The organism is Candidatus Lariskella endosymbiont of Hedychridium roseum (genome assembly GCF_964020185.1).
In the GTDB taxonomy this organism is placed as follows: domain Bacteria; phylum Pseudomonadota; class Alphaproteobacteria; order Rickettsiales; family Midichloriaceae; genus Lariskella.
In genome coordinates this window covers 230,685-346,027 of sequence record NZ_OZ026538.1, presented here as the reverse complement: position 1 = coordinate 346,027, position 115,343 = coordinate 230,685, and the positions used below count along the sequence as shown (strand labels likewise).

106 protein-coding genes, 1 tRNA gene and 13 pseudogenes (1 of these 120 only partly in view) are annotated in these 115,343 nt (G+C 35.8%); 46 read left to right on the top strand and 74 right to left on the bottom strand.

The genetic code is table 11. The features are described from left to right. On the bottom strand, positions 1-166 hold the 5' portion of the coding sequence (locus AACK98_RS01765) for an IS1 family transposase (RefSeq protein ID WP_339042516.1). 203 nt of this gene lie to the left of the window's left edge; only the first 166 of its 369 coding nucleotides appear in the window; the start codon lies at positions 164-166; its stop codon lies beyond the left edge, outside the window. Then, a complete protein-coding gene (locus AACK98_RS01760) occupies positions 73-456 on the bottom strand; it encodes a hypothetical protein (RefSeq protein ID WP_339041547.1) in 384 nt (127 codons plus the stop codon). The genes AACK98_RS01765 and AACK98_RS01760 overlap by 94 nt, the downstream gene beginning before the upstream one ends. A gap of 116 nt (positions 457-572) precedes the next feature. Here AACK98_RS01760 and AACK98_RS01755 point away from each other — a divergent pair. Next, positions 573-704: pseudogene (locus AACK98_RS01755) on the top strand (IS481 family transposase); the annotation flags it as partial. 27 nt (positions 705-731) lie between these two features. Here the strand turns inward: AACK98_RS01755 and lspA are convergent. The 4 genes and pseudogenes from lspA to AACK98_RS01735 form a co-directional block, all read right to left on the bottom strand. Continuing rightward, the gene (gene lspA, locus AACK98_RS01750; RefSeq protein WP_339041838.1) at positions 732-1,379 is read right to left on the bottom strand and encodes a signal peptidase II; all 648 of its coding nucleotides are present in this window, start codon (positions 1,377-1,379) and stop codon (positions 732-734) included. Positions 1,380-1,399: 20 nt separating this feature from the next. Continuing rightward, complete coding sequence (locus AACK98_RS01745) at positions 1,400-2,266, bottom strand: hypothetical protein (protein ID WP_410519989.1); 867 nt, start codon at positions 2,264-2,266, stop codon at positions 1,400-1,402. A 185-nt stretch (positions 2,267-2,451) separates the two neighbouring features. Further along, positions 2,452-3,345 (bottom strand): 4-hydroxy-tetrahydrodipicolinate synthase, encoded by an 894-nt coding sequence (dapA, locus tag AACK98_RS01740; RefSeq protein WP_339041834.1) that lies wholly within the window; start codon positions 3,343-3,345, stop codon positions 2,452-2,454. Positions 3,346-3,859: 514 nt separating this feature from the next. Then, a pseudogene (locus AACK98_RS01735) lies at positions 3,860-4,853 on the bottom strand (IS481 family transposase). Between the two features lie 158 nt (positions 4,854-5,011). Here AACK98_RS01735 and AACK98_RS01730 point away from each other — a divergent pair. Further along, a complete protein-coding gene (locus AACK98_RS01730) occupies positions 5,012-6,082 on the top strand; it encodes a transposase (protein ID WP_339041533.1) in 1,071 nt (356 codons plus the stop codon). Positions 6,083-6,186: 104 nt separating this feature from the next. Here the strand turns inward: AACK98_RS01730 and AACK98_RS01725 are convergent, their stop codons facing one another. Next, positions 6,187-6,960 (bottom strand): HD domain-containing protein, encoded by a 774-nt coding sequence (locus AACK98_RS01725; RefSeq protein WP_339041832.1) that lies wholly within the window; start codon positions 6,958-6,960, stop codon positions 6,187-6,189. Between the two features lie 73 nt (positions 6,961-7,033). Between AACK98_RS01725 and AACK98_RS01720 the strand changes: the two genes are divergently transcribed. After that, positions 7,034-7,904, top strand: a protein-coding gene (locus AACK98_RS01720) for an IS630 family transposase (RefSeq protein ID WP_339041283.1) whose coding sequence is annotated in 2 segments (ribosomal slippage) — positions 7,034-7,357 and positions 7,359-7,904 — 870 coding nt in all. Because the reading frame shifts where the segments join, the coding sequence is not laid out codon by codon here. Here the strand turns inward: AACK98_RS01720 and AACK98_RS01715 are convergent. Beyond that, complete coding sequence (locus AACK98_RS01715) at positions 7,901-8,851, bottom strand: MFS transporter (RefSeq protein WP_339041121.1); 951 nt, start codon at positions 8,849-8,851, stop codon at positions 7,901-7,903. The genes AACK98_RS01720 and AACK98_RS01715 overlap by 4 nt on opposite strands. A gap of 111 nt (positions 8,852-8,962) precedes the next feature. Here AACK98_RS01715 and AACK98_RS01710 point away from each other — a divergent pair, with 111 nt between their 5' ends. Beyond that, entirely contained in the window at positions 8,963-9,346 is a 384-nt protein-coding gene (locus AACK98_RS01710) for a hypothetical protein (RefSeq protein ID WP_339040305.1), read from the top strand. 31 nt (positions 9,347-9,377) lie between these two features. Here AACK98_RS01710 and AACK98_RS01705 read toward each other — a convergent pair whose 3' ends face one another. From AACK98_RS01705 to AACK98_RS01685, 5 genes and pseudogenes are all read right to left on the bottom strand, one after another. Further along, positions 9,378-9,656 carry an IS1 family transposase gene (locus tag AACK98_RS01705; RefSeq protein WP_339040346.1) on the bottom strand — a complete coding sequence of 93 codons (279 nt, stop codon included), beginning with the start codon at positions 9,654-9,656 and terminating at the stop codon, positions 9,378-9,380. Then, on the bottom strand, positions 9,619-9,783 hold the full coding sequence (locus tag AACK98_RS01700; RefSeq protein WP_339040402.1) for a hypothetical protein: 165 nt from the start codon (positions 9,781-9,783) through the stop codon (positions 9,619-9,621). Before AACK98_RS01700 ends, AACK98_RS01705 begins: the two co-directional genes overlap by 38 nt. After that, positions 9,741-10,034, bottom strand: coding sequence for a hypothetical protein (locus AACK98_RS01695; protein WP_339041830.1), 294 nt, complete (start codon positions 10,032-10,034; stop codon positions 9,741-9,743). The genes AACK98_RS01700 and AACK98_RS01695 overlap by 43 nt, the downstream gene beginning before the upstream one ends. A gap of 284 nt (positions 10,035-10,318) precedes the next feature. Then, positions 10,319-10,615 (bottom strand): annotated as a pseudogene (gene tnpA, locus AACK98_RS01690) (IS200/IS605 family transposase); the annotation flags it as partial. A 509-nt stretch (positions 10,616-11,124) separates the two neighbouring features. Then, positions 11,125-11,201 (bottom strand) — tRNA-Pro (locus AACK98_RS01685). Positions 11,202-11,303: 102 nt separating this feature from the next. On the opposite strand from AACK98_RS01685, the gene rpmE reads away from it, so the two are divergent. The 3 genes and pseudogenes from rpmE to AACK98_RS01670 all read left to right on the top strand — a co-directional run bounded on the left by rpmE (position 11,304) and on the right by AACK98_RS01670 (position 13,843). Further along, positions 11,304-11,708, top strand: a complete 405-nt coding sequence (gene rpmE / locus AACK98_RS01680) for a 50S ribosomal protein L31 (RefSeq protein ID WP_339041828.1) — start codon at positions 11,304-11,306, stop codon at positions 11,706-11,708. Positions 11,709-11,820: 112 nt separating this feature from the next. Continuing rightward, entirely contained in the window at positions 11,821-12,576 is a 756-nt protein-coding gene (gene ubiE, locus AACK98_RS01675) for a bifunctional demethylmenaquinone methyltransferase/2-methoxy-6-polyprenyl-1,4-benzoquinol methylase UbiE (RefSeq protein ID WP_339042514.1), read from the top strand. A 183-nt stretch (positions 12,577-12,759) separates the two neighbouring features. Continuing rightward, positions 12,760-13,843, top strand: a pseudogene (locus AACK98_RS01670) (IS481 family transposase). Between the two features lie 226 nt (positions 13,844-14,069). On the opposite strand, the gene AACK98_RS01665 reads toward AACK98_RS01670, so the two are convergent. From AACK98_RS01665 to gyrA, 6 genes are all read right to left on the bottom strand, one after another. Beyond that, on the bottom strand, positions 14,070-14,672 hold the full coding sequence (locus tag AACK98_RS01665) for an L-threonylcarbamoyladenylate synthase (RefSeq protein ID WP_339041826.1): 603 nt from the start codon (positions 14,670-14,672) through the stop codon (positions 14,070-14,072). A gap of 496 nt (positions 14,673-15,168) precedes the next feature. Beyond that, positions 15,169-16,206, bottom strand: a complete 1,038-nt coding sequence (gene recA / locus AACK98_RS01660; protein WP_339041824.1) for a recombinase RecA — start codon at positions 16,204-16,206, stop codon at positions 15,169-15,171. Positions 16,207-16,657: 451 nt separating this feature from the next. Further along, a complete protein-coding gene (gene rplI, locus AACK98_RS01655; protein ID WP_339041822.1) occupies positions 16,658-17,113 on the bottom strand; it encodes a 50S ribosomal protein L9 in 456 nt (151 codons plus the stop codon). 35 nt (positions 17,114-17,148) lie between these two features. Beyond that, positions 17,149-17,409 carry a 30S ribosomal protein S18 gene (gene rpsR, locus AACK98_RS01650; protein WP_339041820.1) on the bottom strand — a complete coding sequence of 87 codons (261 nt, stop codon included), beginning with the start codon at positions 17,407-17,409 and terminating at the stop codon, positions 17,149-17,151. A 33-nt stretch (positions 17,410-17,442) separates the two neighbouring features. Next, positions 17,443-17,781 carry a 30S ribosomal protein S6 gene (rpsF, locus tag AACK98_RS01645; RefSeq protein ID WP_339041818.1) on the bottom strand — a complete coding sequence of 113 codons (339 nt, stop codon included), beginning with the start codon at positions 17,779-17,781 and terminating at the stop codon, positions 17,443-17,445. A gap of 97 nt (positions 17,782-17,878) precedes the next feature. Continuing rightward, positions 17,879-20,599 carry a DNA gyrase subunit A gene (gene gyrA, locus AACK98_RS01640; RefSeq protein WP_339041816.1) on the bottom strand — a complete coding sequence of 907 codons (2,721 nt, stop codon included), beginning with the start codon at positions 20,597-20,599 and terminating at the stop codon, positions 17,879-17,881. 571 nt (positions 20,600-21,170) lie between these two features. Between gyrA and AACK98_RS01635 the strand changes: the two genes are divergently transcribed. From AACK98_RS01635 to AACK98_RS01625, 3 genes are all read left to right on the top strand, one after another. Next, the gene (locus AACK98_RS01635; RefSeq protein WP_339042512.1) at positions 21,171-22,181 is read left to right on the top strand and encodes an NAD(P)/FAD-dependent oxidoreductase; all 1,011 of its coding nucleotides are present in this window, start codon (positions 21,171-21,173) and stop codon (positions 22,179-22,181) included. Positions 22,182-22,300: 119 nt separating this feature from the next. Further along, the gene (locus AACK98_RS01630; RefSeq protein ID WP_339041814.1) at positions 22,301-23,188 is read left to right on the top strand and encodes a bifunctional 5,10-methylenetetrahydrofolate dehydrogenase/5,10-methenyltetrahydrofolate cyclohydrolase; all 888 of its coding nucleotides are present in this window, start codon (positions 22,301-22,303) and stop codon (positions 23,186-23,188) included. A gap of 46 nt (positions 23,189-23,234) precedes the next feature. Further along, positions 23,235-24,074 (top strand): YihY/virulence factor BrkB family protein, encoded by an 840-nt coding sequence (locus tag AACK98_RS01625; RefSeq protein ID WP_339041812.1) that lies wholly within the window; start codon positions 23,235-23,237, stop codon positions 24,072-24,074. Between the two features lie 363 nt (positions 24,075-24,437). On the opposite strand, the gene xth is transcribed toward AACK98_RS01625, so the two are convergent. After that, on the bottom strand, positions 24,438-25,223 hold the full coding sequence (gene xth, locus AACK98_RS01620; RefSeq protein ID WP_339041810.1) for an exodeoxyribonuclease III: 786 nt from the start codon (positions 25,221-25,223) through the stop codon (positions 24,438-24,440). Between the two features lie 312 nt (positions 25,224-25,535). Beyond that, positions 25,536-27,062, bottom strand: coding sequence for a hypothetical protein (locus AACK98_RS01615; RefSeq protein ID WP_339041808.1), 1,527 nt, complete (start codon positions 27,060-27,062; stop codon positions 25,536-25,538). Between the two features lie 399 nt (positions 27,063-27,461). Between AACK98_RS01615 and AACK98_RS01610 the strand changes: the two genes are divergently transcribed. Beyond that, the gene (locus AACK98_RS01610) at positions 27,462-27,755 is read left to right on the top strand and encodes a hypothetical protein (protein WP_339041806.1); all 294 of its coding nucleotides are present in this window, start codon (positions 27,462-27,464) and stop codon (positions 27,753-27,755) included. Next, positions 27,724-28,119 carry an IS1 family transposase gene (locus AACK98_RS01605; protein WP_339041804.1) on the top strand — a complete coding sequence of 132 codons (396 nt, stop codon included), beginning with the start codon at positions 27,724-27,726 and terminating at the stop codon, positions 28,117-28,119. The genes AACK98_RS01610 and AACK98_RS01605 overlap by 32 nt, the downstream gene beginning before the upstream one ends. 302 nt (positions 28,120-28,421) lie before the next feature. On the opposite strand, the gene AACK98_RS01600 is transcribed toward AACK98_RS01605, so the two are convergent. Next, positions 28,422-30,914, bottom strand: a complete 2,493-nt coding sequence (locus tag AACK98_RS01600) for a valine--tRNA ligase (RefSeq protein WP_339041802.1) — start codon at positions 30,912-30,914, stop codon at positions 28,422-28,424. A gap of 547 nt (positions 30,915-31,461) precedes the next feature. After that, positions 31,462-32,844 (bottom strand): cell division protein FtsZ, encoded by a 1,383-nt coding sequence (gene ftsZ / locus AACK98_RS01595; RefSeq protein WP_339041800.1) that lies wholly within the window; start codon positions 32,842-32,844, stop codon positions 31,462-31,464. Positions 32,845-33,641: 797 nt separating this feature from the next. Here ftsZ and AACK98_RS01590 point away from each other — a divergent pair. Beyond that, positions 33,642-34,635, top strand: a pseudogene (locus AACK98_RS01590) (IS481 family transposase). 260 nt (positions 34,636-34,895) lie between these two features. Here AACK98_RS01590 and AACK98_RS01585 read toward each other — a convergent pair. Further along, positions 34,896-36,017, bottom strand: coding sequence for an efflux RND transporter periplasmic adaptor subunit (locus AACK98_RS01585; protein ID WP_339041798.1), 1,122 nt, complete (start codon positions 36,015-36,017; stop codon positions 34,896-34,898). A 1,086-nt stretch (positions 36,018-37,103) separates the two neighbouring features. Beyond that, the gene (locus AACK98_RS01580) at positions 37,104-37,883 is read right to left on the bottom strand and encodes an outer membrane beta-barrel protein (protein WP_339041796.1); all 780 of its coding nucleotides are present in this window, start codon (positions 37,881-37,883) and stop codon (positions 37,104-37,106) included. A gap of 470 nt (positions 37,884-38,353) precedes the next feature. Here AACK98_RS01580 and AACK98_RS01575 point away from each other — a divergent pair, with 470 nt between their 5' ends. After that, a complete protein-coding gene (locus tag AACK98_RS01575) occupies positions 38,354-38,560 on the top strand; it encodes a transposase (RefSeq protein ID WP_410519988.1) in 207 nt (68 codons plus the stop codon). 151 nt (positions 38,561-38,711) lie between these two features. Here the strand turns inward: AACK98_RS01575 and AACK98_RS01570 are convergent, their stop codons facing one another. Further along, positions 38,712-38,918 (bottom strand): hypothetical protein, encoded by a 207-nt coding sequence (locus tag AACK98_RS01570; RefSeq protein ID WP_339041794.1) that lies wholly within the window; start codon positions 38,916-38,918, stop codon positions 38,712-38,714. A gap of 386 nt (positions 38,919-39,304) precedes the next feature. Beyond that, a pseudogene (locus AACK98_RS01565) lies at positions 39,305-40,298 on the bottom strand (IS481 family transposase). A gap of 160 nt (positions 40,299-40,458) precedes the next feature. Between AACK98_RS01565 and AACK98_RS01560 the strand changes: the two are divergent. The 5 genes from AACK98_RS01560 (at position 40,459) to AACK98_RS01540 (ending at position 43,343) form a co-directional block, all read left to right on the top strand. Beyond that, positions 40,459-40,944, top strand: a complete 486-nt coding sequence (locus tag AACK98_RS01560) for an ankyrin repeat domain-containing protein (protein WP_339041792.1) — start codon at positions 40,459-40,461, stop codon at positions 40,942-40,944. 106 nt (positions 40,945-41,050) lie between these two features. Next, on the top strand, positions 41,051-41,434 hold the full coding sequence (locus AACK98_RS01555; protein WP_339041790.1) for a hypothetical protein: 384 nt from the start codon (positions 41,051-41,053) through the stop codon (positions 41,432-41,434). Then, positions 41,338-41,709, top strand: coding sequence for an IS1 family transposase (locus AACK98_RS01550; RefSeq protein ID WP_339042506.1), 372 nt, complete (start codon positions 41,338-41,340; stop codon positions 41,707-41,709). Before AACK98_RS01555 ends, AACK98_RS01550 begins: the two co-directional genes overlap by 97 nt. Further along, on the top strand, positions 41,706-42,110 hold the full coding sequence (locus tag AACK98_RS01545) for a TraE/TraK family type IV conjugative transfer system protein (protein ID WP_339041788.1): 405 nt from the start codon (positions 41,706-41,708) through the stop codon (positions 42,108-42,110). Before AACK98_RS01550 ends, AACK98_RS01545 begins: the two co-directional genes overlap by 4 nt. Before the next feature lie 258 nt (positions 42,111-42,368). Then, on the top strand, positions 42,369-43,343 hold the full coding sequence (locus AACK98_RS01540) for a TraB/VirB10 family protein (RefSeq protein ID WP_339041786.1): 975 nt from the start codon (positions 42,369-42,371) through the stop codon (positions 43,341-43,343). 438 nt (positions 43,344-43,781) lie between these two features. Here AACK98_RS01540 and AACK98_RS01535 read toward each other — a convergent pair. The 8 genes and pseudogenes from AACK98_RS01535 to AACK98_RS01505 all read right to left on the bottom strand — a co-directional run bounded on the left by AACK98_RS01535 (position 43,782) and on the right by AACK98_RS01505 (position 51,341). Continuing rightward, positions 43,782-44,652, bottom strand: a protein-coding gene (locus AACK98_RS01535; protein WP_339040258.1) for an IS630 family transposase whose coding sequence is annotated in 2 segments (ribosomal slippage) — positions 43,782-44,327 and positions 44,329-44,652 — 870 coding nt in all. Because the reading frame shifts where the segments join, the coding sequence is not laid out codon by codon here. Between the two features lie 411 nt (positions 44,653-45,063). Then, positions 45,064-45,234, bottom strand: a pseudogene (locus tag AACK98_RS08030) (IS3 family transposase); the annotation flags it as partial. A gap of 169 nt (positions 45,235-45,403) precedes the next feature. Beyond that, positions 45,404-46,579 carry an acetyl-CoA C-acetyltransferase gene (locus tag AACK98_RS01530; RefSeq protein ID WP_339042510.1) on the bottom strand — a complete coding sequence of 392 codons (1,176 nt, stop codon included), beginning with the start codon at positions 46,577-46,579 and terminating at the stop codon, positions 45,404-45,406. A gap of 275 nt (positions 46,580-46,854) precedes the next feature. Beyond that, positions 46,855-47,886: a tryptophan--tRNA ligase gene (gene trpS, locus AACK98_RS01525; RefSeq protein WP_339041784.1), complete on the bottom strand. Its 1,032-nt coding sequence runs from the start codon at positions 47,884-47,886 to the stop codon at positions 46,855-46,857. A gap of 32 nt (positions 47,887-47,918) precedes the next feature. Then, positions 47,919-49,349 (bottom strand): bifunctional N-acetylglucosamine-1-phosphate uridyltransferase/glucosamine-1-phosphate acetyltransferase, encoded by a 1,431-nt coding sequence (locus AACK98_RS01520; RefSeq protein WP_339041782.1) that lies wholly within the window; start codon positions 49,347-49,349, stop codon positions 47,919-47,921. A gap of 98 nt (positions 49,350-49,447) precedes the next feature. Further along, positions 49,448-49,855 (bottom strand): IS1 family transposase, encoded by a 408-nt coding sequence (locus AACK98_RS01515; protein WP_339041780.1) that lies wholly within the window; start codon positions 49,853-49,855, stop codon positions 49,448-49,450. Next, entirely contained in the window at positions 49,818-50,234 is a 417-nt protein-coding gene (locus tag AACK98_RS01510; RefSeq protein WP_339041738.1) for a hypothetical protein, read from the bottom strand. The genes AACK98_RS01515 and AACK98_RS01510 overlap by 38 nt, the downstream gene beginning before the upstream one ends. 183 nt (positions 50,235-50,417) lie before the next feature. After that, complete coding sequence (locus tag AACK98_RS01505) at positions 50,418-51,341, bottom strand: TerC/Alx family metal homeostasis membrane protein (protein WP_339042508.1); 924 nt, start codon at positions 51,339-51,341, stop codon at positions 50,418-50,420. A 1,046-nt stretch (positions 51,342-52,387) separates the two neighbouring features. On the opposite strand from AACK98_RS01505, the gene AACK98_RS01500 reads away from it, so the two are divergent. Next, positions 52,388-52,771 carry a hypothetical protein gene (locus AACK98_RS01500; RefSeq protein ID WP_339040838.1) on the top strand — a complete coding sequence of 128 codons (384 nt, stop codon included), beginning with the start codon at positions 52,388-52,390 and terminating at the stop codon, positions 52,769-52,771. After that, positions 52,675-53,046, top strand: a complete 372-nt coding sequence (locus AACK98_RS01495) for an IS1 family transposase (protein ID WP_339042506.1) — start codon at positions 52,675-52,677, stop codon at positions 53,044-53,046. The genes AACK98_RS01500 and AACK98_RS01495 overlap by 97 nt, the downstream gene beginning before the upstream one ends. Positions 53,047-53,295: 249 nt before the next feature. On the opposite strand, the gene trbC is transcribed toward AACK98_RS01495, so the two are convergent. From trbC to AACK98_RS01445, 10 genes and pseudogenes are all read right to left on the bottom strand, one after another. Beyond that, positions 53,296-53,865, bottom strand: a complete 570-nt coding sequence (trbC, locus tag AACK98_RS01490) for a type-F conjugative transfer system pilin assembly protein TrbC (protein ID WP_339041778.1) — start codon at positions 53,863-53,865, stop codon at positions 53,296-53,298. A gap of 9 nt (positions 53,866-53,874) precedes the next feature. After that, complete coding sequence (locus tag AACK98_RS01485; RefSeq protein WP_339041776.1) at positions 53,875-54,822, bottom strand: TraU family protein; 948 nt, start codon at positions 54,820-54,822, stop codon at positions 53,875-53,877. Between the two features lie 100 nt (positions 54,823-54,922). Beyond that, positions 54,923-55,307, bottom strand: a pseudogene (gene tnpA, locus AACK98_RS01480) (IS200/IS605 family transposase). A gap of 434 nt (positions 55,308-55,741) precedes the next feature. Beyond that, positions 55,742-56,443 (bottom strand): TraB/VirB10 family protein, encoded by a 702-nt coding sequence (locus tag AACK98_RS01475; RefSeq protein WP_339042504.1) that lies wholly within the window; start codon positions 56,441-56,443, stop codon positions 55,742-55,744. 44 nt (positions 56,444-56,487) lie between these two features. Further along, positions 56,488-56,964, bottom strand: a complete 477-nt coding sequence (locus tag AACK98_RS01470; RefSeq protein ID WP_339041774.1) for a hypothetical protein — start codon at positions 56,962-56,964, stop codon at positions 56,488-56,490. Beyond that, a complete protein-coding gene (locus tag AACK98_RS01465; protein ID WP_339041772.1) occupies positions 56,961-57,368 on the bottom strand; it encodes a hypothetical protein in 408 nt (135 codons plus the stop codon). The genes AACK98_RS01470 and AACK98_RS01465 overlap by 4 nt, the downstream gene beginning before the upstream one ends. A 276-nt stretch (positions 57,369-57,644) precedes the next feature. Further along, positions 57,645-57,842, bottom strand: coding sequence for a hypothetical protein (locus tag AACK98_RS01460; RefSeq protein ID WP_339041770.1), 198 nt, complete (start codon positions 57,840-57,842; stop codon positions 57,645-57,647). A gap of 409 nt (positions 57,843-58,251) precedes the next feature. Then, positions 58,252-59,304 (bottom strand): DsbA family protein, encoded by a 1,053-nt coding sequence (locus AACK98_RS01455; protein ID WP_339041768.1) that lies wholly within the window; start codon positions 59,302-59,304, stop codon positions 58,252-58,254. Positions 59,305-59,745: 441 nt separating this feature from the next. Then, positions 59,746-60,252 carry a dCMP deaminase family protein gene (locus tag AACK98_RS01450; protein WP_339041766.1) on the bottom strand — a complete coding sequence of 169 codons (507 nt, stop codon included), beginning with the start codon at positions 60,250-60,252 and terminating at the stop codon, positions 59,746-59,748. A 480-nt stretch (positions 60,253-60,732) separates the two neighbouring features. Further along, positions 60,733-61,353 carry a hypothetical protein gene (locus AACK98_RS01445; RefSeq protein ID WP_339041764.1) on the bottom strand — a complete coding sequence of 207 codons (621 nt, stop codon included), beginning with the start codon at positions 61,351-61,353 and terminating at the stop codon, positions 60,733-60,735. A gap of 478 nt (positions 61,354-61,831) precedes the next feature. On the opposite strand from AACK98_RS01445, the gene AACK98_RS01440 reads away from it, so the two are divergent. From AACK98_RS01440 to AACK98_RS01405, 8 genes and pseudogenes are all read left to right on the top strand, one after another. Continuing rightward, positions 61,832-63,379, top strand: a complete 1,548-nt coding sequence (locus AACK98_RS01440; RefSeq protein ID WP_339041762.1) for a leucyl aminopeptidase — start codon at positions 61,832-61,834, stop codon at positions 63,377-63,379. 639 nt (positions 63,380-64,018) lie between these two features. Further along, positions 64,019-66,043 carry a lytic transglycosylase domain-containing protein gene (locus AACK98_RS01435; RefSeq protein ID WP_339041760.1) on the top strand — a complete coding sequence of 675 codons (2,025 nt, stop codon included), beginning with the start codon at positions 64,019-64,021 and terminating at the stop codon, positions 66,041-66,043. 120 nt (positions 66,044-66,163) lie between these two features. After that, the gene (locus tag AACK98_RS01430; protein WP_339041758.1) at positions 66,164-67,141 is read left to right on the top strand and encodes an LD-carboxypeptidase; all 978 of its coding nucleotides are present in this window, start codon (positions 66,164-66,166) and stop codon (positions 67,139-67,141) included. 359 nt (positions 67,142-67,500) lie between these two features. After that, positions 67,501-67,914 (top strand): hypothetical protein, encoded by a 414-nt coding sequence (locus AACK98_RS01425; protein WP_339040857.1) that lies wholly within the window; start codon positions 67,501-67,503, stop codon positions 67,912-67,914. Further along, complete coding sequence (locus AACK98_RS01420) at positions 67,836-68,210, top strand: IS1 family transposase (RefSeq protein ID WP_339040222.1); 375 nt, start codon at positions 67,836-67,838, stop codon at positions 68,208-68,210. The genes AACK98_RS01425 and AACK98_RS01420 overlap by 79 nt, the downstream gene beginning before the upstream one ends. 204 nt (positions 68,211-68,414) lie before the next feature. Next, the gene (locus tag AACK98_RS01415) at positions 68,415-68,699 is read left to right on the top strand and encodes a hypothetical protein (protein WP_339041757.1); all 285 of its coding nucleotides are present in this window, start codon (positions 68,415-68,417) and stop codon (positions 68,697-68,699) included. Positions 68,700-68,843: 144 nt separating this feature from the next. Continuing rightward, a pseudogene (locus tag AACK98_RS01410) lies at positions 68,844-68,951 on the top strand (IS481 family transposase); the annotation flags it as partial. A gap of 331 nt (positions 68,952-69,282) precedes the next feature. Beyond that, positions 69,283-69,588 (top strand): annotated as a pseudogene (locus AACK98_RS01405) (integrase core domain-containing protein); the annotation flags it as partial. Positions 69,589-69,768: 180 nt separating this feature from the next. Here the strand turns inward: AACK98_RS01405 and rpoC are convergent. The 13 genes and pseudogenes from rpoC to AACK98_RS01345 form a co-directional block, all read right to left on the bottom strand. Beyond that, complete coding sequence (gene rpoC, locus AACK98_RS01400; protein WP_339041755.1) at positions 69,769-73,962, bottom strand: DNA-directed RNA polymerase subunit beta'; 4,194 nt, start codon at positions 73,960-73,962, stop codon at positions 69,769-69,771. Positions 73,963-74,578: 616 nt separating this feature from the next. After that, positions 74,579-78,703 carry a DNA-directed RNA polymerase subunit beta gene (gene rpoB / locus AACK98_RS01395; RefSeq protein WP_339041753.1) on the bottom strand — a complete coding sequence of 1,375 codons (4,125 nt, stop codon included), beginning with the start codon at positions 78,701-78,703 and terminating at the stop codon, positions 74,579-74,581. 899 nt (positions 78,704-79,602) lie between these two features. After that, positions 79,603-79,971 carry a 50S ribosomal protein L7/L12 gene (gene rplL, locus AACK98_RS01390; protein WP_339041751.1) on the bottom strand — a complete coding sequence of 123 codons (369 nt, stop codon included), beginning with the start codon at positions 79,969-79,971 and terminating at the stop codon, positions 79,603-79,605. Positions 79,972-80,009: 38 nt separating this feature from the next. Beyond that, positions 80,010-80,516, bottom strand: a complete 507-nt coding sequence (gene rplJ, locus AACK98_RS01385) for a 50S ribosomal protein L10 (protein WP_339041749.1) — start codon at positions 80,514-80,516, stop codon at positions 80,010-80,012. A 37-nt stretch (positions 80,517-80,553) separates the two neighbouring features. Beyond that, positions 80,554-81,258 (bottom strand): 50S ribosomal protein L1, encoded by a 705-nt coding sequence (rplA, locus tag AACK98_RS01380; RefSeq protein ID WP_339041747.1) that lies wholly within the window; start codon positions 81,256-81,258, stop codon positions 80,554-80,556. Between the two features lie 24 nt (positions 81,259-81,282). Further along, positions 81,283-81,711: a 50S ribosomal protein L11 gene (rplK, locus tag AACK98_RS01375; protein ID WP_339041745.1), complete on the bottom strand. Its 429-nt coding sequence runs from the start codon at positions 81,709-81,711 to the stop codon at positions 81,283-81,285. 22 nt (positions 81,712-81,733) lie between these two features. Further along, complete coding sequence (nusG, locus tag AACK98_RS01370; RefSeq protein ID WP_339041743.1) at positions 81,734-82,270, bottom strand: transcription termination/antitermination protein NusG; 537 nt, start codon at positions 82,268-82,270, stop codon at positions 81,734-81,736. Between the two features lie 3 nt (positions 82,271-82,273). Further along, positions 82,274-82,465 carry a preprotein translocase subunit SecE gene (gene secE / locus AACK98_RS08025; RefSeq protein ID WP_410519903.1) on the bottom strand — a complete coding sequence of 64 codons (192 nt, stop codon included), beginning with the start codon at positions 82,463-82,465 and terminating at the stop codon, positions 82,274-82,276. A gap of 469 nt (positions 82,466-82,934) precedes the next feature. Further along, positions 82,935-84,188, bottom strand: a complete 1,254-nt coding sequence (gene eno, locus AACK98_RS01365; RefSeq protein WP_339041741.1) for a phosphopyruvate hydratase — start codon at positions 84,186-84,188, stop codon at positions 82,935-82,937. Positions 84,189-84,430: 242 nt separating this feature from the next. Continuing rightward, complete coding sequence (locus AACK98_RS01360; protein WP_339041739.1) at positions 84,431-85,624, bottom strand: porin; 1,194 nt, start codon at positions 85,622-85,624, stop codon at positions 84,431-84,433. Positions 85,625-85,701: 77 nt separating this feature from the next. After that, positions 85,702-86,086 (bottom strand): annotated as a pseudogene (gene tnpA, locus AACK98_RS01355) (IS200/IS605 family transposase). 462 nt (positions 86,087-86,548) lie between these two features. Then, positions 86,549-86,827 (bottom strand): IS1 family transposase, encoded by a 279-nt coding sequence (locus AACK98_RS01350; RefSeq protein WP_339040346.1) that lies wholly within the window; start codon positions 86,825-86,827, stop codon positions 86,549-86,551. Beyond that, positions 86,790-87,206 carry a hypothetical protein gene (locus AACK98_RS01345; protein ID WP_339041738.1) on the bottom strand — a complete coding sequence of 139 codons (417 nt, stop codon included), beginning with the start codon at positions 87,204-87,206 and terminating at the stop codon, positions 86,790-86,792. Before AACK98_RS01345 ends, AACK98_RS01350 begins: the two co-directional genes overlap by 38 nt. A 333-nt stretch (positions 87,207-87,539) precedes the next feature. Between AACK98_RS01345 and AACK98_RS01340 the strand changes: the two genes are divergently transcribed. Beyond that, positions 87,540-88,841 carry a citrate synthase gene (locus AACK98_RS01340; RefSeq protein WP_410520007.1) on the top strand — a complete coding sequence of 434 codons (1,302 nt, stop codon included), beginning with the start codon at positions 87,540-87,542 and terminating at the stop codon, positions 88,839-88,841. 295 nt (positions 88,842-89,136) lie between these two features. Here AACK98_RS01340 and ispF read toward each other — a convergent pair whose 3' ends face one another. Both ispF and ispD read right to left on the bottom strand, forming a co-directional pair. Further along, positions 89,137-89,637 (bottom strand): 2-C-methyl-D-erythritol 2,4-cyclodiphosphate synthase, encoded by a 501-nt coding sequence (gene ispF / locus AACK98_RS01335; protein ID WP_339042502.1) that lies wholly within the window; start codon positions 89,635-89,637, stop codon positions 89,137-89,139. Positions 89,638-89,643: 6 nt separating this feature from the next. Then, positions 89,644-90,309 (bottom strand): annotated as a pseudogene (gene ispD, locus AACK98_RS01330) (2-C-methyl-D-erythritol 4-phosphate cytidylyltransferase); the annotation flags it as partial. A 288-nt stretch (positions 90,310-90,597) separates the two neighbouring features. Between ispD and AACK98_RS01325 the strand changes: the two are divergent. The 3 genes from AACK98_RS01325 to AACK98_RS01315 all read left to right on the top strand — a co-directional run bounded on the left by AACK98_RS01325 (position 90,598) and on the right by AACK98_RS01315 (position 91,990). Next, entirely contained in the window at positions 90,598-90,981 is a 384-nt protein-coding gene (locus tag AACK98_RS01325; RefSeq protein ID WP_339041734.1) for a hypothetical protein, read from the top strand. Then, positions 90,885-91,256 carry an IS1 family transposase gene (locus tag AACK98_RS01320; RefSeq protein WP_339042500.1) on the top strand — a complete coding sequence of 124 codons (372 nt, stop codon included), beginning with the start codon at positions 90,885-90,887 and terminating at the stop codon, positions 91,254-91,256. Before AACK98_RS01325 ends, AACK98_RS01320 begins: the two co-directional genes overlap by 97 nt. A 383-nt stretch (positions 91,257-91,639) precedes the next feature. Continuing rightward, positions 91,640-91,990: a hypothetical protein gene (locus AACK98_RS01315; RefSeq protein ID WP_339041732.1), complete on the top strand. Its 351-nt coding sequence runs from the start codon at positions 91,640-91,642 to the stop codon at positions 91,988-91,990. A gap of 551 nt (positions 91,991-92,541) precedes the next feature. On the opposite strand, the gene rpoN is transcribed toward AACK98_RS01315, so the two are convergent. The 3 genes and pseudogenes from rpoN to AACK98_RS01300 all read right to left on the bottom strand — a co-directional run bounded on the left by rpoN (position 92,542) and on the right by AACK98_RS01300 (position 95,732). Beyond that, positions 92,542-93,876 (bottom strand): RNA polymerase factor sigma-54, encoded by a 1,335-nt coding sequence (gene rpoN, locus AACK98_RS01310; protein ID WP_339041730.1) that lies wholly within the window; start codon positions 93,874-93,876, stop codon positions 92,542-92,544. 134 nt (positions 93,877-94,010) lie between these two features. Beyond that, positions 94,011-94,412 (bottom strand): annotated as a pseudogene (gene tnpA, locus AACK98_RS01305) (IS200/IS605 family transposase); the annotation flags it as partial. Positions 94,413-95,537: 1,125 nt separating this feature from the next. Further along, the gene (locus tag AACK98_RS01300; RefSeq protein ID WP_339041729.1) at positions 95,538-95,732 is read right to left on the bottom strand and encodes a hypothetical protein; all 195 of its coding nucleotides are present in this window, start codon (positions 95,730-95,732) and stop codon (positions 95,538-95,540) included. Between the two features lie 185 nt (positions 95,733-95,917). On the opposite strand from AACK98_RS01300, the gene AACK98_RS01295 reads away from it, so the two are divergent. The 3 genes from AACK98_RS01295 to AACK98_RS01285 all read left to right on the top strand — a co-directional run bounded on the left by AACK98_RS01295 (position 95,918) and on the right by AACK98_RS01285 (position 97,622). Continuing rightward, on the top strand, positions 95,918-96,166 hold the full coding sequence (locus AACK98_RS01295; RefSeq protein ID WP_339041727.1) for a hypothetical protein: 249 nt from the start codon (positions 95,918-95,920) through the stop codon (positions 96,164-96,166). A 73-nt stretch (positions 96,167-96,239) separates the two neighbouring features. Next, complete coding sequence (locus AACK98_RS01290; RefSeq protein WP_339041725.1) at positions 96,240-97,127, top strand: IS982 family transposase; 888 nt, start codon at positions 96,240-96,242, stop codon at positions 97,125-97,127. Positions 97,128-97,247: 120 nt separating this feature from the next. After that, the gene (locus AACK98_RS01285) at positions 97,248-97,622 is read left to right on the top strand and encodes an IS1 family transposase (RefSeq protein WP_339040222.1); all 375 of its coding nucleotides are present in this window, start codon (positions 97,248-97,250) and stop codon (positions 97,620-97,622) included. A gap of 6 nt (positions 97,623-97,628) precedes the next feature. Here AACK98_RS01285 and AACK98_RS01280 read toward each other — a convergent pair whose 3' ends face one another. From AACK98_RS01280 to AACK98_RS01270, 3 genes are read right to left on the bottom strand one after another with little or no spacing between them, the layout of a single operon-like run. After that, complete coding sequence (locus tag AACK98_RS01280) at positions 97,629-98,204, bottom strand: hypothetical protein (RefSeq protein WP_339041724.1); 576 nt, start codon at positions 98,202-98,204, stop codon at positions 97,629-97,631. After that, positions 98,164-98,391 carry a hypothetical protein gene (locus tag AACK98_RS01275; protein WP_339041722.1) on the bottom strand — a complete coding sequence of 76 codons (228 nt, stop codon included), beginning with the start codon at positions 98,389-98,391 and terminating at the stop codon, positions 98,164-98,166. The genes AACK98_RS01280 and AACK98_RS01275 overlap by 41 nt, the downstream gene beginning before the upstream one ends. Positions 98,392-98,414: 23 nt before the next feature. After that, positions 98,415-98,798 (bottom strand): hypothetical protein, encoded by a 384-nt coding sequence (locus tag AACK98_RS01270; RefSeq protein WP_339041720.1) that lies wholly within the window; start codon positions 98,796-98,798, stop codon positions 98,415-98,417. A gap of 220 nt (positions 98,799-99,018) precedes the next feature. Between AACK98_RS01270 and AACK98_RS01265 the strand changes: the two genes are divergently transcribed. Continuing rightward, on the top strand, positions 99,019-99,462 hold the full coding sequence (locus AACK98_RS01265; RefSeq protein ID WP_339041718.1) for a hypothetical protein: 444 nt from the start codon (positions 99,019-99,021) through the stop codon (positions 99,460-99,462). Further along, on the top strand, positions 99,366-99,668 hold the full coding sequence (locus AACK98_RS01260; RefSeq protein ID WP_339042498.1) for an IS1 family transposase: 303 nt from the start codon (positions 99,366-99,368) through the stop codon (positions 99,666-99,668). The genes AACK98_RS01265 and AACK98_RS01260 overlap by 97 nt, the downstream gene beginning before the upstream one ends. Here AACK98_RS01260 and AACK98_RS01255 read toward each other — a convergent pair. From AACK98_RS01255 to prfA, 4 genes are all read right to left on the bottom strand, one after another. After that, positions 99,665-100,534, bottom strand: a complete 870-nt coding sequence (locus AACK98_RS01255) for an IS630 family transposase (RefSeq protein ID WP_339040258.1) — start codon at positions 100,532-100,534, stop codon at positions 99,665-99,667. The genes AACK98_RS01260 and AACK98_RS01255 overlap by 4 nt on opposite strands. 511 nt (positions 100,535-101,045) lie before the next feature. Beyond that, the gene (gene ispG, locus AACK98_RS01250) at positions 101,046-102,275 is read right to left on the bottom strand and encodes a flavodoxin-dependent (E)-4-hydroxy-3-methylbut-2-enyl-diphosphate synthase (RefSeq protein WP_339041717.1); all 1,230 of its coding nucleotides are present in this window, start codon (positions 102,273-102,275) and stop codon (positions 101,046-101,048) included. A gap of 29 nt (positions 102,276-102,304) precedes the next feature. Beyond that, positions 102,305-103,930, bottom strand: coding sequence for a 2,3-bisphosphoglycerate-independent phosphoglycerate mutase (gpmI, locus tag AACK98_RS01245; RefSeq protein WP_339041715.1), 1,626 nt, complete (start codon positions 103,928-103,930; stop codon positions 102,305-102,307). A gap of 5 nt (positions 103,931-103,935) precedes the next feature. Continuing rightward, positions 103,936-105,009, bottom strand: coding sequence for a peptide chain release factor 1 (gene prfA, locus AACK98_RS01240; protein ID WP_339041713.1), 1,074 nt, complete (start codon positions 105,007-105,009; stop codon positions 103,936-103,938). A 368-nt stretch (positions 105,010-105,377) separates the two neighbouring features. Here prfA and AACK98_RS01235 point away from each other — a divergent pair, with 368 nt between their 5' ends. Beyond that, positions 105,378-106,802 (top strand): UDP-N-acetylmuramoyl-tripeptide--D-alanyl-D-alanine ligase, encoded by a 1,425-nt coding sequence (locus tag AACK98_RS01235; protein WP_339041711.1) that lies wholly within the window; start codon positions 105,378-105,380, stop codon positions 106,800-106,802. A 183-nt stretch (positions 106,803-106,985) separates the two neighbouring features. Here the strand turns inward: AACK98_RS01235 and AACK98_RS01230 are convergent, their stop codons facing one another. The 4 genes from AACK98_RS01230 to AACK98_RS01215 all read right to left on the bottom strand — a co-directional run bounded on the left by AACK98_RS01230 (position 106,986) and on the right by AACK98_RS01215 (position 109,120). Next, the gene (locus tag AACK98_RS01230; protein ID WP_339041709.1) at positions 106,986-107,501 is read right to left on the bottom strand and encodes a DUF6765 family protein; all 516 of its coding nucleotides are present in this window, start codon (positions 107,499-107,501) and stop codon (positions 106,986-106,988) included. Between the two features lie 31 nt (positions 107,502-107,532). Beyond that, positions 107,533-108,403 (bottom strand): IS630 family transposase gene (locus AACK98_RS01225; RefSeq protein ID WP_339041707.1). Its coding sequence is split into 2 segments (ribosomal slippage): positions 107,533-108,078 and positions 108,080-108,403, totalling 870 coding nucleotides; the frame shifts between segments, so codons are not numbered across the junction. A gap of 71 nt (positions 108,404-108,474) precedes the next feature. Further along, positions 108,475-108,618 carry a DUF6765 family protein gene (locus tag AACK98_RS01220; RefSeq protein ID WP_339041683.1) on the bottom strand — a complete coding sequence of 48 codons (144 nt, stop codon included), beginning with the start codon at positions 108,616-108,618 and terminating at the stop codon, positions 108,475-108,477. A 124-nt stretch (positions 108,619-108,742) separates the two neighbouring features. Next, positions 108,743-109,120: a DUF6765 family protein gene (locus AACK98_RS01215; protein ID WP_339041681.1), complete on the bottom strand. Its 378-nt coding sequence runs from the start codon at positions 109,118-109,120 to the stop codon at positions 108,743-108,745. 658 nt (positions 109,121-109,778) lie between these two features. Between AACK98_RS01215 and rpmD the strand changes: the two genes are divergently transcribed. From rpmD to AACK98_RS01180, 7 genes are all read left to right on the top strand, one after another. Continuing rightward, positions 109,779-109,961, top strand: coding sequence for a 50S ribosomal protein L30 (rpmD, locus tag AACK98_RS01210; protein WP_339041679.1), 183 nt, complete (start codon positions 109,779-109,781; stop codon positions 109,959-109,961). A gap of 29 nt (positions 109,962-109,990) precedes the next feature. Beyond that, positions 109,991-110,452: a 50S ribosomal protein L15 gene (rplO, locus tag AACK98_RS01205; protein ID WP_339041677.1), complete on the top strand. Its 462-nt coding sequence runs from the start codon at positions 109,991-109,993 to the stop codon at positions 110,450-110,452. Between the two features lie 118 nt (positions 110,453-110,570). Beyond that, on the top strand, positions 110,571-111,884 hold the full coding sequence (gene secY, locus AACK98_RS01200; protein WP_410519906.1) for a preprotein translocase subunit SecY: 1,314 nt from the start codon (positions 110,571-110,573) through the stop codon (positions 111,882-111,884). Between the two features lie 4 nt (positions 111,885-111,888). Then, positions 111,889-112,554, top strand: a complete 666-nt coding sequence (locus AACK98_RS01195) for an adenylate kinase (RefSeq protein ID WP_339041673.1) — start codon at positions 111,889-111,891, stop codon at positions 112,552-112,554. A gap of 220 nt (positions 112,555-112,774) precedes the next feature. Further along, a complete protein-coding gene (rpsM, locus tag AACK98_RS01190; protein WP_339041671.1) occupies positions 112,775-113,152 on the top strand; it encodes a 30S ribosomal protein S13 in 378 nt (125 codons plus the stop codon). 15 nt (positions 113,153-113,167) lie between these two features. Continuing rightward, positions 113,168-113,542: a 30S ribosomal protein S11 gene (gene rpsK, locus AACK98_RS01185; RefSeq protein ID WP_410520006.1), complete on the top strand. Its 375-nt coding sequence runs from the start codon at positions 113,168-113,170 to the stop codon at positions 113,540-113,542. 411 nt (positions 113,543-113,953) lie between these two features. Beyond that, complete coding sequence (locus tag AACK98_RS01180) at positions 113,954-114,979, top strand: DNA-directed RNA polymerase subunit alpha (protein ID WP_339041667.1); 1,026 nt, start codon at positions 113,954-113,956, stop codon at positions 114,977-114,979. The last annotated feature ends 364 nt before the right edge of the window (positions 114,980-115,343 follow it).

The window sequence follows — 115,343 nt, the reverse complement described above, 5'->3', positions numbered from 1 at the left end:
GACGCTCTTTGGGTAAAATTTTAGAAAAAGCATCCCAATCATCCGTATAAAAATGACATTCTTTCAGATGACTCACTTTGTTGTAGAGCTTTTGGAATGTTGCAGTATCACGATTGCCTGTAACCCAGGCAACTGTTCTCCTTGTACTACGATCAACTGCCTTAATGATCCAAAGCTTGTTTTTTTTGAACCAATAAAATGCCACATCTCGTCGAATTCCATCTCCATAATATCCGAAGAGACAACTGGCTCCTGAGTCTTGCCCATCACCTCTACTACCCAGCGATAAATTATGGACGGCGAATGACCTAATATCTTGCCTAACATAGAAAAAGAGCCATTACCAAGACTATATAGCATAACGCATAATGCTTTCTTAACAGCTGTTTGAGGCTTCTTGCCCAGATCGCCCTCAACAAAATTTAGAACATGATCTGCACTTATAACGCTGTACACCCCTCACAATGCCATTCTTTACAAAGATATCAGAGCAACACCCCTTACAACAAACCATAAAACCACTCTTTAGTTTTTAAAAAAGTGATCATATCATACTTCTATCTAATTATGAAAACTCTCAATATTGTTATGGAAAAACACCTATGCAAACTTTTTTGGATAGTAAAAAGTTAGCTGTGGAAAAGAATAATGAAATCTTGTATCTCAGTTACATATCTGACAGTCAAAACTTAACTGACAAGTAGATATAAAATTTATAACTGTCTGTAAGATCAAATCTTGACTTCTACATTTGATTTACATAAAACAAAGCAGACTAAAGCTACACCAATTACTATTGCTGCATCTGCAATGTTAAATGAAGGGTGATGATAACCAAAAACATGAAAATCTAGAAAATCAAATACAGCTCCAAATTTTATCCTATCAATGATATTTGCAATTGCACCACCTATTATCATCCCACATCCAAGCACCACACATATATTCTCATAAATTAAATATCTAACTAAATAAAGGAAATACAATATTATAACTACAGAAACACATATTATAAACAACTGACTTCTATCATGCGTATTAAACATCCCAAATGTAATGCCATGATTCCACACATATGACAAATTGAAAAAGCTTGTAATGACAATTGGCCTATATATCAAATGCATTTCAGATATATTATCACATATATTGCTCGAGTCTGACTCTGAACTTGATTCTGTAATTATACCGTCAAATTCATGCTTTAAATTACCAGATTTAAATATACTTAAACAATCAAGTGTCACTACTATATGATCTTCGTGGAGTTCATTCTCCAACTCACCATTTTTATGAAAATATTCAATAACACTTTGCTTAGAGAATTGATCTATTAAAATCACAGTAGATATGATAATTATAAATCCGAACGCTTGCAAAAATCTCATCATAATTCAAACTACCATTTTGCTTTATTTAGTAAAAACAAGGCAGATGCTAGTACATTCTCTTGATTCATATATAAAACATCAGTGTCATACAGCAATTTATACAATTTATCGAATAGCATTACACTCTCTTCTGCTTCTTTTTTCCCGAAAGTCCTTTCAGCAACCTCTATTTTCACCTTGCGCACAACTAAGCGGAGAATAGCTATTTTTAATACTAACACAACAGATGAATCAGTTTTAGCCCATTCTATTATGTCATTAATATCTTGGAAGTTATGAATTCTTGATATCTTCTCCAATCCGCTAAATTCCATATCTAAAACACTTTGTAATAACTGTACGTTTCCACCAATAAGATTATAAATTTCAATAGGGAAATTCTTAGATTTCTCACCACAGACTTTGCAGAAATCACTATATGATATTTGAGAAAACTTTATCACTCTGCATCTTGATAGCAATGTAGCAGGAATATTCCGCATGCCACTTGCTATCAGTATAAGCATAGTATTTTTCCCTGGCTCCTCTAAAGTCTTTAACAAAGCATTTGCAGCATAGCTATTCATATAGTCAGCTGAATCTATTATGACAACTCGATAGTTTCCAAAAGCAGGAGTAGATTGTAAAAATTGTATTGCAACTCTAACTTCATCAATTAAAATACCTCTATTTTTCTTAGACTCAAGTGAGCTGGTAAACTCATCACGTAACACCATAAAATCTGTATGTGAATAATGCTCAATACGCTTTAATATTGGATCTTGAGAAAATGATTTTAAAGTTCCTTGTATAGAAAAATTAGCCTCATCTCCTTGGTTTTTACATGTTCCAAACATGCTCGCTTGTCTAAAAGATAACATATTGTCACGTTCCATAATTTCCTTCCCATATGTATCATATAAAAATAAGAACTTTACTAGTTGATATGCAAATGTTGCTTTTCCTATACTCCTTGGCCCTAAAAATAAAAGCGCATGCGGCAACCTATCTGAAAGTACAGAATCTAAAAAAAACTCAGAGATTTTATCATGTCCATACAGACCATTATTTTTTATAGGATCTAACACAAATCATCTCCAATTGAATGTATTGCATTTAGTATTGTACGTTGACTCTGCTCAGAAATTTGAACAAGTGGCAGCCTAAGCTCTGACGATTCTATTAAATCTAGCGAATATGCAGCATACTTGATAGGCGCTGGATTTGTTTCACAAAACATTGCATTATGTAATTCTAAAAGTTTCCTCTGTAATAACAGCGCTTCCACATATTTACCAGATGCTGTCAGCTCTTGCACTCGTTTGCATAATTTTGGCGCTATATTTGCTGTCACTGAGATACAACCTTGCCCTCCATGTACATTAAACGCAACAGCATTATCATCATTCCCAGTCAGTTGTATAAAATTACTATTTCCTGACTTTTCTAACAAAGTCGCAAGAGCCAATGGACGACTTATATCACCGGTTGCATCCTTAATGCCAATTACATTTTTCAAAGACGCAATTTGGGCTATAGTCTCATCACTAATATTAACAGCCGCTCTACCAGGAATATTATATATTATAATAGGAATATCAGTACTCTGACAAATAGTCTGATAATGTGCAAGGATGCCACTTTGTGTCGGCTTATTGTAATAAGGAGCTGAAACCAAAATACAATCTGCGCCCAAGCTTTTTGCCTGCTTTGCATACTTCACAACCTGCGCAGTTGAATTGCTACTGGCACCAACCATCACTTTTGCGCTTCCAGCAACATGATTCACAACATATTTAATGATAATATCTCGTTCACTGTCGCTTATCGTAGGCGCTTCACCTGTTGTTCCAAGAACTAAAAAACTATCTACACCAGCAAAAATTTGATAATCCAGCAGCTTCTTTAGACTATCTATATCAACAGCACTAGAACAAAATGGCGTAACCAGAGCAGTACAAAGTCCATTAAACATAAGTTAAGAGTACTAAGAAAATGTTTAGACAAAAAAGAAATAATAGAAAGCAGCAGGAAACTCAATCCTTAACACTTGTAAGTACTAACAATCAAGCTTCTATAATATTCCATTAAAGCGGTAACATCAGTACTGCAGACTATTTCATGTTATATGTATGCTCGTCATACTTTTCAAAATTGGCGCCTTCTATTTTGTATACACATACCACTCAATTTTTCCTAGCTCTTTTTGAAGTCTAACTTCGTATATGACACTTGCAACAAAGAGCATGCTTATAATCAATACCACTTCTCAATGAAACTTCTTCAAACGCCTGCTTCAGTGAGGCAATTATAAGGAACATACGAAGCACAACAAGGAAGCACAAGTGTATACGCATTATATTAGCATCCACTAAAGGCCAAAGAATGCGACAAATCAATTGAGCCCTGGAAACAAACGTTTGAAGAAGAAGTCTATTTATCAGAGATATTTAGAAGTCAAAATTTGATCTTACAGACAGTTATAAATTTTATATCTGCTTGTCAGTTAAGTTTCGACTGTCAGATATGTAACTGAGATACAAGATTTCATTATTCTTTTCCACAGCTAACTTTTTACTATCCAAAAAAGTTTGCATAGGTGTTTTTCCATAACAATATTTACCAGAATGAGGTCTTTCATTGTTGAAATATTCTAACCAAATATCAAGATCTAATTGCAAGTCATCCAATGATGTATAAATCTTTTTACGCATAGCTGTATCAAAGAATTCTTGTTTCATAGTTTTATTAAAACGTTCACACATACCATTAGTTTGAGGTGAATATGCTTTAGTTGTTGTATGCTCTATCCCTTCTATATTGAGAAATAACTCAAAAGCATGATGTTCTATATTTCCCTTATATTCTCCTCCACGATCTGTAAGAATACGAAGCATCGGTATCCCTTGACTCTCATACCATGGTAACACTCGATCATTTAGCATATCAGCAGCAGTAATCGCAGTTTTGTCAGTATACAGTTTAGCATCAGCAAATCTACTGTAGCTATCAATAAATACCTGAGCATAAACCTTTCCTATCCCTTTGAAATTGCCTACATAATATGTGTCTTGGCAACCTAAATAACCTGGATGTTGTGTCTCAATTTCTCCATGTGCTTCTTTTTCATTACGGCGTTTCTCTAGTACTTGCAGCTGTGCTTCGGTCAATATAATACCATCTTGGGCCATCTTAGCTTCTAAGGCTTTCAATCTTTTATTGATATTATTCAAATCATTACGTAACCAAATCGATCTTACTCCTCCAGGAGAAACAAGTATACTACTCTTCTTCAGCTCATTTGATACTCTAAGTTGTCCATATGCTGTACTCTATCGCCATATCAACTACTGCTTTTTCTACTGCAGGATCTACTCTATTAGCGATTATTGGCTTCTTGCGACTTATCTCGTATAGCGCTTCTTCTCCTCCCGTTTCATATAGTTCTTTAAATCTGTAATAGCTATCTCTACTATAACACATTGCCTTACATGCAGATTATATACTACCAAGGCTTTTTGCCAATTCAAGTAAACCTAGTTTCGGTTTGATGATTTTTTGATTTAAGTTCACTCACCTTACGCAAAATTGACAAAATCAGTATAAAGGTAGTAAAAGTAAGCGAAATAAAAAAATAAAGTATGTCTAAGAAAATATTGGATATATATTCAGACTATTTAATTTGTCAAAATAAGTATGCAACAGCTACTGGTTTATCAGATTTATTGTCTGGAGATATAAGCCACGACAAGATTACAAAATATCTTAATTCTGAAGATTTAGGATCAAAAGAATTATGGTTATACATCAAGCCAGAAATTAGGAAGCATGAGCTTAACAAGGGATGTGTTTTGATATTAGATGATTCAATAGAAGAGAAACCTTATACGGATGAAAATGAGATAGTAGCATGGCATCACTCTTATGCTAAAGGAAGGCATGTAAAGGGGATAAACATTTTATCGTGCTTAGTTTCGTATGGTGACGTAGTGCTTCCGTTTGGGTACGCACTCATTCGTAAAGATGTTAGTTTTTCTGATATTGAGACAGGAAAAGTACAGCGTAAATCTAGCATTAGCAAAAACCAACATTTTCGCAATCTCATAAAACGATCAACAGAGAACAAAGTGTTGTTTGAGCATATTTTAGCCGACAATTGGTTTGGTTCTAAAGAGAATATGGAATTCATAGAATCGCTTGGTAAAAAGTTTATTATAGGTATTAAATCAAATAGAATTATTGCATTATCATGTAAAGATAAAAAATTGGGGAAGTTTCAACAAATCTCATCATTAGATATGCAGGATGGAGAATCAAAGAAGGTATGGTTGAAAGGAGTATCTTTTGAAGTTTTACTAATCAAAAAAGTTTTCATAAACGAGGACGGATCAACTGGTATTCTATACCTTGCTTCTAATGATACAGAACATGATGCTGCCTATTTGTACGAAATCTATCAAAAACGATGGAGAATTGAGGAATATCACAAATCTATCAAAGAAAATACAAGCTTTGCAAAATCTCCAACGAAAAAGATGCGATCTCAAGCAAACCATATATTTGCTTCAATCGTAGCATTTTGCAAGTTAGAAATTATAAAGGTTGCCACTGCAACCAATCATTTTGCTATTAAATATAAATTGTTAGTAGCAGCAAATATAGCATCTATGAATGAATTGATAAATTTACGCAAAAATAATGCTCTTGCGTAAGGTGAGTTAAGTTCATTGCTTATCTCCATTTAATAACTAATTTAATTTACTAAATGTAAGATAAAATGTCGACTAATACATTTTATAGCACTTCAGCTATATAATTAAAGCTTATGATTTGATCTACATTTAATCAAAATATCCATACAATAGTTAAATATTCTATCTTCAAGCATAAATTTATTGTTAATATTCAGGATATCCGCAGTATAAGCACTACTTGTCATTAAATAACGATTGCTCTCTACTGCATTTTTAATCTGCTTTTCTTGTGGTCTACTACTTATAGTATGCAAGTTATGCAATCTATCAATCTGCTTAATCAATAAAGCTTCAGGATCCTCTCTTAATTCCCTAATAATATCTTCCAGAGTTAGCCTTACTACACTGCCATTAATCACTCTAAATTTTGTGAGCTTATAAACCATTGTAGCAATTCTCTTATTAAATTCCTTTTCTAGCAATTTAACCGGACAATCACTATCTTCAATAACATCATGAAGTATTGCTGCTATAATAATGTCAGTTTTGCAGTAATATTCTGCAATAATACCTGCTACCGCTAGTGGATGAGAATAAAATGGCTCACCTGTATCTCTAAATTGACCATCGTGCCATTTCTTAGCAAAAATAATAGCCTTCTCTATTAGCTTCAGATTTAACTTACTACCTTGCAATTTTGCTTGATCTGACACAATACGTAATAAATCCAGCGAATGCTGACAATTTGCATCATAAGCACTATAAATTTCTTTTTCATCAAAATCATACTTTTGTTCATAATCAGATGATGCAGAATCTCGATATCTCAGATTTTTTTCATTTGGATAATGAAAATATTTACCACTCTTTTTTTCTAGTTTTTTGATATATAGCATAAGTGACTAAGATATTGACAAAAGTTAGGAATTAAGATATAAAAAGTGAGTATGAAATAAAAAGCATAAAATTATGGCAAGAGCATATCCAATAGAACTTAGGGTAAGAGTAATAGAAGCATTAGAAAATGGTGCAAGAATCACTAAAGTGAGTAAACTATTTAGAGTGAGTCGTGATACTATCTATAAGTGGAAAATTCTGCAAGATAAGCACGGTTCTTTGAAAGCAGCAAGTGGTTATCAAAAAGGTCACAGTCATAAGATCAAAAATCTAGAAGATTTTAAAGAATTTTTTGAATTAAATATTGCTATGACATCAAAAGAACTAGCAAAGAAGTGGTGTAATATATCACCTACAACGATCTTACAGGCGATAAAAAAACTTGGTTATAGCTATAAAAAAAACTCATCTTCATCCGAAAAGAGATATTCCGTTAAGACATGAATTTATTGAAAAGATAAAAACCATCACAAGAGATAAAATAGTATATCTTGATGAATCTGGAATAGAAGATAATGCTTGTAAAGAATATGGTTGTAGTATTTTAGGAGAAAGGTGCTATGGGGAAAAGGTGTATCAACATAAAACTAGAATAAGTATGATAGCTGGTCTTTGTAATTGTAATCTTATTGCTCCCGTAATATTTGAGGGTAATTGCAATAAAGAGGTCTTTGAAGCTTATATTAGGGAGATGTTAATTAAAGAATTAAAACCTGGACAAACTGTTGTTATGGATAACATTAACTTCCATAAGAATCCTAAAGTGAAAGAGTTAATTGAATCTGTGGGTTGTTACATATTATTTTTACCAACTTACTCTCCTGATTTAAATCCTATAGAGCATTACTGGTTTAAGATAAAAAATGAAATTAGAAAAACTATAGATTTATTTGATACTCTTTATGATGCTGTTTTTAATACAATTAAATTGTCAGCACCTTAGTCACTTATGCTATACTTTATTGCCCATAAGAAACTAATCACTGATGGAGTATATATGGTCAAAACAGCATAATGTCCTATGCATTCAGTTAGAAGAATAACACTAAATGAAACTATTAATATTGAGAAAGCAACAGATACTCCAAATGTTGTTGCTATCATTACAAAGCGCCTAGCAATAGGTATATGCTTAAAACAGGCAATTTCTACTCCAAATGATAATGCAGTAGGGAGAAGCATTATAAGCTGTAAACACGTTAATGAAATAACACTCGAAGCATGATCAAGACAATATGGCAGGAATGGCAATAAAACACAAAATAACAAAGTAAATATACTAGCAATTTTTACAGGATGATATTTTTTAAGAAAGAATACTGCAAATGACACTATAAGTATTATCATTATATGAACTCTCAAGTTTTGATTAATAACCTGTTCATAGCTCATTCCCAAAACTTCTTTCATAAAATTGCCCATGTAGATAAATGTCATATAAAAACAAACCGATGACATTGATACTGCAAAGCAATATGCTAAAATAATCTTTTTATCCGCTTTTTTCTTATATACATATAAATTCTCTGCTATATTTGGATTTTGCTTACTTATTTCTGCTTTTATCTTCATCCTGAGTCTGAAGTCTACAAACTCAGGAGTCTCTCTAAGCCTCATTCTAGCAACGAAACCAACAACAGCTATTATAGCTCCTATCCAAAAAGCAATTCTCCAGTTAAAATCCATGGAAATAGCAAACGAAGCAACAGTTAAAGCAAATAACCCTCCAGCTTTTGAAGCTATACTAATGATACCATTACATACATATCTATATGGCTGCTTTATAGTTTCTGCTAAATAAAGCTGCGCTCCAACAATCTCTCCTAAAGAAGAAAATCCTTGCAACATCCTACATATTACCATTGTAATAGTTGCGGTGAGAGTTTTCACAATTAGATAGAAGTATGATATGATCACTTTTTTAAAAACTAAAGAGTGGTTTTATGGTTTGTTGTAATGGATGTTGCTCTGATATCTTTGTAAAGAATGGCATTGTGAGGGGTGTACAGCGTTATAAGTGCAGATCATGTTCTAAATTTTGTTGAGGGCGATCTGGGCAAGAAGCCTCAAACAGCTGTTAAGAAAGCATTATGCGTTATGCTATATAGTCTTGGTAATGGCTCTTTTTCTATGTTAGGCAAGATATTAGGGCATTCGCCGTCCATAATTTATCGCTGGGTAGTAGAGGCGATGGGCAAGACTCAGGAGCCAGTTGTCTCTTCGGATATTATGGAGATGGAATTCGACGAGATGTGGCATTTTATTGGTTCAAAAAAAACAAGCTTTGGATCATTAAGGCAGTTGATCGTAGTACAAGGAGAACAGTTGCCCGGGTTACAGGCAATCGTGATACTGCAACATTCCAAAAGCTCTACAACAAAGTGAGTCATCTGAAAGAATGTCATTTTTAGAGTTTTCACATAAAGATAGATAAGAGCTGTTCTTGATATTGTTTGAATATTTGTGTAATAGTAAGAGCGCACCAAAGCTTGATGGATCCGTATACCATTGACTCTTTTTTAGAAACGATTTTAGTGCGCCGTGTCATTCGGCATAAATGATGTCGCGTGTTGCTATTATCTCTCTCGATACATACTGTGCCAGACTTTCCAATTGTATGACGCTCTTTGGGTAAAATTTTAGAAAAAGCATCCCAATCATCCGTATAAAAATGACATTCTTTCAGATGACTCACTTTTTGTAGAGCTTTTGGAATGTTGCAGTATCACGATTGCCTGTAACCCAGGCAACTGTTCTCCTTGTACTACGATCAACTGCCTTAATGATCCAAAGCTTGTTTTTTTGAACCAATAAAATGCCACATCTCGTCGAATTCCATCTCCATAATATCCGAAGAGACAACTGGCTCCTGAGTCTTGCCCATCGCCTCTACTACCCAGCGATAAATTATGGACGCCGAATGCCCTAATATCTTGCATAACATAGAAAAAGAGCCATTACCAAGACTATATAGCATAACGCATAATGCTTTCTTAACAGCTGTTTGAGGCTTCTTGCCCAGATCGCCCTCAACAAAATTTAGAACATGATCTGCACTTATAACGCTGTACACCCCTCACAATGCCATTCTTTACAAAGATATCAGAGCAACATCCCTTACAACAAACCATAAAACCACTCTTTAGTTTTTAAAAAAGTGATCATATCATACTTCTATCTAATTGTGAAAACTCTCCTTTTTTGGATAGTAAAAAGTTAGCTGTGGAAAAGAATAATGAAATCTTGTATCTCAGTTACATATCTGACAGTCAAAACTTAACTGACAAGCAGATATAAAATTTATAACTGTCTGTAAGATCAAATCTTGACTTCTACAAACGCTAAAACTCTGATATTCTAAAATCTGGCCCAAAGATGTTGTCCCCAATACCGCTTACGGAGCAGTGCAAATTCCTGTAGCAACTTACGACTACTTATACCTTTAATATATTGCACAGCTTTAGATATTGATATACTAGGCGGAACCAATGCTAATATATGTACGTGATCAGGACTCATACTGCCACTAATTATATTTATGTAATTAGCAGCACATATTTCTCGGATTACTTCCCTAGTTCTAATCGCAACTTGCCCAGTTAAAACTCTATACCTACACTTAGTACAAAATACTATATGATACTTTAGGTCATATAGGCTGTGGGATCATCTCCTATATTCCATTCGTCCTCCCTTAGCACATTTCCTAGATAACTAATACTAAAGTGTTCGCCTAAAGGCGAGGGTGTTAACCATATCACATATAACTACATAAAATTCAACGATGTTTGCAGAGTAGACACGTTGCAAGCCACTACTAAAGTGGCAAATGGTATATATACCTTTCTTTGTATTGCCGAAAAATCTGCCATACACTATGATTACATAACAAACATCAACTCTTCATTTACCTGCGGTATATCATTACTCTAACTAGTATCTTACTGAATCAAATAAAAATCATATCACGCGCGCTTGTTAACGAAAAACGACAAGCAGCCAGCACTGTCACACAACTTCAAACTCACTAAATGTTCTACTGAAATGGCAATACCAAAAGCATGTTACAAAAATAATAGACAATTTGTTCAACGTAGAAACAGAACAGAAATGAGATTGTTTTAATGACTTAAAGACAACTGCTAGATCCAAAGAAGAATACGTGGTCGGGGCAGAGAGATTTGAACTCCCGACCCTCTGGTCCCAAACCAGATGCGCTACCAGGCTGCGCTATGCCCCGACTTTCCAAATGAGCTATTACCTTTTATAACATCAGCGCACCTTTTTCAAGTGTAAAATACAAAAAACTCCTTGTATAGTTTAGTTTTTTTTTATATGCTCAGTGCCAGAAAATAAAGTGGAAACTCAAAGTATAGTTCAAACACGCATGTCAACAACAAAACAAAAATCAAAAGCGGCTAGTTCAAAGCAAACTAGCGCTGCAACGCAAAATAAAAGTGTTGCAAGTAAAAAGGTTGTAAAAAAAGTTTCGATCACCAGTGAGCAGGTGAGCGCTCATAAGAAATCCACTATACATCCTAATTACAGAGAAATAAGCGTTGAGATGACTGATGGCGTCATTTTTAAGACATACTCTACTTACCATAATGACTTTTTGAAATTAGATGTTGATGTAAAAACGCATCCAGCTTGGACTAAGGATGCAAATTACGTAAACACCAGAGCTAGCGCTGTAGCAAAATTTAACAGTAGATTTAGCGGCGTAAGCTTTATTTCAAAAAAGTAGGCCATTGAATTTTATAACAATATAACTCGAGAATGAGCGACATATGGCTCATAGCTTGAAAAATAGCAGCCGAGATGATGATCACATCTCAAAAAATTGCGATGATGATGATTTGCAAAAACGCAATGTCACAGATGGTGTCTATTTTGGCTTTGAACAAGTAGATAGCAACACGAAAGCATCTAAAGTGCAGAAAGTTTTTTCTGATGTTGCAACTCAGTATGATTTGATGAATGACATAATGAGTTTTGGGCTGCATAGAGCCTGGAAGAATGAGTTTATCTCCTTGATCCCTGCAAAACGTGGAAAAGTACTATTGGATCTTGCAGGTGGCACTGGAGATATAGCTTGCAGATTCTTGGATAAAGGTGGAGCAAGAGCTGTTGTATGCGATAGCAACCTTGATATGTTGCAAGTAGGAAGAAGAAGATGTATAGATTCAGGCTTGCACTATAAATCTATCAATTGGGCCCATGGTTCTGGTGAATCCTTACCGTTTAATGATAACACATTTGACTGCTGCACCATATCTTTTGGCATTAGAAATTTCACTGATATAAATGCTGCCCTCTTAGAAGTGCATAGAGTCTTGAAACCGTGTGGCATGTTTCTATGCCTGGAGTTTTCACATATAAAAAATGAAGTGTTAAATGATATCTATAACTTTTATTCGTTTAAAGTTATTCCTAAAATAGGCAAAGTAATTACAGGGCACTCTGAACATTACAAATACCTTGTTGAAAGCATAAGAAAATTTCCAAAAGCCAATAGTTTTGCTAGGATGGTTGAATCTGCTGGCTTTACGTCAGTCAACTATAAAAAACTCTGCTTTGGAGTTGTAGCAATTCACTACGGTTATAAGATATAGATAGTCGTTGTTTCATCACTCTTGAATTGAAGGATTGAGGTTGGCCTGCAAGCAATCTGGCTCACACTCAAGCCAGATTGCTTCGATAAAAGAAAAATTTTTACTCTTTCTAATTTATTTGTATTAGTCGACATTTTATCTTACATTTAGTAAATTAAATTAGTTATTAAATGGAGATAAGCAATGAACTTAAATCAAAAAATCATCAAACCGAAACTAGATTTACTTGAATTGGCAAAAAGCCTTGGTAGTATATCATCTGCATGTAAGGCAATGTGTTATAGTAGAGATAGCTATTACAGATTTAAAGAACTATATGAAACAGGAGGAGAAGAAGCGCTATACGAGATAAGTCGCAAGAAGCCAATAATCGCTAATAGAGTAGATCCTGCAGTAGAAAAAGCAGTAGTTGATATGGCGATGGAGTACAGCATATGGACAACTTAGAGTATCAAATGAGCTGAAGAAGAGTGGTATACTTGTTTCTCCTGGAGGAGTAAGATCGATTTGGTTACGTAATGATTTGAATAATATCAATAAAAGATTGAAAGCCTTAGAAGCTAAGATGGCCCAAGATGGTATTATATTGACCGAAGCACAGCTGCAAGTACTAGAGAAACGCCATAATGAAAAAGAAGCACATGGAGAAATTGAGACACAACATCCAGGTTATTTAGGTTGCCAAGACACGTATTATGTAGGCAATTTCAAAGGGATAGGAAAGGTTTATGCTCAGGTATTTATTGATAGCTACAGTAGATTTGCTGATGCTAAACTGTATACTGACAAAACTGCGATTACTGCTGCTGATATGCTAAATGATCGAGTGTTACCATGGTATGAGAGTCAAGGGATACCGATGCTTCGTATTCTTACAGATCGTGGAGGAGAATATAAGGGAAATATAGAACATCATGCTTTTGAGTTATTTCTCAGTATAGAAGGTATAGAGCATACAACAACTAAAGCATATTCACCTCAAACTAATGGTATGTGTGAACGTTTTAATAAAACTATGAAACAAGAATTCTTTGATACAGCTATGCGTAAAAAGATTTATACATCATTGGATGACTTGCAATTAGATCTTGATATTTGGTTAGAATATTTCAACAATGAAAGACCTCATTCTGGTAAATATTGTTATGGAAAAACACCTATGCAAACTTTTTTGGATAGTAAAAAGTTAGCTGTGGAAAAGAATAATGAAATCTTGCATCTCAGTTACATATCTGACAGTCAAAACTTAACTGACAAGCAGATATAAAATTTATAACTGTCTGTAAGATCAAATCTTGACTTCTACATTTTATTAAGATGGGTATACTATGGTAAATTAAGTTGAGGTTTGCGTATTAAAGAATTGAACCAAAGCATACATATGTTATTACTTTTTCCGAAAATCTTCGCTGTATGAGGATGGCATTTTCCTTTGAGTGTAACACACATCTATATATATGCGCAAACTTCAACTTAATTTACTATAGTATATATCACTCTAACGAATTTATAATCTTGCTTGAGCTTATGGCACCTTCTCTGATAATTTTTGGCTTGCCAGCCTGAAAACATACTATAGTAGATTGCTTGATTTCATATAGTGGTTCTTTATTTGATATAAAGATATCTATTTCATTTCCCAATACTTTCCTTATATCTTCTTCATATAATTGCGTTGTTTCACCAGATAAATTTGCACTGGTTCCAACAATAGGACGATTCACATTTTCTATCAGCTTCAATGCAAATTGGTTATTAGGTATACGTATCGCAATAGATGTCATACCTTGATACAAAGCTGGAGCAAGTGATGTATTGTTTGCTATAGGTAAAATAAGTGTTAAAGCACCTGGCCAAAAGGTTTTGGCCATCTTAAGAGCTGCTTCATTAAATATTGCGTAGCAAGTAGCTTGTTCTATATCTTTTACAAAGATTGGTAACGCTTTATTAAAAGGTCTATTTTTTAGTTTATATACATTTAAAACTGCCTTTTGATTGTAAGCATCACATGTGAGTGCATGAATAGTATCTGTCTCAATGACTATAATACTGCCAGATTTCAGTAGATCTACCGCTTTTTGTATAGAATATTGCATAAGTACTACTGGATTTATCCATTTAACTTATAGTTTGTTAACGCTATTGCGACCGTATACTGCATTATATACAATATTATTTATACTTCTTGCCATACTTTTCAAAATTGCTGTCGTCAAAACAGTCTAACTTCATATGTACACAAGTTAAATAGTCTATCCGTCAAAAATTACTTAACAAAATCCATAAGGTTGCCACTTTTTCTGCTGGACCTTCGGCGCATCATCATTGCTTGCAAGCCAAGATAAATCCTCAGCTTCTCAGAGTTATGACATAGGCGATTAAATACAACTCTTCATTTATAGAGAGATATCTTCTCCTAAAATGTAGTTATATTGCTAAATTCAAGCGAATGAAAATTTATTTTAAATACTCGTTTGCTATAACGCTTTAGCTATAATGCATATGTTACAAATATTGCATCATTTACAAGTGGAAATGTTAAATAACTTTAATTATTTTGTATATATAGAGTAATAAACATGATACAAATGGCTAGAATACGTTATTATCTTCCTCATTTGCTGCTGTGCCTGACATAGCATTACCTACTATGTCAGCTGCACTTCTAATCTTTTGCTCTATTTCATCTGCAATATTAGGATTATCCTTTAGATATTTTTTTGCGTTTTCACGCCCTTGACCTATACGATGTCCACCATATGAGTACCAAGCACCAGACTTTTCTATAACACCAGCATTTGCTCCAAGATCAAGAATCTCACCCAATTTTGAAATCCCTGCGCCATACATTATATCAAATTCAACAACTTTAAATGGAGGAGCGACTTTATTCTTCACAACTTTAGCTCTTGTCTGATTTCCTACAACCTCATCTTTTTCCTTTATACTACCTATTCTTCTAATATCTATTCTCACAGATGCATAGAATTTTAGAGCGTTTCCTCCAGTTGTAGTTTCTGGTGTGCCAAACATCACACCTATTTTCATTCTAATTTGATTGATAAATATTAGGATAGTATTTGACTTTGCAACGCTTGATGTAAGCTTTCTTAATGCTTGACTCATTAGCCTTGCCTGAAGTCCCATGTGATTATCACCCATGTCTCCTTCTATCTCTGCTCTTGGAACGAGTGCAGCAACACTATCTATGACAATCACATCAAATGCTGCAGACCTAACCAACGTATCTGCAATCTCTAAAGCTTGCTCACCAGTATCTGGCTGCGAAACAAGCAAATCTTCTATAACTACTCCGAGTTTTTTTGCATATCCAGGATCAAGCGCATGTTCTGCATCAATAAATGCGCAGCTGCCACCTTTTTTTTGAGCCTCTGCTATCACATGCAATACTAAGGTAGTTTTTCCCGAGCTTTCAGGACCATAAATTTCCACTATTCTTCCTTTGGGTAGACCACCTATACCAAGAGCTATATCTAGACCTAGAGAACCAGTTGAGATAGACGGTATATCAAGTGTTTCGCTACTCCCAAGCTTCATAATGGAACCTTTGCCATATGCTTTCTCTATCTGTGCTAGAGCAGCTTCGATCGCCTTCTGCTTTTCAGTCATTTTCTTCTTTCAGCTCTTTATGTTATCAATTAATGCATATTAAAAACATGAACGCTATTAATAGACTTGTAAGTCTGCTCGTCCAAAATATATTTGCGTAGCAGATATATTTTCGGAAAGTTAAATATACTAAAATCAGCTTGGAAGAAACCATAAGCTAATTTTTGAATATATAATTTGTCCTATACCTAGCAAACACCACTTAACAAAATCCATAAAGTGTTTTGCAATTGTGCCACTTTTTCTGCTGGACTTTCGGTGCATCATAATTGCTTGCAGGCAAAGATAAATCCTGCGCTTCAAAAGTTATGGTGCAACGACTTGTAAATAGCATCCATCCAAGATCAATGAACTGACTTATGCAAATACTTTTCTATACATAACGTAGTGATCATAACTTAGTACAAATAGCTTGTCTTAGTTAGTAACCATATCTTAGCACATAAAAATATTAATGTTCACTACGTACTACACTCATAGAAAATATAACAACAACATCTGGATGTAGCATTATTTTCACATCAAAAACACCCAAGCTTTTTATTCTTTGGTCTAACATTACGCTTTCTGAGCTCACCTTTGAACCCGTAGCAGTAAAAACAGCATCAACTATGTCACGCACGTTAACAGAACCATAAAGCCTACCATCTTCTCCAGCTTGTCTTGCTATCTTGATAGCAGTATTAGTACTCATGGAAGCAGCAATTTGCTCAGCTTGCTCTCTTAGTTCATTATTTTGCTGCTCAAGCATGGCACGTTGTTGCTCGAAAAAATCTTTATTTTTTTGAGTAGCACGTATAACTTTCTTCCTTGGGAATAGATAGTTTCTCGCATACCCCGCTGCAACATCTACAACATCACCAATATCTCCAAGGCGATACATCTTTTCGAGTAATATAACTTGCATTTTTATAGCTTCTATAAACTTGATATTTTAAAAAATTAAGTCGCGGTAAATGGCAATAAGGCTATCGCACGAGCACGCTTTATAGCCACTTTAAGCTCTCTCTGTTTCTTTGCTGAAACACCACTGATTCTACTAGGTAAAATCCTACCTTTTTCAGAAATATATTTAGTGAGAAGCTCTATGTTCTTATAACTGATTGCAGGAGCACCACTGACAGACAATGGGCATCTTTGTCTTTTGTTACCATGGTGCGTCTTGTTAAAGAGCACCGCATTTGAAATAGTCTCTTCTGTCATACTACAAACTCATTAAACTTTCATTTATTACAACTATTGGCTTACAGCTTCTTGTTGCGATAAAATAATAGAGGGTTGATCATCAAACTTTTTCATCTTAATCGAAAGATATTTTAGAACACTTTCGTTAATCTTAAAATTCCTCTCCAACTCCTGTATGGCAGAGGAATCAGCCTCAAAATTAAGCATTGTATAATGCGCTTTTTTATTTTTCTTAATTATATAAGCCAAAGTTCTTAAGCCCCAATACTCTCTCTTCAACAGCTTACCACCAAGATTTTCGACCATACTAACAAAATTATCGCCTGCTTTTGCGACATCAGCAGCTGAAATATCCTGACGCATTATAAAAACACACTCGTAAAAAGGCATCTTCTCCTCTTATTGACTCGATAAAAACAATAAGTACTTTTATATACTTTTTCATGATAAGGCAAGCACTAAATTACCACCGCACCCATAAAGTTTATTAAAGCTGCAGCTGAGCCCCGACATTTTGCTCTTCAGAATCGTCTTTAAGAGAATCTTTATCAACAACCTTTGTTACAGATATTACTTTCTCTTTGCTTGCAACAGAAATAATTTTTACACCGAGCCCTGCACGCCCACCTACTCTTATGGTACTACTTGCAATTCTTATTAATGTGCCAGACTCTGCCATTATTATCATTTCATCTGTATCTCCAACAGGAAATGTAGAAACCACCTTCCCGCCCTTGATTAGACTGTTTGGCGCATTTGCAATTCCACTGCCACCGCGCCTTGTTACTCTATATTCATATGCAGAAGTACGTCTTCCATAACCATTTTCTGTCACAGTACATAAAAACTCCTCGTTAACGGCAAAATATTTAAATTCCTCTACACTCAATTGTTCAACGTTATATTCTGAAAGTTTATGTTGCACTAGCATTGTAGATTCTACTGATGCAAACTCTCTGCGGATATCAAGTGGGATCTTCAGGTATTCATCTCGCTTAGCTTGCTCGATTTCTATTCCTTTTAACACAGCAATGGAAATTACATAATCATTTTGTTTCGCAAGTTTCACAGCTCTAACTCCGTCGGAAGTGCGACTTTTAAATACACGAATCTCAGTCACTGGAAATCTAATAGCCTTACCAAAACTCGTTGCTATTATTATATGGTCATCCTTCATACAAGACACAACGCCAACTAAGCTATCACCTTCGTCCATCCGAATCGCTATCTTTCCACCAGCATTAACATGTGCAAAATCAGATAGCAAATTGCGCCTAGCATTTCCTCCTTTAGTCGCAAATATTATGTATAAATCACTCCATACCTCTTTATCCTCAGGCATCGGCATAACATTTGTTATCTTTTCATCTGATGCAAGCTGTAGAATATTAATCAGCGCCCTCCCTTTGGATTGAGGAGTGCCTATTGGCAACTTATACACCTTAAGCTGATATACTTTACCAAAATTAGAGAAGAATAAAAGAACCGCATGAGTAGTCGTTGCAATAACTTCAGAGATCATATCATCTTCTTGCATCATCACACCAGAACGCCCCTTCCCTCCTCTCCTTTGTGCTCTATAGGTATTCAGTGGAACGCGTTTTATATAACCACTCTGTGTAATGGTAACAACCATCTCTTCCAGCTGAATTAGATCTTCATCATCAACATCAGCTTCATTCTCCAGTATTGTGGTCCTACGCGGTGTCGCAAATTTCTCTCTAACCTCTACGAATTCAGATTCAATTATCTGTAATAATCTCTCTCTTGAACCTAATATTTCCAAGTAATCTGTAATTTCTACCGATAAAGTGCTCAAGTCATTTTCTATTTTATTCTTCTCAAGACCAGTTAATCTCTGTAGCTTCATGTCCAATATAGCTTGAGCCTGCTCAGCAGTTAGATAGCAGTTCTGCCCCTCAACTCTATTTCTAAAATCATCTACGAGTTTTAAAAGACCTATCACACCTGATGCAGGCCAAGACCTTTTCATCAAACTCACCTTTGCTTCTTGAGGATCATTTGCCGCCTTTATCATCGCGATAACTTCATCAATATTATCAACTGCAATAGCAAGACCTATCAATATATGAGCTTTATCTCTAGCTCTGTTTAACAAGAATTTAATCCTTCTTGTAACAACAGTTTCTCTGAATGTCACAAACTCACGCACTATATCCAGTACGTTCGTTACCATAGGCCTGCCATGCACAAGCGCAAGCGTATTGACACTGAAGCTGCTCTGCAGCTGTGTATTTCGATAAAGCTGATTTAATATAACATCTGGCACTGCTTCGCGCTTTAGCTCTATTACAACACGAATTCCTAGCTTGTTTGTTTCATCTCTAATTTCTGAAATTCCATCAATAGTCTTCTCTTTACATAACTTCTCTATTGCTTTAATCAGCTCAGCTTTATTAACTTGATATGGAATGGACGTTATAATAATAGCCTTTCGCCCTGAAATATCTTCAAATTTAGTCTCTCCTCTGAGAAGTATGCCCCCTTTTCCAGTACTTAGAGCTTGTCTAATTTTTGGGCTACCCAAAATCTCACCACCAGTTGGGAAATCCGGCCCTTTTATATAAGAAAGTACAGTATTGATGTCTATAGTGTTATCCTGCACATAAGCAATACAAGCGTCTAGAACCTCTCCCATGTTGTGTGGAGGAATATTGGTTGCCATACCAACTGCGATACCATTTGCGCCATTTACAAGGAGATTAGGAAATCTAGCAGGCAGCACTCTAGGCTCGGTTTCTGCGCCATCGTAGTTATCTTGAAAATCTACAGTGTCGCATCCAATATCTGTCATAAGCATTTCAGCGAGCTTCGTTAACCTAACCTCGGTATAACGCATCTGCGCAGGAGAATCACCATCTATAGAACCAAAATTTCCCTGCCCATCTATAAGCAAATCCCTAAGCGAAAAATCTTGGGCCATTCTTACCATAGAAGAATAAATTGGCGCGTCACCATGTGGGTGATATTTACTCATCACTTCACCGACTATTCTTGCGGACTTTCTATATGGCTTATCGCATGTATTGCCAGTGTCATACATAGCGTATAATATTCTTCTGTGCACTGGCTTTAGTCCATCTCTACAATCTGGAAGTGCACGGCTCACTATTACGCTCATTGCATAATCCAAATAGGAGCGCTGCATCTCCTCTTCTATTGCCACGGGCGTTACAGAATAATTCATTCTTATTTCCTATTTCTTGATTTTGCTTAGACGAGGGGATTCTAATCAAATGTTCAAACAAAATCAATCATTAGCTTACTTATATACGTTTGCTTTACACAAACTCAAATTTTTTATATGGCACTGCTTACAAAAGCGGGTAAATTGCTGTGATATCTTCAAGTGCTCTGTTTGAGTAAAGAAGACATCTGAATAATTGCTGCTCCATACGTGGAAATCAAGCAAATTTTAGTACATCAATCAAAATTTGACGAGTTGAAGGATGAACAAACAATTACGCAAATGTCTTTAACGTTAAATATTTTTTTAAGCAGAAATTGCAAAATTTTTATGAAGCTGTTATAAAGCCCACATGTGACACTGATTTATAACCAGTGTATAAAATAGCGTTAATGCACATGTAACGTAGTAATTTCAGAAAAGCTTCATAAAATAAAATGTTTATTCGTTCAGAGCTTGTAATATGGCTCATGCGAGAAGCTGATAAAACTTGTCAAAAAGACAAAGTTTAGCTGCCTATGTTATAGCGCTTTAGGTATATAAGCATTAGCAAATATCATTGGTGAATAGCATGACTTATAACTCAGATATTGTGGTAATAGGCGCAGGACCTGTTGGTCTTTTTGCGATATTCCAAGCCGGAATGCTTGGCATGAGATCTTTAGTTGTGGATTCACTTCCTCATGTAGGTGGGCAGTGCTCTGCTCTATATCCAGAAAAACCAATTTATGATATCCCTGGATATCCTAATATTCTAGCAGAAGAGCTAATTCAAAAGCTCTATGAACAATCTATGCCATTCTCTCCAAGATTTATCCTAGGACAATCGGTTGTTTCGTATGAAAAATCTGGAGAATTTTTCGTACTTAAGACAGATCTAGGCGATAAGATTCAAACAAAAGCTATCATAATAGCTGCAGGCTCAGGAGCTTTTGGCCATAATAAACCACCTATGCCTAATATAGAAGATTTTGAGGGGAAAAGCGTATTCTATTCGGTAAGAGATAGGAAGATCTTTAAAGACAAGACTGTGACAATTGCAGGAGGGGGAGATTCTGCAGTAGATTGGGCAATTTCACTTGCAGAGATAGCAAGCAAGGTCTACTTGATTCACCGTAGAAATAAATTTAAAGCCATGCAAGAGAGTATTAATAAGCTAGAACATCTAATAAAATTAGGGAATATAGAGCTGCTTGTGCCATATCAACTCGATTCACTTATAGGAAATGCTGGCTTCTTAAATGAGATAAGTATAGTAGATCTGGATAATCATACAAAAAGAATACACTCAGACTTCCTGCTGGCGTTTTTCGGGCTCTCTATGAATTTAGGCCCTATATTATCTTGGAACATAGATATGCAAAATAAACATATTAAAGTTATGCAATCAACAATGCAAACCAGTATAGATGGCATATTTGCCATTGGCGATGTCGTTGATTATGTAGGGAAGCTAAAGCTTATATTGACAGGATTTGCAGAAGCGGCTATTGCTGCTCATAGTGTATATAGGTTTATATATCCTGAAAAGGATATACATTTCGAACATTCTACAACAAAAGGTGTGAATCCGAAGCTATGATATCGCGATATCTATGCTGATTTTCAAGATTTTTTGTAGGAAAGTCAGGAATATTGCTTGAAATACGAAAAAAGTTGAATAAACTAACAGTGTTAGTACTTGCGTAATGGATATGAGATATGAAATTTACATGTAGCACAGTTGATGGAAAAGCGTTTGCCGCTAGCATACTGGAAAAATTAAAAGGCAATATAGCTTTTATTAAAGAAAGATATAATATCGTTCCAGGTCTTGCTGTCGTTTTAGTTGGGAATGATCCAGCTAGCGCTATATATACAAATAACAAAGTTAAAAATGCGCGTGCTATAGGAATTGCTTCTTATATACATCAGTTTGATAGTAGCATTTCAGAAGAGGAAGTGCTGAATCTGCTGCGTAAACTTAATGAAGACCCATTTGTTCATGGTATACTTGTACAACTTCCGTTGCCAAAACATATTGATACACATAAGATTTTTAATGTGATAAATCATCTAAAAGACGTAGATGGATTTAGTACTAATAATGTAGGACTTTTAAATTCATGGCAAAATTGTTTAGAACCATGTACTCCACAAGGTGTGTTATACTTATTGAAACAGAAACTTGGGCCTGATCTTTCTGGGAAGAGAGCTGTAGTACTTGGAAGATCACAAATAGTTGGAAGACCTATGTCATCTATGTTAATAAGGGAGGGTTGCACAGTCACGATAATGAACTCACATTCTAACAACCAAAAAATGGAATGTAGAATTGCTGACATATTAATATCTGCTGTTGGAAAACCTCACATGATAACAAGAGAGTGGGTAAAGGTTGGAGCTTACGTAGTGGATGTTGGTATACAAAAGGTAAAAGATAAACTTTATGGGGATGTAAACTTTGAAGACGTACAAAAAGTTGCAGGTTTTCTGACTCCAGTGCCAGGTGGTGTTGGACCAATGACAATAGCATGCCTTATGAAAAATACAATCAAAGCTACGTGTAAACAACACAATATTACTCTTGAAGCTAATGCAGATATTTAATATTGTAAAAAAAATTTGCAGTTTTTTACATTTAATAACAAAGAGCTTGGCAAAATCGTTTAACGATACCATAAAACACGATGGTATTGAACATGCTGGGTATCTAGCGTTTTTAATGATGTTAGCTATCTGTCCATTTCTTGTCTTTTTTGTCGCATTGCTTGGAAATGCAGGTTCAAGTATTAATCATGAGATCGTTGATGTACTGCTAAATATGATACTTGAAAGCTCATGGGCGCAGTTTATAGACATACTAAGACCGAGAATAATAGAGATAACGTCAACACCTCCACAGAGTCTTATTACACTTGCTATACTGAGCGCAATATGGACTGCATCTTCTATCTTTGAGGGCCTTAGGACTATACTTAATAAAGCTTATAGGGTCAAGCAACCGCCCGCATATATTTTCAGAAGACTACTCAGCATAATAGAATTCATGGTGCTAATAAGCACTACAATATTTGTACTAATAATTTTGGTAGTAATGCCATCCATATGGAGCGCGACTTCGAGTTTTTTACTAGAATATTTTCCAGAAATCGAAAATTATAAAATAATCAAGTTGATTAGGATAGAAGCACCTAAGATGAGATATGTAGTAGTTGCAGTATCAAGCTTTGTTTTTATATCTTATATATACTACTTTCTTCCCAACAGAAAACACAAATTGATATACACTTTTCCAGGCACTTTCGCTGTTATGATTGCTTGGTCAGGATTTACTATGATATTTAAATATTACGTGAAAAGTTTTCCACAGATTAGCTTGATATATGGAAGTATAGCAGGCGTTATAATAGCACTTCTTTATTTCTATGCTTGTAGTCTCATACTGATATATGGTGCTGAATTGAACTATAATATAGAGCACAGACGCAGCTAAATATTCTATATATAGTAAATTAAGTTGAAGTTTGCGCATATATATAGATGTGTGTTACACTCAAAGGAAAATGCAATCCTCATACAGCGAAGATTTTCGGAAAAAAGTAATAACATATGTATGCTTTGGTTCAATTCTTTAATACGCAAACCTCAACTTAATTTACCATAGTCAAGGAAGTTAGGGAGTCGCTTGCTCTGAATTCTTAAAATGGAGGATTTATATTGGCCTGCAAGCCATTATGAGGCACAAAAGTCCAGCAAAAAAAGTGGCAAAATTGCCAAAAACCTTATGGATTTTTAACTTTCCGCAAAAATTGATTTGCGCAACAAATCGATTTTTGATAGACAGACTACCTAAGTTCTAGCTTGAAATAGATAGCAGCACTGGTGCATGGTCTGAAGGTCTTTCTAGATTTCTAAACGAGCTATCTATGTCAACACTATTTATCAAATCTGCAATGCCAGGAGACACTAGCAAATAATCTATCCTCATTCCTTTATTCTGTTTCCAGGATCCTGCTCTATAATCCCACCAACTAAACGATTGTTGATCTGGATGAGCTGCTCTGAATGCATCCACCATACCATTATTCAAAATAGCACGAAATCTTCTCCTCTCCTCAGGATGAAAACACACTTTTCCATCTAAGGCACCAGGGTTATAAACGTCTATATCTTCTACTGCGACATTAAAATCACCACCCATAATAATCTCCATACCTTGTTTTCTCATGTCTTGAATATGATGCTTCAGTGCTTCAAGAAATTCTAATTTATAAGCAAATTTCTCAGACTCCAGTTCACCACCGTTCGGTACATAAACAGACGATATGACAGTACCGCGGTTATTCACCGGGACAAAACACTTGATATATCTAGCATCACCATTCTTCTGATAACTTTTCATACCAAGCTTTACATCTTCAATCCTACACTTACTAAGTATAGCAACACCATTATATGACTTTTGACCAAAGACCTGTATATTATATCCAAGGTGGTCTAACTGATCATAAGGAAACTTCTCTGTTATACATTTCAACTCTTGAAGCAAGATTATATCAGGATTATGTTTTTCGATTAGCAATATTAAATGTGATAAGCGCGATGTTACAGAATTAACATTCCATGCTATTATTTTGGTCATCTGTCTAAAATTATACAATAGTTAAAAAATTCAAATTGGTTGTGTGTATTTAGAAAATATCGATATCGCAATAGACCTCTTTCGAAACTCTACTTCCTTGTGAGAACTGGTGCGTTGATTTCGTGCTCGGATCCTCAATGTTATCAAATACACTCCGGTCCTTCTTGCGCCTAAATCTCATGCCATTTCTCTGCTAGAAGCTAGTTTCGAAAGAGGTCTAATATAATAAGCTAGTTAAGAAATGTAGCATACTAACACATTTAGTATTACATTTTGATGCAAAATACACATCTTTCTAATGTAATAAATACTTCAGTTTAGCACTTTTAAAAACATAGCCGATTCAAGCGCAAGAATTGCACTTGAGATTAATGCTAAAATGCTGTCAAGATGCTCTTGACTTACAGCACTGATATTAAAAGATATAACTTCTTCAGTAACTGCGCTTCTTATATTCCAACTTAAGTTTTTATTCGCAACTCTAATTCCATCAAAATATTCGAATTCTATTCCGAGAATTGTTAAATAACTTTTGATGTTAAATAACATAAGCAGCCTTAATTTTTCATCAATAGGTATACGAATTTCCTCTGTCTTTATAATATGAGAGATTGGCTCTAATATACGCTCGAAATCATACCCTAGTAAAAAAAGCTCATATATTTTATATGCAGCAATGAGCGCATCATCACATATATAACGTTTTAAATTAAAAAATATATGTCCACTCATTTCTGCAGCTATTGTGATACCATCTTCCTTCATCTTATTTTTGATTTTAGAGTGCCCTGGTTGCCATATCACAACGTCACATCCCAAGTTTCTTATTTGATCAATTACAAATTGGTTCATACGTACGTCAACTAAAACTTTGTTCCCTGTACCGTTTAGTATCATATCATGAGCAATTAACAAAAGGATGTGATCGCCGTATAATATACGTCCGTTTTTTAGGACTATTCCTATCCTATCTCCATCACCATCAAAACATATTCCAAAATCACAGTTTTTTTCGCGTATAAATGCAGATAATTGTTCTAAGTTCTTTGCACATGTAGGGTCTGGAAGATGATTTGGAAAATTACCATCTATTTTAGAATTCAATAAAAAATGCTCTCCAGGCAATCTTTTAATGAATTCTGGCATTATGTTACACATAGTACCGTTTGACAGATCCCAAGCTATCGATAATTTACGTTTTACAGCTGGAATTTTATTTGTAAACACACTGTTTAAATATGCTTTGCCAATCTCAAGTTGCCCCGAAGAATTGCCGAACGACTCTGCCAAATCACTAGATTGAAAATTTAACTTATTCAAATGTACGCTTGAAAGATCTGCATGCAAACTGCAGGTTATAGCTTCTTGCTCGTGCAATTTTATCTTACTATCTTTCCCTTCACTCCAAATATTGCCCAGCAAAAAATCTCTCATTCTATCTAAGAAATCTTCTGCAGCATATGACATATTGTATATAATCTTGAGCCCGTTATATTCTTTTGGATTATGTGAGCCTGTAATCATGATGGCAACGCCTATATTATCAATATTATATGCTGACCAATAAAGCATAGGAGTTGAGCATATTCCAATATCAACAATATTTCCTCTTTGACTATTCCTTGAATATCCGCATTCCATAAGTCCATAAAGCAATGCTTCTCTAATGATAGGAGAACTTAATCTGCCATCATAACCTATGCATATGTTTTTATGAGCTATTCCATCATCCAGAGTAAAATGAGAAATTGCTCTTGCAATTGCTGTTATATCAGATTCACCAAAGTCTTTCTTAAATACTCCTCTAATATCGTATTTTCTAAATATGTTCCTATGCATTAAAAAAGATCAAAAAGTATAACATATAAATTTAAAGCTCATTGTCAATTTTTGTCACTCCATATGCTTTATATGGTTTCTTTGTATTGTTTCTAAAACTTGTTTAAAGAAGAAGAGAGCTGTCATTAAGATTCTTCTTATTACTTCATAGTTGTTGCGCCTGAATTCTCAAAAGGCAGAATTTATCTTGGTAATAAGTAATTATTATACACCGAAAGTCCAGCAGAAAAAGTGGCAAAATTACCAAAAACGTTAGTTTCTGAGTTAAATATTATGAGAGTTTTCACAATTAGATAGAAGTATGATATGATCACTTTTTTAAAAACTAAAGAGTGGTTTTATGGTTTGTTGTAAGGGATGTTGCTCTGATATCTTTGTAAAGAATGGCATTGTGAGGGGGTGTACAGCGTTATAAGTGCAGATCATGTTCTAAATTTTGTTGAGGGCGATCTGGGCAAGAAGCCTCAAACAGCTGTTAAGAAAGCATTATGCGTTATGCTATATAGTCTTGGTAATGGCTCTTTTTCTATGTTATGCAAGATATTATGGCATTCGCCGTCCATAATTTATCGCTGGGTAGTAGAGGTGATGGGCAAGACTCAGGAGCCAGGTGTCTCTTCGGATATTATGGAGATGGAATTCGACGAGATGTGGCATTTTATTGGTTCAAAAAAACAAGCTTTGGATCATTAAGGCAGTTGATCGTAGTACAAGGAGAACAGTTGCCTGGGTTACAGGCAATCGTGATACTGCAACATTCCAAAAGCTCTACAACAAAGTGAGTCATCTGAAAGAATGTCATTTTTATACGGATGATTGGGATGCTTTTTCTAAAATTTTACCCAAAGAGCGTCATACAATTGGAAAGTCTGGCACAGTATGTATCGAGAGAGATAATAGCAACACGCGACATCATTTATGCCGAATGACACGGCACACTAAAATCGTTTCTAAAAAAGAGTCAATGGTATACGGATCCATCAAGCTTTGGTGCGCTCTTACTATTACACAAATATTCAAACAATATCAAGAACAGCTCTTATCTATCTTTATGTGAAAACTCTCAATATTATATATATTTAACTCGGAAATTAACGAAGTAATACTTGAAAATCAGGCCAAAGGAGTCTGCGCAAGTGGCTTGGCCAGCAGTGCCTAAAAATATTTGCTAAGTACAGGACAAATTATATATTTGCAAATTAGCCCAGGGCAGTGCTAAAAGCTAATTTTTGTACATTTCACTTGTCACAAAAATTGATTTGCGCAAGCAAATAAATTTTTGACGGACAGACTACATAATACTTTCAAAATTGGTGACTTTAAAATGCTCTTTGTATATTTAACCCTGCGGTATACTTGCTATGCGTAAGCTGCTACCTCCTCAGTATAAGTGCTAATACTAACACCGAAATTAGCGCAATCTGACATAATCATATCAGAACGAGCAACCTGCAATATCTCAACTACTCCAGCGTGCGTGGCATTTTTTAGATCCTGCAATAGAGAATCTGAAATCTTTGGTCCAAAAATTTTCAATACAGAAACTTTATGATTCAGTGCAAGGTTTGCAAGAGACTTTGCCTTTCTAACAAGCTCAAGCAACTTCAATACTTTTTCTCCATCATCTAATTTATCACTAAAAAATACGTAATCATCGAGCATTGGCCAAGATTTTTGAGCGTGTACAGAGCCAGAATACGGAAAGAGCTGTGCGTTTAATTCTTCTGTAATGTGTGGAATAAACGGTGCAAAAAGCCGCAGCATGGTATATATGCAAAAATACATAGTATAAACTGCACTCCTCTTTCCAACCTCATCTTTATTAGCAGAATCATAGATACGAACTTTTACAAGTTCAACATAGTTATCACAAAAATCTTTCCAAAAAAACTCTTCAGCTACTTGCCTTGCCTCAGAATATTCAAAATTCTCAAATGCCTTAGTTGCCTCATGAACAACTCGTTGAAGTTTTGATAAGATCCAAAGATCAAGGTCACAATTAATGATTTCAGATTGCAATGCAGTAGTTGCAGTAACTTTGTTATCAAAATTACTAAAAGATGAAAAATGCAGCGCAAAAAATTTGGATGCATTCCAAAGCTTAGTGATCAACTTTTTGCCTATTTTAAAGGCTTCTTCCGAATAAGCAATATCAGCACCAAGTTTAGAACAAGAAGCCCAGTAACGCACCACATCAGCGCTCTTTTCCACTATTAATTCTTGTGGAGTCACTATATTCCCCTTTGATTTACTCATCTTCTGACCGTCTTTGGCAAGACACCAGCCACTTATCATTACATTTTTCCATGGAATGGAATCTTCATGATGATGAGACTTTACAATCGTACAAAATGCCCATGTTCTAATAATCTCATGTGCCTGTATTCTAAGATCTGCTGGATAAAGTTTTTTGTGGCGCTTGTAATCTACAGCATAATCTTTTGTGATAGCTTTGCTTGAAATTTGTGGAGTGAGTGCACTGGTTGCCCACGTATCCATAATGTCAGTTTCCGCAATCACCTCATCCCCTCTATAACCAACTGGCAGATCAATAGAAGGATCTACAGGCAGTTGTTCTATATCCGGAAATAATACTTTCCCTTCTTCTCCACTCCTCTTTGAATACCAAACTGGGAAATTAATCCCAAAATACCGCTGTCTTGATATGCACCAATCTTGATTTAGTCCATTAATCCAATTTTCAAGGCGCACTCTCATATAAGAAGGATGCCAATTACACAGATTTGTTTTTTCAAGCAGCTCCTTTTTATAATCAAGTATTGAGATATACCACTGGTTCGTCAGAATAATTTCAAGGGCTGCACCGGACCTTTCTGCACATTTTACTGAATGCTTTATTTCAACTTGTGATCTAATCACATTTCTTTCTGCTAGCAACTCTAAAATTTTAGCACGCGCTGCAGAAACTGTCATTCCATCTAGAATGCCAGCATTTTGCATACAGCCTATCTTAGATATACAAGACTTAGCATCTAGATTATAACGCTGATACCACCTTACATCCTGTATATCACCAAAAGTGCAGCACATAACAAGGCCACTGCCCTTTTCCATATCAACTTCACTGTCGGCGATGAAAGGAACTTTAAAGTTAAATATTGGTACTATTGCATTTTCACCTTCTAAATTTTGAAACCTAGAATCTTCTGGGTGGTAGAATACTGCAACACAAGCTGGTAGCAGCTCTGGACGAGTAGTTGCAATCAATATTTCACCACCACTTTCTTTACTGAACGCGATCTCAGAAAATATGGCACTTTTTTCTTTATCTTCTATTTCCGTTTGTGCAATAGCAGTTTTATCTACCGGGTCCCAGAATGTAGGAGCATATTTCTTTATCAGAAGACCTTTATTGTATAGGTCTAGAAATGACATTTGCGAAAGTTTTGCAGTAGAATCACTAACAGTTTGATATGTCTCATTCCAATCAAAACTTAGTGCAAGTGCTTCAAACAGAGTCCTAAATTCTAATTCCGCATCTCTAATTACCACCTGACACATCTGATTAAATTGCTCTTTAGTGAGAGATGAAGCTTTAACTCCATTTATCTTCTCAACTAAGCGCTCAGTGGGAAGCCCGTTATCATCAAAACCTATCGGATAAAACACAGTCTTGCCGATCATTCTTTGAAATCTTGCAACAAAGTCTGCCTGCGTATAACTAAAAACATGCCCCATATGTAGCATCCCAGAGACAGTGGGCGGCGGTGTATCTATCACAAACGTCTCGCTCCTATCTAGCGTGCTGTCCCACTTATATATCTCAGACTTCCGCCAATTTTCTTGCCATTTCTTTTCACTAATTTGTGGTTTATAGTTTTCACTTAACATATGTTACACTTATTCGATCATTAAAAACGAGCCAATCCTTATTATAAGGCCTTTGTATAATTGCAAGTCCTTCTGTCATAAATCAAATTTTAGTTTAGTGCATCAATCAAAGTAGTGCTAAGCACAAGCAATTCAAGGTGCAAGTAAAGCGCCATTGCTTTAGTGAGCGAAGACAAAATCTTTGTTTATATATGCTTTAAGAACGAATTCCCAGTCTGGCAATCAAGAAAAATCTGACAAGAAACCACGCAATCAGAGTATTTGTGAGAAAATTTCAAAACAAATATAACTTTATATTTCTCTATGCAACCTCTAAATAAAACAACAAAGTTATAGTACTTTTAGACACTAAAAAATGCAAAACAGTCTATTATCTCATAGAAACTAATCAAATCAAGCAAATAACTTACAACTATCACGGTCACTCAACGAGTATAGACACCCAAATCATGTAAATCAAGAAATATAGCTTCAAAACAGCAAAAAATGTATTGTTGAAAAAATCTAAAAACATCAACAATGATGCAATATGGGGTTTTATGCGCTTTTATTTATTCTTTTTTCGCAAAAACGCAGGAATTTCAAACAAATCCTCTTTATACTCTTCTTTATTATGCGTTTGTTCTGAATCATTTTTGCCAGATATGACCTGCTCACTTCCACCAAATATTCTGCCGAATGTCCCAGAAATTTTAACATCACTTGGCGCTGCAGATTTTGTTTGAGAAACAGATTCATGGTTATCAAACTCTTCTGGATCTATCGCTTTTGGAGGGATAAAGACACTTTTTTCAGAAATGGTAGTATTTGCCACACTGTTCAGTGATATTTTTTCAAAGTCATGCTTTTGTGTTTGTGTATTTGCAGAATCAAGGAGGCTTGGCTGCTGTGTTTTCGCGTACTTTACATCTTGTCCATCTACTCTATTTTGTAGTTGAACAGGCGACGTAGCACTAACGCTGCCCTTACTATCTATACCAGTTGCAACTACAGATACTCTAATTCTTCCCTTCAAAGATTCATCAAAAGCGGAACCAAATATTATATTTGCAGAAGCATCTACCTCTTCTTTAATACGGTTTGCAGCCTCATCAACCTCAAAAAGCGTCATATCTGTGCTGCCCGTTATATTTATCAATACACCTTGCGCTCCATTCATAGAAGAATTATCTAAAAGCGGATTAGAGATTGCTGCTTCTGCTGCCTTGATTGCACGATCCTGTCCTTCCGCTTCACCTGTCCCCATCATAGCTTTACCCATTTCTTGCATTACTGCTTTGATATCTGCAAAATCGAGATTGATGAGACCTGGCATTGTAATTAGATCTGTTACGCCACGTACACCTGACTTTAAAACATCATCTGCCATTTGGAAAGCTTCTCCAAATGTGGTTTTTTCGTTTGCAACACGAAAGAGATTTTGATTTGGAATAACTATAAGTGTATCAACGTATCGACTAAGCTCTTCAAGGCCAAGCTCTGCAACTTTCATTCTCTTACTTCCTTCAAAGTGAAAGGGTTTTGTTACTACACCAACTACTATTATCCCCATTCTTTTTGCAATTTCAGCTATTACAGGAGCTGCGCCAGTTCCAGTTCCTCCACCCATACCAGCTGCAATAAATAGCATATGACAACCTTCAAGAGATGCTTCGATATCTGTTAAAGACTCTTCAGCTGCTATTTTTCCAACTTCAGGGTAAGAACCAGCACCAAGGCCTTTTGTTGAGCTTATGCCAAGCTGTATTTTATTTTCAGCTTTTGATGCTGCGAGAGCTTGAGCATCTGTATTAGCAACCCAGAATTCAACACCCATCAGCTGTGAATCTATCATATTATTTACTGCGTTACCGCCTGCACCACCTACTCCAAACACTATTAGTTTAGGCTTTAATTCGGTATGAGTTGGCAAGCTAATTTTTAAAGTCATCAGATTCTGTATAAAAAATAAAATAGTGAATGTATAAGTCTTGAAATTTTAACATAAAATATGAAAAATACATAGCGAGAGTCAGTTTCAAAAGCTAGAAAGTGCATCAATTCAAATTCAATTGCACTTAAAAATTTAGCATTACTGCTCTTCTAAGGATTGCTATATAACGGATTTTTTATATATAATACACATAATTTATACGCTCACTTTTAAAAATTATTTGGTAAGCATTAGGTCATTGCACTAAAAGTGATTTGGAGCGAAAATAAAATAATATTTATGTAGTAAGTTTTAGTTGAAATATGTAATCAGCAGCAATAGGCTTGTCAGAAAGAAAACACTTAATGCTGTAAAAAATTTAACATAATCAATAACACATGTATGCCGTAGTGAGCAACCTATAACATTTATACATATAATTACAATACCAAGAAAATGCAAGAAATCTTATTATACTTAGCATAATGCCTCAGATTCTTTCGCGTGCAATCAATACCACTAGAACATAGGATATTGATTTCACGCAAAACAATAGATAAAATCTACATAACGTGAGTGTATAGCAGATTTTTTTACAATATAAAGAGGTGTATACTCACCATATTTTTCAAAATTGGCACATTTAAGAATGCTTTTTATGTGTATTAGTCGACATTTTATCTTATATTTAGTAAATTAAATTAGTTATTAAATGGAGATAAGCAATGAACTTAAATCAAAAAATCATCAAACCGAAACTAGGTTTACTTGAATTGGCAAAAAGCCTTGGTAGTATATAATCTGCATGTAAGGCAATGTGTTATAGTAGAGATAGCTATTACAGATTTAAAGAACTATATGAAACGGGAGGAGAAGAAGCGCTATACGAGATAAGTCGCAAGAAGCCAATAATCGCTAATAGAGTAGATCCTGCAGTAGAAAAAGCAGTAGTTGATATGGCGATAGAGTACAGCATATGGACAACTTAGAGTATCAAATGAGCTGAAGAAGAGTAGTATACTTGTTTCTCCTGGAGGAGTAAGATCGATTTGGTTACGTAATGATTTGAATAATATCAATAAAAGATTGAAAGCCTTAGAAGCTAAGATGGCCCAAGATGGTATTATATTGACCGAAGCACAGCTGCAAGTACTAGAGAAACGCCGTAATGAAAAAGAAGCACATGGAGAAATTGAGACACAACATCCAGGTTATTTAGGTTGCCAAGACACATATTATGTAGGCAATTTCAAAGGGATAGGAAAGGTTTATGCTCAGGTATTTATTGATAGCTACAGTAGATTTGCTGATGCTAAACTGTATACTGACAAAACTGCGATTACTGCTGCTGATATGCTAAATGATCGAGTGTTACCATGGTATGAGAGTCAAGGGATACCGATGCTTCGTATTCTTACAGATCGTGGAGGAGAATATAAGGGAAATATAGAACATCATGCTTTTGAGTTATTTCTCAGTATAGAAGGTATAGAGCATACAACAACTAAAGCATATTCACCTCAAACTAATGGTATGTGTGAACGTTTTAATAAAACTATGAAACAAGAATTCTTTGATACAGCTATGCGTAAAAAGATTTATACATCATTGGATGACTTGCAATTAGATCTTGATATTTGGTTAGAATATTTCAACAATGAAAGACCTCATTCTGGTAAATATTGTTATGGAAAAACACCTATGCAAACTTTTTTGGATAGTAAAAAGTTAGCTGTGGAAAAGAATAATGAAATCTTGTATCTCAGTTACATATCTGACAGTCAAAACTTAACTGACAAGCAGATATAAAATTTATAACTGTCTGTAAGATCAAATCTTGACTTCTACATTTTATGTAGCAAGTCTGTCAAAAATCGATTTGTTATGCAAATAAATTTTTACCGAAAGTGAAATGTACAAAAATTAGCTTAGCAGCGGTATTGCCTAACATAAATTCTGTATTTCAAGAATTATGCGCAGGCAACTACAGAAATATCAGATGAGCAAGCAAAAATGCTGGTTTATGCGAAAAAGTCCTTTTTGAGCCATTTTAAGAAGACGCAGAAATTTTAGTTTTTCCAATCAAGTTTCGTTAACGGCTTTATATATGCATGCCCCAGCATTATAATATCAGCTTCCTTTGTAAGTCCACGTATCCATACTCCATCATCTTCTTCGTCAAGTAGTGTAATTTCACAAAATTGTACAATCTTATTAGAATCAACAATTTTGACACCTATTTTTCCATCGATATCGAGAGAAAGTGCAGACTGCGGGATTTTATGAGCTTCAACTGTGCTACCTAAGATAACAACATCTACGTCTTGACCATTAATATTTTTCGGAATTGAGCCATCAATGGTTATCTCAGCTCTAAAACTATTATTAGATGTATCTTTTACACTGCTAAGCAGTGTTACATTGCCATTAAGCTTAATGTTATCAAAATATACTAATGCTTCATCATTTAAGTTAATTTGTTTTCTATCATATTCAGAAAATTCTACTTTTACTATATTAGACTTGCCAGCAAAAAAAGACCCAACAACAGGAGTATTCATGCTAGCTGGGCCAGATATATAATCACCAACATGCGCAGATATATAATCAACATAACCATCAAATGGAGCGACAACTGACGAATTCTTTAGATCTAGCTCAGCTTTTACCAGCGTTGCTTTTGCTGAATGTAGGTCTGCTTGACTCTTCACGAGGTTTGCTTCGGATAATAACTTCTTTTTAAACAATATCTCAGATGCTCTGTAATCTATCTCAGCAGCTTTATAAGCAGCATTTGCTTTTTCCAAAAGTTCTGCATAGTTCTTTGAATCAATTGTCATTAATAATGTTCCTTCTTTTACAAACTGCCCATCTTGCACAAGAATTTCAGATACAATGCCGCTATCCTGAGCCATTAACGAAACGGCATCTTTTGCTCCTGCAATGCCACTTACTTTGACTACAGAATGCTTTTCCTGAGCTGTTGAATGTTCTATGCTATAAGCAGGATGTGGTACGGCTGCTTTCTTATCACCGCGATCACTAAAAACCGCACCAGATAACATCCAGAGTCCTAATAATACTACAGCTAGTATCGCATACCTTGATGCTTTATTCTTAGAACAATACCAACTGTGTATGGATATTATTCTCAACTTTAAAGATGAAAATAGTTGCTGCATATTTAGCATTTTGCCCATAAATTGCTGTTATAACATCAAACCCTTAGTCATATTATAATGTAAATTCTATAAATGTGTATGAGAAAAAGCTAGTGATGCTTTAAAATCATTACAGCACCAACTGTTTTATTGTATAGCGTATTTTAGCTATATTACTGTATAGTCTTGATGTTCAAAAAAAGCAGATTTTAGTGAATATATCTCTGATAAGTGAAGAATTGGTATTTATTATGCATATACTAAGTTATAGCAAATTCAACGAATAATAGCATATATTAGCAAATATTTTTAGAAAATTCTAGAAAGATTTGAGAGTTTAGCTGTACTAAAAGTACAGCGGCCAGTAGCACGCTTAAATTAAAAAAGACAAAGCTAAAGTAGAGCTATTTCGAAACTCTACTTCCTTGTGAGAACTGGTGCGTTGATTTCGCGGCTCGGATCCTCAAATGTTATCAAATACACTCTTGTCCTTCCTTGCGCCTAAATCTCCTGCCATTTCTCTGCCAGAAGCTAGTTTCGAAAGAGGTCTAGTGTTCTGTTATTTATGGAATTTGGTATTAGATTAGACTTCAAAAAGTACGCGCGCCAAAAGTCTCAGAACAAGCATGAAATGCTGCCTAGAGTGTCAAAATAGCGTTTTAAATCCGCAAAAAATGTTATAATAAACGCAAAAACCTTACGGATTTTGTGAAAGCAGTGTTTGCGTGGCATATGAGTAATAATCATATACAAAAATTAGCGCAGTGCTAAGTCCTGGGCTAATTTTTGCATATTTAACTTCTCCACAAAAATCGATTTGTTTGCGTATATAAATTTTTGGCGGATGGAGCAAAAAGAGTTAGTAAGAACTAAGTGAGGAATGCTGTATAATCAATAATAATGAACAGCCACATAAGGCGCTAATTTTGAAAAGTATGATGAGTGTGATGTCGGTTAAAGAGATGAGTTAAAGAGTTGATTTATCATTGGATATAAAAATCTTTGTTTTGTGTCTAATAGTTTTTTAGCAAGGTCATATTATAAAAAATAAAAAAGCGAGTCCTTGAAAAACAAGCACTCGCCTCTTCTATCAAATAACAGCTTCTAATAACACTATTAGAATGTCATTCTAAAACCAACTGTTACACTGTGAGTAAGCGCAGGTTTCAACTCATACTTAAATGTTGACTTAGGATCATTAGCAGTTGCTAACTCAAGCTTGTTTGTGCCAGTACGGCCATTCATAGCATAAGCTAAATCGATGTAAGCACCTCTAGAAACTTCAAACGCAACACCAACGCCAAGTCTGTAAGCAAATCCGAACTTATTAGATGTTTTAATATTAGAGATTTTGTCTGATTTGCCAGTTTCTGTATAACCTGCAAGAGCTTGTACTAAATCGCTATCATCAAGCGTCGCACTTCCATAAGCTGCGCCTAAACCAGCCATAACGAACGGAGTAAATGCAGAACCTGTGTTGAAATCGTAGTAAGCATTTGCCATTACAGCAAAGTTTTTAGAGCTACTTTTGAACTGCTGCTTAATATATTTATCTGCATTATCTTTAAGAGCAAGCTCATGTGTCGCGCTTTTAGAAGCATAGCTCAGCATAAGATCTGTTCTTACTTCATCAGAAATATAATAACCGAAAGTTACATCACCAATAAAACCTTTGCTGAATACATTTGAGCTAGGTGATAATTCCTTTGTATCAGCAGCAATTTTATACTTGCCGCCAACTGTCAAAGCAGCACTGCTACTTAAGCTAAATTTGTCTTTGCCCATTCCATAACCAGCATCTGCTTTAAAATACATTTTGCCAGCTTCACCAGCACTTGCAATGCTAGCAGATGCAACTGCTGCACTCACACTTAACAACGTAAGAAATTTTTTCATGTTTCCTCTAAAATAGATAAGCTTTTGTTGTTTCATCTTGTTCCGACATACTCATTGAGATGATATACGCAACTTGGCTCTACAGGGAAGAACACAAAAATGCTCAAAATCTGTTATACAGGAGGAGCGACAGAATTTTATCGCTTTACCAAGGCATACGTCACCAAAGAAGAACTCGGATCACATAGCTAGTTTATAATGCATGCGATAAACGGTTGTAAAATGATATTTTTCATTTTGAGCATTTTTATTACAAATTTCTTTAGCTGTGTGACTTTTTTGCAACTGCAGTAGCAGCATATAAACTATAATATAATTTCGTATAAGCCACGCATAGCTTTGCACAGCCGAAGCTTATTAGCATATGTGAGCCAATATTTGCTATATTTCAAAAAATTTGCGTTCTTTAAAAACAACTCGTTATGTATTGATTTGACCATGCCATCAAGTTCTTTCTAGCAATTGTTGTCATGGACGACTCAACATTTCACAAATCTCGAAGGACTCAAGAATTGATAGAATCTGTTGGTTGTAAGATGCTTTTTCTGCCACCTTACTCTCCAGATTTAAATCCTATTGAGAAGTTTTGGGCAAATATGAAACGATGGATTAGAAATCAAATTGCGCGATTCACATCATTAGAACACATATTAGATGGCTTCTTCCCAACGTGCTAATCTAACTCAAATAACTATAATAGACCTCTTGCATAACCTCATTCTGAGGTAGAAATTCTTATAGAGTAGATTTTTGCAAAACGTCACCAAACAATGATCCACGTGAGTGTTTTTATGTTTTAGTGACAATCAAATCACAGTTTGGAACAGGTTATGCAAGAGGTCTAATATATCTAGATAGCTCAGTTACACGTTCAATTACATTGACATCAAATCCTTGCAACAAGAGATTTGTAGCAATTTTCATCTTTTCTTCTAACTGACCTTCTCTCTTACCCTCTATTTTACCCTCAGCTATACCTTGCTTTAGACCTATACTCATTCCTTTATAAAGAGCTGCGTCCAGCATAATGTACAAAAATAAATTAGCACAGGATTCGGCCCTGCGCTAATTTTTGGATATATTAATTGCTCCTGTGCCTAAAAACACTACTTTCACAAAATCCGTAAGGTTTTTTTGCGCTGACTTACAACATTTTTTTTAAAGATTTAAAGCGCCATTTTGATACTCCAAGCATTATTTCATACCTGTTCCAAGACTTTTGGTGCGCGTACTACTTAAAAAGCTTAAAGCTTATTCTTTTGTCAGGAAAATATATATTACAGTTCATTCACTTGGCGGTGCACTTGCCCATATTGCTTATCTGCATAATTAAACATTACAGCCGTTATTTGAGAATTATATGCATCACAACTAGCTCAGTTGTAGAAGTCAAGATTTGATCTTACAGACAGTTATAAATTTTATATCTGCTTGTCAGTTAAGTTTCGACTGTCAGATATGTAACTGAGATACAAGATTTCATTATTCTTTTCCACAGCTAACTTTTTACTATCCAAAAAAGTTTGCATAGGTGTTTTTCCATAACAATATTTACCAGAATGAGGTCTTTCATTGTTGAAATATTCTAACCAAATATCAAGATCTAATTGCAAGTCATCCAATGATGTATAAATCTTTTTACGCATAGCTGTATCAAAGAATTCTTGTTTCATAGTTTTATTAAAACGTTCACACATACCATTAGTTTGAGGTGAATATGCTTTAGTTGTTGTATGCTCTATACCTTCTATACTGAGAAATAACTCAAAAGCATGATGTTCTATATTTCCCTTATATTCTCCTCCACGATCTGTAAGAATACGAAGCATCGGTATCCCTTGACTCTCATACCATGGTAACACTCGATCATTTAGCATATCAGCAGCAGTAATCGCAGTTTTGTCAGTATACAGTTTAGCATCAGCAAATCTACTGTAGCTATCAATAAATACCTGAGCATAAACCTTTCCTATCCCTTTGAAATTGCCTACATAATATGTGCCTTGGCAACCTAAATAACCTGGATGTTGTGTCTCAATTTCTCCATGTGCTTCTTTTTCATTACGGCGTTTCTCTAGTACTTGCAGCTGTGCTTCGGTCAATATAATACCATCTTGGGCCATCTTAGCTTCTAAGGCTTTCAATCTTTTATTGATATTATTCAAATCATTACGTAACCAAATCGATCTTACTCCTCCAGGAGAAACAAGTATACCACTCTTCTTCAGCTCATTTGATACTCTAAGTTGTCCATATGCTGTACTCTATCGCCATATCAACTACTGCTTTTTCTACTGCAGGATCTACTCTATTAGCGATTATTGGCTTCTTGCGACTTATCTCGTATAGCGCTTCTTCTCCTCCTGTTTCATATAGTTCTTTAAATCTGTAATAGCTATCTCTACTATAACACATTGCCTTACATGCAGATTATATACTACCAAGGCTTTTTGCCAATTCAAGTAAACCTAGTTTCGGTTTGATGATTTTTTGATTTAAGTTCATTGCTTATCTCCATTTAATAACTAATTTAATTTACTAAATGTAAGATAAAATGTCGACTAATACAATTAATATGTCATTTGACAGAGGATCTAGTCTTTTTATCGCGGCAAGCAATGGTAGACATTTATTAACTAATTATCTAATCGAGCAAGATGCAAAATTTATTTCAAAAAAATCGCAGCAAGATCTTCTGCAAGTGACTGTAAAAACAGATAACATTTCATATTTACGTAAGTATTTTAGCGAAGAAGGAATATTAAGTAAGTTATTTTATGGTGTTGATAAAACAGCATTATTACACTTAGCAGCGAAAAGTGGAAGTCATAGATGTTTCAAAGAGCTATTTAACGTTCTTGGTAAAGAAGCATTTGCGACATCAGAAGGAAATGGACATATACTAAGCTCTGCTATGGAAGGGGGAAGTAGTGAAATTATTAGACTACTTCTCAAAAGTGGTATTGATAATAATGTGGCTCTAGATACAAACAATAATAACGCGTGTCACCTTGCGATCAAATATGGTTTTATATCATTACTGGAGAGTTTTCACAATTAGATAGAAGTATGATATGATCACTTTTTTAAAAACTAAAGAGTGGTTTTATGGTTTGTTGTAAGGGATGTTGCTCTGATATCTTTGTAAAGAATGGCATTGTGAGGGGGTGTACAGCGTTATAAGTGCAGATCATGTTCTAAATTTTGTTGAGGGCGATCTGGGCAAGAAGCCTCAAACAGCTGTTAAGAAAGCATTATGCGTTATACTATATAGTCTTGGTAATGGCTCTTTTTCTATGTTATGCAAGATATTATGGCATTCGCCGTCCATAATTTATCGCTGGGTAGTAGAGGTGATGGGCAAGACTCAGGAGCCAGTTGTCTCTTCGGATATTATGGAGATGGAATTCGACGAGATGTGGCATTTTATTGGTTCAAAAAAAACAAGCTTTGGATCATTAAGGCAGTTGATCGTAGTACAAGGAGAACAGTTGCCTGGGTTACAGGCAATCGTGATACTGCAACATTCCAAAAGCTCTACAACAAAGTGAGTCATCTGAAAGAATGTCATTTTTATACGGATGATTGGGATGCTTTTTCTAAAATTTTACCCAAAGAGCGTCATACAATTGGAAAGTCTGGCACAGTATGTATCGAGAGAGATAATAGCAACACGCGACATCATTTATGCCGAATGACACGGCGCACTAAAATCGTTTCTAAAAAAGAGTCAATGGTATACGGATCCATCAAGCTTTGGTGCGCTCTTACTATTACACAAATATTCAAACAATATCAAGAACAGCTCTTATCTATCTTTATGTGAAAACTCTCGGAATATTATTGCTATTGCTTGCGTTAATTTTATTGGTAAGTGTTTTTATTTTGTCTAGTTGTCTTCTGCTTAAGAGTACTAAGACTATAGTTGTTCCAGCGACTCTTGCCAGAGAAGTTGTGATTGAGGGAAGCAATGGCTTTTCTGAAGAATATATTGAAGAGATAAGTATATTCTTTGCACATCTCCTGCTGAATTTAAGCGCTGAGAATATAGCATATAATTTCTCTATACTTCTGAGATATGCTGCAGTAGAGAGCTATCATACTTTAGCTGAATATTTTCAAGCTGAAGAGCAAAAGTGCAAAAAATATAATTTGGTTACAAGGTTTGATGTTAAAAAAATAAATATTATAGATGGTGGAAAAAGTGCGGAGATTGAAAGAATATAAAACTTCTAGTTTAGTCGAATACAGAAACAAGCCTCTTAAAGTTAAACAGATAGAATATTCGCACCTAGAAGGTGATGTGGATTTGAAAAAGCCGAAATTAAATCCTTCTGTTCTTGCTGTTGCGCGTAAGGATAATGCAGTCTATTTGGTATTTAGAGTATGATGTATTTAAAGCAATTTTATTATAAAGAGCTAAGGAAGTCTAAGTTGTTAATTATTGGCAGCTGTATTTTAGGCACTTTGTTGTTTACGCTTATTGTGAAGTATTTTGTCTCTGATGATTTACAAGAGCTTGATAGTCCAAAGCTAAGTCAGGAGATAACTATTGCTACTGATTTGGTGAGTACGGAGGATCTTTGGAGAGCGCAAATTCAGGAGAGCTTCAAGAAGCAAAGTGAAGTTATGGATGAGAAGTTTGGTGAGATAAAGAATGATTTAAGTGCGATTGCAAGTGATAATGAGCGGTTGCTTGATATCCGTGGGCTTGAAGAAAAGATCAAGATTTTAAATCAGCAGACGCAAGATTTTATGCGCAGTGCTAATGAACAAAATTTAAAGATATCTGAGAATACTGCGGAAAGTGGTCCAAGGATTAGCCAATATGTTGCGAATTTAGAGCAAAAGATAAAGGAGGAGAAGGTAAAGACAGTAGATAATTATATACCTGCGGGCAGTATGGCCAAAGCTGTTTTATTATCTGGAGTTGCGGCTTCTACATCTCTTGGCTCTGCATCTAATCAGCAGCCAATTTTAATACGTATATTGGATCATGGGACATTGCCACGTAGATTTCAGAGTGATTTAAAGGATTGTAATATTATTGGAGCTGCAGGTGGCAATTTAAGTAGCGAAAGGGTTGATATTAGGCTTGAGAAAATGACTTGTATTGATACAAAGACAAAGAGAATTATTGAGACGGATGTTACAGGTTTTGTGGCTGGCGAGGATGGTTTGGAAGGAGTTAAGGGTCAAGTTATATCTCGCGAAGGTAAGCTACTTGGAAGTAGTATTATTTCTGGCACTTTAGGAGATTTTGCTAACAATTTTGATACAAATGCACTAGCTCGTCTTGCACAATATTACATTTCAAGGACGGAAAGCCTGCAGCCTGTTATAGAAATTGGTGCTGGTAGTAAAGTTGACATAGTTTTTACAGTTGGTGCATTTTTTGGAGCAGATGATACTAAGCAGGCGATTGAAAATAGCCGCTCTAGTAGATCTGACAATCACTAGCGACAAGATAATTTTGTACAATCTTTGAACTAACGGTTGATATGCAATTGAGTTTTTCAGCCTATCGTTTTGCTGCGATATTACTTTTGGGTTGCTGTACAATATAGTAAATTGAGCTGAGGTTTGCGTATTAAAGAATTGAACCAAAACATACATATATTATTACTTTTTTCCGAAAATCTTCGCTGTATGAGGATGCCATTTTCCTTTGAGTGTAGCACATGTCTATATATATACGCAAACTACAACTTAATTTACCATATATAAAGATAAGGCGGAATGTGAAATTGGAAAACGCGTTTCTTGCCAAAGAATATCTAAAGTTAATGAGCTTGTAGATAATAATGAACTGGAAGATTTTATTAATCATCAAAATTGCAAAAGTAGGAATTGCCAGAGGATAGAATCCTTATCTATAGAAGAGTATAGCATAAGTGACTAAGGTGCTGACAATTTAATTGTATTAAAAACAGCATCATAAAGAGTATCAAATAAATCTATAGTTTTTCTAATTTCATTTTTTATCTTAAACCAGTAATGCTCTATAGGATTTAAATCAGGAGAGTAAGTTGGTAAAAATAATATGTAACAACCCACAGATTCAATTAACTCTTTCACTTTAGGATTCTTATGGAAGTTAATGTTATCCATAACAACAGTTTGTCCAGGTTTTAATTCTTTAATTAACATCTCCCTAATATAAGCTTCAAAGACCTCTTTATTGCAATTACCCTCAAATATTACGGGAGCAATAAGATTACAATTACAAAGACCAGCTATCATACTTATTCTAGTTTTATGTTGATACACCTTTTCCCCATAGCACCTTTCTCCTAAAATACTACAACCATATCCTTTACAAGCATTATCTTCTATTCCAGATTCATCAAGATATACTATTTTATCTCTTGTGATGGTTTTTATCTTTTCAATAAATTCATGTCTTAACGGAATATCTCTTTTCGGATGAAGATGAGTTTTTTTTATAGCTATAACCAAGTTTTTTTATCGCCTGTAAGATCGTTGTAGGTGATATATTACACCACTTCTTTGCTAGTTCTTTTGATGTCATAGCAATATTTAATTCAAAAAATTCTTTAAAATCTTCTAGATTTTTGATCTTATGACTGTGACCTTTTTGATAACCACTTGCTGCTTTCAAAGAACCGTGCTTATCTTGCAGAATTTTCCACTTATAGATAGTATCACGACTCACTCTAAATAGTTTACTCACTTTAGTGATTCTTGCACCATTTTCTAATGCTTCTATTACTCTTACCCTAAGTTCTATTGGATATGCTCTTGCCATAATTTTATGCTTTTTATTTCATACTCACTTTTTATATCTTAATTCCTAACTTTTGTCAGTATCTTAGTCACTTATGCTATATACTGCACCCTTAATTCAAACCATTTGTTTTAAATGATCCGATTTTTTAGCAAAAAATTAGCTTAAATATATAAAAGCTGGTGTTCTATATTTTAAAGCTTGATGTAACCTTTTGTTGTTACCAAGGTATAAATTCTTCTATCCTTCTTTCCAAGCTGCCTACATCATCAGGTCTATAATAATAGATCACTTCTTGCTTTAAAATCCTCCAAAGTCTTTCTATATATATTATCAAAACACCTACCAACATGATCCATACTGATGCTTACATTTTTTAGTTGTAATTTTTGTATAAATTCACTGCTGGTATATTGTGAACCTTGATCAGTATTAAATATCTCTGGAACTCTTGTTTGCTAATGCCCTTTCTAATAATGCTATGCAAAATCCTGCTTCCAGAGAATATGATAAATCATAGCCTATAATATATCTACTGTGTAAATCGATCATAGCTGTAAAATACATGAACTTGCCATTAATTTTTATATATGCAATATCACTTGCCCATTTCCTTACGGATTTAAAGCGCTATTTTGACACTCGGGGCAGCATTTCATGCTTGTTTCGAGACTTTTGGCGCGCGTACTTTTCAGTCATTTAAGATTCTAGATGCAAAACCACTCATTGATCTTTAGCTAACTAGCAATAAACTTTTCTATGTGTTTAGTACTCATCTCTCAACGCAAATAGCGATACCCATTCCACCACCTATACATAGAGTAGCAAGCCCACGTTTTGCATTTCTTCTTTCCATTTCATGTAAAAGAGTTACAAGTATTCTTGCACCTGATGCACCTATCGGATGGCCAAGAGCTATGGCACCACCATTAACATTTACTTTTGCTTCGTCCCATCCCATTGCTCTATTCACATATATTGCTTGCACTGCAAATGCTTCATTAGATTCTATCAAATCTAGATCTTCGACTTTCCAACCAGCAAGCAACAGTGCTTTCTGAGATGCAGCAACAGGTCCTGTGCCCATTATATCAGGACTAACACCTGATTGAGCAAAAGATTTTATAGTGCCCATAATCTTAAGACCACGCATCTTAGCTTCAATGTTATCCATCAAAATTACTACAGCAGCTCCATCATTCACTCCGGAAGAATTTCCAGCAGTTACAGTACCGTTTTGCTTAAAAGCAGGAGATAGCTTAGCAAGTCCTTCTATAGTCGTGCCACTTCTTACAAACTCATCTGCTGCAAAGATCACCTCTTGTTGACGCACATTAAAACTTATTGGTACTATCTCTTTAGTAAATCTACCACTTTTCTGAGCTTCTTCTGCTTTCATCTGAGAAAAAAGTGCGAATTGATCCTGTTCCTCTCTAAAAATCTTGAATTTTTCCGCTATGTTTTCAGCAGTGATGCCCATATGTACGTTTTCAAATGCATCTGTTAAGCCATCAACTATCATAGAATCTGCTAGTGTTGCGTTCCCAAGCTTTACACCTTTGCGCATATGTACAAAATGAGGTGAGCAAGTCATACTCTCTTGGCCACCTGCAATTACAATATCAGCAGCACCGTTTGCGATAGAGTAAGCCCCAGTCATTATTGCTTTTAAACCAGAACCACATACCTGATTTACTACAAAAGCAGGTACCTCTTGTGGAATATTAGCGTGCATAGCCGCCTGTCTTGCCGGGTTTTGACCTGTTCCTGCAAGAAGAACTTGACCCAAGATGACTTCTGATATCTCATCTCTTTTGATATGAGTTACGTTTAAAAGATGATTTATAACGTGGGAAGAAAGCTGATAAGCAGGTATATGACCAACTGTACCATTTAAATTTCCTATGGCTGTTCTAAATGCACCTACAATTGCTATTTCTTGATTCATTTTTTTACTCATTGATTTGTTGTATAACAATATCAAAAAATCTAAAATCATCCATAATAAAATCATGTGCTATGCAATATAAACCACTCAATATTAAAATAAAATGACAAGCTAGAAATTTTTCATATATAAAATCCAATGCTAATCCATGAAATTTTACTAAAAAATAAATGTTTATAGAATGTATACATTAAACTTATTAAAAAATCATGTTAACAGCAATCAATATATAGTCATAATTGCAAAACTTGGTTTTGCTCATTCAATGACAAAAATCAATGTGAGAAAAATCTAGTTCCGATAGCATCTTGTACCTCAAGCAATGTCTCTTTTGCTGTCAATCTTGCGACAGTACTGCCATGTTTCAATGCTTCGAGCGCATCTTTTCTATCTAAAGATGTTCTTATATCTCTAATTGGATCTAGAAACTCTTGCAAAATGCTATTTAATCTTTTCTTAAGTACAATATCACCAAGACCACCGCGTTGGTAATGACTTTTTAATGCACTGAGCTCATCTTTATTACAATCAAAAATGTCAAGATAAGCAAACACTACATTGCCTTCAATTTTGCCAGGATCTGAAACTTTTATGTGTTCGGGATCTGTAAACATAGAAAATACTTTTTGTTTTACTATTTCTTCAGAATCTGAAAGAAAGATTGTGTTGCCAAGAGATTTACTAGCCTTAGACTTTCCATCAATCCCAATAAGCCTTGGAGCTGTACTAAGGTGTGCCTTTGCTTCTTTTAAACAAGATGTGTTATAAATCCTATTAAAACGTCTCACTATTTCATTTGTCTGTTCAATCATAGGAAGTTGATCTTCTCCAACTGGCACCAAATCTGCCTTAAATGCTGTAATGTCAGCGGCTTGACTAATTGGATAACATAAAAATCCTACTGGCAGCTCATTATCATAGCCTTTTTGTTGAATTTCAGATTTTACAGTTGGGTTTCTTTCTAGTCTACCAAGGTTAACAAGGTTCATATAATACATGGTCAATTCTGCCAGTTCTGGCACTTGAGATTGTATAAAGATAGTGCTTTTTTGAGGATCTATTCCAACTGCTAGATAATCTAACATTACCTCAATTACACTATCTTTGACCTTTTTGGGATTTTCGAAATTATCTGTCAATGCTTGCATATCAGCAATCATTATGAATTGCTTGCATGTGTCTTGCATTGAGATTCTGCTTGATAAAGAACCAACATAATGTCCAAGATGGAGCGGACCACTTGGTCTATCGCCTGTCAAGACAACAGACTGATCATTACTTGCATTTTTATTTAAACAATCTTGCATCTTCTAAATACCAATTACTTCAATCTATAATTTTATTTTTGAAATCGAGTTTTTGTTAAGTTTTTCTGTGTAGCTCTTCCTACTGCAAGATTATTATCTGGTACATCAGATGTTATTACGCTTCCCGCTCCAATAGTTGTGTTTTTTCCTATATCTCTTGGAGCCACTATGCTTGTGTTTGAACCGATAAATGACTCACTTCCCACTCTGCACTTAGACTTTGTTTTGCCATTATAATTGCAAAACACTACACCAGCCCCTATATTTACATTATCCTCTATTAAAGTATCTCCAATATATGCAAGGTGCATTACTTTAGTAATACTGCCAATTTCACTATTCTTAACCTCAACAAAATTCCCTACCTTTGCGCCAGTATGTAACCTTGTAGTTGGCCTAATTCTAGAAAACGGTCCAATAAAACATTCATTATCAACCTTTGCTCCCTCGATATGTGAAAAAGAGAATATTGTGACATTGCTGCCTATAGAAACATTTTGCCCAATGTATACATTAGGATGTATTGTAACGTCGCTGCCAAATATAGTGTCATAAGATAGAAATACACTTGCAGGATCAATCATTGTTACTCCTTGCATCATCCAAAATTCTCTCAGCGTATTTTGCATCAAAGCTTCCGCATGAGCTAGCTGTATTTTATCATTAATGCCAAGCACTTCCGCTTCATCTACCAATAAACCTTTCGCATTACCTCCATTTGAAGATGTAAAGGAAATTATATTAGTCATGTAATATTCACCAATAGCAGATGGTTTATTATTTTTTATAAAATCCAGAGCGATTTCTCTAGTAAATGCGATAGTTCCACCATTACATAATTTGATCTTTTTTTGTATCTCTGTAGCATCACAGTCTTCAACTATATTTTCAATGTCCATTTCCATCTCTGTCACTTGAGTATAGTCTGCATTTTGCAGCTCAAACATATGACTCAAAGAAAGCTCTGTATTTTGTTTAGACCTTGCAATTATTCTACCATATCCGCTTGGATCTTTTGCATTAAACGTCAATAATGAAACTGCATATCTAGAAAGATTTGATAATAATTTCAGAACAGTTTCACCCTTCAAGAATGGAGCATCTGCATACATTACGAGTATAAACTTTTTTGGAGTAGAATGCTCAATAGCAGATCTTACAGCATCCCCTGTTCCAAGTTGCTTTTCTTGTATAATAACGCAAAAGTCATATTTGCTTGATAATTGTTCGATCTCAGGCATTGCACTGATTCTACTATTTAGAACGACACGAACATCACTGATCTTTAAAGATTTAGGAACCAAAAGTGCATATTCAAGAAGACACAGGCCCGCAACTTTGTGTAGCACTTTTGGAGTTTGTGAGCGCATTCTACTCCCTGTTCCAGCTGCTAATATTATTACAGTGGTTTCATTTAAAATTTCGTAGTGAGAAACCATAGGTTGGGCTTCATTATACTTCATAGATAAAAAACTGTTCTCCAACAAAAAGAGTAAATCCTAACGGCAAGCTACACTATTTTTCCATTATGCTCAAACATAATAACTCTGATAGATGATTGTTATATTAGACCTCTTGCATAACCTGTTCCAAACTGTGATTTGATTGTCACTAAAACATAAAAACACTCACGTGGATCATTGTTTGGTGACGTTTTGCAAAAATCTACTCTATAAGAATTTCGAGAGTTTTCACATAAAGATAGATAGAGCTGTTCTTGATATTGTTTGAATATTTGTGTAATAGTAAGAGCGCACCAAAGCTTGATGGATCTGTATACCATTGACTCTTTTTTAGAAACGATTTTAGTGCGCCGTGTCATTCGGCATAAATGATGTCGCGTGTTGCTATTATCTCTCTCGATACATACTGTGCCAGACTTTCCAATTGTATGACGCTCTTTGGGTAAAATTTTAGAAAAAGCATCCCAATCATCCGTATAAAAATGACATTCTTTCAGATGACTCACTTTTTGTAGAGCTTTTGGAATGTTGCAGTATCACGATTGCCTGTAACCCAGGCAACTGTTCTCCTTGTACTACGATCAACTGCCTTAATGATCCAAAGCTTGTTTTTTTTGAACCAATAAAATGCCACATCTCGTCGAATTCCATCTCCATAATATCCGAAGAGACAACTGGCTCCTGAGTCTTGCCCATCGCCTCTACTACCCAGCGATAAATTATGGACGGCGAATGCCATAATATCTTGCATAACATAGAAAAAGAGCCATTACCAAGACTATATAGCATAACGCATAATGCTTTCTTAACAGCTGTTTGAGGCTTCTTGCCCAGATCGCCCTCAACAAAATTTAGAACATGATCTGCACTTATAACGCTGTACACCCCCTCACAATGCCATTCTTTACAAAGATATCAGAACCACATCCCTTACAACAAACCATAAAACCACTCTTTAGTTTTTAAAAAAGTGATCATATCATACTTCTATCTAATTGTGAAAACTCTCAGAATTTCTACCTCAGAATGAGGTTATGCAAGAGGTCTATTATATACTTGAGACTTTGCTTACTTAATCAAAGAATTTTCAGAGTGTTTTGTTTTAAAAATAGAAAATAAAATGGCAATAGACAGAATTCCTACTATTACACACAATGACACTGCTGTTGGAATATGAATGCCTTGCACAAGCAAAATCATTTTACATCCTATATAAAAGAGCATTATAGCGAGTGCATGCCTCAAGTATATAAATTTATCTATGATGCTAAATAGCATAAAATACATGGATCTTAGGCCAAGTATAGCAAAAATATTGGACGTAAAGACTATAAATACATCATCAGTAATTGCCAGTATTGCTGGAATAGAATCAAGCGCAAAAATTAAGTCCGATTGCTCTATTAAGACTAATACAACAAACAAACTAGTCATTGACCATTTGCCACCTTCTTTGATAAAAAACTTGTCTGTATTAGAATTTGTGCTAATTCTGAAATATTTTCGCAAAAAAATTAGCAGCTTTCCTTCTTTATCATTATCCTGTTTCGGTTTTATGGCATCTATCATAAAACGAACTCCACTGTAAATAAGGAATGCCCCAAATACATAAAAAATCCACGTAAACTGGTTTACTAAGTAGATCCCAAAAGTAATCATCAAAAGTCGCATTATAATCGCGCTCAAGATGCCTATAAACAAGACTTTATGTTGATATTGTTTCTTAATCTTGCAAATTTCAAACAGCAGTATGAATACAAATACATTGTCAAAACTGAGTGCAAGTTCTATGACATACCCTGTCATAAACATTAGTGCGTCCTGATGTCCTCGTTGTAGGTATACACCATAGCAAAAAGCTGTAGCCAACAAAACCCAGCCCAACGTAACTTTGCTTGAAACTTTAATATCATCCATTTTTAGAAATCGGCTAATAATAACCAAATCTAGCAGTATAAAAAACAAAACCATTACTGCAAAGATAATCCACATATAAAACGAATCAAGCATCTTCAATCTCTCAAAAAGAAATAGCTAATTTATAAGCACGAAACACTAAACGCTTTTATACCATATTATTATACCAAATAACACACCGAACACTGCAACTTTTCGTGTAACTCATCTGGCAATGCAATATTATTTTAACATAATGATGGCATATATCACAATAGACCTCTTGCATAACCTGTTCCAAACTGTGATTTGATTGTCACTAAAACATAAAAACACTCACGTGGATCATTGTTTGGTGACGTTTTGCAAAAATCTACTCTATAAGAATTTCTACCTCAGAATGAGGTTATGCAAGAGGTCTAATATATTACCATAGCATGTGGAGCCTAGCTATATATAGTTGCTCTGATAGCTTTCATGACGCGAGTAACTATTTATACCACCATACTAATAACAGCAGGTATTTAGAATAAATTTTTATTCATTTGGAATCTACAATATAATCGCCATTTTAGGCAAAAAACTGACTTAAAATTGATCAAAAAGACAAAGTTTAGCATGACTTTTTTATGCTACTTTAGCAATATATGTTAAATTAAATTCGGGTATAAAACATGGTTTGCATTTCTCAATTGATTAGAATGCAATGTCGATTTTGTAATTTTATAGTTGATTATAAAATCCTAGCAAAGTGAATTTCATACATCTTTAGAATAGTAAAAATAAAATAGTCAAAGCTTACAATATAACATGCTGTTACTGCAAATATAACTTGCGCATAAAACGAAGCAATTACCTATAATCTCTCAGAAAGAGATGAATTCTAGCATGAACATGCAAAACACTTTTAAATTTTATTATTTATAAGCAGTTATATACTGCTCCTCTGCAGAGCGCTTACTTTTGCAGTAATTAAATTAATAATATAGCGCAAATTTTAATAATATAATATAATTTTGAGAGTTTTCACAATTAGATAGAAGTATGATATGATCACTTTTTTAAAAACTAAAGAGTGGTTTTATGGTTTGTTGTAAGGGATGTTGCTCTGATATCTTTGTAAAGAATGGCATTGTGAGGGGGTGTACAGCGTTATAAGTGCAGATCATGTTCTAAATTTTGTTGAGGGCGATCTGTGCAAGAAGCCTCAAACAGCTGTTAAGAAAGCATTATGCGTTATGCTATATAGTCTTGGTAATGGCTCTTTTTCTATGTTAGGCAAGATATTATGGCATTCGGCGTCCATAATTTATCGCTGGGTAGTAGAGGCGATGGGCAAGACTCAGGAGCCAGTTGTCTCTTCGGATATTATGGAGATGGAATTCGACGAGATGTGGCATTTTATTGGTTCAAAAAAAACAAGCTTTGGATCATTAAGGCAGTTGATCGTAGTACAAGGAGAACAGTTGCCTGGGTTACAGGCAATCGTGATACTGCAACATTCCAAAAGCTCTACAACAAAGTGAGTCATCTGAAAGAATGTCATTTTTATACGGATGATTGGGATGCTTTTTCTAAAATTTTACCCAAAGAGCGTCATACAATTGGAAAGTCTGGCACAGTATGTATCGAGAGAGATAATAGCAACACGCGACATCATTTATGCCGAATGACACGGCGCACTAAAATCGTTTCTAAAAAAGAGTCAATGGTATACGGATCCATCAAGCTTTGGTGCGCTCTTACTATTACACAAATATTCAAACAATATCAAGAACAGCTCTTATCTATCTTTATGTGAAAACTCTCGAATTTTGCATAACATGATTTGCCTTGCTTTTTAATTCCCCATCTTCCATCCTGTTTATGCTAAGGCCAAGTGCTTCTGCCTCTTTAACAGAAAACCCAGGGATACTCTCTCCAGATGACTCGCTTTTGACGTATCACTTAGCCGAGTTCAGATTGTTCTTAATCATATTTTCTAGTGCAATATCTGCATTCGCAATCTCAAAACATGACATGAACATGACACAAAACACCAAAAATACGTTCATTGCAGTAGCAACTCCTTCGCCTGAGCACTCAAATCACCCTTTTTTGCAAACTCTCTTAGTGCAAATTCAGGCATCACGTTTCCATATAAAACGTCATATTGATCGCCATCAGATAAAACAAACGCAGGAACTTGAGCAATCCCATATTTCCGAAATAATGTTGGATCGATTATAAATCCATCACCAATGTCATTTGTAAATTTCGCTAAATATTGAACAGTCTTACTCATACTGCCCTTGTGGAGGCCTCGTATCACAAAAATAGCGCCATATCTTTTAGCCGCATCCATTAGCTCTCGAATGTTTTTTGGCTTCATTCCAAGCGTTACAAAAATATAAAACTGGCTACCACTCTCAGTTTGACCAAATACTGACTTGCGAATCTTTTGCGAACTTGAAATCAAATCTTGCATATATTCACCATGTTCATCCTTGGCTTGAACAGCTTTATTTTCTAGTTGCTTCATCAACTCTATAGCCCCAGCATCTAGTACATCCTCTGCAAATGCCGCTGAATTTAAGCAAAAATATATACCTAGGCAAAATAATAGGAGCTTCATATTCATAATGATTTTTTAAAATAAACAGCAGTTGCGTTTTCTCCAAAGTAAGTACACAAAATCCTCACCCTTGGTCGGATACTCGCGGCCACTTGAATACATAACATCAGACATACCAATGTTATTACATGCATATTCCGATGAAACATTGGCTTTTGGATATGTCATTTGCGTCCTATATTGGCTTTTTGGAATTCTCCATGCATATGAACTCGAGCAAAGCTCACCATTTGGCTTGCTGGAATCTGTCGCTGTCTTCCGAGCCAAACCTAGCCTATGTAGCTTTGCTATTTGCCGCGCAGCAAGCAGCTGGCTAGTTGCTATCCCACCAACATGGTTTGACGCATAGCCAGTAAATGGATACAAACCTCCTTGACAACCTGCGCACCAAAATAGTAAATCCATAGGCTTTTTCCTGGCAGTTGCAGAAGCGCAATCAGCAGCACATGCCGCAATTGCAAGAGGACTTGAAAGTAAAAACACTTCAGGATGCATAAAATTGCTTAGACTATCGCTATCATGCGCAGGATCAACTTCGCTCATATATGCAAGGTCGTAGCTTGCAATATCCATGCAGCTAAAATCAGATAATAAATTTAGCAATGCTAAAGGCGGATAAACATAATAATGAATTTGATAATAAGCCTTGCTTCGCTTTTCATTTTCACTGCGGATCTTTTTAAAACCTCCTTGTTTCTTGCCCTGCATCACCTTAAGACCATCTAAAGAAACTAGACAAAATGGCGTTCTTGTAATCTCAATAAGACGTATTGGATCCCAAAAGCCAGTTGCTATGCCTGGCATCAGAGGAATACCGTTCCTATTACAGAAACAAACTGGCATAGAAGGATTTGGAGTGTCTTTAAACTTTGAGCTTCCGATTATTGGCACGCTACCTATTGTAATTGGAAATACGCAGCTCCAGCAAATATCAGTGATAGGGTTTAAAATCTGCCCTGGCACGCGCCACCTTGTGCTCTTTGCGCATCTGTGATATCAATTACTACCGGCTAAAGCGCGGTAGTTTGTGTAACGCTTGCAAAGCAGATTAAAAGCGTAAACGCTAAAACTCTGATATTCTAAAATCATCTTTTTTGTGATGTTCCTCATGCTGTTCTATATATTTTTGCACTTCTTCTGAATTCACATTGCCAACTGTCACAACAAAATACTCTCTGGCCCAAAGATGTTGTCCCACAATACCGCTTACGGAGCAGTGCAAATTCCTGTAGCAACTTACGACTACTTATACCTTTAATATATTGCACAGCTTTAGATATTGATATACTAGGCGGAACCAATGCTAATATATGTACGTGATCAGGACTCATACTACCACTAATTATATTTATGTAATTAGCAGCACATATTTCTCGGATTACTTCCCTAGTTCTAATCGCAACTTGCCCAGTTAAAACTCTATACCTATACTTAGTACAAAATACTATATGATACTTTAGGTCATATAGGCTGTGGGATCATCTCCTATATTCCATTCGTCCTCCCTTAGCACATTTCCTAGATAACTAATACTAAAGTGTTCGCCTAAAGGCGAGGGTGTTAACCATATCACATATAACTACATAAACTTCTGCCCATTCTCCCTTTTTACTTATAACTTGCTTTTCTGTAGATACAGTGCTCTGCATCCTGCAAGGCTTGCCTTTGCAATTTTGCTGCTGGATAAAATCTTCTAGTCTATTTTCATTTATCAGCTCATTAATTTTAGACGCAGGTTGACAAAAAATAGGGCTAGGAAGCTCGCATTCAGAACGGTTTTTATACATAGAGATAGAGCAGCCAGATGAGAACAAAAGTAACAAGATAGAAAGGCCGAATCTCGCGCGCTTAAATAAAAAGCTACATTTCATACCACCCTCCATCAATTCCAAGACTGTACTAAACTGTTCTTTGCCTCTTGTTTTGCCAAGCTACCCGACCTACTATTTTCAATAGATCTTTTTGTGTCATCCGCTCCAAAAAATGCACCTACTGTAAAAATCACATCAACCTTCCGGCCAGCTCCAATTTCTATCACAGGCTGAAGGCTTTCAGCTTTCGAAATGTAATATTTAGCAAGATTGTCAAGCGCGCTGTCTCCACCACTTGCAAAACTATCACCAAGTCTTGAGACTATACTAGGAGCAGCAGATGGATTGCTTACAATCTCAATAGACCTTCTTGCAGTATTCGAATTAAAATTGTTAGCAAGTCCTCCAAGCGTCCCAGAAATTAGGCTATTTACAAGAAGCGCACCTTCCCGAGAGATAACTTCTCCCTTCACGCCTTCAATCCCATCCTCACCAGCTACGAACCCCGCAATATCAGTCTCAACAATCCTCTTAGTTTTGGTGTCAATACAAGTCATCTTCTCAAGCCTAATCTCAATCCGCTCACTGCTTAAATTACCGCTCACAGCTCCAATAATATTGCAGTCTTTTAAGTCACTCTGAAATCTACGTGGCAGCGTCCCATGATCCAGTATACGAAGTAAAATTGGCTTGGGATTAGATGCAGAGCTAAGAGATGTAGAGGCAGCAACTCCAGAGAGTAACGCCGCCTTTGCCATGCTGCCTGCAGGTATATAATTATCTACTGTCTTTACTTTTTCTTCCTTTGCGCTGGGCTCTAGTGCACCGCGTACTGACCAATCTTCTTTGATCCCTCAGGCGCTTTATTATCAGATATTTTTAAGGCTTGCGTGCTTGAACTTTCTGCAGACTCTTGAATCTTTTGCCCTAAAATACCAATCTTCTCTTCTAACGCGCGGATATCAGGCAACTTCTCATTGTCACTTGCAATAGAATTTAAATCTCCCTTAATCTCATTTAACTTTTCATCTATAGCAGCACTTTGCTTCTTTATATTTTCCTGAATTTGAGCCCTCCAAAGATCATCTGTACTGACCAAATCAACCGCTCGAGTTAAATCTATCTCTTTGCTAGCATTCGAATGCTCAGGGCTTATCTGTTCCTCATGCACCCCAGCAGTAACAAAATATTTTAAAGCTAGCGCAAGTAGAAGCGTCCCTAAAATGCAGCAAGCAATCACTAGCAGCTTCGACTTCATTAGCTCTTTATAGTCAAACTTCTTTAAATCTATCATACTCTAAATACCAAATAGATTTCATTACGAGCTCGCGCAGCTGCAAGAATAGAAGAATCTATTCCAGCAATCTTCTTTAAATCCACCTCTCCTTCTAGGTACAAGTATTCTATCTTTTTAATCCGCAGCGACTTACTCCTGTATTCAACTACCTTCGAAATCTCATAGTTCTCCAGCCGCATGTCACTTGCATCTAGCACACTGAATGCATAGCGAATCGTCCTGCCAGACATCACGTCTTTTAGGCTAGATATAATGTTATCTTCAAATGATGGAGTGGTTTTATAAGAAGTCTTTGGAACCCCTATGTATACATGTTTAATAGTGACAGCACTAGGTTCACCAGCGCCTACAATTTTAAATTTAATATCTTGGACCGAGCCACTCTCAGTCAAAACAGTCACAGTGCAACTTTCGCCAATGCCAAGATTACTTGTGATAAAAAAAGATCAAGAGGTAGAATCACTTTCTATTTGAAAATCATCCAGGTGCCCAATTACTTTTAGTATTCTATCATCCTTAAACATCAATCGATTTATATGATCCTTTGAAATCGGAACAGTTAATATCCGCGTGCTGTTTGCCGTATATTCATATGCCTTGCCAAAGGAAACAGAGCACAGAGTACCTTGCATCAAAACTAACAAGACAAAATACTTGAAAATATTCATATGGACCTCCTACCTCTCTATAACTTGTTCGCTTGCAGTAAACCCAGTAATCACAAGCCTTCCTGCTAAACTTCCGTACTCTATAACAAATTTAGCACGGCTCTTTTGAGTAGCATCACTTGCAAATCTGCTCTCTAAAATTCCTTCAATCTGAGCGCTTCTGCCTGAGTCAATAATTTTTAGCTTTTTAATATTGAGAGTTTTCACATAAAGATATATAAGATCTGTTCTTGGATAATTCTATAAGGTATAGACTATTATTAGGATTCTAGTCCATCCGTCATCACTCAACCTTTTCCGAAATTGGTAACGCTTTAGCTTTGGCATCTGCTTTAATGTTTGAAATATCTTAATTTTAGCACTTGCTGAATGCTTTTATGCTTCTCCTACTTGCAGCTATTGGCTGCAGTCTTTGCGTCATAACTCTAAGAAGCATAGGATTTATCTTGGCTACAAACAGATTATGGCGCACCAAAAATCCTGCCACTTCAAGAGTTATGGTGCAACGACCTTAGAATGTATGGCTAGTCTTCCCGCTACTTCTAAATCTAAAAGATTATGACCTTATAATAGAAAGACTATCCATCTTTTTCAAGATCACTTGCCAGTTATCATCTTATTTTGCAGCTGGAACGGATGGAATTGAATCCTGTGTTACTGCTTTAACCTTTTCTGGAGCTGAATTAGTAGAACTCAACTTTGCTTCATTGTTACTCTGAGATGAATCTTGTGACTCTAAAGTTTGAGCAGAAGTAATGCTACCATTAGCAGATGATTTTGACTGAATTTCTGGGGACTGCACACTTACACTACCAGCTGTCGCAGCATTATCATTTGCAATTTGAGGTGCTGGAACTTGAGAGTCCGCCGCAGCTCTAGCTTTATTTATAAGGTCTTGCATTACATCATAAGTGAGAGTACCAAAATACATTTTTCCACCTATTATATAAGTAGGAGCAGCTTCTATGCCAAGTTCTTGAGTAATGTTCTTATTACTATTTAATGCATCCAGTACTATACTATTTTCCATTGATTCTTTCAATTTTGTAGTATCCATCCCTAGCTTTTTAGCAATTCCAAAGACAATATCTTGTGTAATTACACCCTGAAACTCTAGCAGAGCTTGGTGCAAAGGAAAGTACATGTTATTGTCTGTGATGTATGTAGCAATTGCAGCTGTGCTTGCAAAGCTTCCTCCTTCACTAACGACTGGCACTTCTTTGAAAAATATTTCAACATCCGGGTTATTAGATAGAATCTTAAGCTTTGTATCTAACATACTTCTACAAAATTTGCATGCATAATCAAAAAACTCAACTACCTTCACTCTCCCAGCAGGATTTCCAACTCTAGGCGTCTGGTTGCTAAACAACTTATCTTTTAGCATCTCTACTTTACCTGAGACATCAACACCTTGCTCTATGTTAGGACGCTGCGCTGCTGCATACTGCGATACGCTCTCCACTATCAATTTAGGATTCCTGCTTATGAAATCGGCAATAATGCTTTCAATTTCAGATCTATCAATTTTTGGCTGAACATATTGACTTTGCTCTTGTGTCATCGCAGTAACATTTGGAGAAGCTGGAACTGTCACTCTAGCGTTTTGCTGTGCATCCCCAGTCTTCGTATCACGCTTAGTATAGAACGAAAAAAAGAGCGCAGCCACAAGTATTAATAAAACATAAGGGATAATCTTTCTATAATTCATGACTTCAATTAGAATTTATTTACAGAAACAATAAAGTTTATACTAACAACATTTTTCAAAGATTACAGTACTTTTAGTACAACTTAGCTATTATATCTTTTGAACTTCCCAAAAGCACACTAACACTATGCTAGCTGCCAATTATTTTATAATTATCAGCTAGTAATACTACATATCGTATACTGCAGGTAAATGAAGGGTGTATATTTAATTTATGCATATATGAAGTTAGACTTCAAAAAGAGCTAGGAAGAATGGGTACATATGTGTACATAAGAATCATTCTCACAAGGCGCAAACTTGAAAAGTATGACGAGTATACATAACAAATACATACTATTCATTTATCTGTGGTATGGCATGTGCCATACATTTGTGTTATTAATCCTGCGACTTTGTTTAACACTTTTCACCATTGTAAAGCTTTTGAATAGTTATTAATGGACCATCATAGTGTCTAATCAAAACTCCTGCTTCATTCATTAAATCTTTAGCGATGCTAATGCTATGTTGCCAACTTCTTTGTTGCTTATCATCATTGCCAGGAAAATTTTTATCAAAAATTACTTCCTTGATTCCAGCTTGTATAATAGAAGTTGCACATCTGCAACATGGGATCCACGGTACATAAACCTTACAATCTTCCGCAACGACTCCATTTCTAGCGCATTGTAATATAGCATTTTCTTCCGCATGTGTTATCAACATATACTTACGCTCTCTATCAGCATACCTTTCATATGTATCAGTAATTCCTCTAGGAAAGCCATTATACCCTGTCGCTCTTATTTCATTATTCTTCCCAACTATCAAAGCACCAACCCTTGTACTTATATCTTTGCTTTTCATAGAGACCATGTAAGCTATACTCATGAAATACTGATCCCAACTATATGTATTTTGCATTTTTTACTCCATGAATTTTCAAGTATGAAATTGATGTACAGCTAATTCTCTTAAAAACATTTTTACTTTTAGGTATCGTTTATACTAACGTTTATTTGTTCAATGATGCGCTGTGAACGGCGCAAAACCTTACAGATCTATGAGTATTGAATCGGATATATTATCTGAGATTCTCTAATAAAAAATACAACTATAAGTTATCCTTAATAATTATCCTGTTAACATAAACACACCATGAAAAATAGATTATATTTGAAGTTATTATCTAAGCCTAGGCAAATCTAAGCTAAACAATTTTATTGCTTCACAAAAAGTAAAAAGCTTGTAAATCGAAAATAGACAGCGCTTTTATAGTAAAAGAGCAATATAACAATTTATAAAAAGACAACAATATTCAGCCAGGATATAGATTTGAAAATGAGCACCAGCAAATTATTTTAAACTAATATATTCTAAAGCATAGACTCTGAAATCAATACATTAATTATATCGTTTATATAGAGCGCTCTGTCCCAGAGTAATAACGAAGTTGTAATTCCACTCCTCTTCCTCCTCATCTTCACATCCGTCTTTAAGCGTACCAAGTTTTCTTTCTACTTTTTTAGCAATAAGCAAGTTACGCTCAGCGTTATTCTTCAGTGCTTTAAAATCATTATCTGATTTATTGTTGCGCTGTGGAAAAAACATCTTCGTCTCAAATGGGAGAAAATCCCTATGTTCTATACGGAAATTTATGTAAGGAACTGGGCCTGCAGATGCTCCTGGCATAACAGTTAGAAACGTAAAGTATCCAAGATTATCAGTAATAGCAGTACCAGATCCAAGAAAATTCCCATCTCTTTTTAGGACTCCTTTAGGTGGTGGAGCATGCCAAATTATCAGACGCGCTCCGCCAACAGGCACGCATCTTGCATCTAGAAGACGACCATAAATATTAATGAACCTACCGCTTGAAAAATACACACCACCAGTCTCTATCCGCAGATTGTTAGTTTTGCCAATATCAGAAGGAGGAGGTTCCAATCCCCAAATTTGCGGCGTTACATCACACACTACATCCACTGCGAAACAAGATGCTTGTGTTACGACGCTAAATATCACGCAATATAATATGTTCTTAAACATTTATCACTTAACCTATTAATAACAGGTACGATGCTAGCTTAATGCAAATTTGCCGTCAACCTGATTTACTATGTACACGCAGCATTGCTCAAGTACGATCCAATAATCACTATAACAAAATAAACCACTAAGAGTTATATTATAATTAATAATTTATGCCAAACCATTACTTATATAAACAATCTACAACTAAAAGAATCAAAATTTCACATAAAAACCAGCAGTTCATATATTAGAAGTTTTTACTATATTTTCTCAGCAGTTGCTTGTATTATATCACTGGGTAATTATGGTTTGTAGAAAATTTACAATACATCCAATAATAATCTTTGTAACTCTTTAAGTTTTGAATTTAAAGCCTGTTAAATATAGGCTTATATTTTTAATTGACAACGCCAAGATGTAGCGCATAACTTAAAATTGTTTTTTGTGTGCAATATTTTGATAATTTGATTTGGAGATTGAATTAGTTTTTATGAATAATATGGAATTCTCTTTTGGTGATTTAAAATCTACAGCTTCAAAAGTCTCAATTTTTCTAGTATCCGAGAGTTTGTTGCTACCACAAACATTACTTGATCTTGACAGCACAAATGTAGTTAGTAAAGCAATCGACTATAATCAAGAAACACAGTTTTTCTCTGGAAAAAGCTCTGAAATATTGTCAATACACAGCCCTGCAGAAACAGGAAAAGCTCTAATACTACTTGTTGGAATAGGAAATATAAAGTCGTTAACAGAGTTAAAATTGATAAGTATTGGCGGCAGCATAGCTACTCGTTTAAATCGCCTTAAGATATCAAAAGCTGATCTTGTTATAGAATTAGAAGAAGGTGTTGAGATAGATGCAAATGCTGCAGCGCTTGCAATTGTTTCTGGAATTAAGCTGAAAAATTATGGATTTAATGAATATTATGTAGCGAAAAAGTCTGAGCACCTGACATATATTAAACATGTAAATGTTATGTTAGATGACTTTGTGCAGTGTCAAACCAAGTTCCAAAGTACAGAAGCTGTAATTGATGGCGCTCTATTTTCTAGGGATTTAATATCAAAGCCTGCTAATGACCTGTTTCCAGAATCTTTTGTCGAAATAGTAAAAGGTCTCTCACAATTCGGATTACAGATTAAAATTCTGAATGCATCTGAGATGCAATCGCTTGGTATGGGAGCACTTTTGGGTGTCGCTCAAGGCAGTGTTAAAGAGCCATATTTGGCAATTATGGAATGGAAAGGCAATTTAAGTAGTCCAGAAACTCCGCCAATCGCTTTTGTTGGAAAAGGTGTAACATTTGATACTGGCGGTATAAATATTAAGACTCATTCAAGCATTTCAGAAATGAAATACGATATGGGCGGTGCTGGAGTTGTAACAGGCCTCATGATGGCGCTTGCAAAGAGAAAGGCAAATGTTAACGCAGTCGGAGTTTTAGGCCTTGTAGAGAATATGCCATCTGGAACCGCACAAAGACCTAGCGACGTTATACGCACAATGTCTGGCCAAACTGTAGAAGTTGATAATACAGATGCAGAAGGAAGATTAGTACTCGCAGATGCACTTTGGTATACACAAAAGGAATATAAACCAAAGCTTATAATAGATCTTGCTACCTTAACTGGAGCGATTACTATTGCACTTGGAGATTTATATGGGGGTCTCTTTTCAAATAATGAAGAAATTGCCCGTCAGCTTATGGAATCTGGGAATAAGACAGGAGAACATGTATGGCAGTTACCGATGCATGAACACTATGATAAACAGATTAATTCTGATATTGCAGATGTTAAAAATACAGGTTCAGGTCGTGGCGCTGGCAGTATCACCGCTGCTCATTTTTTACATAGATTCGTGAACAATTATCCATGGGCACATCTTGATATTGCAGGAGTTACTTGGAATAAACACGGAACAGATCACTCACCAAAAGGCGCAACAGGATTTGGAGTCAGACTACTGGACAGATTCATTTCAGATTATTATGAGAACGAACAGCTGTTTTAGATGCACAAGTAATTTGAAGATTTTCTTTTCTTTTCAAGAGCTAAGAATATAATCATTCATATACGTCCTGTTTAACCTTAAAGGTTTGGACTTTTGTCACGGCAAGTTCGTTGATGGACCGAGTACATATACTATTGATGCTTTTATATACCGCAGGTAAATGAATGCTTTGTATTTATTTAGTACAAACGAAGTTATACTTCAAAAAGCTAGGAAGAATGCAAACGTATGTGAAAACTGCCGGAAAAGTACTTGTATTAGGATTTAAGCGCGATTTTTAGAGTGCCAGTTAATTTCCTAATCAAATACTTTTATATTTGCTAAGAAATTAACGAAGTAATACCAAATCCCACAAATAACAGCATATATTAGCTGCGTATTTTTTAGAAGATTTCAGATGAGATTCGAGTTTAGCTGTACTAGAGGTACATCTACTAGAAGCGTATTTAAATTTTAAAGAAAAGACGAAGCTAAAGTGTTATGTTATTTGGGGAGTTGGTATTATATGTGAAATCAGGCTAAAGGAGTTTGCGCAAGTGGCATTGTCAGCAGTGCCGTACTGCGCGCTCAGTCTTTGTTGACTTATAAGCCTTTTACAAAATCAAGTGATGAAACATATTTATTTAATTTATACTGATTATGGGAAGCTATCGGTATTTCATCGCGTTTATTCTTTGCTTTTTTCAATTGCAATGTATTGCAATAGCAAGTGTTAAATCATTATGCACTCAAGTTGCTCTCAACACAAATATAGAATACGAAAAAACACAAGAGGAGGCGATTCGAGCTGCGAAAGCTGGAGATTTACAGAAAGCTTACGAGATCGCTGATAAGTCGAATTATCCGAAGTATACAAAAAAGCTTGTCACCTTAGTTACAATACTGTCAAACAGAAGCAATATGGGAATGCGTGATATTGCAAATTTTATCTCAGAAAACAACTGGATTACTAAAACTTTTCAAGATGAAATAGAAGCAAATCTAAATGTTAACAATCCTACTGATAGTCTGCTGTGGTTTTCTATACACCCTCCTGCCTCAATAAACTCAAGATTCTTATTTTTAGATGCTAAAATAAGAGCTGCAAATATGACGTATAAAGAACGCATAGGAACAGAGCTAAAACTCAGAGAATTATGGGTAAATAATGTATTGAATAGCAAGCTAGAAGATCATTTCCGTAGAGTTTATATCTCATCTGTTACAAGACCAGAGATATCTAAGAAGTTAAATAAATTGATTTGGAATGGCCATTATGAGTCGGCGAAAAATCTTCTTGCAAATGCAGAAAAAAGTTCGCAGCCAATATTCATGCTAAAACTCAAAGCAGCATCAAACCCCAGCGAAATACCAAGAATACTGAAAAGTGTAGGTAAAAACCTAATTGACGACAATTTTTTGCATTATATGTATATCAAGTACTTATTGCGAAACAATGAAGACAAAGAGGCGCTGAAGCTTCTGCTACAAATCCAACCTAAGTCAAATTTTGACAAATGGTGGCCTCTTAAGAGAATCGCAATTAAAAATGCGATCAGAGAAAAACAATATAAAATAGCGATGCAACTTCATCAAAATCACGGTCTACGAAACAGGCAAGATTTAGTAGATGTTAATTGGTACGCTGGTTTTATATCGTTGCGTTTATTAAATCAACCATCTGCTTCGATTGATTATCTACAACAATTCTTTAACAACTCTAATACTGCAAATTCAAAGGCTCAGGCTGCATATTGGCTGTACAGAGCGCACCATGCTACAGGCGATACAAAAAAGTCAGAACACTGGTTGAGAGTAGCATGCGAATATCCTGGAAATTTCTATGGGCAGTTGGCATTGGCTATAGCATATCCAGATTCAAAAATAGATTTATTCAAGAAAACTGCTGCTATTGATTATCATATACAAAAAAAAGCATTTTCTCCTGAAGAAGTAAAAAAAATAGCAATTGCTGCTAGGTTGATGTTTAACACCGGATATAAAAAACATGCGTTTACATTACTAAAATCTATCTCAGAATCAAAATTAGATAGCAAATTCACAAACCACATAGCAAAACACTATATAAGCACATCTTCGTATGCTCTTGCTACTACCTTCGCTAAATATCTGATTAGTAACGGACATTCACTTACAAGGCCATGCTATCCAACACATATTAAATTTGACATACATAAAAATACCTATAACGATTCGCTTTACTATGCAATCATGCGTCAGGAAAGCGACTTTGACCAAACCACAGTAAGCATAGCAGGAGCCGTAGGGTTAATGCAACTAATGCCTGAAACAGCAAAGCAGTGTGCTAAACAACTCAGTATGCATCAAAATTCATATATATACAGCGCAGATGCAAACGCAGCTCAAGGCTGCTTTTATCTAGATAGTATAATGGAGAAATTTGATGGAAACTATGTTTTATCTATAGCAGCTTATAATGCTGGAATCGCTAGAGTAAATAAATGGATTGTAGATTATGGTGATATTAGAAAAAGCACATCTATAGAGGATGTTATTGATTGGATTGAAATGATTCCATTTAATGAAACTAAACTTTATGTTAAAAAGGTCATAGAAAATATGGTAGTGTATTGGTCTATTCTTTCAAAAACAAAATATGAAGCTAGAACACTCTATACATATATCGCAGGAGAAAGAATGTAGATCTTGCTATTGCACTGCAAAGCGCCATATTAATTTTGAAAAGTATGACGGGTATATAAAATTGATCAAACTATAGTTGTTATTATGCCTAGTATTTTACCTATAATTTTGTTATTTGTTATGGAAATTTTCTGTAGTTCAGGATTCTCCGTTGAGACTTCGGAAAATAATAGAGTTTTGTCTGCAAAAACGATGCTAAGCGAGCTGAAGAATAAAAATATAGAGATAATAGCACCTGCTTCTGGTGTACCAATGGAAACGCTAAAGCAGATTGAGAATGTTTTTCCATTTAAGCTTCACATTAATAAAAATCTTTTTGGTGGCGATACAAGGTTCCATGCAAATACGGATGAACAAAGAGCATCTCAACTACAGGATGCGCTAAACTCTGATGTTCCTAATACTGTTATCTGGTGTCTACGCGGCGGATATGGTGTTGGCAGGTTAATGGATGTAATATCAGATATGAAAGAACCAAATAATAAAAAAATATTAATTGGTTATAGCGATATTACAGCTTTACATCTATTCCTTTCTCAAAAATTTGGGTGGCAAACTATACATGGGACAGTCTTGACTGACATGATAGCTCCTAATAAAGACTTAAAAGGACTGCAAATAGTCTGTGATCTAGCAAGTGGAGAAATAAATAGTTCTACATTACCTGGTCTGATACCAATTAATGGTCCCGCAAAAATATCAAAAAGCATTTGCGGCAATTTAACAGGTGGCAATCTAACTATTATACAGTCCAGCATTGGAACTTCATGGCAAATACAAACAGAAGGGAAAATAATCTTTATTGAGGATTGGGCAGAACCAGGATATAAAATTGATAGGATGCTTTGGCACCTAAAATCAGCTGGAGTTTTTTCTGGAGCAAAAGCAATATTATTTGGAGATTTTGAAGCGGCATCAAAAGATTCTGATGTAGAATACGCTCTGCAAAGGTTTGCTGATCAATCTGATATTCCTGTCTATAAAACAAATAACTTCGGGCATGGAAAATATAACTACCCACTGGTATATAATGCTTCTGCAAAAATCGAACCAGAAGGTGGGACATTCACCATGCATTTTAATGTCGATCTGAAATAAATAATACTAAATCCTACATATAACTAGCGCGAGTTGCCAATTAAAATTGAGCCACTAAGGTGCTAATTCCCGGCAATACGGGTCCATAGATCTTTCATAAAATCATCGACAAAACAGTATAGCATAAGTGATAAAGGTACTGACAAAAGTTAGGAATCAAGATATAAAAAGTGAGTATGAAATAAAAAGCATAAAAATATGGCAAGTGTGTGATTCGTAGACATTATTACTATATAGATGTAAGATCTATTATCAACGTTGATTGTTTTTTCGGCATTGCTAACCAAGAATAGATTTTGCTTTTAAATTCGCGTATATGTATACTGCCTTGATAGTAAGTTATATTGGAAGCATTATATATGTTAAGTTGTAAGCATTGTGGCAGCATAGGAAGCACAAAGAATGGCTATATTAAAGGTCGTCAGAGGTATAAGTGCCTAGAGTGTAAAAAGAGCTATAAGTCTGGAGATATGAGAGTAAAGTACAGCCTTAATAAAAAGATGAAGGTTGTTAGTATGTATCTGGAGGGAGTTGGAATTAGATCAATCGAGAGATTAGAAAAGGTCTCGAGTTCACTTATAATAAAGTGGATTAGAAAATTCTCAAAGCTTCTAAAACAAAGGCTGAATGATGTTACGATACCTGAGGATGCCAAGCAAATCTCAATTATTGAGCTGGATGAGCTTTTTAGTTATTGCCAAAAAAAACTAACAAAGTCTACATTTGGCTTGCTGTTGATAGGGACAGAAATAAAGTTGTTGATTTTGAAGTGAGCATTGTCAGGGATTTTGCATCCTATCTTCCGATTGCCATGCGATTACAAAGTAGCTACGAGATAGAGATATCATGCAGTGACCATTACGACGTTTATGAAAAATTTAGGATTGCTAAAAAACACTATTCTACTAAGGCAGAAACGTCTTTAGTGGAATCATTCAACTCATTAATACGGCACTATTTAGCCAGGTTTCATCGTAAAACCAAACGTTACAGTAAGGCCATAGATATGATCTATAACTCTATCCTAATGCTTTTTAATAAAGACTTGCTGATATCTATCTTTAGTTAGCAATGCCGTTTTTTCAAAGTAATGACACGGTTGTTACTGATTAATTAAGTAGCTATATGCAAGACAGTCTCAAATGTTAAATTACGTCTTCAATGGCTAGAGCTATATTGGCAGCTAGGTAGTTATGCAGCTGTATGTAAGCATTTTGGGATTTCAGTTTTACACTGCGTAAATGGCTTAGGAGATATGAAGAATTAGGGATAAATGGACTCAAAAACAAAAGCTGTAGGCCTGTTTTCTCCATATCAAAAAAGGAATGATCATAATGAACATCTTATCTTAACGCTAAGAAAAGAAAGAAAACTAGGTGCAAGACGACTGCAAACGGAGTTGCAACGCTTATATTCTTTATCTTTCTCTTTATCAACGATCCATAAAACATTAAAAAAGCATAATGTTGGTGACCTTTTTTTGAAGCGTCATTATAGAAAACAAACAAAACGCTACAACTGTAAATATCCTGGAGAGCTTGTACAAATGGATGTATAGTAAATTAAGTTGAAGTTTGCGCATATATATAGATGTGTGTTACACTCAAAGGAAAAATGCCATCCTCATACAACGAAGATTTTCGGAAAAAAGTAATAACATATGTATGTTTTGGTTCAATTCTTTAATACGCAAACCTCAGCTCAATTTACCATATGTAAGATAGCAGCAGGTCTTTATCAGTATACAGCTATTGATGATTGTACTCGCTACAAGGTCATTGCTTTATACAGCAGGCGTACGTCAGCAAATATAGTAAATTAAGTTGAAGTTTGCGTATATATAGATGTGTGTTACACTCAAAGGAAAATGCCATCCTCATACAGCGAAGATTTTCGGAAAAAGTAATAACATATGTGTGCTTTGGTTCAATTCTTTAATACGCAAACCTCAACTTAATTTACCATACTTTAGACTTCCTAAATAAATTGCGTGAGAGGATGCCATTTTGCATACAAAGGATCCAAACTGATAGGGGCAGAGAATGCATTTCAAGATAGACTAAAAGAATGGAAGATTAAATTTCGACCTATCAAGGCCAGCTTCGCCACATCTTAATGGAAAAGTCGAGAGATCTCAAAGAACTGACTTAGACGAGTTCTACAGCAGCATTAACATTAAAGATGCTGATTTATCCGCAAAACTTCAACAATGGGAAGAATATTATAACAGACACAGGTCTCATAGCTCATTAAAAGGAAAAACTCCTTGGGAAACTTTTCAAGCTCTACAAACTCTTGCTCCCTCGCAAGCAGAAATAGAGGCAGCTTACAACCCTGCTAACGAACCATATGCGCTTCAAAACTACAAATATGAGCAAAAACTAACAGTACTTAAAAACAAATACAATTCTGGAAAGTTACAATTAAATCTGACAAGTAAAATGTAACAATGCCTACGAATCACACATCTAATAAACAATTATGAAGAGTTTTCAAGTCCATCCGCCAGAAATATGCATTTTAGCTTTTGAAATTCCTTGGTGCAACTTTATATTGTGTATTTTGTTGCTCAGCTGATGGTATCTGTGTCAATTTGTTGTGATTTTTTATCTATAGATTCTAACTCTTCAATCAAATGACTGATGTTTCTTAGCTTTACGCATATAAAACCCTGTACCAGCAGGAATCAAACGCCCAACTATTACGTTTTCTTTTAATCCAAGCAATGGATCATCTTTACCTGCAACCGCAGCATCTGTTAAAACTCTGGTTGTCTCTTGGAACGAAGCAGCAGACAAGAATGATCTTGTTTGCAATGAAGCTTTTGTAATACCTTGAAGAACAGGCAAAGAAACAGCTGGAGAATAACCATCTTGTACTGTTTTACGGTTCACTTCTTCAAATTCATCCTTATCAACATATTCACCGACTATGAAAGTAGTCTCTCCATGATCAACAATCTCAACCTTTTGCATCATCTGCCTTAATATCACCTCGATATGCTTATCGTTGATATCAACACCTTGCAGCCTATAAACCTGTTGTACATCTTCAACTATATACTTAGCAAGTGCCTCAATCCCCATAATTCTAAGTATATCATGTGGAGAAGGGTTCCCCTCAATCAACATATCACCCTTGGAAACATAATCTCCCTCGTTCACTGTAATATGACGTTCCCTAGAAATCAGATATTCCACAGCAGACTCTTTGTTGTCCACAGGTCTCACTATAATACGTCTTTTCGACTTATAATCCTTACCAAATTCAACATATCCATCAATCTCACTGATGATAGAATGATCTTTTGGTTGGCGTGCCTCAAATAATTCCACAACTTTAGGAAGACCACCAGTAATATCCTTACTTCTAGAAGACTCTTTAGGAATCCTGGCAATAACGTCACCAGCATGTACAGAATCGTTATCAGATATATTTAAGATCGCGCCAACCTGTAGGAAATACTTAGCTTCAAGACCATTAGATAGTGTGAGTACTTCCCCATCATCACCTTTTACTATAACTCTAGGACGTAGTTCATTACCTTTAACATACTTTTTGCTATCAATAACTACTCTATTGACTATACCAGTCACATCATCTTGAACTTCCTTCACTGATACACCGTCTATTAGATCGAGCAACGAAACTATACCTGTTTTCTCGACTATAATAGGAATTGTAAACGGATCCCAAGTAGCAATCTTTGCACCAGGTTTAATTTCCTCGCCATCATCGATCAATAATTTAGCACCATAAGGAATCTTATAGCGTGCTTTTTCAACATTATTCTTATCTACAACTATCGCTTCACAACTTCTACTCATTACAACTTTTCTGGAATCACTATCCAACACCACATTATGATGTACTAAGCGTAATATACCAGCATAAGATGCAATAGCAGCAGATTGAACAGAAGCACTCTGTGCTGCACCACCAATGTGGAAAGTTCTCATGGTTAGCTGTGTTCCTGGCTCACCTATCGACTGAGCTGCAATCACTCCAACTGCTTCACCAACACTTATCAGCTTACCAGCAGCAAGATCTCTACCATAGCATTTAGTACATACACCCATTTTAGATTCGCATGTAAGCACAGATCTAACTTTTATCGAATCAATACCAGCTTCCTCTATATCAGCCACCATTTTTTCGTTCATCAACTCACCTTTGCGAACAATGATCTTATCTTGAGTAGAATGATAAACATCATTAGCAGCAACTCTTCCAAGTATGATAGAAGAAAGCGGGACAACAACCTCACCACTTTCTATGACTGGCCGAACGACAAGACCCCTGTCAGTACCACAATCTTCTTTAACAACTATACAATCTTGCGCAACGTCCACAAGTTTTCTTGTCAAGTAACCAGAGTTAGCAGTTTTAAGCGCAGTATCTGCAAGACCTTTACGAGCACCGTGTGTCGAAATAAAGTACTCAAGTTCTGAAAGACCCTCTTTAAAATTTGAAACAATAGGAGTCTCAATAATAGCACCAGATGGCTTTGTCATCAAACCTCTCATTCCAGCGAGCTGTTTAATCTGCGCAGTAGAACCCCTAGCACCTGAGTCAGCCATCATAAAGATATTATTTACCCCTGTATGTCCAGCACCAACAGACTGAGTATTTGAAATCGCTCTCATCATATCAACAGCAATTTTATCTGTACAACGAGACCAAGCATCAACTACTTTGTTATATTTCTCACCAATTGTTATCAAACCATCTGCATACTGATTCTCATACTGCATAACTTCAGTTCTTGCTTCGCTTATATGCGTCTCTTTGCTCTTTGGAATCACCATATCATCTTTTCCTATAGAGATCCCAGCTTTGCATGCATAAAAGAAACCTAGCTGCATCAATTTATCTGTGAAGATTACAGCACTCTTCTGCCCACAACTACGGTAGACTAAATCTATCAAACGTGAAACTTCCTTCTTTGTCATAAGCTTGTTCACCACCTCAAAGTCAAGATTAGACTCATTAGGCAATAGCTCTGAAATCAATATACGCCCAGGATTAGTCTCAGCAATAAATTTTACTGGATTTCCATCAACATCTTTGATCGTACAATAATACTTGATCTTGGCGTGCAGAGAAACTTTATTAGCATTTAACGCATGCTCTAGCTCACCAATATTATTGAATACTTTACCGTGCCCTTCTTCATTATCAAAGATCAAACTCATGTAATAAAGTCCAAGAATTATATCTTGAGTAGGAACTATTATAGGCTTACCGTTGGCAGGGCTCAAAATATTATTTGTCGACATCATAAGCGCTCTCGCTTCAAGCTGCGCTTCTATAGAAAGCGGCACGTGCACAGCCATTTGATCACCATCAAAGTCAGCATTAAACGCTGCACAAACAAGTGGATGCAACTGTATTGCTTTTCCTTCTATCAAAAGTGGTTCAAACGCCTGAATCCCGAGCCTATGGAGCGTAGGTGCACGATTCAATAGTACAGGATGCTCCCTAATAACCTCTTCTAGCACATCCCATACCTCAGGCCTCTCTGCTTCAACCATCTTTTTCGCCGCTTTCAATGTAGTCGATATTCCATACATCTCAAGCTTGGAATATACAAACGGCTTGAATAGCTCAAGCGCCATTTGCTTTGGAAGACCACACTGATGTAGCTTTAATTCAGGCCCAACAACAATCACAGAACGCCCTGAGTAATCTACCCTTTTTCCAAGCAAGTTCTGTCTGAAACGTCCCTGCTTACCCTTCAGCATATCAGCAAGCGACTTAAGTGGACGCTTATTAGAGCTCTTTAGTGTTTTTCCCTTTCTGCCGTTATCAAATAATGCATCAACAGATTCTTGTAACATACGCTTCTCGTTACGTATGATAATCTCAGGTGCTTTTAACTCTATCAAACGTTTTAGACGATTGTTTCTGTTGATCACTCGTCTATAAAGCTCGTTTAAATCAGAAGTAGCAAATCGCCCACCATCCAGCATAACAAGAGGTCTTAAATCAGGTGGAATCAGAGGAAGTACCTCAAGCACCATCCACTCCGGTTTGTTGCCAGATTCTATAAACTGTTCAACTAACTTTAGGCGCTTTACTATCTTCTTTCTTTTTACTTCAGAAGTCACACTTGTTATATCGGAACGCAAGCTTATTCTCAAAGCTGGCAAATCAAGATCTTGAAGCATTTTCTTTATAACCTCAGCACCAGTCCCAGCTTCAAAAGAGCTCTCACCAAAATTCTCCTGTGCTTCATAATACTCATCTTCAGATATCAGCTGGCCATATCTAAAAGTAGACATACCAGGCTCAGTGATAACATACGACTCAAAAGCGAGTACTTCATCTATAGACTTAAGCGGAAGATCTAGAAGCGCACTAATCCTGGAAGGAAGAGATCTTAAGAACCAAATATGCACCACAGGAGTTGCAAGCTCAATATGCCCCATTCTCTCACGACGCACCTTAGAAGTAGTTACTTCAACACCGCACTTGTTGCATATAACACCACGATGTTTCATACGCCTATACTTTCCACAAAGGCATTCATAATCCTTAACTGGCCCAAAAATACGAGCACAGAACAACCCACCATTCTCAGGTTTTATAGTTCTATAATTAACTGTGTCTGGCTTCTTTACTTCACCATAAGACCAAGATCTAATCCTTTCAGGACTAACTAAAGATATCCTGATTTTACTAAAATCGTTTATATCTCTGAGCAGACCTAAATAATCAAAATTTGCTGAATGAGGCGTTGTATTGGAAGATTTCTGAAATAAATCTTCGCTTTGAGTATCCAAATCATTCACAATTTCTTCATCTCTAAAATCAGCCATACAACCTTTATTCACTAAATTTACACAACTAGCACTGCGGCAACAACTACCAACAAAAATATCTAGACTCTTGGCATAACATGACTTGAATCCAACCTATACGTTGCATGATTTCATGCTAAAACCACAGAAATCTACATCAAGTAGGCTATGCCTTATTTACGCTACACGTATATCAACAAGATTAATTCCAAATAAGAAATTAATAACTTATATACACAAAGAGTTAATATTACTTGATTAGTAAAATCACTCTATTTTCCAAAAGGTATATATCTCAATAAGTCTGCACGTCAAAAATCGATTTGCTGGGCAAATAAATTTTTGCGGAAAGTTAAATGTATAAAAATTAGCTCTTAGAACAGCTCTGCGCTAATTGTCATATATATAATTTGTCCAATACTTGCAAAAAATACTACTTAACAAAATCTATAAGGTTTTTGACAATTGTGCCACTTTTTCTGCAGGATTTTCAGTGCATAATAATTGCTTGCAATCAATATAAATCCTCCACTTCTTAAAATTATAATGCAGGCGACTAATTAACTGCTCTAAATTAACACTACAAACAACATACAAAAATAGACTCAATTACCTGAACGCTTAACACTGAATACTAATCCTCGTTATCATTCTTATCATCATTATCATCAGTAATCATTTCTACGTTTAAGCATAGAGACATCAATTCTTTTATCATAACGTTAAATGATTCTGGCACACCACATTCGAATATAGGATCTCCACGAATAATTGATTCATATATCTTAACTCTTCCCTCTACATCGTCTGACTTAACAGTCAACATCTCCTGAAGAGTATAAGCAGCACCGTACGCCTGCAGCCCCCAACATTCCATCTCACCAAATCTTTGGCCACCAAAATGTGCCTTCCCACCAAGAGGCTGTTGAGTAATCAAGCTATAAGGACCAGTAGACCTTGCATGAATTTTATTGTCCACCAAGTGATCTAATTTAAGCATGTATATATAGCCAACAGTGACCTTTCTATCAAACTTCTCACCTGTTCTTCCATCTATTAAAGTCATCTGCCCTGAAGCATCCACACCTGCTTTTGTCAGCATTTCATTGATTTCATCCTCCTTAGCTCCGTCAAACACTGGAGTTGCAAACGGAACACCTTTACTAAGAGTCTTAGCTAACTCTATGACACTTTCATCTGACATAGATTTAATAATTTCACGAACTGCCACATCCGATTGACGATCTGAAGGATATAAGTTTAATATTTCTTTTCTAAGCTCGCTGACTTCAGAAGAGTCATTAATGCTTCTCAAAACTTCACTAATTTTCTTTCCTAAGTTGACAGAAGCCCAGCCAAGGTGCGTCTCTAAAATCTGTCCAACGTTCATACGTGAAGGAACACCAAGAGGATTTAGTACTATATCAACATGAGTACCATCTTCCAAAAATGGCATATCCTCAACTGGCAAGATTTTAGACACAACCCCTTTGTTACCATGTCTACCAGCCATTTTATCACCAGGTTGCAATTTGAGCTTTGTAGCCAAATAAACTTTCACAAGTTTTAGTGCACCATGTGGCAGATCATCACCACTCTGAATTTTCTTAACCTTATGCTTGAGTTCTTCTTCAAGCTCCTCTATCGACCTATCATAGAAAAGCTTAATGCGTTCAAGCTCTGACATATTTTGAGCATCGTCAACAACAATTTGCCATAGTTGCCTCTTTGGTAGCTTGTCGAACACTTGCTGAGTCAGGACATCCCCCGGAACAAGGGGTTTCGGAGCGCTAACTATAATTTTTCCAACTAATAATTCAGCAACTCTAGAATAAGCAAAGACTTTAATTATTGAAACCTTATCTTCTTTATCTTTTTCAACTTTCTCTATCTCAACTTTCTCAAGAGCTATCGCACGTTCATCTTTTTCTATACCTCTACGTGTAAATACACGCACACCAACGACTACACCTTTAACACCAGGAGGAACTCTCAAAGAAGAATCTCTAACATCTTTTCCTTTTTCACCGAATAAAGACCTTAGTAATTTCTCTTCTGCACTGAGCGGGGATTCTGTCTTTGGAGTAACTTTACCAACTAATATATCACCTGCTTTTACATCTGCACCAACGTGTACTATACCAATCTCATCTAAGTACTTTAAATTTTCTTCACTGACGTTTGGAATATCACGTGTAACTTCTTCAGGCCCAAGCCTCGTATCCCTTGCTATTACCTGAAATTCTTCCACATGTATAGAGGTAAATATATCCTCCTTTACTATCCTTTCAGAAAGTAATATAGAGTCCTCAAAGTTGTAACCTTTCCAAGGCATGAATGCGACGAGTACATTACGTCCCAGAGCAAGCTCTCCATAATCTGTACATGAACCATCCGCTATGACATCGCCTTTTTCTACAAAATCACCAACCTTAACTATAGGCTTTTGGTTTATACATGTGCCCTGATTAGATTTCTTGTACTTATTTAAAGTATATATATCAACTCCAGGCACACCAGATTGGTCGTCCTTATACCTAACAACTATCCTTCTTGCATCAACCTGATCAACAGTACCAGAATTTTTCGCTATAACTACAGCACCAGAATCTCTAGCTACGACACTTTCCATCCCAGTTCCTACGAAGGGCGCTTCACTATTCAGCGATGGAACAGCTTGTCTTTGCATGTTAGAGCCCATAAGAGCCCTGTTTGCATCATTGTTTTCCAAAAAAGGAATTAAAGAAGCTGCTACTGAAACTAGCTGTTTAGGTGACACATCTACATAACTAATCTCAGATTTTGGAGCTAAAGTGCCCTCTCCGCGTCTTCTACATGGCACTATCTCTTCAACAAAGCTTTTATCATCAGTTAACTTCACATTTGCAGGCGCAATAGCATATCTTCCTTCTTCTATTGCAGAAAGATATGTAATTTCTTCTGTAACCTGACCATCAGCTACTTTTCTATATGGACTCTCTATAAAACCATATTTATTTACTCTAGCATAAGTAGCAAGGGAATTTATCAAACCTATATTTTGCCCTTCTGGAGTTTCTATTGGACATATCCTACCGTAGTGAGTCGGATGCACGTCACGAACCTCAAAACCAGCTCTCTCCCTAGTTAATCCACCTGGTCCCAGAGCAGATACACGTCTTTTATGCGTCACTTCAGACAGTGGATTTGTTTGATCCATAAATTGTGATAACTGTGACGTACCAAAGAAATCTCTAATTACTGACATTAATGCCTTTGAATTCACAAGATCATGCGGCATCACACTATCAATCTCAACAGAGCCCATACGCTCCAGGATAGCTCTCTCCATTCGAACAAGTCCTAAACGGAACTGATTCTCGACAAGCTCTCCAACAGATCTTACTCTTCTATTACTTAAGCTATCGATATCGTCTATCTCACCATATCCGTCTTTTACACTGATTAAATACTTAATTATTGCTAAGATATCTTCACGCGTCAGAGTTGTATAATCTTCTGGCATGTTAATTTCATGCTTAGCATTAAGTTTCATCCTACCAACAGCAGATAAATCATAACGCTCTGGATCAAAAAAGATACCGTTAAATAGAGATGTCGCAACTTCAGCAGTTGCAGGCTCACCGGGTCTAAGCACCCTATATATGTCAGATATAGCATCCTCTTGTGTAAGGTTCTTATCTAACATCAAAGTATTTCTTATATAAGGCCATACTTTAACATTATCTATATCTATAACATGAACTTCTTTGAGATCTATAGCTTCTATTCGCTTCAAAATGTTTGGAGTAATTTCTTCTCCACTTGCTATAATCTCTTCCCCAGTTTCAGGATCAACTATAGAATGCGCAACAGACAAACCTTGTAAATCCTCAAAAACTGCCGAATTCTTGATATCTTCTGCGCCAAATTTTTGGATAATCTTAGATGTCAAACGTGTTCCACTATCTATAACTACTTTTCCTGTTCTAAGATCTATAACGTTTTTGGTAATTTTAGAATTTTTCAGCTTTTCTAAATCAAAATCACTAACCCATGAGTCGCCATATTTTAGACACTTTCTAAAATTATAAAACTCTCCGAGAATCTGATCTTTGGAATAACCAAGCGCTTTGAGCAAAGTAGTGACATATAACTTTCTCTTTCTATCTATTCTAAAAAATAGTATATCCTTCGCATCGAACTCAAAATCCAGCCATGAGCCACGATAAGGAATCACACGAGCAAAATAGAGATATTTTCCAGCTATATTACTCTTACCACCATCATGATAATAAAAGACACCTGGTGAACGGTGCATCTGCGAAACAATAACACGCTGCGCACCATTTATGACAAAAGTACCATTTTTTGTCATAAGCGGAATTTCACCTATATAGACATCTTGCTCCTTGATACCTTTAACTTCCTTCATTCCTATCTCTTCATCAAGATCCCAGACTATCAAGCGCATTGTAACACGCAGAGGAGCTGCATAGCTCACATCACGCTGCATACACTCCTCAATATCATACTTAGGAGTATCCAAAGCGTATCTAACATACTCAACTGTTGCGCGACCATCATAATCAGAAATTGGAAAAACAGAACGGAAGACCGCTTCTAATCCCTTATTTTTTCTTTGCTCTGCAGGAACATCAAGCTGCAAAAAATCCTCGTAAGAATTCTTTTGCACCTGTATTAGATTTGGAATTTCAGCAACACTTAATGTCTTTCCAAAAGACCGTCTGATTCGATTTTTCAGTTTAAATAGCAGCACAAAATACTCAATTGAAAGTTAAAAAAATATCTAGTAAAGCTAGCATGACATAAGCAAAGCAATGAATGCAGCACCATGCAATTCTAAAAGGAAGCGCGAAGCTCCTTCTCTCAAGCTGTATGATCAAAATCACTACTACAATATCTCATGCATCTACACACCCTCTCCTTGAAAAAGTTAAAGCACAATATTATTCATGCAAGCTTAGTGCATATAACATGTGATAAAGCCACCTCTAATGCTAGTACCACTGCATCAGAAAGGAAAATTGCAGCCACTCTCGCAAGCATTAAGTAGTTCATAAGCAAAAAATCTCTTTTTCAAAAGCTAATAAACAAAAAAGCACAATGGTCACAAAGTATAAAGCAAAAACTTATAAGCAATATACGAGCTGTAAACTGAAATTTGCTATTACTGCACTATGAAAAACTACCTTATAAAGCATCTATAAAAAGCCATGTAAATTCTTGTATAAAACAATGAAGCCAAGTGCATATAAATATACTAATACAGCTCAACAAAAATACATTATACAGCCTATAAGCAAAAGTATAACGCAATCAACATATGCTGTACCTATACTATGAAGCACATTAAAAGCAATTTCACGACTCAAACCAAATAAAGCACACAAGAAGCGAGCTTATAAGCAGTAAACACAAACAGCATCAATATAAAATCTTAGAAGACAAGGCCAGTATATAAAAACATAGCAGCTGTGCGTAAGAGAGCATCAAAGCCCCTCACAGTACAAAATTGTGCAAATAATATATTAAAAGCGCAAATCAATCTAAAAAATCATATAAAAGGGACAGCGCAGTCATTATTATCCTGCACAACACTAAAGATCATAATATCAAAGCTGCTAGCTAATAATAACGTTATATACGTTAAAATTCCTACTTCAGCTCTACTTTTGCACCAGCAGCTTCTAAAAGTTGCTTACCTTTTTCAGCTTCTTCCTTAGAAACTTCAGCTTTCACTACTTTAGGAGCAGACTCAACTAAGTCCTTTGCTTCTTTTAACCCAAGACCTGTTAGCGCTCTAACCTCTTTGATTACATTTAACTTATTTGCACCAGCATCAACTAGTACTAAGTCAAACTCTGTCTTAGCAGCAGCTTCTGCAACAGGAGCCGCAGCAACTGCAACAGCGACAGGAGCTGCCGCAGTCACACCCCACTTTTCCTCTAGCATCTTAGCAAGCTCAGCAGCCTGTATAACTGTCAGAGTAGACAATTCTTCAACGATTTTTTCTAAATTAGACATTTTCTATATCCTTTTACTATTAACTATTGAAAGAAAATTTATTGCTTAGAGTATGCAGTCAAAACACCAACAACATTACGCATAGGAGCCTGCAGCACTGAAACCAGCTTAGACGCAGAAGCATTCAGTAACCCAATAATTTTTGCTCTAGACTCATCAACAGATGGTAGCGAAGCAAGTTCTTGAACTTGATTTGAAGTTAGATAAGTCTCACCCATAGCTCCACCTAATATTTGCACGCTTTCATTTTTCGCACAAAAATCCACCAAAGTCTTAGAAATTGACACTGGATCATTAGAATAAGTGAGAGCAGTTGGTCCATTTAAAAGATGGACCAAATTTTCATAACATGTAGACTGCACAGCAATTTTAGCAAGTTTATTTTTCACAACACAATAACGCCCATCGGACTGCTTAACTCTGCGCCTCAGATCATTAACATCCGCAACTGAAATGTTAATATTTTTAGTCACTATGACGGCCGCACAAGAGCGCATAACCTCATGCAAATTCCCCACCAACTCCTGCTTCCGTAACTTGTTCACAAGACACCCCTTACTTTAATTTCACAGAATTGTCAATCTAATCTATCATATTTCTTAAGTCAAGCTCAATAGCAGGTCCCTGAGTACTACTTAAGAACATTTTCTGCATATAAATCCCTTTAGAAGTAGTAGGCTTTGAAGCAAGTATAGATTTATATAACGCAACAACGTTAGCTTTCAGCGCATCTTGAGAGAAACTAAGCTTACCAACTGCAGCATGTACAAGACCTGCTTTCTCAACTTTATACTCAACTTGACCAGATTTAATTCTGCGCACCGCCTCTGCAACGTCGTCCGAAACTGTACCAAGTTTTACATTCGGCATTAGCCCTCTTGGCCCTAAAACCTTCCCAAGAACTGCGATCTTTTGCATCATATCAGGAGTCGCGACGCATACATCAAAATTAATGACTCCGCTCTTGACTTCATCTATCAGCTCTACCTCACCAAACAAGTCGGCGCCTGCTTTCTCAGCTTCACCAACTCTCTCCTGCTTAATGAATACTGCAACTTTAACCTCACGCCCCATACCAGATGGCATAACAACAGCACCTCTTACCATATGATCTGACTGCCTAGGATCTACTCCAAGCTTAAAAACAACATCGACAGTCTCATCGAACTTCGCAGCACAAGATGTAGAATATTCCTTCAACAACCCAATGCCATCTTCAAGATTATACAACCTATCACTTTGAATAAGTGCAGAGGCGCGCTTCATGCGCTTACTTTTTTTCTTCATATGCTACCAATCAATCCATCACTATTACTTTTGCACAACAATACCCATAGAGCGTGCAGTCCCCTCAACCATGGAAACAGCAGCATCTATGCAATCAACTCCCATATCAGATAGCTTCATCTTTGCTATCTCAAGAACCTTCTCTGCTTCTATCTTCCCAATAACCTCCCTACCAGGAATCTTAGAGCCCTTCTCCAGGCCAGCAAATTTACGCACTAAAAATGAAGTAGGAGGGGTCTTCGTAATAAATTCGAAACTCTTGTCAGCATATGCAGTAATTAACACAGGAACAGGAGAGCCAATCTCAAGGCCTTTTGTTCTCTCATTAAACTGCTTACAAAACTCCATTATGTTAAGCCCTTTCTGACCCAAAGCAGGACCGATAGGAGGAGAAGGATTTGCCTTTCCAGCGGGAACCTGCAGCTTAATATACCCTAATATTTTTTTCTTCATAATTTAAAGCCACGAACTCATATTATTCATTACACTTTTTAACTTGGTCAAATTCAAGCTCAACAGGAGTATCTCTACCCAAAATCGAAACCAAAACCTTTAACCTTCTCTTTACATTATCAACACCCTCTATAGCACCAGTAAATGCTTCAAAAGGACCATCCATAATTTTTACAAGCTCACCAACCTCGTAACTTTCATCGTCTTCTTTAACAACTACTCCTTCAGCCATTTGCTTCAAGATTCTAGAAACCTCATGCTCCTGAATCTTTGCAGGCTTGTTTTTAGACCCAAGAAATTTTGCAACATTTGGTATATTCTTCACCATACTCCAAGTCTCATCATCAAGCTGCATCTTGATCAATATATAACCAGGAAAGATTTTTTTAGATGTCTGAACCTTTTTTCCTCTTCTCAGCTCAGAAACACTCTCAACAGGCACGACAACCTCATGGATAAGGTCGCGAAGCCCCTTCTTTTCTGCTTCATCTTTGATATGCCGAGCGATACGTTGCTCATAACCAGACAAAGTGTTTAAAATATACCAAGATACCGTCAAGGTCTAACTCCCAAAATTCAAAAATAATTTCACTATTCGATAGAGTGCAGAATCAACGAGAAAGAACACAAGACCAGCTATAAACGCAACAAAAATTACAAACAGTACAGTGACGTATAACTCCCTCGAACTGGGCCATACAACCTTCCTAGCCTCAGCACTTACTTCTTTGAAAAATGTAATCAAACTAGCCACGTAAAACACTTCTTAAATCAAGCATGACAAAAATCCCACCGAGGAGAGTATATTACAGCCTGCTATTATGTCAAGCTTAGTAATGGTCACAAGCCCAACTCTTCTACAATAAATTTACAAGAGGATCAAATAATAATTACATTCTTCTATAAATTAATAACACAGCATTCAATTTTAGCATAATCCCACCTCTTAACCACACTATATCGTTTTCAAGTTCTATTCTTCATCGCAAAGGCTTAAAAAAACGGGAAAACAAATATATGTATACATACAGCAATTTCAGCAACATATTTCTTCTTTAAATACAGAGACAAACAACTATGCATCTATAAATCACTCTGTATATTCACATTATGTTATTTCATATACACATGCGCTCTTATTCTTTCTAGCTCTTTTTGAAGTCTAACTTTGTATATATATATTGATTACAGGAAAATGAAGAGTTATACTAATCACTTGCTAGTTATTTATTAACACAAGCATCGCCACTTAATTTTTCATTAATTCTAAGCAGTTCGTTATACTTACAAATTCTATCTGTCCTACATACAGAACCAGCTTTTATATAATGGCTAGAAGTTGCAACTGCAAGATGACTCATGGAAGCATCCTCAGTCTCACCAGATCTATGAGAAACTATATAATGATAATTGCTTTTTCTTGCCAAATTTATGGTGTCTAATGTCTCACTTAATGTACCGATTTGATTCATTTTAATCAAGACTGCATTTGCAAGACCAGACTTAACACCCTCTCTCAATATATCAACATTTGTCACAAAAAGATCATCACCGACAATTTGCACATTTTTTCCCAGCTTAGAAGTCATCATTGCCCAAGCATCTAAATCTTCTTCAGCAAGTGGATCTTCTATGGAAATGATAGGGTATTGCTTTAAAAGCCTCTTATAGTAATCAATCATCTGCAGCGAATCAAGCTCAAGATTCTTAGATATAACATATTTCCTGCCGTTATATAACTCATTTGCTGCAACATCAAGACCAATCTCAACATCTTTGCTATACTGAAAACCCGCGACCTCTATTGCATTCATTATAAAATCAAGGGCATGCTCTATTGAGCCAAGCTCTGGGGCAAAACCCCCTTCATCACCGACTCCAACACTAAAACCAGCGGATTTCAAAAGCGACTTCAGTGCAATAAATACTCTGTATGACAGCTCTAAACTCTCAGCTATTGAAAAAGAAGATGCTGGAATTATCATAAATTCCTGAAATGTGATACCATTATCCGCATGCACTCCCCCATTTAAGATATTTAGCATCAACCTTGGCATAGCCCAATTACTGAAACCCTCTATAGATTCAAACAACATTTTCCCTAAGAATGCAGCCCTTGCCTTTGCAAACGCAAGAGAAATAGCAAGAGTACTATTTGCTCCAACGCGCGATTTATTAATCGTTCCATCCAACTCTATTAGCAAATTGTCTAGCTCTCTTTGAGAAACAAATTCACGACCAGAAATATATTTTAACAGCTCTGTATTAACCACCTGTACTGCGCCACAGACTCCTCGACCACCATAACGCTGATCTTCAGCATCTCTTTTCTCCAAAGCTTCTTTAGATCCTAAAGAAGCACCACTTGGAACAGAAGCTCTACCAAAATTATTCCCTTCAAGCATTAAGTCAACCTCAAGAGTCGGCTCCCCTCTACTATCCAAAATTTCTCTACCAAAAATATCTATAACCTTCATATAAATAACTCTTCTCTCAAGTAAATAACAAAGCCACCAATTAAAAATATCTAATTGATTAACAGGAACTAGCGCTAGTCAACCGATAAAAGTCTTGATTTATCCTTGTAAATATTCTGTACTCTATATATTGCAATAGTTTTTAATATACACATCAACACACCACAATACCAAAAAACTTTCAAAAAGCACATGCAGCAACCAAAAATATGATGCATACCACAAGAATACAACAAAATTCATCAAAATTTAAATTTTGCACTGATCAAAACCATACAACCCTGACTAGAATTATCGGGTATGCTGCCAAAATTCAAATTAAATCTAGAAATTTCAAGAGAAGACAAAATATTATTTGAAAATTTATAGTTCAAACCAAAAGCAATTCTATCAAATTTAGAAGCCATTTCATTTAAATATTTCACGCTATTAAAATAGCTGACTCCGACTCCAAACGGTCCTATTTTATACCCAAGACCCAGCGTATTATAACTACTAGATTTACTATTTTCACCTTTCATACTGTAGGACTTACCTAAAAACCCAGTAGATGCACCAATGGTCACCCCCATATAAGCAATATTTGCACCAGCCTCAAAACCGAATAACGGATTACTTAACTGACCAGACACTGGATCTTTATACGATCCAGCACCTTCATACGAAACAGAAAATTTATATGCAACATCATTAATTTGACCAGCATAAAATATACTGCATTGTAAAACATTTGAATAAGAAATAATCTTCTCTGAGCGCCGTTCTTCAAAACCAGGAATATAAGAAATACCAAATTTTAAGCCGGAAAAATCCTGACTTATATAACTTAATTTAAAATCTCTACGCTTATCTCTACCAAGGTTTACAAATTCGCCATTGGACTGCGTGTAATAATCCACATTATTACTAAATAAATCAGGCGAATATATTGCAGAAAATTGACAATATTCACTATTGCAAGTGTGCATCGTATGATCAAATTGGGCAAACCAATACAAAGAATCTCTCGTCATACCAGCCGCACTAAATGCATCAACTTTCATTGAACTAGCAACGCCAGCATGTTTACCTATTTCAAACAAACCAAATTTTCTATCAGAAAATTCAATAGAAACGCGCTCTATTATATCAAACGGTAAGAATCTAGCAGAAGAAACGTAAGGATGCAATCTAATAAAACCTTTAAATCCACTACGTCCCTCGGATGCATCCGCACCATACTCAAGGTCTAATAAAGCACTAAAGTAACCATCTGACACGCCACTCCCACCCAAGTAACCAGTATCCACCACTCCTTTGGCAGATAACTTAGATGAAGAAGTATCACCATTTTTCGCAAGCACAAAATCAACATAGATAAAGCAACATAGAAAAGTAAACAGCAAAAAACGGCTAATTGACTGTAGATAATACATATAAATTCTAATATTATACAAATAAAGAATATCAATTACTACCGGCTAAAGCGCGGTAGTTTGTGTAACGCTTGCAAAGCAGATTAAAAGCGTAAACGCTAAAACTCTGATATTCTAAAATCATCTTTTTTGTGATGTTCCTCATGCTGTTCTATATATTTTTGCACTTCTTCTGAATTCACATTGCCAACTGTCACAACAAAATACCCTCTGGCCCAAAGATGTTGTCCCCCAATACCGCTTACGGAGCAGTGCAAATTCCTGTAGCAACTTACGACTACTTATACCTTTAATATATTGCACAGCTTTAGATATTGATATACTAGGCGGAACCAATGCTAATATATGTACGTGATCAGGACTCATACTGCCACTAATTATATTTATGTAATTAGCAGCACATATTTCTCGGATTACTTCCCTAGTTCTAATCGCAACTTGCCCAGTTAAAACTCTATACCTATACTTAGTACAAAATACTATATGATACTTTAGGTCATATAGGCTGTGGGATCATCTCCTATATTCCATTCGTCCTCCCTTAGCACATTTCCTAGATAACTAATACTAAAGTGTTCGCCTAAAGGCGAGGGTGTTAACCATATCACATATAACTACATCAATTACTACCGGCTAAAGCGCGGTAGTAATTGATAGCTTATATCCACCCTCAATGCTGCTTAGTTGTTTTAAGAATACGAAAAAATCTCAATCCACTTGTGGTATATTCACTCAATGCCTTATCCACAAGCTCGATGTTTATTTCTTAAGATCAATCATTTCACCGATTAATTTTCTATGAAGACATTAATTGATAAAAAATTTGATTTATTAATATTGAATATCACACCACATGATATATTTTTTTGCTTTAGCCTTTGCTTTCAATACTAATTTTAATGCGCATGCAATACTTATCTTTTTAACTAAAATTTAAGAGAGTTTTCACATAAAGATAGATAAGAGCTGTTCTTGATATTGTTTGAATATTTGTGTAATAGTAAGAGCGCACCAAAGCTTGATGGATCCGTATACCATTGACTCTTTTTTAGAAACGATTTTAGTGCGCCGTGTCATTCGGCATAAATGATGTCGCGTGTTGCTATTATCTCTCTCGATACATACCGTGCCAGACTTTCCAATTGTATGACGCTCTTTGGGTAAAATTTTAGAAAAAGCATCCCAATCATCCGTATAAAAATGACATTCTTTCAGATGACTCACTTTTTGTAGAGCTTTTGGAATGTTGCAGTATCACGATTGCCTGTAACCCAGGCAACTGTTCTCCTTGTACTACGATCAACTGCCTTAATGATCCAAAGCTTGTTTTTTTTGAACCAATAAAATGCCACATCTCGTCGAATTCCATCTCCATAATATCCGAAGAGACAACTGGCTCCTGAGTCTTGCCCATCGCCTCTACTACCCAGCGATAAATTATGGACGGCGAATGCCATAATATCTTGCATAACATAGAAAAAGAGCCATTACCAAGACTATATAGCATAACGCATAATGCTTTCTTAACAGCTGTTTGAGGCTTCTTGCCCAGATCGCCCTCAACAAAATTTAGAACATGATCTGCACTTATAACGCTGTACACCCCCTCACAATGCCATTTTTTACCAAGCTATCAGAGCAACATCCCTTACAACAAACCATAAAACCACTCTTTAGTTTTTAAAAAAGTGATCATATCATACTTCTATCTAATTGTGAAAACTCTCAAATTTAATATCACTAATGCTTGCTATGCATAATGTTTTTACATTTATGCTGCAAGGCACAATAAATTCTTGCAATATGTTGCAACGCAATATAAAATCTTTGATATACGTTGTTGTCGCATCAGCACATTCACAAATAGTACTAGATGGTTTGTACAGGTGCACAAATTTGTTTCTTGCGAGTATTTTATTTGTATTGGAGTGGTGTTATGCAGGTTGATGGTATAGGGAAGAATGGAAAGGCTAGCAAAAAGGCCATCCTAACAATTGATAACAATACGTTAGAACTACCGATAATGGAAGGAACCGAAGGTCCTGCTGTTATAGATGTTTCGAAGCTTTATACGGCAACTGGCTATTTCACTTACGATAATGGCTTTATGTCGACTGCTTCATGCACCTCTAAGATAACGTACATAGGTGGAGAGAATGGTATATTAAGACACCGCGGATATGATATAGCAGATCTTGCGGAAAAATCAGATTTTGAATCTGTTGCATACTTGTTATTATATGGAGAACTTCCTGATCAAAATCAAAAAGAAGACTTTATCAGCAAAATAAAGTCGCACACCATGGTGCACGAGCAGCTGCAGTTCTTATACAGAGGCTTCCCAAGATATTCTCACCCAATGGCAATAATGGTCGGAGCCGTTGCTTCATTATCTGCATTTTACCATGGCAACCTCGATATCAGAGATGAAGAAAGCAGAAACGAGGCAATCATCAAAATGATTGCTAAGATGCCTACTATGGCAGCAATGGCTTACAAATATTCGATTGGTCAGCCTTTCATGTATCCTGATAATAGCCTAAATTACAGTCAGAACTTCTTACGGATGATGTTTTCTGTTCCAACCGAACAATATGTAGCAAATGATATACTATCATCTGCAATGAATCAGCTTTTAATATTGCATGCTGATCACGAACAGAATGCCTCTACTGCAACAGTGAGACTTTCTGGCTCTTCTGGCGCAAATCCATTTGCTGTGATTGGAGCAGGAATTGCCTCTCTTTGGGGCCCAGCACATGGCGGCGCCAATGAAGCTGTGATTAAGATGCTTGCTGAAATAGGACAACCCTCTAGAATCCCAATGTATATAGAAAAAGCCAAAGATAAAAATGATCAATTTAGGCTTATGGGGTTTGGACATAGAGTATATAAAAACTATGATCCACGAGCAGCAGTCCTAAAGGAAACTTGTTCCAAAGTATTAGAAGCACTAAAAATAAAAGATGATCCGCTTTTAGATATCGCACTAGAGCTTGAAGAAATCGCACTATCTGATGCCTATTTCAAAGAGAGAAAATTGTATCCAAATGTAGATTTTTACTCTGGCATAATATACAGAGCACTTGGAATTCCAACACAAATGTTTACAGTCATGTTTGCTGTTGCAAGAACAGCTGGATGGGTTGCACAATGGAAAGAAATGATAGAAGATCCTGAGCAAAAAATAGGCCGCCCACGGCAGCTTTACAAAGGGTATTCTCATAGAAACATATAGCTCGCACACGCGCCTAAAATCTCAGAAAGAGTATCAAATGGTATTAGAATTGGCAAATAGTGTTTTAAATCCGTAAGGAAATGTTATAATAAGCACAAAAAACTTACGGATTTTGTGAAAGTAATATTTGCTAGTCATAGGATAATTAATATATCCGAAAATTAGCACAGGACCCTATGCAAAGCTCATTTTGTATATTTCACTTTCCGCAAAAATTTATTTGTGTAGCAAATCTGCAAGCACTCTAAACGACACAGAAATATATATAAAATAACACAATCTTGATTCTATTGTTCTATATTTCTACTGTACAGATTGCTTGTGCCGCTATGCCTTCTTTTCTCCCAAGAAATCCCATATTCTCAGTCGTAGTAGCTTTTATACTAACCTGAGCAATATCTATATGCAGTGCCATTGCAATATTTTCACGCATTGCAAGACTATGAGGCATTATTTTAGGCATTTCACATATAATCGTCACATCTATATTATTAATTTGCCCGCCATTAGTAGTTAGCAGATCGAAGGCTTTTTTAACAAACAACATTGAATCCGCATCTTTCCATCCGCTATCATTGTTTGGAAAATGCGTTCCTATATTACCGCATGCTATCGCGCCTAAAATGGCTTCCGTTATAGCATGCAAACCAACATCACCATCTGAATGCGCATCAATATAACAATCGTGAGTTATAGGCACTCCACAGATTTTTATCACAGCATTACCATTTGTTCTATCACTGAATCTGTGCACATCAAACCCAATTCCAGTTCGGATTATACGCTTATTCTCCAAAACGCACTTGGCATATAATAAATCACTTGGTAATGTTATTTTGATATTAGACACACAACCAGAAACGATTCCAACATTTAGATTTTGCTCAATACACATTGCCACATCATCAGTAAAACTTGAGCCTTGAAGCTTTCTATGAACATCAAGAATTGCCTCATACCTGAAACCCTGTGGTGTTTGAACGCTGTATAGCGAATCTCTACCAATATTTTGCAACTGACCATTTTGCTGGTGTCTAACCGAATTGACTATCGGCAACACAGAATCAATTGCATCATAGCCAGATATCAATGCATCAATAACTGCGTCAATTTGCTCAGAACTAACCAATAGCCTTACTGCATCATGTATTATTACTTTGTCAGGATCTAAAGAACTAATTGCCTCCAGCCCCTTCCTCACAGATTCTTGTCTCGTTGCTCCACCTATAATTGGGTTTGGAAGATTAAGTCCAGCAATTGCTTCATTATACAAATCAACATGTTCTTCGCTTATCACTACTTGAACCATTGAAATCCTTGTGTTTACAAGAAATTTTTCGATCGTATGTCTGAGAATTGCTTTACCAGCAACTTTATAATATTGCTTTGGAATCTTAGATAACATCCTAGTTCCACTACCAGCAGCAAGTAACAACGCAACAATACCAGCCTGACAAAATTTCGTCATCTAAAGTACCACTTCAAGTTATAATGATTCAACATTTTATCAAATGCATCTGTTTTGAAAGATGCTGCATTTGATGGCGATTTACAGCAATACTAATTTCTTGTATTTATTACAAGCATATTCTTCTCTTTCTCATCATTGATATTACAAAATACAAAATAATCGAGAGTTTTCACAATTAGATAGAAGTATGATATGATCACTTTTTTAAAAACTAAAGAGTGGTTTTATGGTTTGTTGTAAGGGATGTTGCTCTGATATCTTTGTAAAGAATGGCATTGTGAGGGGGTGTACAGCGTTATAAGTGCAGATCATGTTCTAAATTTTGTTGAGGGCGATCTGGGCAAGAAGCCTCAAACAGCTGTTAAGAAAGCATTATGCGTTATGCTATATAGTCTTGGTAATGGCTCTTTTTCTATGTTATGCAAGATATTATGGCATTCGCCGTCCATAATTTATCGCTGGGTAGTAGAGGCGATGGGCAAGACTCAGGAGCCAGGTGTCTCTTCGGATATTATGGAGATGGAATTCGACGAGATGTGGCATTTTATTGGTTCAAAAAAAACAAGCTTTGGATCATTAAGGCAGTTGATCGTAGTACAAGGAGAACCGTTGCCTGGGTTACAGGCAATCGTGATACTGCAACATTCCAAAAGCTCTACAACAAAGTGAGTCATCTGAAAGAATGTCATTTTTATACGGATGATTGGGATGCTTTTTCTAAAATTTTACCCAAAGAGCGTCATACAATTGGAAAGTCTGGCACAGTATGTATCGAGAGAGATAATAGCAACACGCGACATCATTTATGCCGAATGACACGGCGCACTAAAATCGTTTCTAAAAAAGAGTCAAGGGTATACGGATCCATCAAGCTTTGGTGCGCTCTTACTATTACACAAATATTCAAACAATATCAAGAACAGCTCTTATCTATCTTTATGTGAAAACTCTCCTTATATAATTATTTATTAATCGATCAATTAGGAAAATACTATAATTGATATAAACTGAGATCAAAAACAGAAGAATATTTTATAGTATTAAAATCTGGATGCAAACTAACACAAATTGTTCATCATTTTATAATTATAACTTGCATTAGATATTGTATTTACAATGCAATATTGTATCTTTAATAATAGTTATATATAATGCTGGTTGAATAAAATAACTTATTTTTAACTAAGCATCATTTTATAGAAATAACAAAATAGCTTTTTGTGCAGCAATTTGTCATAAAAATTCAAATAAAACTTGCAAGCACGAGGTTTATTAAACTAAATCTTTCATTAAATACATTATTATAACTTAATTGTGTGATGGTTATATGGCAGTATGTCCTTGTTGTGTTCCAGCTGCAACTGCAGCAGCAGTTACTTATGGTGTTTTAACAATGTTCGGGATAACATTTGATAAAAAATGGATTATTTACTCAGCACCTGTGATATCTTTCTCTGTCTTTGCAAGGTATAGTATTTACAAGGTTAGCAAAAATGACGATAGTGAGAAAAGTTGCTGTACAATGCAAAAGAATGTAGAAGAAAACTTGTTGTATAGTACAAATTTAATTAACAATAATACAGATGTTTGCTATACCACAGATCATTATCCTGTAGATGAAGAAAGTCATATTGTAGATAATTCTCTCTCAACTATAAAACCATCTTCTGACATTTAACTTATCTAGAACAATTTATCATTGCTATTGAAATTCCTTGGGAATTATAAATCTTATACGCCGCAGATAATAAAAATAGAGTTGGTCTTTCATTAGACCTCTTGCATAACCTGTTCCAAACTGTGATTTGATTGTCACTAAAACATAAAAACACTCACGTGGATCATTGTTTGGTGACGTTTTGCAAAAATCTACTCTATAAGAATTTCTACCTCAGAATGAGGTTATGCAAGAGGTCTATTGTGTATAGTATATATAAATTAGATTTTAAAAGAGACTAGGAGGTCCGCGCGCAAAAAGTCTCAGAAGCTGCAAAAATGATGTTTAGAGTGTCAAAATAGTGGTTTAAATCCGTAAGAAAATGTTATAAAAGACCCAAAAACCTTATGGATTTTGTTAAATAGTATTTGCTAGGTACAGGACAAATTATACATCCGAAAATTAGTGCTGGGGCCTTCGGCTTTAGGCTCATTTTTGTACATTTAATTTTCAGCAAAACAACTTTTGGCGGATAGACTACATAAGTTAACATAAAAATTGCAGTGCTTTACTCAAGCAGAAAGATTTAAGATATTTTTTCTGTGTTGAGATTTAGGAATTTTCATTGATTCCCTGTATTTGGTAACAGTACGCCTAGAGATTTTGATGCCTTGTGATTGTAGTGCCGTACATATCTTTGCATCTGACACTGCTGCTCTTTGGTCTTCAGAGTCAATTAGTGCTTTAATTTTGTGTTTGATCACTTTATTTGAGTAAACATTCTCTGAAATAGCAGATTGTATAGCGGGAGTCAGAAAATATTTTATACTGAACGTTCCAAATTCCGTGCGTATAGTTTTATTCGATATTCTGCTGATAGTAGACTCGTGACACTCTAAACGTTCAGCCAAGCTCTTAAGTGTCATAGGCTTTATATATACTGGACCTTCAAGAAAGAACGCGTATTGCTCTTCTAATATAGCATTTGTCACTTTAATTAATGCTTTATTACGATTTGATACTGCGAGTAGTATAGCATTTGCGCGTTGTATATTGTTCTTACAATATTCTTTTTCTGTTTCGGAGAGGTCTTGTTGTTTTATAATATTTATATATTCTCTATTTATTTCTATAGATGGAAGAGATTTGTCATTTAACACCGCAGAAAAGCTATTGGATATTTCATCGCGTATCACAATGACGTCTGGAATAAGAGTTTGCACCTTGTTGCTAGAAAAATTGCTTCCTGGTTTTGGGTTAAGTTTGTTGATAAGTTTTATCTTATTTAATATATCGCCTTCACTTGTGCCAATTATAGTTTTCAGCTTTTTCAATTCAGATTTCGCTATTAAATCTAGATTTTCTAGGATTTTTATCATGATATCATCTAATATCCCATTTTCTGCGCACTGTATTTTGAGACATTCTTTTAGATTTCTTGCATACACTCCTGTTGGCTCAAGAGTTTGTAATTTTGGCAAGATTGCTTCAATATCCTCGATGCTTTTTCCAATCTCTAACGCGATATTTTCTATAGATTCTGTGATATAACCATTCTCATCAACATATTCTGTAACAGCATGCCCAAGCACTGCGTTTTCATTTTGCCCTTGGAAAAGCAGATTTATTTGTCCTTGTAGATGTTGTTGTAATGTAACTTCTTCTGTTTGGCTGAGAATTAACTTTTCTTGACTATTTAACTTTTCTTCAGGACCTTCGTTTATTTCATTATTTGTGTTTTCCAAATCTATAAACGGATTTAACTCTGCCTCTTGCACGAGATAATCAGATAATTCATGGGAATGCATCTGTAATATTTCAAGCGATATACGCATCTCTTTTGTAATTTGCAGAGAATGCGTTTGCACATTAGTAATTTTCTGACTTACTGCATTTCTTGCCAACATACAAATCTTACAAATGAATTGTTTAGTAGTTCGCGGCCGCAAAGATGAAGTGATAGCTAAAGTAGTATCAATTACTACCGGCTAAAGCGCGGTAGTTTGTGTAACGCTTGCAAAGCAGATTAAAAGCGTAAACGCTAAAACTCTGATATTCTAAAATCATCTTTTTTGTGATGTTCCTCATGCTGTTCTATATATTTTTGCACTTCTTCTGAATTCACATTGCCAACTGTCACAACAAAATACCCTCTGGCCCAAAGATGTTGCCCACAATACCGCTTACGGAGCAGTGCAAATTCCTGTAGCAACTTACGACTACTTATACCTTTAATATATTGCACAGCTTTAGATATTGATATACTAGGCGGAACCAATGCTAATATATGTACGTGATCAGGACTCATACTGCCACTAATTATATTTATGTAATTAGCAGCACATATTTCTCGGATTACTTCCCTAGTTCTAATCGCAACTTGCCCAGTTAAAACTCTATACCTATACTTAGTACAAAATACTATATGATACTTTAGGTCATATAGGCTGTGGGATCATCTCCTATATTCCATTCGTCCTCCCTTAGCACATTTCCTAGATAACTAATACTAAAGTGTTCGCCTAAAGGCGAGGGTGTTAACCATATCACATATAATTACATAAAATAGGTGTAATAAATTTTTATTTTATTTCAGGCAAGAGACTGATTTAAAATTTATCAAAAAGATAAAGACCCGCATGCCAGTTTTATACTGCTTTAACTGTAGCACTGCCTTAAGTAAGTGTACACGCGCATGAATTTGAATGACATGATTCTTTTAGAGTACCAGTTTAATTTCTAAGTCAAATATTATATATTTGCGAAGAGATTAACTAAGTAATACTTTAAAAATCAGGCCAAAAAGATCAGCGCATGTGACTTATGAAGGCAGTGCCATATACCAAATCTAACAAATAATAGAGCACTTTAGCTTCGTCTTTCTTAAAAATTTAAGTGCGCTCTTTGCCGGCAGTGCCTAGTACAGCTAACTCAAATCTCATCTTCAAAGTCTTATCTTAAATTTTTTAAGAAAATACGCGGCGATTACATGCTGTGATTTGGTATGATACTTCAATAAATTTATTTGATGTTATCACATGGAATACAACTTTAAAAGGAGTTACAAGCGATAAAGATGTAAGAGTTTTTCATAAAGCTATATAGTATTTCTGTGAAAACCAAGCAGCAGTAAGATTACACAGTCAAATACTTTAGTTAGCACTATAAATTCCAAGATTAAAATCAAGAAATTTATTTATATACTTATTATACTTTTCAAAATTGACGCCTCTTAAAAAGACAGCTCGTTATGTATTGATTATATATGCCACTCGCATTCTTGCTAGTTCTTTGTGAAGCATAAAGAGTAACAAACACCGTAGAATTTAAAACCTCTCTAGTTTCCAAATCCATCATAACATGAAATTTACGATAACGTTTTAAGCCTTTATATTTTCTATCTGTAGTAATTCTTTCATGCCAACCACTGAAATTATAAACGCTAATCCCTTTGCTATCCGCAGCAACAAACATAGGAGAAGTCTTATCTCTTACATAACTTTTTGCTTGCGATCTAAAGTTTTGATCCTTCTACACATAGTAGTATAGTCAGGAATTTCATCTAGTATTAATTTCTGCCGATCTCGTTTAACCCTTCAAAACTACAAATCGAATCTATTTGCTCATGAAAAGGTGATAATTTGTCGTCTCTAAATGAAGATAATGTATCACATTGCTTTGCAATGGTAGTTAAGTAATCACGATCATAAAAATTGTTATCTCGTATATCGAAACGTGAAATTCCCTGCACAGGTTGCCCCATTGCATTGGTACCCTTCCACAGATATTCAATTGAATAAGTATCTAACTTTTGTATCTCCCAGTTACAAGTCTTGCAAAAGGTTTTCATATTAAATTCTTGGCATTGCTAACCAAGAATAGATTTTGCTTTTAAATTCGCGTATATGTATACTGCCTTGATAGTAAGTTATATTGGAAGCATTATATATGTTAAGTTGTAAGCATTGTGGCAGCATAGGAAGCACAAAGAATGGCTATATTAAAGGTCGTCAGAGGTATAAGTGCCTAGAGTGTAAAAAGAGCTATAAGTCTGGAGATATGAGAGTAAAGTACAGCCTTAATAAAAAGATGAAGGTTGTTAGTATGTATCTGGAGGGAGTTGGAATTAGATCAATCGAGAGATTAGAAAAGGTCTCGAGTCCACTTATAATAACCCCAGTTCGACGTAAGGAATAGAGAAATAAGATTAGCGGCATAAGAATGGAACCATTAGAATTCCTCCAAAACCACTACATTTTGAGGATATACCATGGTTCCCTTATTAGAGCTATACTGTTATATAGATGACTTTTGCAAGCTATTTGAAGAGCAATTGCAGAATCGAGGTTTATGCAGTGAGAGAAGATTAAGACATAGGCAATACATGCTGAGCTTATCAGAGATCATTACAATACTTGTGATGTTCCAACTTAGTCATTATCGAACATTTAAAGATTTTTATAAAGACTGTCTAAGCATACACTATGCGTCGGAATTTCCAAGATTAGTGAGTTACAATAGATTTGTTGAGCTTATGAAGCATGCTGTTGTGCCACAGATGGTTATGCTACGCTCTTTATCTGGAAGTAAGACTGGTAAATACTATATTGATTCAACAAAGCTTGAGGTTTGTCATAATATGCGCATAAGAAGACACAAAGTTTTCAAAGATATAGCAAAACGTGGGAAAACATCAACTGGTTGGTTCTTTGGATTTAAATTGCATATTATCATGAATGATTGTGGTGAAATTATTAATATATCAATAACACCTGGTAATAAAGATGATAGAGCAGTTGTAGAGAATCTTGCACGCAACTTGAAAGGATGGCTGTTTGGAGATCGTGGATATATATGCAAGAACATAGCTAAAAAGCTACGTGCTCAAGGTTTAGAGCTAATTACTAGACTTAAGAAAAACATGAAAGAAAAGCTATATTCTGAAGCTCAAAAATCCTTTTTAAACAAGCGTAACTTTATTGAAACAGCTATAGGACAACTGAAGAATATCTGTCATATACAGCACACAAGGCATAGATCAACAACTAATTTCTTAGCTAACTTATTTGCTGGAATAACTGCTTATACTTTAAAACCAAATAAACCAGCAGTCTCATGGAAAAATAAAATAATAAACTTAGCTCTTATATCGAACTGAGGTTATAATAAAGTGGATTAGAAAATTCTCAAAGCTTCTAAAACAAAGGCTGAATGATGTTACGATACCTGAGGATGCCAAGCAAATCTCAATTATTGAGCTGGATGAGCTTTTTAGTTATTGCCAAAAAAAACTAACAAAGTCTACATTTGGCTTGCTGTTGATAGGGACAGAAATAAAGTTGTTGATTTTGAAGTGAGCATTGTCAGGGATTTTGCATCCTATCTTCCGATTGCCATGCGATTACAAAGTAGCTACGAGATAGAGATATCATGCAGTGACCATTACGACGTTTATGAAAAATTTAGGATTGCTAAAAAACACTATTCTACTAAGGCAGAAACGTCTTTAGTGGAATCATTCAACTCATTAATACGGCACTATTTAGCCAGGTTTCATCGTAAAACCAAACGTTACAGTAAGGCCATAGATATGATCTATAACTCTATCCTAATGCTTTTTAATAAAGACTTGCTGATATCTATCTTTAGTTAGCAATGCCTAATATTTAGCGCCAATAGGAGAAGACCCATACATCATATACTTGTAAGATTTACCTGTATTTAAGACAAGACCTAGATTTAAATCCTTCATTAATTGATCAAACTTTACATTTTCTCCTGCTAAATAGTGCTTGCTTTTATTAAAACTAAACTGCTCCAGCCTCTCTTTACTTTGCTTAATAAAACCACCTAAGCCACTTAAATTATTAGAAATCTTATTTTGCATTTCTTTAAGGGTGTCTATAGCGCTATGAACAAATTTATCTACATTTGTATGATCTAGACTCCCATCTATACCAGGCGCCCATAGATCCTTTTTCTCTAGCTCAGGCTTTAAATCAATATTGGCAGCTTTGGCCAATAAATTTGCAGCCGTATTGCTATTTTGAACATGACAAATCGAATTAGGACATCCTGGTATCGGAAGTTTATAGTCATAATTACCTGAATTAATCTGCCGGCCAATCTCCCACATCTTCTCCATCTTGCCCTGGATTTCTTCATCTGTTCCTGTGATGGTGTAGACTTTTACCCTATTTCTTATATTCAAGTCTTCTCCCAATAATTTTTTCATTTTCTTCTATATAATCAGTATAAATTACTTTTAGATCATCTGTAAGCATACCGCTATCCTTCTCCGGTCCTGCTCTTAAGATCTTGTTGTGACCTTGACTATCAGTACTTAAAATATAGAGATGTTGCGCCAGACCAAAAGTCCTCTCTACTGGTCTTGCAAAAAATTCAATAGTTGATGATTTCATAGTTTATTTCTTTTTAAAAAATGTTATGTAACAAGTGCTGTAGTTTTTACTCCACCAATATACAATAATTTATAATTTTTATCACCCATAAACCATATTTGATATACTCCAAGAGGATCAAAACTAAGTAAATCACTGTTATATTTGCACCAATAGATTATATCATATTCCTTCATATCACTTGGCAGACCTTCTTCACCTGATATATCTTCACACTTTGCACCAGATTGCTCAAATAATTTCATCATTTCCCTCATATCAGAACCAAGCGGAAATTTCTTTTGTAGATCTGCCTCAAATTGATCACTATCTTTATAGCGCTCAAATTGAATAGGCCGAGTATCTAGAAGCTCTTTAGCATATAAATACGAAAAAAAGACAGCTATGACTATTAAAAACTTCTTCATTATTCAATCTTGAATAAATAGTTGATGATTTGTTGCGTTTATAATCAAAGCTGTAAGTTAAGAGGTTGTATGAATAGTATAAGACTATGCTACCATTAAGATACAAAAGTCTTCAAAAGTAGAAGAGCTATTTGAGGCTTGGTTATTCTTTTTTTGAGAGTTTTCACAATTAGATAGAAGTATGATATGATCACTTTTTTAAAAACTAAAGAGTGGTTTTATGGTTTGTTGTAAGGGATGTGGTTCTGATATCTTGGTAAAAAATGGCATTGTGAGGGGTGTACAGCGTTATAAGTGCAGATCATGTCTTCTAAATTTTGTTGAGGGCGATCTGCGCAAGAAGCCTCAAACAGCTGTTAAGAAAGCATTATGCGTTATGCTATATAGTCTTGGTAATGGCTCTTTTTCTATGTTAGGCAAGATATTAGGGCATTCGCCGTCCATAATTTATCGCTGGGTAGTTGAGGCGATGGGCAAGACTCAGGAGCCAGTTGTCTCCTCGGATATTATGGAGATGGAATTTGACGAGATGTGGCATTTTATTGGTTCAAAAAAAACAAGCTTTGGATCATTAAAGCGGTTGATCGTAGTACAAGGAGAACCGTTGCATGGGTTACAGGCAATCGTGATACTGCAACATTCCAAAAGCTCTACGACAAAGTGAGTCATCTAAAAGAATGTCATTTTTATACGGATGATTGGGATGCTTTTTCTAAAATTTTACCAAAAAAGCGTCATACGATCGGCAAGTCTGGCACAGTATGTATCGAGAGAGATAATAGCAACACGCGACATCATTTAGGCCGAATGACACGGCGCACTAAAATCGTTTCGAAGAAAGAGTCAATGCTATATAGCATAAGTGACTAAGGTGCTGACAATTTAATTGTATTAAAAACAGCATCATAAAGAGTATCAAATAAATCTATAGTTTTTCTAATTTCATTTTTTATCTTAAACCAGTAATGCTCTATAGGATTTAAATCAGGAGAGTAAGTTGGTAAAAATAATATGTAACAACCCACAGATTCAATTAACTCTTTCACTTTAGGATTCTTATGGAAGTTAATGTTATCCATAACAACAGTTTGTCCAGGTTTTAATTCTTTAATTAACATCTCCCTAATATAAGCTTCAAAGACCTCTTTATTGCAATTACCCTCAAATATTACGGGAGCAATAAGATTACAATTACAAAGACCAGCTATCATACTTATTCTAGTTTTATGTTGATACACCTTTTCCCCATAGCACCTTTCTCCTAAAATACTACAACCATATCCTTTACAAGCATTATCTTCTATTCCAGATTCATCAAGATATACTATTTTATCTCTTGTGATGGTTTTTATCTTTTCAATAAATTCATGTCTTAACGGAATATCTCTTTTCGGATGAAGATGAGTTTTTTTATAGCTATAACCAAGTTTTTTTATCGCCTGTAAGATCGTTGTAGGTGATATATTACACCACTTCTTTGCTAGTTCTTTTGATGTCATAGCAATATTTAATTCAAAAAATTCTTTAAAATCTTCTAGATTTTTGATCTTATGACTGTGACCTTTTTGATAACCACTTGCTGCTTTCAAAGAACCGTGCTTATCTTGCAGAATTTTCCACTTATAGATAGTATCACGACTCACTCTAAATAGTTTACTCACTTTAGTGATTCTTGCACCATTTTCTAATGCTTCTATTACTCTTACCCTAAGTTCTATTGGATATGCTCTTGCCATAATTTTATGCTTTTTATTTCATACTCACTTTTTATATCTTAATTCCTAACTTTTGTCAGTATCTTAGTCACTTATGCTATACGGATCCATTAAGCTTTGGTGCGCTCTTACAATGCCACAAATATTTAAACAATACCAAGAAGAACTTTTATCTATCTTTGTGTGAAAACTCTCCTTTTTTTGTGCAGCTAGTAGATAAAATTGTTCTAATAAGTTGTTTTAATGCTTTTCTGCAGCTTAGCAAAATTAGTCTATTCGCCAAAAATTGATTTGCGACATAAATAAATTTTTGTGGAGAAGTTAAATGTGCAAAAATTAGCTCTTAGATCTGTCCTCTGCTAATTTTTGGATATATTAATTGCTCCTGCGCCTAAAAACACTACTTTCACAAAATCCGTAAGTTTTTTGCACTGACTTATAACATTTTCTTACGGATTTAAAGCGCTATTTTGACACTCTAAGTGCTATTTCATGCCTCTCCTGAGACTTTTGGCGCGTACTATCTCAAGTGCTATAATTTCTCGAACTTTCCATCAACGTAATCGCAGATTATTTTTTTAAAATCTACAATTATATTCTCTCCTCTCAGAGTTGCGATCTTTAATCCATCCACGAAAACAGGTGCAACTGGTGCTTCTCCTGTTCCTGGGAGACTGATTCCTATATTTGCATGCTTGCTTTCTCCAGGACCGTTCACTATACAGCCCATAACCGCTACTTTTAGAGATTCAGCGCCTATATAACGCGTCTTCCACTCCGGCATCATTGAAATTAGAAACGATTCAACATCTGATGCTAGCTGTTGAAAATATGTGCTAGTGGTACGGCCACATCCAGGACACGCAGAAACTTCAGGAACAAATGTGCCAAGCCCTAAACTCTGAATGATTTCTCTACATAGCAAGACTTCTTGCGTTCTAGATTCGCCAGGCTTTGGTGTAATTGAAGCGCGCACTGTATCGCCTATTCCTGATTGCAGTAATATTGCAAGCGCTGCAGAAGTAGCAACAGTGCCTTTAGTGCCCATTCCAGCTTCAGTGAGACCTAAATGCAATGCATAGCTTGATAGCTTCGCAAGCTCCGTATAAACCGCAACTAGATCTTGTAGCCTGCTGACTTTCGCAGAAATTACTATTTTTCTAGGAGACATTCCGATTTTTTCTGCATGAGCAGCGCTATTTAAGGCAGAATTAACAATCGCGCTTCGCATAACACAGTCAGAAGGATCTGGCGTATTTTTTAGATTATTAGCATCCATAAGATTTGCCAGCAGATCTTGATCTAAGCTTCCCCAATTCACCCCAATCCTGATTGGCTTATCGTATTTCAAAGCCATTTCTATGATGCTTTCAAATTGCTTATCTCGTTTTGCTCCAAAGCCTACATTCCCAGGATTTATCCTGTATTTATCAAGCGCACTTGCGCAAGTGCTATATTTCTCCAGAAGGTAATGCCCATTATAATGGAAGCAGCCAACTATTGGTGCAGTTATATTTAACTCATGCAGCTTCTCTTTTGTATATGGAACCGCTCTTGCAGCTTCGTCATTGTTCACTGTAATTCTAACAATATCGGAACCTGCTTCTACAAGTTCAGCAATTTGATTTACAGTAGATGAGATATCTGCAGTATCAGTATTTGTCATGCTTTGAATAGCAATAGTATTTCCACCACCGATAATAACATTTCCGATTTTTACAGAATGCGTTTTTTTTCGATTAATTAATGGCAGTGCTACCATAATGAATACTCAAATTTTTTGTGTTCAAATTACTTGTTAGCAGAGACTATCAGACTCTTTCCAGTCATACCACTTGGCGTATCTATGCCCATAAATTGCAGTACTGTTGGAGCTATATCTTTGAGCTCTCCGTCTTTCAAAGCTATATTAGACTTCTTGCATAACTCAATTTCTGATGACGCCTGGTGCATCGCATCAATGCTAAAGGTCATATGCATATTAGAATACACGCCTTCTTTGCGCGTCTCAACTCCTACCATCCCCTCCTCACCAATAGCTTCTGCAAGAGATTTGTTATAATTGCCAAAATAGATTAATGGAACCTTGTTCATTGTGTGAGCAGTGTGCCGCTGATTACTAGTCTTGTCAAACATCTCTTCGGCATTGCCGTGATCTGCAGTGATGAGCAGGTGCGCCCCGTATTTTTGGGCTGCTTGCATTATTTCTCCAATACAGCTATCTATGGTTTCGCAGGCAATTTTTGTTGCTTCGAAATTTCCTGTGTGGCCTACCATATCTGCATTTGCAAAATTCACACATATGAAATCATAATAATTCTTTTGTATGTTTTCAACAACCGCATCTTTGACTTGTACTGCGGACATTTGCGGCGCTAAATCATAAGTCGCAACTTTTGGAGACGGAATTAAGACTCTATCTTCATTATTATACTCTTTTTCCCTGCCGCAGTTTAGGAAGTATGTTACATGCGCATATTTTTCCGTCTCTGCGATTCTTATTTGTCTTTTTCCTGCGCGTGCTATAACCTCACCCAAGGTGTTTTGTACAGATTCTCTAAGAAACATTGGATTTATGTATTCTGCCAGTTCATTTGAATACTGAGTCATAGATGTCATATAACGAAATGATGGATTTCTTGTATCCGCTAGCATCTTAGCAATTTGTCGCATTCTATCCGGCCTAAAATTAGCCATAAACAAAGCATCATCATCACAAATTCCTTTATATCCTCGCAAGATAGCAGGAGGAATAAACTCATCATACAGAGAATTTGCGTAACAATGCTCCATATACTCGATCGGATCTTTAAAATGAGCGTCTACCTTTCCAAGCATTGCACCAAAGTAGCGCTCTGTTCTATCGAGCCTCATATCGCGATCCATTGCAAAATATCTTCCAGAAATTGTAGATATTTCGATATTATTATCTATAAGCTTTTGTATATATCGAAGCGCGCTTTTAGGAGAAGTATCCCTTCCATCTGTGATTGCATGCAGCAAAACGTTAATTCCAGAATCTTTTAGTATACTGGCGCACGCGACTATATGATCTATATAAGAGTGCACACCACCATCTGAAATAAGAGCTACTAGATGACATCGATTGCTACCACCTTTACAATTCGCAAGCAGATTCTGAAACATAGGATTAAACATAATGGATCCATTTTCAAATGACTCACTTATGCGCACAAGATCTTGTTTTATTACCCTCCCTGCGCCAATTGTCATATGTCCGACTTCAGAATTTCCAAACTGTCCATCAGGAAGGCCTGCTGCTTTACCACTTGTGTCTATTAAGGAATGAGGCATGCTCTTAAATAGCATGTCGAAGTTTGGCGTATGCGCAGCAAATATTGCGTTATGCTGCACATTTTGTGAATAACCCCAACCATCTAGTATACAAAGTATCAACACACCTAAAGCTCTGCTAATTTTTTGGTACAATCGTCACTAATTAATGGATCTATAATTGGATCCAACTTCCCCTCATTTAACATCTCATTCAACGAATGTACCGTAAGGTTAATTCTGTGGTCTGTGACTCTACTCTGTGGATAGTTATAAGTCCTGATCCTCTCAGAGCGATCACCACTGCCTATTTGATCTTTTCTAATCGCCGCTCTCTCACTAGCCTTCTTTGATCTTTCAGCATCATATATTCTAGCTCTGAGAATTTTGAATGCTTTAGCCTTGTTTTTGTGCTGTGATTTCTCATCTTGTTGGCATACAACTAAGCCAGTTGGAATATGTGTAATCCGAACTGCACTGTCTGTAGTATTAACGTGCTGACCACCGGCTCCACTTGCCCTATATACGTCTATTTTACAATCTTTTTCATCAATTTGAAGATCTACTTCCTCAGCTTCTGGCAGCACAGCAACAGTTGCAGCTGATGTGTGTATTCTTCCACTAGACTCTGTTTCTGGAACTCTTTGCACCCTATGTACGCCTGATTCAAATTTCAGCCTTGCAAAAACTCCCTTACCGCTGATACTAGCTGAAGCTTCTTTATACCCATCAAGACCAGTTGAGGATAAAGATAGTATTTCAAACTTCCATTTGCGCTGCTCTGCATATTTTTGATACATCCCAAACAGTACTGCAGCAAACAGTGCAGCTTCCTCACCGCCAGTTCCAGCCCTGACTTCAAGTATTACATCCTTATCATCATCAATATCCTTAGGTATCAGCATCACTTTTATCTTGTCAGACAATTTATCTATTTTTCTTTGAAGCTCATACTTTTCTTCTTTTGCTAGACCTTTAAATTCTTGGTCGTATTCATCGCTCTCCAGTATTTCAGATAACGATTTATATTCGTTGCTCGCATCATTATATTGACGTATGACAGATACTATATCATCCAACTCCGCTCTTTCTTTGCTAAGTTTAATGAATTCCTGAGAGGAGAGTTTATCACTGCTCAGCAACTTTTCTTCTGTCTGTTCATATCTTTCAAGTATCTTCAACAACTTTGCGCTAAAGTCCATATTCTCCTAATCTAAAACTCTTAACATCTTTATATATCTCGTCATACTTTTCAAAATTAGTGCCTTGTAAGAATGCTACCCATTAACACTTGCGCCTAAATTTTTCCCAAATTAATGTATGATATTTGACTCAGAAATTCATTTATACTCTAAAAAGTCATACCATTAAAAATCCGCGTGCATACACTTATGAAAGTAGTGCATATAACAATGCCTGGCACCATCATAGCATGATTGTAACAATTTTTATAGTGGTTATCAGAATTTTGTTGTACAATCCTCCATGCCGCTTAAATAGCAGCAAGAATTTTGTTGTTTAGTTTCTTGCTACCTTTTTATATACAGATCATTAACAGGCGCTTGGAATTATGTATGATGATATAATTTGGAACAATCTTTCTTTAAGTGCAGCGCTGACTATGGAAATAAAGGTGCCGCTAAGCGCTACTGGGATCTCAATTGATAGCCGCAAAAGTCAACACGGTGATATATTCATAGGTATATCTGGAGAAAATTGTAATGGCGGGATTTTTGCAGATGAAGCTATCGAGCGTGGTGCATCATTTGCAATTGTTGATAATGATGCAAAAAGCCATATAAAGAATCTTGATAAAATCATAGTTGTAGAAGATACGCTTTCTGCACTAAACAGAATGGCCGAACATAAGCGCTCGATTATAAGCGCGAAGGTCGTCGGCATTACCGGAAGTGTTGGAAAAACTTCAACAAAAGAAATGGCGAAAATTGCTCTGCAAGAAGATAAATTTGATGTCTTTGCAAACGCTGGGAACTTCAATGGCAATTATGGCATGCCACTATCCTTGGCAAGCATGCCAGATAATTTCGATTGCTGTATCCTCGAAATTGGCATGAGTGAGAAAGGTGAAATTGAAAAATTAACAAAACTTGCGCGGCCTGATGTTGCAATTATCACAGAAGTAGGTCCAGCGCATCTTGAATTTTTTGATTCAGTTGAGAAAATAGCTGACGCAAAAGCTGAGATTTTCCTTGGGATGAAAAGAGATAATGGTGTTGCTGTTTTAAATGCAGACAATAAGTATTACGATAGACTAAAAAAGCATGCAGCTGCAAGTGGTCTCAAGGTAATAAGCTTCGGTAGTGCAAATTTTTGCGATCTGCAACTTATCTCAACTTCTATAGAACGTGCCTTTACCAATATAGAGGTGATGTGCCACGGCAAGAAACTGCAATATAAGATATCTACTATTGGAGATCATTTTGTAATGAACAGCCTTGGGATGCTTGGAGCTGCTCTTGCACTTGGCAGGGATATATCAAATGTTGTAAGTAATATGCATAAATTCTCCCCAATCAAAGGAAGAGGAGAAGTGCATTTAGTGAAAGGCGACATTATAGTAATAGATGAGTCATACAACGCAAACCCCATCTCAATGAGGGCTGCTATCTCGAGGCTTGGAAAGCACAAGAAGTCCAATAATAGACTCATAGCAGTAATGGGAGATATGAGAGAGCTAGGAGCAGGCTATATCAAGATGCATGAAGCATTGTTAGACTATATCATCAAATGCAAAATAGATAAGGTTTTCACTATTGGAGATTCTATGAGTAGTTTGTTTAGAATATTGCCAGGCAACATAAGAGGATCACACTACGTATCTTCAGAAATTGCCAAAGAAGATATAAGAAAATTTTTGATGCCAGGTGATGTTATTATGATAAAAGGTTCATTTAGCATGAATATGGCATCGATAGTTAGCAGTATTATTGGATATGAAATGATAAGCGCGCCAAAAGTCTCAGCAGCGGTATAAAATAATGTTGAGAGCGTCAAAATAGCGTTTTAAATCCGTAAGAAAATATTATAATAAGCGCAAAAAAATTTACGGATTTTGTGAAAGTAGTATTTGCTAAGCATAGGAAAATTAATATATCAGAAAATTAGCGCAGGGCAGATCTAAGAGCTAATTTTTGTACATTTAATTTTTCGAAAAAATTTATTTGCGCAGCAAACCAATTTTTGAGGGATAGAGTAAATGATAAGCGCTATAAGCTTGCAAAAGGTTTTTGACAAACTCCAGTTGCTTTACAGCCGCAATCTGAAAGCAAAACCAATGCGTTGTTCTATAAAGCTCTGCATCACGCCACCGGTATACGTATTGCCCGATTACGCTTGTTAGCGCTTCTCTTTTCCACGCGAATTTATCATATTCCAGAATTGGACTTCCTGAATATTTGATCGCTATTTTTGAATATTCAGCAATTCTATTTCTTCTTTCTCTAGCACTAAAAAATCTCTGTGCACGATAAGTATTCCATATTGTTATTAAATCTTGTTCAATAATTTCCCATTCAAGTATGAGATTCTGCTTACTAATGTTTGGTTTCTTTACCTCAAATAGTATAGAAAATAGACTAAAAGCAGCTTCTAAAAATCTTTTATTATTATCTATTTTAGGATTCTTTAATCTTGGATCACACCATTTTCTACATAGCTCATCAGGAGCAGACATAGCGTCAGCATGTCCTATATAGCATAAGTGACTAAGGTGCTGACAATTTAATTGTATTAAAAACAGCATCATAAAGAGTATCAAATAAATCTATAGTTTTTCTAATTTCATTTTTTATCTTAAACCAGTAATGCTCTATAGGATTTAAATCAGGAGAGTAAGTTGGTAAAAATAATGTGTAACAACCCACAGATTCAATTAACTCTTTCACTTTAGGATTCTTATGGAAGTTAATGTTATCCATAACAACAGTTTGTCCAGGTTTTAATTCTTTAATTAACATCTCCCTAATATAAGCTTCAAAGACCTCTTTATTGCAATTACCCTCAAATATTACGGGAGCAATAAGATTACAATTACAAAGACCAGCTATCATACTTATTCTAGTTTTATGTTGATACACCTTTTCCCCATAGCACCTTTCTCCTAAAATACTACAACCATATCCTTTACAAGCATTATCTTCTATTCCAGATTCATCAAGATATACTATTTTATCTCTTGTGATGGTTTTTATCTTTTCAATAAATTCATGTCTTAACGGAATATCTCTTTTCGGATGAAGATGAGTTTTTTTTATAGCTATAACCAAGTTTTTTTATCGCCTGTAAGATCGTTGTAGGTGATATATTACACCACTTCTTTGCTAGTTCTTTTGATGTCATAGCAATATTTAATTCAAAAAATTCTTTAAAATCTTCTAGATTTTTGATCTTATGACTGTGACCTTTTTGATAACCACTTGCTGCTTTCAAAGAACCGTGCTTATCTTGCAGAATTTTCCACTTATAGATAGTATCACGACTCACTCTAAATAGTTTACTCACTTTAGTGATTCTTGCACCATTTTCTAATGCTTCTATTACTCTTACCCTAAGTTCTATTGGATACGCTCTTGCCATAATTTTATGCTTTTTATTTCATACTCACTTTTTATATCTTAATTCCTAACTTTTGTCAGTATCTTAGTCACTTATGCTATATTTGGTATTATAATAGATTTGATATCTAAAAAGCCATTAAAATCATCCATAGTTCCAGTGAAATTTTGATGTGCCCATGTGTCTAAAAATGCGTGAGTTGCAATGCCTATCCAATATAAATCACCGCTTTGCAATGCAGAATACATCAATAGACCTCTTGCATAACCTCATTCTGAGGTAGAAATTCTTATAGAGTAGATTTTTGCAAAACGTCACCAAACAATGATCCACGTGAGTGTTTTTATGTTTTAGTGACAATCAAATCACAGTTTGGAACAGGTTATGCAAGAGGTCTAATATTCTCGATGGCACGCTTCCTGCTACAGTCATCATATGGTGTTTCTTTCCATCTTTTCTATGCATATCTGTACTGTGACTTTGCGAAGAAAAACCTGGAATAAAGTGAAACGCTATATAAATTTGATGCATAATGCTTTTAGGAAGAGTAATATCATGCGTTTGTGTTATCATGCTTCTATAAATAATTACGTCGCTACCACGGCTTTTAACATATGCTTGAGCAGTGTTGTCGTCCACATATTGAGACGCATAAGCTATTATTTCCGCCTCATTTCTGTTAAAGCCTGCCTTAATATAAACTAGATATGTAACGTAATAGTGAAATTCTATATCCATTTTTTGATTGATATGTTGTGTTGTTGTGGTATAAAGAGTGGTCATCCGTCGTTATCAGGCATCACTTAGGTGTTTTGCTGTTTGTGGTATTTGATATGCTATTCACATATATGCCTCGGGCTTTGTATGTTATACGTGTGTGCTTTTTCTGAAAAGCTAGTTTTTGTTACTCTTGCTTATTATAGCTTTTGCAATTCATCTTCAGGAAGTTTGCTTCGAAGCCTGCCATGCATATTTTGAGCAGTCTCTTAAGATGACTGATATAATATGGAGAATCTAAGCTTTGCAAACGTACTGTGTTAGTTCGTTTTTATTGCTTATTTGTGCTTAGTTTAACTTATTGTACAGATTGTTTTTACATGATGTTTAATCTGTGGGTGTAGAGTTTTCTTCGGATGAAGAGTAGCCAGATGCATTTTATTACTTACTCTGTTATGTTTAAGTATCGCTGTGTCGTCTGCTAATTACGAGCTTTTCTAGTCCGTTCGTCTAGGTGGACTTGTTAAATGGTTTGTCTTTAAAAAGCTTTGAGAGAGTAAATTTTGGAGCTATGTGCACTTTTAAGCGCATAAGTTTTTAAGGTTTGTGACTGCTTGCAGCTCTGATTTTAAATTGATATTTTGATACCTGGACTATAAATACGTGAGGTTTTATTTTTATGACGAAAAAAGGAGTGATACAAGTTAAGCAGATACGAGGCTCTATAGGATCTGTACAGGCACAAATTGCCACCTTAAAAGGCCTTGGATTGAATAAAATCAATAAAGTATCCACACTTCAGGATACTGCAGCTGTGCGTGGGATGATACAGAAAGTTAAGCATTTAGTAGCTGTGCTATAATCAATATCAAAAATAAATATGGAAAAAGTATGCTAAATATTTTAAAGGACAGCAAAGGTGCCAGAAAAAAGTCCAAGAATCTAGGGCGTGGTATAGGTTCTGGAAAAGGGAAAACTTGTGGTCGTGGTGGTAAGGGTCAAACAGCTCGTAGTGGTGTTGCATTAAATGGCTTCGAAGGTGGGCAGATGCCACTATATAGAAGAGTTCCTAAGCGTGGTTTTAATAGCTTAAATAAGTTGCGTTATCAGGTTGTGACTCTTGCTGCAATCGATAGACTTATAGAAGATAAGCGTATTGATTCTTCTTTTGTGACATTTGAATCTTTAAAAGGTGTTGGGCTTGTTAAGGGCCATGACACAAAAATCAAGGTGCTTGCTAGTAAAGATCTCAAAAATTTACCTATGAAGATAGAATTGCATGCTATTTCTAAGAGCGCTCTAGAAGCGATAGAAAAGAACGGTGGCAGCGTTGTAATTTTGGGAACAAAATAGCTTAAGATCTAACATTATATCTGCTTCTTATATTCAGTATGACAGAAGTAGTTTTATGATATCTGATTGTTTTGTAGTTTGCTTTTTAGTATTTTTAATAATTACTTGATATTTGTTGATGCTAGCACCGAATTTAAATCCTACGTCCAGTGCACTTGGGGCTTTAGGCAAAAAGTTTTTGATGGTTTTTTTTATACTTGTGGTATACAGGGTAGGTACTTATATACCGCTACCAAGTGTTGATTCTGCTGCATTATCTGAAACTTTTAACGGCCATGTAGGTGGTATACTTGGTATGTTTAATATGTTTACAGGTGGTGCACTTGGCAGGATGTCCATATTTGCACTCAACATCATGCCGTATATTACGGCTTCGATAGTAATGCAACTTCTTTCTGCTGTTTCTCCCTCACTTGCAAACCTTAAAAAAGAAGGGGAATCTGGTAGAAAAAAGGTGAATCAATATACAAGATATTTAACTATCTTGTTATCTATTTTTCAAGGATATGGTGTAGTTGTTGGAATAGGCAATGCAGGAGCGTCTGTCCAGGGAATTTCTAGTGTTTACCTTATATTCATATCTATTATCACACTGACTGCAGGTACAGTCTTTGTGATGTGGCTTGGTGATTGTATAACACACCAAAGCCTCGGAAATGGGGCTTCTTTCATAATATTTACTGGGATAGTTGCCGAGTTGCCATCCGCACTCGTTTCGCTCTTTGAGATGGGCAAGGTTGGCTCTCTTTCTGTTTTTGTGCTTATTCTTTTGTTGGTCATGATGGCCTGCATCATAGGCTTTATAGTGCTCATGGAGAAAGCTCAAAGACGGTTGTCTGTGCAATATCCAAGGCGCCAAGTGGGAAATAAGATATTCGGAGGAGAATCCACACATCTGCCATTGAAACTAAATGTATCTGGCGTCATTTCTCCAATATTTGCAAGCGCTATACTTCTATTTCCAACGACTATCATTAGTTTTTTAGGCTATAATAATGATAGCGCCATCCACCAGTTCATAGCAAGCAACATGGTGCATGGTAAAATCTTATACATGCTTCTATACTTAGCTTGTATAGTATTCTTCTGCTTTTTCTATACATCTATAGTTTTTAATCCTGTAGAGACTGCTGATAACTTGAAGAAAGCTGGGGCTGTGATACTTGGTAGAAGGCCTGGCAAGAATACTGCTGACTACTTAGATCATGTTCTAACCAGAATAACTGTTATAGGTGCCGGTTACATAGCTTGTGTTTGTATAATACCGGAACTTATTATGTCCAGATATTCAGTCCCATTTTACCTAAGCGGCACTAGCCTTTTGATTGTAGTGAATGTTGTCATAGAGCTTTTTACTAATGTACAAACACATATTATCAGCAATCAATATCATGGATTACTGAAGAATAATAAAATGATTAAAAGAGTGTAGATGTATGCGGTTCATTCTTTTAGGTGCTCCCGGAGTAGGGAAGGGAACACAAGCGGCAATGCTTGCAGAGCATTATGGACTCGTATCATTGTCTACCGGTGAGATGTTAAGGCAAGCTGTGGATTCAAATACTGAGCTTGGTACAAAGGTTAAAAGTGTGATAGAATCTGGACACTTAGTTGATGACTACATAGTGGAACAGATAGTAAAAGAAAGGCTTATCCAAAAAGATTGTGGTAATGGATTCATTATTGATGGGTTTCCTCGTACTGTATCACAAGCTGTTGCGCTTGATGATATATTAAAGCGGCTACATAAAGATGACGTATACGTCATCTTTATTGATATGACAGAAGATGACTTAAGAAATAGGCTACGAGGAAGAATATTGTGCGCGCAGTGCAAGTCTGTTTACAACACTTTATTCTTCAAAGATGAAGAAGAAAATATTTGTCCTAGTTGTGGTTCACGTGAATTTGTACATAGACCTGACGACGATGATGATGCAGTTCATAGGCGTTTCGTAGCATATCGCGAGAAAACAGCACCTGTTGTCGATTTTTACTCGAAACATCCAGGGTTTATAAGAGTGAATGGTGCACTGAGTATGGAGCAAGTTTTTAGGTCTATAGTTGATAGGATATCAAAAGTGATGTTGACTTTTGTGTAAAATTTAATACTATTGTGGACTGTTGGAGGATTGGGGTTGCTGAGCTGTTTTATTATAGCCTTGGTTTAATCCACCTTTAGTGCTTTGCTACAGGCAGGTATTTAGAGGCGGCAGCATTCTTTTGTCCATTCTCTTTTGCTTCTTGTATTTTTGCAGTTGCGAGAGGCTTGCGTTGTGGTTGTTTAATTTTATTCTAGAATGCGAAGAGTGAGGTGTTAGAGTGGCGCGTATTGCGGGTGTAAATATTCCAGCTAGTAAAAGGGTAGAGATTGCGCTGACATATATATATGGAATAGGTCGGTTTTCTGCTCTTAATATATGCAGTAAGGCCAATGTGGACTTTAGTAAGAGAGTACATAGTCTATCTGAGGATGAAGTCAGTAGATTAAGAGAAGTAATAGATTCTGCTTATGTTGTTGAGGGTGATTTGAGGCGTGAGGTCTCTGTAAACATAAAAAACCTGATTGACATGAAATGTTATAGAGGGATGAGACATGTTAGAAAATTGCCAGTAAGAGGGCAAAGAACTCATACTAATGCTAGAACTAGAAAAGGTAAAGCTATTGCAATAGCTGGCAAAAAAAAGGTGACTAAGTAGTAATTTATGGCAGTTATGAAATCAAATAATAAAAAGAAAAAAAATGTTGCTGTCGGGGTTGCTTGCGTGTCAGCTACTTTTAATAACACCATAGTTAGTATAACTGATTCTTATGGAGATGTTTTGGCTTGGGCGTCTGCTGGGAATAGTGGTTTTAAAGGTTCTAGAAAGTCCACACCTTATGCTGCGCAGGTTACAGCTGAGAAGGCTGCGAAAGCTGCTATGGAATTTGGGCTCAAGACTGTTTCAGTTAAGATGAAGGGACCTGGTGCTGGTAGAGAATCTGCTGTACGTGCTTTGGCTGCAGCTGGACTTAACATTACAGCGATAAAAGATATAACACCTGTTCCACATAACGGTTGTAGACCTCCAAAAAGGCGTAGGGTTTAATCACTCAAATTCTAGATGAGTGATTGTACTTTGAGTCTTAGTTTATGGAACGCCTTATTATCTATAAGCTTACTATTTGAGAAGCATTTTGACAGAATTTGTAACTCATAATTACATGTTTCTGTTTATTGTTAGATATAATTTGTATAGTTGAGGTTATACTTAACTACCTTATGCATTCTCTTTATGTAAGTCCTGTTGTGTATTTGTCTTGATTGATGGTGTGTTGTGGAAATTTCATTTAAGTGTCTAGCTTATAATGATGGAAGTGGAACTGTATTGCTCAGCTGTGATACTTATCTTTTAGCTTATTCCATCATAGCCTTAGCTCTAGTTGCTTTCGGAGTGTTTTTACACCGTTACACGATATGAACACGCAAATGAATATAAATAACTTGCAAAGAGGGGAAAGTGGAAAAAGCTAATAAAGTCTTATCTACCAACTGGACATCGTTGGTTAGGCCTGCTGAGTATTTTTTAAATAGTATAGATCAAAATACTGCTGTATTTCGTGTCGAACCACTCGAGAGAGGTTTCGGCGTTACGCTTGGTAATACGCTACGTAGGATTATGTTATCTTCATTGCAGGGAGCAGCAATAGCTGCTGTTCAAATTGAAGGTGTCAGCCATGAGTTTTCGACTATCCCTGGAGTAAGAGAAGATGTTACAGAAATCGTTCTAAACCTAAAGTCTGTTTTTATAAGATATCATGGTTATCAAAATAAAAGAGTGACACTTTCTGCCACTGGTCCTGCTGTTGTGACTGCTGGAATGATAAAAGTGGTTGATGATATGGAAATCATGAACCCTGATTTTGTAATATGTCATTTGGACAGTAATGCTACACTTAATATGGAGCTTATAATTGCTGTTGGAAAAGGCTATGTTACTGCATCTGAGCAGCTGGAAGATGACAAGGTTGTGATCGGTTTAATACCCATAGATGCTATATTTTCTCCTGTACGCCGTGTTGCTTATAAAGTTGAAAACAGTCGTGTTGGAGCAAAAACCGAATTTGATAGACTATTTCTAACTATCGAAACAAATGGTACACTAACGCCAGATACTGCTCTTGCGCTGGCTGCTAAGATCATGCAAGATCAATTGCAAATCTTTGTTAACTTCACAGAAGTAGAACAACTGAAAGAGCCAGAAGAATCAGCTCTTCCTTTCGATCCTATACTATTGCGTAAAGTTGCGGACCTTGAATTGACTGTGCGTTCGGCTAATTGTCTCAAAAGTGCTTGTATAAAATATATAGGCGATCTAGTGACTAGAAGTGAAGCGGCTATGCTGCAAACTCCAAATTTCGGAAGAAAATCACTCAATGAAATAAAAGAGGTTTTGGCTTCAATGCATTTGCGTTTTGGTATGGATATTCCTTCTTGGCCACCAGAAAACTTGGATGAACTAATTTCTAAGTGTGAAGAAAGTTAAGCTATAACATTATTTCATAAATATAGTGTGTGTTTAACTTATGTACATATGAAGTCATACTTTATAGTATTTTCCCAATTGATTAATAAATGATATATTAAGATATAAAAAGTATTAATATATTATTCGATAGATTTAAGAAAGAAGGTCATATCTTATATTATCGCGAGGAAGCGGCTATTGTGTTTGATGTAGGTGCTGATACTGTTTATCGTTTGATATGTAGCAATAGGATTAGGTCGTTTTGCGCGCGCCAAAAGTCTCGAAAGTGCGCATGAAATGGTGCTCCGAGTGTTAAAGTAGCGTTTTAAATCCATAAGAAAATGTTATAAAAGACCAAAAAAACTTACGGCTTTTGTGAAAG

What these genes read in the sequence shown, in the direction of transcription:
- AACK98_RS01635 (WP_339042512.1), top strand. Translation starts at nt 21,171, where the DNA reads ATGACTTATAACTCAGATATTGTGGTAATAGGCGCAGGACCTGTTGGT.
- rpmD (WP_339041679.1), top strand. Translation starts at nt 109,779, where the DNA reads ATGACGAAAAAAGGAGTGATACAAGTTAAGCAGATACGAGGCTCTATA.
- rplO (WP_339041677.1), top strand. Translation starts at nt 109,991, where the DNA reads ATGCTAAATATTTTAAAGGACAGCAAAGGTGCCAGAAAAAAGTCCAAG.
- xth (WP_339041810.1), bottom strand. Translation starts at nt 25,223, where the DNA reads ATGACCAAAATAATAGCATGGAATGTTAATTCTGTAACATCGCGCTTA.
- AACK98_RS01270 (WP_339041720.1), bottom strand. Translation starts at nt 98,798, where the DNA reads ATGAAGAAGTTTTTAATAGTCATAGCTGTCTTTTTTTCGTATTTATAT.
- prfA (WP_339041713.1), bottom strand. Translation starts at nt 105,009, where the DNA reads ATGGACTTTAGCGCAAAGTTGTTGAAGATACTTGAAAGATATGAACAG.
- AACK98_RS01235 (WP_339041711.1), top strand. Translation starts at nt 105,378, where the DNA reads ATGTATGATGATATAATTTGGAACAATCTTTCTTTAAGTGCAGCGCTG.
- AACK98_RS01530 (WP_339042510.1), bottom strand. Translation starts at nt 46,579, where the DNA reads ATGAATCAAGAAATAGCAATTGTAGGTGCATTTAGAACAGCCATAGGA.
- AACK98_RS01630 (WP_339041814.1), top strand. Translation starts at nt 22,301, where the DNA reads ATGAAATTTACATGTAGCACAGTTGATGGAAAAGCGTTTGCCGCTAGC.
- AACK98_RS01730 (WP_339041533.1), top strand. Translation starts at nt 5,012, where the DNA reads ATGTCTAAGAAAATATTGGATATATATTCAGACTATTTAATTTGTCAA.
- AACK98_RS01585 (WP_339041798.1), bottom strand. Translation starts at nt 36,017, where the DNA reads ATGCTAAATATGCAGCAACTATTTTCATCTTTAAAGTTGAGAATAATA.
- AACK98_RS01435 (WP_339041760.1), top strand. Translation starts at nt 64,019, where the DNA reads ATGGGAAGCTATCGGTATTTCATCGCGTTTATTCTTTGCTTTTTTCAA.
- AACK98_RS01275 (WP_339041722.1), bottom strand. Translation starts at nt 98,391, where the DNA reads ATGAAATCATCAACTATTGAATTTTTTGCAAGACCAGTAGAGAGGACT.
- AACK98_RS01255 (WP_339040258.1), bottom strand. Translation starts at nt 100,534, where the DNA reads ATGGCAAGAGCATATCCAATAGAACTTAGGGTAAGAGTAATAGAAGCA.
- rpsR (WP_339041820.1), bottom strand. Translation starts at nt 17,409, where the DNA reads ATGACAGAAGAGACTATTTCAAATGCGGTGCTCTTTAACAAGACGCAC.
- rplA (WP_339041747.1), bottom strand. Translation starts at nt 81,258, where the DNA reads ATGAAGAAAAAAAGTAAGCGCATGAAGCGCGCCTCTGCACTTATTCAA.
- ispG (WP_339041717.1), bottom strand. Translation starts at nt 102,275, where the DNA reads ATGGTAGCACTGCCATTAATTAATCGAAAAAAAACGCATTCTGTAAAA.
- AACK98_RS01575 (WP_410519988.1), top strand. Translation starts at nt 38,354, where the DNA reads ATGGACGACTCAACATTTCACAAATCTCGAAGGACTCAAGAATTGATA.
- AACK98_RS01450 (WP_339041766.1), bottom strand. Translation starts at nt 60,252, where the DNA reads ATGCAAAATACATATAGTTGGGATCAGTATTTCATGAGTATAGCTTAC.
- AACK98_RS01280 (WP_339041724.1), bottom strand. Translation starts at nt 98,204, where the DNA reads ATGAAAAAATTATTGGGAGAAGACTTGAATATAAGAAATAGGGTAAAA.
- trpS (WP_339041784.1), bottom strand. Translation starts at nt 47,886, where the DNA reads ATGCAAGATTGTTTAAATAAAAATGCAAGTAATGATCAGTCTGTTGTC.
- AACK98_RS01600 (WP_339041802.1), bottom strand. Translation starts at nt 30,914, where the DNA reads ATGTTAAGTGAAAACTATAAACCACAAATTAGTGAAAAGAAATGGCAA.
- rplK (WP_339041745.1), bottom strand. Translation starts at nt 81,711, where the DNA reads ATGAAGAAAAAAATATTAGGGTATATTAAGCTGCAGGTTCCCGCTGGA.
- trbC (WP_339041778.1), bottom strand. Translation starts at nt 53,865, where the DNA reads ATGAATATGAAGCTCCTATTATTTTGCCTAGGTATATATTTTTGCTTA.
- AACK98_RS01295 (WP_339041727.1), top strand. Translation starts at nt 95,918, where the DNA reads ATGTTAAGTTGTAAGCATTGTGGCAGCATAGGAAGCACAAAGAATGGC.
- AACK98_RS01215 (WP_339041681.1), bottom strand. Translation starts at nt 109,120, where the DNA reads ATGGATATAGAATTTCACTATTACGTTACATATCTAGTTTATATTAAG.
- AACK98_RS01340 (WP_410520007.1), top strand. Translation starts at nt 87,540, where the DNA reads ATGCAGGTTGATGGTATAGGGAAGAATGGAAAGGCTAGCAAAAAGGCC.
- AACK98_RS01745 (WP_410519989.1), bottom strand. Translation starts at nt 2,266, where the DNA reads ATGGAACGTGACAATATGTTATCTTTTAGACAAGCGAGCATGTTTGGA.
- AACK98_RS01195 (WP_339041673.1), top strand. Translation starts at nt 111,889, where the DNA reads ATGCGGTTCATTCTTTTAGGTGCTCCCGGAGTAGGGAAGGGAACACAA.
- AACK98_RS01725 (WP_339041832.1), bottom strand. Translation starts at nt 6,960, where the DNA reads ATGCTATATATCAAAAAACTAGAAAAAAAGAGTGGTAAATATTTTCAT.
- AACK98_RS01300 (WP_339041729.1), bottom strand. Translation starts at nt 95,732, where the DNA reads ATGGGGCAACCTGTGCAGGGAATTTCACGTTTCGATATACGAGATAAC.
- rpoN (WP_339041730.1), bottom strand. Translation starts at nt 93,876, where the DNA reads ATGTTGGCAAGAAATGCAGTAAGTCAGAAAATTACTAATGTGCAAACG.
- secY (WP_410519906.1), top strand. Translation starts at nt 110,571, where the DNA reads ATGCTAGCACCGAATTTAAATCCTACGTCCAGTGCACTTGGGGCTTTA.
- AACK98_RS01665 (WP_339041826.1), bottom strand. Translation starts at nt 14,672, where the DNA reads ATGCAATATTCTATACAAAAAGCGGTAGATCTACTGAAATCTGGCAGT.
- AACK98_RS01615 (WP_339041808.1), bottom strand. Translation starts at nt 27,062, where the DNA reads ATGCATAGGAACATATTTAGAAAATACGATATTAGAGGAGTATTTAAG.
- AACK98_RS01315 (WP_339041732.1), top strand. Translation starts at nt 91,640, where the DNA reads ATGGCAGTATGTCCTTGTTGTGTTCCAGCTGCAACTGCAGCAGCAGTT.
- gyrA (WP_339041816.1), bottom strand. Translation starts at nt 20,599, where the DNA reads ATGAATTATTCTGTAACGCCCGTGGCAATAGAAGAGGAGATGCAGCGC.
- rpsF (WP_339041818.1), bottom strand. Translation starts at nt 17,781, where the DNA reads ATGCCTTTTTACGAGTGTGTTTTTATAATGCGTCAGGATATTTCAGCT.
- rpsK (WP_410520006.1), top strand. Translation starts at nt 113,168, where the DNA reads ATGAAATCAAATAATAAAAAGAAAAAAAATGTTGCTGTCGGGGTTGCT.
- rplI (WP_339041822.1), bottom strand. Translation starts at nt 17,113, where the DNA reads ATGCAAGTTATATTACTCGAAAAGATGTATCGCCTTGGAGATATTGGT.
- rplL (WP_339041751.1), bottom strand. Translation starts at nt 79,971, where the DNA reads ATGTCTAATTTAGAAAAAATCGTTGAAGAATTGTCTACTCTGACAGTT.
- AACK98_RS01560 (WP_339041792.1), top strand. Translation starts at nt 40,459, where the DNA reads ATGTCATTTGACAGAGGATCTAGTCTTTTTATCGCGGCAAGCAATGGT.
- dapA (WP_339041834.1), bottom strand. Translation starts at nt 3,345, where the DNA reads ATGTTTAATGGACTTTGTACTGCTCTGGTTACGCCATTTTGTTCTAGT.
- AACK98_RS01520 (WP_339041782.1), bottom strand. Translation starts at nt 49,349, where the DNA reads ATGAAGTATAATGAAGCCCAACCTATGGTTTCTCACTACGAAATTTTA.
- AACK98_RS01505 (WP_339042508.1), bottom strand. Translation starts at nt 51,341, where the DNA reads ATGTGGATTATCTTTGCAGTAATGGTTTTGTTTTTTATACTGCTAGAT.
- AACK98_RS01425 (WP_339040857.1), top strand. Translation starts at nt 67,501, where the DNA reads ATGTTAAGTTGTAAGCATTGTGGCAGCATAGGAAGCACAAAGAATGGC.
- AACK98_RS01430 (WP_339041758.1), top strand. Translation starts at nt 66,164, where the DNA reads ATGGAAATTTTCTGTAGTTCAGGATTCTCCGTTGAGACTTCGGAAAAT.
- AACK98_RS01470 (WP_339041774.1), bottom strand. Translation starts at nt 56,964, where the DNA reads ATGATAGATTTAAAGAAGTTTGACTATAAAGAGCTAATGAAGTCGAAG.
- AACK98_RS01580 (WP_339041796.1), bottom strand. Translation starts at nt 37,883, where the DNA reads ATGAAAAAATTTCTTACGTTGTTAAGTGTGAGTGCAGCAGTTGCATCT.
- AACK98_RS01415 (WP_339041757.1), top strand. Translation starts at nt 68,415, where the DNA reads ATGGACTCAAAAACAAAAGCTGTAGGCCTGTTTTCTCCATATCAAAAA.
- recA (WP_339041824.1), bottom strand. Translation starts at nt 16,206, where the DNA reads ATGACTGAAAAGCAGAAGGCGATCGAAGCTGCTCTAGCACAGATAGAG.
- ftsZ (WP_339041800.1), bottom strand. Translation starts at nt 32,844, where the DNA reads ATGACTTTAAAAATTAGCTTGCCAACTCATACCGAATTAAAGCCTAAA.
- AACK98_RS01265 (WP_339041718.1), top strand. Translation starts at nt 99,019, where the DNA reads ATGGTTTGTTGTAAGGGATGTGGTTCTGATATCTTGGTAAAAAATGGC.
- eno (WP_339041741.1), bottom strand. Translation starts at nt 84,188, where the DNA reads ATGAAGGTTATAGATATTTTTGGTAGAGAAATTTTGGATAGTAGAGGG.
- rpoC (WP_339041755.1), bottom strand. Translation starts at nt 73,962, where the DNA reads ATGGCTGATTTTAGAGATGAAGAAATTGTGAATGATTTGGATACTCAA.
- AACK98_RS01230 (WP_339041709.1), bottom strand. Translation starts at nt 107,501, where the DNA reads ATGTCTGCTCCTGATGAGCTATGTAGAAAATGGTGTGATCCAAGATTA.
- AACK98_RS01290 (WP_339041725.1), top strand. Translation starts at nt 96,240, where the DNA reads ATGGTTCCCTTATTAGAGCTATACTGTTATATAGATGACTTTTGCAAG.